The following is a 115,343-nucleotide window of genomic DNA, read 5'->3' as shown; positions in this document are numbered from 1 at the left end:
ACCGCGAACAGTCCGTCGAGTGGCATATTGAATGAGCTCTGCACATTCTCTATACCCGGTACCTCAGTCGGTACCGACCTGCTGTCGCTCCAGACCCACAGGCTTCCATCCGTCTTGATCAAATAATCTGCGCCATAAGAAGCAATGCTGGATGCAGTAGAAGTGTCCTGGGCAGCTTCGGCAAATGCGGAGGACACACTTAAGGAAGCTGTCAGACTCAGCGCCAGGCTGAGCTTTATGATCCATCTTTTCATACGGTTATCCCTCATCTCATTAGAGTGAATATGGTGGTGCATGTTCGTAAATGGAAAATATTATCTGCAGTTTAGACGCGAAGCAAGCGTGAAAAGTTTCACCAGAAATTTAAACACTTCTGGACAGCTCTCTGTGATACAATAATTTAGTCTGTTTTTTAAGGGATCTGGGCAGGCTCCGGAGTTACAATCCATTACTTGGAGCCCACTCCGGGATTGACCGTATTTGAGGAGGATAACAGCGTTAATGGAACATGCACCTTTTATTGCAGTAGAGGGCCCGATCGGAGCCGGCAAAACCACACTAGCCACGATGCTGTCCGGTGAACTACAGCTTCCGGTAATTAAAGAAATCGTGGATGAGAATCCTTTTCTGGGCAAGTTCTATCAGAATATGGATGACTGGAGCTTTCAACTGGAGATGTTTTTTCTCTGCAATCGTTACAAGCAGCTTGAAGATACGGTGAACCAGTACTTAGATAAGGGAAAAGCGGTCATTTCGGATTATCATATTTATAAGAATCTGATCTTTGGCGAACGTACATTGAAGGGGACGAAGCGGGACAAATACCGGGAAATCTACCATGTACTGACCGATGATCTTCCGAAGCCGGATATCATTCTCTACATTCGTGCCGACCTCGATACTTTACTGAGACGCATCGCAAAGCGCGGGCGTTCATTCGAGGAGGAGATTGCACCCGCTTATTTGCAGCAGTTAATCGAGGATTATGATGTAGCCATGGCCTCGCTGGCACTTTCAGAGCCGTCTACCGTCATTGTCACCATCGATGGAAACCAGGTCGATTTTGTGGAGAACCAGGAAGACTTCGCCGCAATCGCCGGACATTTAAAGGAGCTTATGTAATGAACCCATACAACATTCCGGACAACGCCATTATTACGGTAGCCGGCACAGTAGGCGTCGGTAAATCGACGTTGACTGCGGCTCTGGCTGAGCGTCTGAACTTCCAGACTTCGCTGGAGCAGGTGGACCATAATCCATACTTGGAGAAGTTCTATCATGATTTTGAAAGATGGAGCTTCCATCTGCAAATATATTTCCTGGCCGAACGTTTCAAAGAGCAGAAGAAGATGTTCGAGCTGGGCGGCGGGTTTGTGCAGGACCGTTCGATCTATGAGGACACCGGTATTTTTGCCAAAATGCATGCGGATCAGGGTACCATGTCCAAGACCGACTATGACACCTATACCAGCCTGTATGAGGCTATGGTGATGACACCGTATTTCCCGCATCCGGACGTGCTGATCTACATCGAAGGCAGCTTGCCCTCGATCCTGTCCCGCATTCATGAACGGGGACGCGAGATGGAGATCCAGACCGATGTCTCCTACTGGGAGCACATGCACGGCCGCTATTCTCAGTGGATCAATGAATTCAGCGCCTGTCCGGTACTGCGCCTGAATATTGACGATTATGATGTGTTGGATCCGGGCTCAATGGAGGAGATTCTCCTGAAGGTTGGCGCTGCCATTGGCAGGGCGCCGGTGGGGAAGTAAAATAGCAGAACAATAAATTTCAGAAAAATGAATCAGGATGCCGGAAGCGTCTCCCCATGTTACAATATATGAACATAAATAATGGATGGGGTGATTTTAGTTGAAGTACGATTTTAACCGTATCATTAACCGCCGCAATACCCGCTCATACAAATGGGATCAGTCCGAGAAGCTGTTCGGAGACAAGGAGATTCTTCCGCTCTGGGTAGCCGATATGGATTTTGAGAGCCCGCCTGCCGTGAAGGAAGCCATTCTGCGGCGCGTAGAGGAGGGAATATACGGTTATAGTGTAACGAGTGATTCCTACAAAGAGGCGATTGTCGGCTGGTACCGCAGACGCCATGATTGGGAGATCCAAAAGGAATGGATTACCGATTCCCCCGGTATCGTTACTTCACTTAGCCTGTCGGTAGAGCTGTTCAGCAATCCGGGAGATCAGGTGATTCTGCAATCGCCGGTCTATTATCCCTTTTATGATGTGATCCGGATGAATGACCGTAAGGTGGCTATCAACCCCCTGAAGCTTGAAGACGGCCATTATGTGATGGATTATGTCCAGCTCGAAGAGCTGATGGCTGGTGGTGCCAAGCTGATGCTGCTGTGCAGTCCCCATAATCCGGGGGGCAGAGTGTGGGAGCGGGATGAGCTGCTGCGTCTTGGAGAGCTATGCCTGCAGTATGGTGTAACCGTGATCTCGGATGAAATCCATTGTGATCTGGCGATGCCGGGCCACAAGCATATTCCATTCGCTTCTTTGTCGCAGGAGCTGTCGGATATTACACTAACCACCCTGGCAGCGACCAAGACATTTAATCTGCCAGGTTTGCAAACCTCCTACATCGTAACCTCCAATCCTGAACTTAGACGGAAATTTGAGTACAAGCTTAAGACACTCAGCCTGCACATGTCTGCTTTCTTTACGCCTGAGGCTGTAGAAGCAGCCTACAATGAAGGCGAGGAGTGGCTGGACGAGCTGGTGCAGCACGTCAGCGGTAATGCGGAGTATGCCATCGGTTATCTTGGAGAGCATCTGCCCCAAGTGAAACCAATGACGCCTGAAGCCACTTACCTGCTATGGATCGATTGCCGTGCCCTCGGGCTGGATGCAGACGGCCTGAAAAAGCTCATGTACCGTGAGGCTAAGGTCGCGTTTAACGAAGGTTCAGTATTTGGGACAGAGGGCCAAGGCCATCTGCGCATTAATCTGGCTTGTCCGCGTTCCCTTCTTGCTGAAGCCCTGGAGCGTTTCTGTCAGGCTGCTGCACCTTATGTAAAATAAGAATAGATTGTTTATAGGTCCGCTGAATCTCACTGGAACAGGTATGTTCAGGAGAGTAAGCGGACTTTTTGTAGATAAGTTCTACAAATAGAGAGACATAATAGGAGTGGAGATTATAACGATGAGTACAACCCGAATGATTATAGACTGCGATACCGGAATTGATGATGCTCTTGCCATACTGTACGCGTTGCGGACTCCGGGCGTTGTGGTTGAAGGCATTACTACAGTTTTTGGGAATATTGATGTGGCCCAGGCGGCAGACAATACGCTCAGACTTCTGGCGCTTGCGGATCCGGGGTATGAAGTTCCGGTTGCCATCGGCGCTTCCCGGGCCTTGGTCCGTGAGCTTACAGGCTTCTCCACCCATGTCCATGGCGAAAATGGCATCGGCGGAGTTCAGCTTCCTCCTTCCACCCAGCGCCCGGTGAGCGAGACAGCGGCAGAATTTATTGTACGACTGGCGAATGAGCATCCGGGCGAGATTGTGCTGGTTACGCTTGGACGCTTGACCAATCTGTCGCTGGCGCTTGATCTGGACCCTGAACTTACAGGCAAGCTGAAGAAGGTAGCTGTTATGGGCGGTACCATCTTCAAGCCAGGGAATGTCACGCCTGTTGCAGAGGCTAATATTTGGGGCGACCCCGAAGCGGCTGACCGGGTATTCACTTCAGGGCTGCCGGTGCTGATGGTTGGACTGGACGTTACGCTGAAGACTCGTATTACTACAGAACATCTGGAACTTCTCAAGCGGTTCGGGCGGCCGGAGTGCAAAGACATCATTCAATTCATGGATGAGTCACTGGCATTTTATTTTAATTTTTACCGGGAAACTAATTATCTCATCAACAGTGCGCCGCTGCATGATCCGCTGGCTCTAATGGCTGCGCTGCAGCCGGACCTGCTGACCTGCCGGCAGATGAAAGTGCGTGTGGAGCATCAGGGGGAGCATACCGCTGGTATGGTGGTCGCTGATCTGCGGGCGCAGCCCAAAGTAGGAGAGTTCATCGAGGTAGCAGTGGATGTGGACGCCGAACGGGCAGTGGGAGTCTTTCTTAGCGCATTCATGTAGGGCGGATGGTGACAATCTATTAACTTGCTATAAATACCTTCTTTGGTAAAATGATAGGGGTAAAGCTGGTTGAGAGATTTGAAATCATCCTACAGATTGGGGAATTGAGCAATGAAGCGTATAGCTACAATAGTATTGTGCGCGGCGATAGCAACGACAGGGTTGGCATCCTTTCCTGCAAAGGATGCTCAGGCTGCAGCAGGTGGTGTAAGCATTGTGCTCGACGGTTACCCGCTTCCGTTTCCAGTAGAACCTGCAGTAATGAACGGAACCACCATGGTGCCTTTTCGGGCGATATCCGAAGCACTGGGTGTAAAGGTGGAATGGAATCAGGCAGCCAAACAGATTACCGCTACAAAAACCGATTCGTCAGGCACCCAAAAAGTCATTCTTACTCTGGGCAAACCAAGCGCGTCTGTTAATGGTGCAGCGGTAAAGCTGGCCGTTGCCCCGCAGAATGTCCGCGGCACAACGATGATTCCGCTCAGCTTTTTTGGTCAGCAGTTCGGCGCAGGTGTAACCTGGAGTCAGACCACCAAGACAGTCTCGATCACCTCACCTAAGAATGATATATATACGCTAGGTTTCTACGCGCAAGGCGCATACAGCGAAGTTTCGCTGATTCCGGATTTTGATGCCGTTGCCTTTGGATGGAGCCGGATTGACCGTAGTGGACTATACACGACCTCCGGCACGGAGTTCAGATGGCCGCAGGCAGCCGGTGATGTTACACCGGAATCCATCGTCCAGAATGCTGCTGCAGGGGGGACCGCTCCTTATCTGATGGTATATTCAGGCGACAAGGAGCTGGAGCTGACCCGCAATATGGAGGATCTGCAGCTTCAGCAGCAGACGATAGCAGGAATTGTGGACACCGCGACGCAGAAGGGTTTTCAGGGGATTGCCCTCGACCTGGAAGGGCTTGGAATGACCGGAGATAAGGCACTGGTGCAGAGTCAATATAATACCTTTGTCAAGAACCTGTCTGCCCGGGCAAAAGCGGCGAACCTGAAACTTACAGTTATTCTTCATCCCCTCAACAGCTCATACAAAGGATATGATTACAAGACACTGGCCTCGATTGCCGACGACCTGGTCATTATGGCATATGCTTATGAAGGTGAGACCGGGCCGGAGCCGATGAACAAGGTCGATGAATCCATCCGTCTTGCCCTGCAGCAGGTCAGCAAGGACAAGCTGATTCTTGGCATTTCGGTATACAGTGAGAACGAAACCTCGGTCAATGCCAAAATCGGCCTGGCCAAACGTTATGGCCTTAAGGGCATCGCCATCTGGCGTCTGGGTCTGATCGGTCAACCGGTATTAAGCGAGATGGGGAAATCAGTAGAATTGTAGACCATGCGATGTTGGATTCTTACCTGTCTATTAAAATGAAGCCATGAAAGCCACTCATGCACCGCTGAGTGATTTTCATGGCTTTTTGTTGTTGAGCTTCATCACAACAAATGTCACATTAACCTGTTCGGCAAACCTGTATAATTTTTAAGGTTGACCTTTGTACACCTGCAACCCAAATGTTGTGGATAGACAACGATGATATTTTATTTTCAGGAGGACTATGGAGCATGAGCATGAAATATAAATCACTTGAGCTGGACAAACCGCTGACGTATGAGCTGGAAGGGCTGGAGGTTGGGGTAACCTCGAACTGCAATTTCCGCTGTGATTACTGCTGCGCTTATAACAGAAATGACGGACAGAGTATTAAGGGCAAGGAAGTGATCCGCATCCTGGAGGATCTGCCAAATCTCAAGAGAGTCCGTCTTTCCGGCGGCGAAGTGACCTTGAAGTTTCAGGATTGTCTGGAGATTGTCAGCTACTGTACCTCCCGGGGCATTCAGACCCAGCTGAATTCCAATGGCAGTCTTCTGACCGAGGAGCGGATTGGGCAGTTGGTCGATGCAGGACTGACTACGATCCATATCTCCTTCAACTTTACAACCGCCGAGGCCTTCTCGCGCTACTATAATATCCACACCAGCATCTATGATAAAATCCGTGAGAACATTACAATGTTCGCCAAGACGAGTGTCGATGTGGTACTGGAGACCCTGCTGTTTAACGAGACGCAGGATCATATGCAGGAAATCAGCGATCATGTGTATGCGATGGGGGTAAGAACACATGAAATCCAGAATAGTATTATTATGGGTCATACCGGCTGGAAGGCGATCGCTGCCCGCGAACAATTGAAGAATGCAGTAAGTGAGCTGATTGCCCGCAAAAAAGAGGATACCACTCTCTACTTCACCTGTATGGACCGATTTATGGAGGCGCTGGGCTTCCAGGAGCAGCCTGGAGTATATTTCCCGCACTGCATTGAAGGCAAGAAACAGCTTCACCTGCACGGCAATGGCGATATTCTGATCTCCGAGCTGTGTCATCCGGTAATTATCGGCAATATTTATAACGGCACCTCGTTAAAAGATCTCTACAGCAACATGCCTGCACCGCTGTCTGAATTCCTTGATAAACTGCCTTGCCCGGCGCTGGATGCGTTGTTCCCGGAAGGCGTCTGAAGCGTTGTTAGCAAGCTGTGACTGCTGTGGAGTTGGGAGTTTAGGATAATAACCATATACAAGACCGTGGCGTAAACGCTGCGGTTATTTTTCTGTTTTTTTCATCCCAATAATGAAAGTTTTCATGTATAATCATCAAAAGATTCAGTACATACAAAGGGACAAGGATTGGGAGGACTTTAAGATGATTTACGGTTTTTTGCTGCTGCTGCTGGCTTGTTGTTTCCAGGGCAGCTTCGGACTGGGGATGAAGAAGTACCAGCCGTTCTCCTGGGAAGCGTTCTGGGCAGTGTTTTCCCTGGTGGGGATTCTGATTATACCGGTACTGTGGACCTGGATTGAAGTCCCTGACTTCTTCCGTTATATCCGCCAGACCTCTTCGGATGTGCTGTGGACCGCTTCCTTCTGCGGCTTCCTTTGGGGCATCAGCTCGATTATGTTCGGCAAAGCCATCGACTCCATTGGAGTATCCCTTACATATGGTGTGAACATGGGTATTTCGGCATCTCTGGGATCACTGATTCCGTTATTTATCTTCGGCAACATTCCGGCGGCAGGCCCGTTCACAGTGCTGCTGATCGGTACAGCGGTTATGCTGACGGGGGTGGCGGTCATTACCAAGGCCGGATTGTTAAAAGAAAAAATCATTACTGCCTCCGGCCAGGGAAAGGGCAGCGGCAGCAATCTGACCAAAGGCCTGATTATTGCTTCTGTAGCCGGATTGGGCTCAGCAGCAATGAATATCGGATTTTCCTATGCGAATCAGACTGTGGATATTGCGGTTGCCCACGGTACAGCCAAAATCAGCGCCAGTCTGATATCCTGGGTAATTACATTATCTGGCGGCTTTGTCGCCAACTTTGTGTATGCTGTACTATTGTTAATCAAGAATGGTACCTACAGAGATTATGCGGCCAAAGGCGCGGGCAAGGCATATGGCAAAGCGCTTCTGACCGCTGCTGTCTGGTATCTGGCGCTTGGACTATATGCCAAAGCTACAGCTTTGCTTGGACCACTTGGCGCTGTGGTCGGATGGCTGGCCTTTAACGGATTATCCTTAATCATCAGCAACGCCTGGGGGCTTAAGGATGGAGAATGGAAGGGATTTGCCGCTCCCAAAAAACTGCTGCTATGGGGGAACATTGTCCTGATTCTATCCTGGGTTGTTGTAGGAATTGCCAATAGTATGGCCTGAATATATGGGGATCAACAAGCATCTAAGCCGGAGAACTTCCGTGCAAGATGCTTGTTTTCTTTTAAGTGTGACAAAAGTCCTGAATTTTTATATCTTAAATCTCGACAAAATGTGATAATATTCCCTAAATATCTCCATGAAAATATTAACAATACTTGTTTTAAATCCGATAATTATTGTAACAAATGTTACGGTTTTAGATTGAGTATCCAATAGTTGAGTAGATTAAGGTGGAAGGAAGTAGAAGAAGATGAAGATTCGGATGAAACTTTCGGTTTTGATGATTGTCGTTACACTGATTTCAACGTTAATAATGGGGGTTTTTACGTACAGCAAATCTACCAAGACTATTCTGAATCTGACTGAAACCGCAATGGGTCAGGTCAACACCAACAAAGGGCAGACCATTGAAGCGATGATTGACAAAGAGAAGCGGAATATGGCACTTGTTGCGGGCCAATCTGAAATTGCTGAATTGCTGCTGAAGTCTGGGGACGGCAGTCTTGCCAGTACAGGGGATCCGCTGCAGACTGAGGTAAATACTAGACTTCAACAGATGGTGAAGGACGCAGGCAATCTGGAGCATATGTTTGTGGTCAACATGAAGGGAATTGGCATTGCCGATAGTGATACCAAGCTGGTAGGAACAGACTTCAGTGAAAGAAGCTACACTAAGAATGTGCTGAAGACCGCAGGACCAGTAATCAGTGAAACGCTAAAGTCCAAGTCTACTGGTGCATATGTTCTCGCATTTGTACATCCAGTAATGAGTGACGGCAAAATGATCGGATTCGTGGCATCAGCAGTCAATACGAAGAGTATCATTAAGTATTTGTCCGATGCCAAAGTGGCCAATGCACCGTCTTCCTATGCTTACCTTCTGGACGAGACGGGGAATATGCTGTTTCATCCAGATGAATCCAAGATTGGTACACCGGTCGAGAATGCTCAGATTAAGGCAGTAGTGGAGCAGGTAAAAGCCGGAAAGACGGTTGCGGATGGCAATGTACAATATACATACAAGGGAGCAGAGAAAAAAGCTGCCTACAGCGTTCTCCCCGATACGAGATGGATACTGGTGCTGACTGGTGATCTCGATGAAATTATGCAGCCGGTTAACAATATGACAAAATTCATTATTCTGCTGGCTCTTGGGAGCCTGCTGCTGTCCTTGGTTGTTGGGATTTCTGTGGCGACCCGGATCTCTTCGCCGATCGTTAAGTTGACGGAGCTGATTAACCGCACCGCGGAGCTGGACCTCAGGTACGATAAGCAATATGAATATCTGTTGAAAAATAAAGACGAAACCGGAATAATCGCCAAATCCATGGTTCATACGAGAGCGGTGCTCCGGGAGATGGCAGGCAGCCTGGTTACCATTTCCACGAAGGTGCTGGACAATGCCGAGACGCTGGAAAAGCTGTCTGATGACGTACGCGAGAATGCCCACGATAATTCGGCGACTACAGAACAGCTGTCGGCAGGGATGGAAGAAACCGCCGCCTCTACGCAGGAGATGTCAGCTGCTATTCATGAAATTGAGAGTAATGTCCGCAGCATTTCCGGTCGGGTGAAGGAAGGTGCCGGTGTATCCGGTCAGATTACCGAGCGGGCGCTTGCGCTGCAGCATGATGCCACTGAGTCCATAGACAATGCCAAACGCATCTATGAATCGGTTCGTGTAGAGATGGAAAAAGCCATTGAGCAGTCTGGAGCGATTCATGAAATCAACGTACTTGCAGATACGATTCTCTCGATTACAAGCCAGACCAATCTGCTCGCTCTAAATGCGGCCATTGAAGCAGCACGGGCTGGAGAAGCTGGACGTGGTTTTGCTGTTGTAGCAGGTGAAATCCGCAAGCTGGCCGAGAAATCCTCCGAAACGGCGGCAGGCATTCAAGAAGTTGTGAATAATGTCTATTCATCTGTAGAGCAAATGAAGGGGAATTCGGAAGCCATACTTGAATTTATCGATCATAATGTTCTGGGTGATTATGAGCGGCTTGCAGAGGTCAGCAAACAATACAATAGCGACGCATCCGACATCGATGAGCTAATGAGTCAGTTCGGGGAAGCCGCCGACCATTTGAGCGAGACAGTGTCCAGTGTAGCAACTGCGGTCAATGAAGTCGCGGCCACAGTGAATGAAGGTGCGATCGGTGTGCAGGATATTGCTGAGAAAACTGCGGATATCGTAGAGAAAACCCTGCTTGAAAGTAAGATGGCCGATGAAAATACGCAGAGTGCGAAAGAGCTGCAGGGTTTGGTAGAGAAATTCAAAATTTAAGCGGTTTAAGGCAATCTTTAGCTTGCTTTCATCTTGATTTAAGCTTAGGGGTATATATTGAATTCATAACCCCCCTTTAATATAATTTTTGGCCCCGCCGTTCGAAGGCGGGGTCCTTTTTTTTGTTTTTTTTAACAGAGGAACCGCCATACATCGCGGGGATTTGGTCCATACTGATACCAAGAGGTGAGGATCATAGCTGAGATCATGCTTGTAGAAGGAGAAGAAGGAAGCCGGAGCATCAAGGGCAAAACCGATCGGGTGTTCATGAAGAATGAACGGTTGCGTTTGTTGCAGGAGAACTATATATTGCAGCTAATCAAGGATGAATGGAGCAATCTGTCAGTAGTCAGGAAACGTCTGCAGCAGCTCCAGTTGGGTCCACTGGCAGCAGAAGATTTGAAGCTGCAGATTGCCGCTGTGGAGATTGGGTTGCCCCCGGATCAAAGGACGGATCACCAGGAGCGCAAGAACCTCGTGAAGCTGGCATTTAAGGAGAACTGCCGGGAGATGTCCGCCAGGTGGAAAGGAATCTATCCGTTCGGTAATGAATTCAACTCCGGGATCATGTATTTTGTTGTTATTTTGAAATCAGGACCTGAGCATTCCTGCAAAACACAGCGGTTCGTAGAGGAACTGAAGCAGAGCACAGCCAGCCATCTGAAGCTGGAATGCGCAGCAGGAATTGGGCAGCAAGTAAAGGGATTGAAGCGGTTAAAGAATGCTTATACCTCGTGCATGTTCTCTTGGAACCAGAGCCCCCATTACAAGGAAGCGGAAGGTGAACGCAGGCAGGTGCGGGAGCTGATGCAGTTTTTTACTCCTGAAGTAGAACGCATGCTGACCCAAGTGATCGAAAATCTGGATATGAACACTTTGCGTCTGCATCTTGATGCCCTTTTCAGCAGCGAAAGACCGATGTTCATCTCTACCTTTCTGGCTCTGCGGCTGCTTCTGGTATTCAGCTCGATTGCCCAAAAGTTCGAGCTCGGCGGCTCTGCTGTGCAGAAATATCTATGGAAATGCCAGATGAGTATAGCTGATTACCAGTCCCGTGAAGGACTTCGGGAGAAGATGGAAGAGCTGGCGCTGCTTGTGATGGATGAAGTGCAGAAAGTCCGCTTCTCCAGCGGCCGGCATATGATCGAAGCCGTCCGGAAAGATATCAGGGAGCATTTCTGCTGCGAACAGGATCTTTCATCTCTGGCAGAGAGATTTCATTTTAATGCGGCTTATTTGTCGGGGCTGTTCAAGCAGCATGTCGGTATACCCATAGACGATTATATTACCAGGCTGCGGATGGCCGAGGCTGAGCAGCTTCTGCAGGAAAATAAACTGAAGGTAGCCGATATTGCCATGTATACCGGGTATTCCAGCTTCACCGATTTCTGTAGTTCATTCAAGAAATACAGCGGCAAGAACCCCAAGGACTACCGGGACCGTTATTTGAAGCGGCATGCCCGGAACTGAAGGCAGGTGGCGGTTCTCCCTGTACAGCGGTTGCTTAACAAAATCCTCTATGGTAAAAATAAATTGCAAACAGCCGCACCGGATAGATCACGATGCGGCTTATTAGCTTTCAGTGAAGCAGTTATTCTCATTTCAACAAGGTTCTCAGCAGAACTTCCTTGGTTGGAATCGGGAATGGGTCTCCGAACATGAGCTTGAAAGAAGCTATGCCTTGGGTAGCAGAAATGAAAGTGGCTGCCAGCTGGAACGCATCTCCGTCAACGCACTCCCCCGACTTTTGTCCTTCCTGCACAATCAAAGCTAAGTTTTGGATGGATTGAAGTTTTCTATCCAACAAACTTTTATTTTCCTCCGGGGAATTCGTCTCTGATAATTGAGAAATAAGAATGAAATAGTATATGCCATCCTCTTTGTTGACCGCATTCAAGAAGATTTCAGTGAACGCTTCGAGTTTCTCTGCGGCATTCGCATACATGTTATGGAGCTCATCCAGGACAAGAGCAGATTTATCCATAGCTTCATTGGCAAGTGCGAGATATAAGTCATCTTTTGATTTGTAATAATGGTAGATGAGACCCAGACTTACATTAGCGGTTTTGGCAATCTCTTTAATATTCGTTGCGGCTAACCCTTTTTTTGCGAAAAGATGAAGGCCTGCTTGTTTTATTTTTTCGATCGTGACTAGCCGCATCTCGTCAAATTTTTCTTTGGTTCTCGGCATAGGAATACTCCTTATATTGAATGTTTATTCAATCATAATTTTATTGGACAGGTTTGTAAATGTTTGGGTTGACGGTAGCCTTTTCCAGGTTTATTATTGAATTAAAATTCAATCAATAATAATATTGGGTCGTAGAGGGAGGCTTACTTATGTCAAGTTCCGCTAAAAAAATGAAGCAGCTTGGTTCTTTTACTTATTCTTACGTGATTTCGCATGATGGAACCAGAATAGGATACCAAAGTATCGGGCAAGGACCGGGTGTACTAATCATTCCTGGGGCGCTGAGTACTTCAGATGATTTCACCCATATTGCCGATGAGCTGTCGGGGTCGTTTACCGTCCATATCATTGATCGGCGGGGACGCGGCAGAAGCGGAGAGCAAGGAGCGGATTATTCGATCGGCAAAGAATGTGAGGATATTCAGGCCGTCCAGGAAGCGAGTGGGGCGGCTAATATTTTTGGGCACAGCTTTGGCGGACTTGCAGCTCTAGAGTTCGCGGGTACCCATTCAGTATGTAAGAAGATTGCCGTCTACGAACCCGGGGTTTCAATAGAATCGAACCCTAAGGAATGGGATTGGATTGAAGAGTATGAGGCAGCTTTGATGGCGAAGGATTCCAGAGGAGCATTTACCAGCTTTGTACAGGGTGCCGGTCATACTCCTCTGAAAAATTTACCGAAATGGTATGCAAAGTTTATTCTGCGTCTGGTGATTCGTGGTGAGAAATGGGAGAAGATTAAGCGGCTGTTACCCGCATGTCTAAATGAACATAAGGAGGTTAGACGCTTGGAAGCGACGTACTCCAAATATGAATCGATCGATGCAAAAGTGCTGTTGATGGCCGGAGGAAAAAGTCCACAAGCCGTGCATCATATGATTCATATCTTGGAACAGACGATTCCGCAAGTTCAGTCCCGGGTATTTCCTAAGCTTGATCATCTTTCCCCTGAGAATGGTGAAGCTCCTCAAGAAATTGCCCAGTTGCTGAAAGAATTTTTTTCCTGATATTCTGGTGAGGAGCCAATATGCCAAATTTCTTACGGCCCGGACGCACAATCCCGGCTATTCAGCAATCCGTGCAATTGCGGCTTCTACTGTGATTAGCTCTTCGCTTTGCTGTGACATATCTTTAAGCCGGAGCTTGCCTTCAGCAGCTTCGCTGTCCCCGATCAGAATCACGTAGCGGATACCCTTCGCGTTCGCCGCGGCCAGCGTTTTCTTCAGCTTGCGTCTCCCGGTATCCACAGCAGTGCGGATACCTGAAGCGCGAAGCAGAGCGGCGGCAGATAAAGCCTGCGGCATAACCTCCCCAATCGGAATGACCATTACCCCTGAAGCTTCATCACGGACAGGCCGCTCTCCCAGCAGAGTCATAATCGACTCCATGCCGAAGGAAATGCCCACTGTAGGATATAGGATGTCATCACGCTCCACAAGCTTCCCAATAATGGAATCATACCTTCCTCCGCCGCCAAGGCTGGAAGTATAGGTACCGGAAGCGTCGAAGATTTCATAGACTGTTCCTGTGTAGAAGGATAAGCCGCGTGACAGAAAAGGATCGAAGACGCAAGTCTCTGCCAGTCCAATTTCAGTGATTAGCCGCTGTAAGGCCAGTACCTCAAGCAGGCCAGGCTGTGTGCTCAGCCCATATTTCTCCGCAAGCTCTTCAAAGGAAGGGGCATCCATATCCAGTAGCTCTTTAAGCTTGCTTATAGCAGCCGGAGTCAGTCCTTTCATCCTAAGTTCCTCAAGCACACCTGTGCTGCCGATCTTGGCGAGCTTGTCTAGGGTCAGCATCACGGACAGGTGCTCCTCCGGCGGAACTCCGGCTGCTTCCAGGATCTCTCCAAGGAAGCGCCGGTTGTTCCATTTCAGGATAATGGGGATTTCCAGTCTGCGGAAGACCTCTGCCGCGAGCTGCATCAGTTCTGCTTCTCCTTGCGGGCCACCGATCCCAACCATATCGGCGTCGCATTGCAGGAATTCGCGCAGACGGCCTTTTTTGACCGGTCCATCCCGGAACACTTTGCCGATCTCATAACGTTTATAGGGGAACTCTATGCCTGGATTCAGGGCGATCACTTTGGCAAAAGGAATGGTCAGATCGTACCGCAGCCCGAGCCTCCGGCCGCCCTGGTCGGTCAACTGATACATCTCGCGGAGTATCTCGTCACCTCCAGCATATTTGGAAGTTAGCAGCTCCAGCTCATTAAGCAGAGTTGTATCCATCGAATCAAAATCATACAGCTCAAACAGTTCGGTCAGCGTAGATCGGACTTTTTGGCGGATGGCCTGCTCCCGGCCGAAATAATCATAGGTCCCTTTAACATTCTGCATGTGTAGCAGCTCCTTTATTATTTTATCTGAAGAAAATAAAGCCTGGGCTTCTTAAGTCATTCCCGGTGTCCTGTTACGCTTGCGGGGAGACCACGGAAACTGTATTGTCCCTTATAAACAAAAAACGCGCCGGACCTCTTGGTCCCGCGCGCTTGATATGCGGCAGGGAGGCCAAACGCGAAAAGCGTCAGCCCTCCCTGAAAAATGTTCAGGAGTGCTAACGCTGCTTGTGATGATGAAGCTGATTCAGTATGATGGTTATGCTGTTCATGCGAATCATGTCCCTTCAGGGCTGGAATAATGCACATTATATCCAATAACAACTTCAATAACAAGGGAGAATTATTAATGAATCATACACAGATCATTGTCGAGTCCGAGAACTTTGCCAAAGAGCAGCTGGGCCAGGATAAAACCGGACATGACTGGTTCCACACGGACCGTGTACGTAACATGGCAGCGCTGATCGCGGAGATGGAGCAGGCTGATGTGTTAATCTGTACAGTGGCCGCTCTGCTGCATGACGTGGCGGATGAGAAGCTGAACCCTTCTAAAGAAGCGGGACTTGCCAAAGTACATAACTGGTTGAAGGAACATTTGAACGATGAGGAACAGATCCGGCACATCATGCAGATTATAGAAACGATGTCCTTCAGTGGAGGCGGGGGCGTACCCATGTCCACACTGGAGGGACGGGTAGTACAGGACGCAGACCGTCTGGATGCGCTAGGCGCCATCGGAATTACACGGGTGATGGTTTTTTCGGGAGCCAAAGGCAGACCGGTCTATGATCCGGACATTCCCCCGCGTGATGAGTCTCTCCAGAAGGAGTACCGTGACTATTCCAAAGGAACGGCGATCAATCATTTTTACGAAAAACTGTTGAAATTGAAGGATTTGATGAATACTTCCTACGGGCGCAAGCTGGCGGAGGAGCGGCATGAGTTCATGCTGAGCTTTTTGGAGCAATTTTATATGGAATGGAATCAAGGCAGCCGTAAGCTGTTATAATAGTAGAATGCACAATATGGAAGGAACAACAACTACATGAGTGAATTACAATTTAAAGATTACGGGTTAAATGAAGAGATTGTCCGCGCACTGGACGTGCTCCACTATCTGGAGCCGACTGAGGTACAGAGCAAGGTTATTCCTGTAGCCCTGAAAGGCCAGGATCTGATCGTCAAATCCCAGACGGGCAGCGGCAAAACGGCATCGTTCGGCATCCCGCTCTGCGAGCTGGTGGATTGGGCGGAGAACAAGCCGCAGGCTCTGGTACTTACGCCGACACGCGAGCTGGCCGCACAGGTCAAAGAGGACATCACCAATATTGGCCGCTTCAAGCGGATCAAGGCGGTCGCTTTGTTCGGCAAGCAGCCTTTTGCCCCGCAGAAAATCGAGCTTACCCAAAAAACACATGTCGTCGTAGGCACCCCTGGACGGGTGTTTGACCATATCGAGCGCGGCACGCTGCCGCTGAACCGGATTAAATATCTGGTGATCGACGAAGCGGATGAGATGCTCAGCATGGGCTTTATTGAGCAGATCGAACAGATTATCCAGAAGCTGCCCCGGGACCGCGTTACGATGTTGTTCTCCGCAACACTGCCGGATGCTGTCAAGAACCTGTGCCGCAAATATATGACGGAGCCGGTGGACATTGAGATTGAAGCCAGCGGCATCACGACAGCGACGATTGAGCATGCGCTGATTGAAGTGAGACAAGCTGCGAAGTTTGGACTGCTGTGCGACTTGCTTACGGTGGAGAATCCGGACAGCTGCATTATTTTTTGCCGGACACAGGAGCAGGTGAACGCGCTGTTTCGGGGGATGGCCGATCTGGAGTATCCGGTGGACAAAATTCATGGCGGTATGATGCAGGACGAACGGTTTGAGGTAATGAACGCTTTTAAAAGAGGCCAGTTCCGCTATCTGATTGCCACCGACGTAGCTGCCCGCGGCATTGACATTGAGAACATCACCCATGTAATCAACTACGATATTCCGATGGAAAAAGAGAGCTACGTGCACCGTACCGGACGCACCGCACGCGCAGGCAAAAGCGGCAAAGCCATCACCCTCGCTACGCCGAACGAGCACAAATGGGTGAAAGACATTGAGAGCTATATCGGCTTCAGCCTGCCGCTGATGAAAGCCCCTTCCGAGGATGCCGTTGCTTATGCTAAACCTGCTTTTGATGAGAAGCTAGGCAAGCAGCAGGTCCGCAAGAAGGGCAAGACTGAGGTCATGAACCAGGACATCATGAAGCTCTATTTCAACGGAGGCAAGAAAAAGAAGCTCAGAGCGGTTGACTTCGTCGGGACTATTGCGAAGCTTGAAGGGATCACTGCGGAAGACATCGGGATCATCACGATCCAGGACAATGTTACCTACGTGGATATCCTGAACGGCAAAGGCTCGCTGGTGCTGCAGGCGATGAAGGACACCACTGTCAAAGGCAAACTGCTGAAGGTGCATCTTGCGAAGAAGTGACCCTTCCCGAAACTACCAGTCAAATCCGGCTTCGGCGAGATATGTGAACACAATCTGCTTGGCGTCTGTGCACAAAGTATTGCTATCGAATTAATTACTCAGTGAATGGGCTGTAAACAGCGAAATGCAATTACCGCAGCTCACGCATCAGCCAGTGCTCATACGGGAACTTGCTACCCTTAGGCTGGAACACCAGAATAACGCCATCCTGCCCGCGAGACACCTCTTTTAGTTCCATAGTTGTTACCAGCCTGCGGACTAAACGATTGATCAGTTGAAGATCATTGCTGCGGATGGCAACAGCCAAGGCTTCGGCATAGGGGAGGCAGGTAGCCAGCTTCCGGTAAAAAGGGATAAGTGATCTTGAAATACTGCGGTGCACACTCGTCTGGAAAAAGGCTCCTACTTGCCGATCAACCATTAACCCGCTGGAGTAAAAATTCACAGGCGGTTTAAACGGAAAAGTGATCAAGTAGCTAAGAGGATCAATACTAAAATCATCTGTTCTGGAAGACTTCGGCAAGCGATTCAGCAGTTTGCCAATTAGAATTAGGTCAGAGGTGCGCAAGGCGGTTGTCCATTGACTGGCGAAAGCGAAGCTGCTGGCGATTCGGCGGTAAAAAGGAAGCATGGATATGCCCATTTGCTGAAGAACTCTCCCAGTGACGCGATTCGGTAATTTTCTTTTTGCTGCAGTAGCCATAGCAGTATACTACCTCCCTAAGGGTGACAATTCACCTTGTGATACCATAGGTTATGGATAAATGGGGATGGCAGGAACGGCTATTCACTTCGTGTACGGATAAATAAATAGTCTGCTTTTGTGCTCAATTTACCGGCTCTTTGAGATTTCACAAGCATTATCCAGCCAGTTAGATTCTTCACTCCGCACAATATAGTTATTAGCATGTTGCTCAGTGTGCTCCAGTAACAGCCACTGGAAAGGGCAGCTCCGGCAGGCCCGATGTTGGAACCATTCACAATGTGAACCTCGTGTAAGGATCCTAAAGAGGGCAAAGTGTTACCTATTCGTCCAATCCTCAGCTCCCCAATGTACATAGTGTATTGTATACAAGTACAAAGGAGGAGTTAACATGAGTGAAAATGAAAGAGGGTACGGTGCGTTTACTTCCACAGGTGCAATTCTGGTACTGTTCATCCTGCTCGTTATCATTTCCAAATCTCTCTGGGTATAATTAGTAATCTACCTCTACACGTAAAGTCAGTCCCTCAGACTGGCTTTTTTTGCAGTGCGCGGAGGAGACTTTGCCGGGAAATATGTGCAGCGCAGACGGAGAGGGGATATAATGTAACAATGTGATTATTACATAGAACAGCCTTATATCCCGGACAAGCTTATGGCCTCCGTAGGGTGAAGGACTCAATCGGGAGGACACATGAGATCAGAACATCAAGATGCTGCATTACCGGAATTGGGCAAGACCCGGCCGGATAAGGGAGCCAGCCGTATTCTGCTGGTCGTGGGAATTATCTGCGTCGCAGCAGCTCTTCGGGCTCCCTTCACCTCTGTTGGATCACTGCTGGGCATGATCCGTGATGATCTGGGATTGTCCAATACACTGGCGGGAGCAATTACCACCTTACCGCTGCTGGCATTTGCCTTGCTGTCACCTTTTGCGCCACGACTGGCTCAGCGGTTTGGCACCGCCAATGTTCTTATGCTGGCCATGCTGGCGTTGTCTATGGGCATCCTGATCCGCTCAGGTTCGGGCACAGTCATGCTGTTCGCAGGCACAGCGATGATCGGGTTATCCATCGCCGTCTGTAATGTGCTGCTGCCTGGACTTATCAAAGGGAGATTTCCAGAGCGTATCGGACTTATGACCGGGGTTTATACCGTATCCATGAATATCTGTGCAGCTGCTGCCTCAGGCATCAGCGTTCCGCTGGCGCAGCATGCCGGATTTGGCTGGCGGGGTACACTGGCAATGTGGTTTGTCGTAGCCGCACTGGCGACACTATTCTGGATTCCTCAGATGCGGAATATGACCAGTGGCAGCAGCGAAAGTAAAAGACAATCCTCCGTTCAGGTCTGGCGGTCTCCGCTGGCCTGGCAGGTTACCCTGTTCATGGGTCTGCAATCGCTGCTGTATTACGTGCTCATTGCCTGGTTTTCCGTGATATTGGGTGAACGCGGGATGACCTCCAGTCATGCGGGCTGGATTCTTTCTCTTATGCAGCTGGCGCAGCTGCCGTTTACTTTTTTCGTGCCTCTTTGGGCGGGCAAAATGAAAAACCAGCGCAGCCTGGTGCTCATTACATCCATTCTTTTTATGATTGGTATTCTCGGTATCTGGCTGGGCAGCAACTCCTGGATGGTGGTATGGGCTGTCTGCATCGGAATTGCCGGAGGTTTTGCCTTTGGCCTCGTCATGATGTTTTTCAGTCTGAGAACCCGCAGCACACAGGAAGCCAGCGTGCTGTCCGGCATGGCCCAATCTGTCGGGTATCTACTCGCTGCAATGGGGCCCGCATTGTTCGGACTGCTGCATGATGTGACCCATAGCTGGAATATGCCACTGGCATTACTCGCTGTGGCAAGCATGTTGCTGTTCGTAGTAGGACTTGGGGCGGGGAGCAGCCGTTTTGTGGGTGACAAGAGATAAACTCATTAAATCCTTCATATAAGCGCAGTGAGGATGCCGTACAAGCTGAACAGGATCAGAATCATTGATGAATAGAGGTTCAGCCAGCGGGTGAAGGAGGCAGGGAGATTGGCACTAATCCAGAACAACGTGGCGGTGAGCAGCAGCCACCAGCAGGTGGAGCCAATCGCGATACCCGCCGGCAGAAACCATGAACTCCCGATGGTCGTTCCAAGTGAAACTGAGAGTACCGCGAAGCTAAGGATCGGGGCCGGATTGGCTAAGGTCAGCAGGAAGGACGACAACAGACAATAGGGAATGCCGCGGCGGGTAGCTTCAAGTATAGATCTGGACTCTTTGGGTAGAAGCGTCCTTACCCCCAGAAGTCCAAGAAACAGACTGCCCAGCAGACGGAGCGGCAGAGCATATGCAACAGTAAGTTCATTCACAATCCTAAAGCTGGAAACGGTCACCAGGGAATAATCCGCATCGGCCAGAGCAATCCCGAGACCGGAAGCAAGGCCGGCCATGAATCCCTGCTGCAGGGTCCTGTTCATACACAGCAGGGACATGGGACCGACAGGTGCGGCAACGACAAAGTCAAAGCCGATTCCGCTGAGGAGGGCAGTCCAGATCATCATGGTGTACGTTCCGAAGTGGGCAGCGGCACATTTGAGGTTTCTTTGACTGTTCCCAAAATAATGGTGGTACGGGTGCGCACAATGCCCGGCAGGCTTTTCAGCTCCTCGCTGATAATCCGGTCGAGATCATGAGTGCCCCGGCAGCGCACCTTCAGCACATAATCGTCATCTCCGGCTGTATGATGGCATTCTTGGATTTCCGGCAGCTTCTGTACCAGCTCCAAAAAAGCCTGACGGTGCGCCGGACGCTCCAGTGAGACTGCGATCAGCGCTCCCAGCCCATAGCCGGCGGATTCAGCATCGATCAGCGCAGTGTAACCTTTAATCACGCCTTGTTCCTCCAGCTTCCGCACCCGGTCCGCTGCCGCCGGTGAGGAGAGGCCGAGCAGCCCGGCCAGTTCAGCCCAGGTGATCCTTCCGTTCTCCATTACGGCCCTGATTATTTTATAATCAATAGCATCCATGTTATCCATCCTTTCTTTATTGTGTGTTATATATAATTTACCTAATATAAATAAATACCTCAAGGATTTATGATTATATAATAAACTGAAAATATAAATTTGCTTTAACTTGATAAGTGACTCGTTATTATATTAATGAGTTGCAATAAAAACCCCTTGCATCTGATTAGAAAAGAGAGTATAGTCTTACTTACAGCGATCAAAATGTTGAACTACATATTGTGCGGTCATGGCGGAATTGGCAGACGCGCTGGCTTCAGGTGCCAGTGATAGCAATATCGTGGAGGTTCGAGTCCTCTTGACCGCATCACCTACAAAGAAGCTTCTACTCTTGTTGTTACAAGAATAGAAGCTTTTTTTTCGTTTCTAAAGAGAGGTATACCCATTAGCCTATTTATAAGACTTGTGATCCAGGACAAATAATAGGACTTTCACCCCAGAAGCATCTTTTCTGAAAAAAAGGTATACTAGGTGTAGTTTCAGTCCCCACTTTTACAGAGGAGGCTCTATCATTTGACCGACACACTCTTTAAGCATCTGTTTATGCGGTCCTCTATAGGGTTCGCAGTAGTCTCCACCAAAGACGGTACCATGATTATGGCGAATCCCGCGCTCTGCAATATGTTTGGGTATTCGGAAGAAGAAATGATGAATATTCGTTACCTGGATATTGCTTACGCGGAGGATAAGACTGCTGTTGAGCATGATGTGGTCATGCAATACTTGCAGGACAGTCCCGGTGCGTCTGTAAATAAAGAAAAACGTTTTGTACGCAAGGACGGCGGGATCATTTGGATTGCGTTACATATCTTTTTGACGATAGATGAGACTACGGGTGAACCTAGTCATCTAATCGCCGAAATGAAGGAAATTACCAACCGCAAGCTGGCCGAGAAAAAGATTGAGGAGGACAGGCTACTCTATAATCTGATTACGCAGAACACACCGGATATGATCTCTTTTGCGGATGCGGACGGAACGGTACGCTATGTGTCTCCATCGGTCGAGAAGCTGCTGGGTTATCCGATTGAAGAGGTGATCGGCAGAAAAAGACCGGATTTTTACCATGAAGAAGATGCGATAGAAATGACCCAGCACGGGAAGGCGTATTCCGACAGTGATGTGTTCACCCGCCGGGCCCGCCATAAGGACGGACATTATCTATGGCTTGAAAATTCATTCCAGGTGGTGCGTGACAGCGAAGGCAATGTAGTGCAGGTGCTGACTATCGCCCGTGATATCACGGAACGCAAGAAATATGAGAATATGCTTGCAACTGCCCAGGAGCTGGGCCGGATGGGTTCATGGGAGTGGGATTCCCCGAGCGGGCAGATGACTGTTTCCAAGCAGCTGCGGATTATTTTTGATATGTGCGATGATGGTGAGAGCGGTACTCACAGCCTTATCGATTATATGCAGCTGTTGTCCCGCGTGGTTCCGGAGGATATGGGGCGGCTGCGGGCCGAACTGGGCCAGACACTGGAGTCCGGGTTCAATGGTCAATCGGTGTTTAGAATTGAGAACGACGAAGGTGTGCGCCGGGTTATTTATACCTATTGGGAAGTGGTTCTGGATCAATATGGTAAATTGTTGCAGATGAATGGCATCGTGCAGGATATCACCGAACGCTACCAGATGGAAGAGCAGCTCCGTGAGAGTGAGCGGAACTATCGGCTGATTTCTGAGAATTCACTGGATTTTATCTCACGGAATAGAACAGACAACGAGGCTACTTATCTATATGCTTCTCCAGTTTGCCAGCCTATGTTTGGTTACACGCCGGAGGAGCTGGAAGGCTCGAATGGGATGCAGCATGTTCATCCGGAGGATATCGACAGCGTTCGCTCCTATCTCCAGAAAAGTATGGATGGCGGTAAGCTGGAGCCGATTATTTTTCGCTTTTTGTGCAAGGATGGCTCCTACCTGTGGGTAGAAACAACGCTGCGCCATATCAGTGCAGGCCCGGGCGGCATTGCCGAAATGGTCTGCGTCACCCGGAATATTTCCGAGCGCAAACAATATGAATTGAAACTGCTGGAGAGTGAGAACCGGTATAAATCCCTGTTTGAGTATAATCCTTCCGCGATCAGTGCGATGGATCTGGATGGGCACATCCAGTCCTTGAATGCCAGTCTCCAGCAACTGAGCGGTTATCCGCGGGGGAGTCTTTTGCATTCCAGCTATAGTGAAATTATTGATCAGGAAGAACTGGAATTTGCCGAGGAGCGTTTTGAGCAGGCGGCCAAAGGATTGCCTCAGATCTTTGAGAGCAGGCTGATCCATAGGGAAGGTTATCCTGTTGAGGTGAGCGTGATTTATGTACCGATCATGGTCAATAACAAGGTAGTAGGTGTATTTGGTATAACCAGCAACATTACGGAACGCAAACGGCATCTTCAGCAGATTGAGAAGCTCAGTTATGAGCATGCGCTGATCCTGAATTCGGTCTCCGAAGGAATCTTTGGCATGAATCTTGAAGGCGAAACGATGTTTATTAACCCTGCGGCATCGACGATGCTGGGTTATGAGCCAGGTGAACTGGCGAGAAATATCAAGCTGCATACTGTGGAACAGACATGGCTTGACGCCGAACCTTATATCAGCGGGCGGAGGTCATTATCGGACTCCCTTTCCAGCTACCTCTCATACGAGGACAAGGAAGGGGTATTCTGGAGACAGGACGGGTCCAGCTTTCTGGTGAAATATCGCATGTCGCCATTATTTGATAACGGGGAACGGAAGGGGGCAGTTGTCGTTTTCCGGGATATTACTGAAGAGAAGGCTATTGTTAGGGCAAAAGAATCAGCAGAGCAGGCAGACCGGGCTAAGTCGGAGTTCCTGGCCATCATGAGCCATGAGCTGCGCACACCGATGAACGGGATTATTGGCATGGCAGATCTTTTGGCTGGAACAGAACTTGATGAAGAACAGGAATACTACACGCAGATTATTAACAAAAGCAGCGAGTCCTTGCTGCATATTCTGAACGAGGTGCTGGATTTCAGCAAGATTGAAGCCGGCATGATGACACTAGATCTACAGACGGTGGATTTGTCCCAGGTGCTCCAGAATGTAACCGAATTGTTCTATCCGAAAGTAATGGAAAAGGGACTGATTCTCCATTGCGAGCTGGACCCGGATCTACCTGTACTTGTGGTGACGGACGAAGCCAGATTGCGCCAGATTCTGGTGAATCTTGTTGGCAATGCAGTGAAGTTTACTGAAGAGGGCGAAATTCACATTGCCGTAAAGCTGCAATCCATTGCCGATACCGGTGATCTGGTAGTTAGATTCACTGTAAAAGATACAGGAATTGGCATTCCTCAGGGCAGCCAGGGCTTGCTGTTTCAGTCCTTCTCCCAGCTTCACCCGTCGATCAACCGCAAGTATGGCGGTACAGGACTGGGGCTGGCCATCAGCAAAAAACTGGTTGAACTGCTGGGCGGCATGATCGGTGTGGAGAGCAACGAAGGGGAAGGTTCGGAGTTCTTTTTCACCATCCACGTTTTTCTGCCGCAGTCGGAACTTTCCTATAATCAGTTTCCGGTAAGGGAAACCGATACGCTCCAGGAGAGGGATGTGATGGGCAAAAGCTCACCGAATGGTGAATATGGCCCGCTGTCTATATTGATTGCTGAAGATCACCCGGTGAATCTGCAATTGCTTCAGACCTATCTCAAGAAGCGCGGTTATTACGCTGATGTGGCGCTGAACGGAGAGAGGGCTGTGGAGGCGGTGCGCTCGCATTGTTATGATCTGGTGTTCATGGATATTCAGATGCCGCTTATGGACGGGATTGAAGCAACCAGTATCATACGTAACGAAATAGGGTTCTCTCCGGTTATTGTTGCTGCAACGGCTTTTGCCCGGGTGGAGGACAAGGAGCTGTGTCTCAGAGCAGGCATGCAGGACTTCATCTCCAAGCCGATCTCGCCGTCTGAAGTAGACAGGGTGCTGCGGGAATGGTCGGCCCACATTCACAGATAGCAGGGGTATGAAGTGAAGCTGAATACAAAGAAAAGCCGCTTGACCACATGTCCTTCAGAGGTTGCACAGAAGGATTTGCAGTTAAGCGGCATTGGCTTTACGGCTTTTTTGGTGAAAGGTGGTATGCGGATGAGAGGGCTTCTATATGTGTTGTTTGCAGCATTGTATCTGTTGACCACATTCTTTGGTCTTGGTCCTGTGCTGTTAGCGGACGGCTCTACGAGAGAGCGGGTGCTTACACTAATCGTAGTGTTATTGATCTATGCAGCGATTACCGTGTGGCTCCGGTTCATTCTGAAGCGGCTTAGCCGGCGTTGACAAAAGTTTTTGGTGTGTCAGTAGGGTCTGATGCTCCGTAATCCTCGCCGTTCAGTAGATGTCGATAAAGAAATGGCTGCAGTTATTCTGCCTTGCGTCCGGATTGCTGGATCTCAGCCCAGGCAGCTATCGAATCAGCATTGGTATAGACATAGGGAGTGGAAGGCTGCGGAACCGGAGTAATATGGTCTGGTGTAATTTCGATGACTTCCTTACCCTGATAAGTTGACGTATGAAGCTTGCCCCGAACCTCGATCCAGGTATCGGCGGGCAGGCTTATTTGCGTTAGAGGGTCAAGGAGGATTCCCAGGGGAGTTGCGTCTGCTGTACAGCACTGCACCAGAAAGCGGCTAACGGCATAAGCCTTTTTGGACCCTTCTCCATCCGACTGATACAGAAATCCGGTCACAGTAATCGATTTGCCCTCGAATTGCGGTTTGTACAAGTCGATGGCTCCGAGAGTTTCCGAAAAAATCTCCGGGTACACCTGGATTACAGGCTGCACATACAGCTTTCCGGCGAGTTCGGCGAACTCCTCCAGGTAAGGGCTTGAGGCGTTGAATTTCACATGCTCAGCGGCCTCTTCGGCAATGTAGGACAAGGCGATGCCTTTCTTGGCTGCTGCCGAGCTGCCTAGTGAACGGTCGGGAAGCAGGAAGCCGAGCAGCAGCGGGAATAGGAACAGACAGTACAGCATGGTACTGCCCAGCACAGATCGCGGCAGGCGGTGCTCGCAGTCGCAGAGCAGCGTGCTTTTGCCGAATATGGCCTGAATTCCGAGACTTAGCGCCATTAATACCAGCGGAACCGGACAAAGGCGAATCCAGCGTGCCAGCTTGGGAGCGACGTAGAAATGCAGTGCCTCCTGCTGAACAAGGTGCCCAATGTAGAGGGCGAAGAGCAGCAGGAGCAGTGACCTGAATCCATAGTGCAGCCGGATGCTCCGGGGGTCATTCATAGGCAGATCTCCTTTTCTTAAGGAGTCATAGCCATAGAGAGGCTAGAACGGAAGTGATAAATACAGCAGAGAAGATCAGAAAAAATAAATAAAGGGCAAATTTGGTCTTGAATAGCGAGAGCAGCATTAACGAGTTTTTGAAATCGAGCATCGGTCCGAGCACCATAAAGGCAAGCAGCGAGCCTCCGGGAAAAGTATGCAGGAAAGTAGAGGCAACAAAGGCATCCGAGGTAGAGCACAGGGAGAGCACATACGCTAACCCCATCATGAACAGATAAGAGCCCAATGGTTGCCCGCCAATGGCAGCCAGACTGCCTTGATCCATGAAGGTCTGAATCCCGGACGTTAGCAGACAGCCGATAATCAGATATTTCCCCATTTCAAAAAACTCATCCGAGGTATGCACGAATACAGCAACCAGTCTGCCCCCGCGAGTGCTGCGCTCATGGACTTCTCCACTCTCGCGGCGGATCGAGAGCCGAAGCGGTGATTTGCGGACGGTGGCATAGATCAGAAAACCGATCAGTGAGGCTACAACAAAGGCCAGTCCCATTCGGGCGTAAGCCAGCTCCGGATGGGCCCGGAAGGCTGTCAATGTAGCCCCGTAGACGACTGGATTCAGGATAGGACCCGACAATATGAAGACGATGGCTACATATAGCGGCATGCCTTTGTGCATCAGTCGGCGGACCAGCGGAATCATCCCGCATTCGCATACAGGAAAAAGTATGCCGAGCAAGCAGCCGAACAGGATCGCCGGGACCGGCCGCTGCGGAATCCAGCGTGAGATCATCTCATCCGGCACGAATACGCGGAGGAGTGAGGAGAGCAGCGCCCCCAGAAGGACAAACGGCAAGGCTTCCAGCAGAATGCCGATAAATCCGGTTTTGAAGGCTTCTGTGTAGGCGTTGTCCAGCAGCTGCGGGTGACCCGGAAGCCAGAAGACACCCGCTGCAATCAGGAAAATGGCAGGAATCAGCAGGGGCAGCATTTTGAACGGTGACAAGGTGGTCAAGGCTGCTGGAACAAGGTTTCCCAGCGGTCCGTCAGCAGTTTCTCGTCCAGATGTAATCCGATGAATACGAGATAAGGCTGGCCGGGATACCGCGAGAACTCAAAGTTGCAGCGGTTTCCTGCGTATTGCACCAGATGCACCCCGTCCTGCCCGGCGAGCTTGACATGCCCTTTGGCTCTCACCAGGCTGTCTCCCCAATCACGGAAAAAGCTCTCCAGCTGCGCCTGCCGGATTCCGCCTGCTGCTTCTGGCGGAAAGGTCAGTGTGACTGCCGCTACCTGAGAGTAGGATGCCTGCTGGGCGGCTTCCGGTTCCTGCACTGCGGTTGCTCCTTGCCTGCCGCCGAGACTGTTCATCCGCTTGAGTGTAGCGCCGTTCAGATCGCTGCGCCCTCGCTGAGGTATCGAAACATGCTGCTCACGGGGGATGATGCCTGCCAGCAGTGGAGTGAGATTGATTTCACTGTAATGCGTGAACACAATCTCGGATTCCGTGTTATGACGGCTGGCCATCTTTTCAATCCGCCATAGGGTTTCCGGTTCCACGAGATCACTTTTGTTGACAATAATCAGATCAGCGCTGGAGAGCTGGCGGCGCAGTGTCCGCACAAGCTGTTTGTCGGCGGAGAAGCGGCTGCCATATTCCAGCACATTCTCCGCATCCAGTACTGTTATAGAATAGTGCAGCTTCAACCGCTCGCTAAGCGAAGGTTCCAGCAGTGATTTGGCAATTTCCTCGGGATCAGCCACACCGGTAAGCTCGATATAGATCACATCCGGACGCCTTGCGAGCAGCAGGCCCAGAGTTTTTGGCAGCTCATCCTTGCGGCTGCAGCAGACGCAGCCGTCCAGGAGCTTTTCCACACTGGCGCCGCCATGCTCCTGCAGAATGTACCCATCAACATCCTTTTTACCCAGCTCATTCATCACAACGCCAGGGTTCAGCCCTCTAGCCTTACTCTCCTTAAGCAGGTTCAGCAGCAAGGTAGTCTTGCCGCTCCCTAGAAATCCGCCCAGGATAATTACTGGTATCTTCATGTTTCTCCCTCCCGCTACATTCCTGCTATTGCAAGAATCATATTTTCATATTCCCATCTATACGTAATGGATCTGCCAGAAAGACCACAAATGTAAGAGAGCCCAAATTTTTTGGAGTAGTTATTGACAGTGAACAGGACAAACCTGTAGAATGTGTTAATCGTAATAATTACGATTAAATAAAAAGGAGCTGAATACCATGAGAGTTATCGTCACACTGGCTTGTACAGAAACCGGCGACCGTAATTACACCACCACGAAGAACAAGAAAACCCAGCCGGGCCGAATCGAGATGAAGAAATACAGCCCCCGACTGAAACGGGTCACGCTGCATCGTGAGACCCGCTGATTCACAGAACATTGTATGAAGAAATAAGAAAGCGTTGGACCAATAACATCTCAAGGAGATTAAGGAGAATATCTATGAACCCCATTCCTGTTACCGTGCTCAGCGGATACCTGGGCTCAGGCAAAACCACAGTGCTTAATCACATCCTTCACAACCGGGACGGCCTGAAGGTGGCCGTAATTGTCAATGACATGAGTGAAATCAACGTGGATGCGGGCCTGGTGAAAGCAGGCAACACCCTATCCCGGACGGAGGAGAAGCTGGTTGAAATGTCCAATGGCTGCATTTGCTGCACGCTGCGTGATGACCTGCTGCGTGAAGTACAGAGTCTGTCGGCGGAAGGGCGTTTTGACTATATTCTGATCGAATCCTCTGGAATCAGTGAACCTGTCCCTGTTGCACAGACGTTTACCTATGCCAATTCCGAGCTGGATATTGATCTGACTGCACTGGCCAGACTCGATACTATGGTTACCGTTGTCGATGCTAACCGTTTTTGGCATGACTTCGCTTCGGGCGACAGTCTGATTGACCGTGGCACGGTGGCAGGGGAAGAGGATGCACGCGATATTGTCGATCTGCTTATCGACCAGATTGAAACCTGTGATGTGCTGCTTCTGAATAAATGCGATTTGGTGGATGATGGAGCGCTGAACAAGCTGGAGTCTGTTCTGCGAAGACTTCAACCTGCCGCGAAGATCATCCGTACGGTTAAAGGGATGGTTGATCCCCAGGAGATTCTGAACACAGGACGGTTCGATTTCGAACGAACCAGCATGTCTTCCGGCTGGATTGCGGAGCTGAACAAGGAGGAGCATGTGCCGGAGACAGAGGAATACGGCATTAGTTCTTTTGTGTATCGCCGCAGAATACCATTTCATCCGCAGCGGCTTAGCTCATTCTTCAGTGATTGGCCGCAAGAGGTGGTCCGGGCCAAAGGCTTGGTCTGGCTGGCGGCCAAGTGCGATCTTGCCGCAACGATTAGCCAGGCAGGGCCCTCGATTCAATTCGGGCCTGCCGGCTACTGGCTGGCAACACTCCCTGAAGAGCAGCAGCTAGAGGTGCTTGCTGCGGAGCCAGATGTGAAAGCCAGGTGGGACGAGCGCTGGGGTGACCGCATGAATGAGGTCGTATTTATCGGAATCAGCATGGACCGTGCTGATCTTGAAGCCCGGCTGGACTTGTGCCTGCTGAATGGAGAAGAGATGCAACAGGATTGGAACAGCTTCAATAACCCGCTGCCATGGGCAGCCGAGGGAATGTTTGACGATTCAGAGTGAGCAGGCGTGAAACCATAGGATATGGGTGCCGCATATAGAGCTGAAGCTGGGAATTGGGGTATAAGCCGGGATCATGACTCTGTGATTCCGGTTCTTTGTGTGGAATGCTGTGCCATTGGTTAGCGATTTAATCATAATAATTACGATTAATTATTCGTTTTGTATTTACAAATCGTAATTATTACGATAGTATCATTGGAGTTAATACGTAATCATTACGAATAAAGAGGATGCAGGAATAGTTGAACCAGATCATTCCGGACCCTGGACCCTATTATGCTTCATTCCGCTTTATGAAAGGAGGGCAATACACCATGATTTTATCATCCATGAAGGATGTCGTGTTCGGTTACGGAAAGGAGCCGGTCATTGACAACCTCTCGATTGATATTGAAGCCGGGCAATTTATCGGGATCACCGGACCGAACGGGGCAGCCAAAACTACTCTGCTCAAGCTAATGCTTGGATTGCTCCGGCCGTGGAGCGGAACAGTTACTCTTAACAAGGAGATGACGGGGGAAGGTAAGCTTGTCATTGGCTATGTTCCGCAGCAGGTGGCTTCGTTCAATGCCGGATTTCCGAGCAAGGTCATCGAGCTTGTCCGGTCCGGCTGTTACCCGCGGCTGGGATTGTTCGGGCGTTTCACCAAAGAGCAGGATGAGCTTGTGGAGCGGAGTCTTCGGCAGGTAGACATGTGGGAATACCGGGACCGCAGGATCGGGGAGCTGTCGGGCGGGCAGAAGCAGCGGATCTGCATCGCAAGGGCACTGGCGCAGCAGCCCCAGGTCCTGGTGCTGGATGAGCCGGCAACAGGAATGGATATCGTCAGCCGCACCGGATTTTACAAGCTGATGCGCCATTATGTCAGCAATCACGGCCGGACGGTCATTATGGTCACACACGGCCTGGAAGAGACCAGTCCCTATCTGGATACGCTGATTAGTCTGGAACGACAAGAGCAGGAGGGCTGGAAATGCTTGGTTACGAATTCATGCAGCGCGCATTTTGGGCCGGGGGCCTGATCGGCATCATCGGTCCGCTGCTGGGTGTATACCTGATGCTTCGCAGACAGGTGCTTATGGCTGATACACTGTCTCATGTCTCTCTAGCAGGAGTAGCGCTGGGTTCAGTGCTGCAGCTGAATCCTGCGCTCAGCGGATTTGCAGTGGCTGTAGCCGGCGGTCTGGTTATCGAACAGCTCCGCCGTTCTTACCGTACATACAGCGAGCTGCCGGTGGCGATCATTATGACTTCCGGCCTTGCATTGGCAGTAGTATTAATGAGTCTGAAACAGAACCTGAGCCGGAGCTTCAGCTCTTATCTATTCGGCTCCATCGTCGCTGTCAGTGATACCCAGCTTGGGCTGATTGCCATTGTAGCTGCAGCGGGTCTCTTGTATTTCATTCTTCTTCGCCGTCCGCTCTACAGCCTGACCTTCGACGAGGAGACCGCCTCGATCAGTGGTGTTCACACCGGCTTGTTGTCATTTTCATTTGCTGTGCTGACCGGCATGACGGTTGCAGCGGCGATGCCTGTAGTCGGGGTACTGCTCGTATCCGCGCTGATTGTCCTGCCGGCGGCTATCGCTTTGCGGATTGCATCCGGGTATACGGCGGCTATTCTGATCTCAGTCGGTGTCGGCCTGGCGGGTGTATTCAGCGGTCTGACTGCTTCTTACTATATCAGCACACCGCCTGGAGGTACGATCGCCCTCATATTATTATGCTTTCTCCTGGGTGCCATTGCCGTTCAGAAGCTAATGGCAGTCCGGAGACGCCGCAATATCCATAAGTCCATAATTAAAGGAGCTTGATTCTATATGCTGAGTTATAAAATCCGTCAACTTGCCGTTCTCTCCCTCACCTTAACAGTGATTGCCGCAGGCTGTAGCAGTAATAACACCGCAAGCAATGCAGGTAATGCCGCCCCAACTTCTGCCGGAAGCACAGAGCGAGCAGCTGCGGGTACCGCAGTCAAGGCGGACAAGCTGGACATTAAAGTCAGCTTTTATCCGATGTATGAGTTCACCCGAAATATAGTCGGCGATTTAGCCGATGTGGAGACGCTGATTCCAGCCGGAGTTGAGCCGCATGACTGGGAACCAACGGCCCAGGATATGGCTGGAATATCTGCCGCTGATGTGCTTGTATTCAATGGTGCCGGAATGGAGGGCTGGGCGCAGCAGGTGATATCCAGTGCTTCAGGAACTCCGCTTGTAGCTGTCGAAGCCAGTAAAGGGCTGAATCTTATGGCAGGAACAGAAGAGGAAGAAGAGGATCACGCTGGAGCGGAAGATGATCATGCCCATAAAGAAGGCGAACATGCCGAGGAAGGAGACGAACATGCCGAGGAAGGCCATGACCATGGCGGTCTTGATCCGCATGTCTGGCTGGCACCGTCTCTTGCGATCAAGGAGGTACAGACGATCGAAGCCGCTTTGTCCGCAGCTTCTCCTGAGAATGCTTCAGCCTTCAAAGCGAATAGTGCTGCCTATATCGCGAAGCTGGAGCAGCTTGACAAGGAGTTCAAGGATAGTCTGAAAGATACAAAACGTAAGGATTTCATTACTCAGCATGCTGCCTTCGGTTATCTGGCGCAGGAGTATGGGCTGACGCAAGTCCCTATCGCCGGTCTTTCTCCTGAGCAGGAGCCTTCTGCCAGCCAGATGGCCGGTATTGTGGAGTTCGCTAAGGCTCATGACGTGAAAACCATCTTTTTTGAAACTCTGGTGTCGTCCAGTGTGGCGGATACAGTCGCCCGGGAGATTGGTGCCAAGACTGCGGTGCTGAACCCAATCGAAGGCTTGACCGATGAGGACCGGAGCAGCAATCAGGATTACTTGAGTATTATGCGCAAGAACCTCGAAGCTCTGAAGGCGGCATTGAACGAATAGAGAATCAGATACAATATCAATGAAGGGAGGCTGGAGCAGCGTGGCAAAGAAATCGAAGATCGTGAAGGAAATGAAAAGGCAGAAGCTGGTGGCAGAATATGCTGACGAGCGCAGAACGCTGAAGGCAAAGGGGGATTACATGGCCCTGCAAAAGCTGCCGCGCGATTCGTCGCCCACCCGGCAAAAGAACCGTTGCACCGTTTCCGGCAGACCCAGGGGTTACCTAAGCAAGTTCCATGTTTCACGGATCGTTTTCCGTGAGCTTGCGCTCAAAGGGCAAATCCCCGGCATTACCAAATCAAGCTGGTAGACAGGATAGATTGCATAACTTCAATAGGACAGCTGTTTCTCTGCTTTTGTGGAGAAATGGCTGTTTTTGCTATGAATGTAGAGATTCATGGTTCTCGGCATATTCCCTTCCTGGTCTTTGCCTGATGAAGCAAGGTGAATTATGATAATAGACATATGTACTTGAACCTTGAGGGAGACAGGGTCATGAACTGTAACAGACGACAAGGAGGAGAAATATAGCATGCCAAAACGGATTGAAGAAATCACGCTGAATACCTGGCCCGCAGAGCAAAGTGTGCTGCTGGATGGCTGGGTGCTCCGCACATCGGCAGGTTACACCAAACGTGCAAATTCGGTGAATCCCCTATATGGTCCGGATGAACAGCAGAGCGGACTGGATATCAGGGACAAAATAAGCCTCGCCGAGCAGTATTATGCGGAGGCCGGGCTGAACACTGTGTTCAAAATCACTCCGTACACCCAACCCGCAGATCTGGACGGATGCTTGGCTGAGCAGGGCTATGAGATCGTAGAACCCTCGTCCGTAAGGACGCTGGACCTGCAAGATCTGCCCGCTCCAGCAGGTAGGTACCAGCTCCAGATCCGTGAAGATCTGACTGAAGAGTGGCTGGAGGTTTTCTCAGGAATGGCAGATCTGTCGTCTGTCAGCAGGAATACACTACGCAGAATGCTGTCCGCTTCCATTTTGAAGCAAGGGTATGCCCTGTTGCTGAAAGATGGTATTCCAGCAGCTTGCGGACTCGGGGTTATCCAGCATGGGTATATCGGTTTATATGATGTATGCACAGCTGCTCCATTCCGCCGGCAGGGGATGGCTGAGGAAATGCTGCTCCGTCTGCTGCACTGGGGCAAAAATCTGGGAGCGGCACACGCCTTTCTTCAGGTGGTGCAGGCCAACGCAGGGGCTTCAGCGTTATATGACAAGCTGGGCTTTCAGGAAATATATTCATATTGGTACAGAGTGAAAAACCGGCGTTAGAAGGGAGGCGGGCAGTAAATGAGTAAAGGAGAAGACCCTATAGATGAGTATTGGAGTACAAGATTTGCCCGTGAGGGCATGATCTGGGGAGATCGGCCCAGTCCGTCGGCTTTACAGGCCAAAGCGAGGTTTCTTGAGGATGGGGTGCAATCCGTTTTGATACCGGGTGCGGGTTATGGGCGGAACACCAAGGTATTCTCCCCGGATATGGACACATATGGGATTGAACTCAGCAGTGCTGCCCTTGAACTTGCCGCAGTGTGGGACAGCAGAACCCTCTTTATTAAAGGATCGGCATTGGAGCCGCAACTGGACATTCCGGTAGATGCAGTCTATTGCTTTGATGTGCTTCATTTATTTCTTGCCGGCGGGCGCCGTCAGCTCATAGCCGCCAGTCTTGCACAGCTCCGGCCTGGAGGCCTTCTTTATTTCACCAGCTTCTCCGATGAAGACCCTAACAACGGCAAGGGGATAATGCTGGAGCCGGGCACATATGAATACAAGGAAGGGAAGTACGCCCACTTTTTCAGCGATGCGGAATTGCGGGAGCATTTTAGCGCAGTGGACATTGTGGAGACGGGAACCTTTATCGAATTGCTGCCAAGCCCAGGAAGCGGGACACATGAATACATATTGAGGTATATCCTCGCACGAAAAAAATAAGGGATGAGACTGCTGTCATAGAAGGGCGCGGCCCTGTATTTCTTACCGGCCGCGCTGAGAATTATACGAATTTACCCTGAGAGGGAACAGACAGCTCTTTGAATGTTTTACATAAATGGGCGAATTCTGAGGATAGCTCGGGCACGGTCATGGGCAGTCCGTGCCCGGTCATTACGATCTGCGGGTCAAGAAGAGCGAGCTTACGGACGGACTTCTCCGCTTCCACCCAGTCTGTTGTGAAATAGGCCGGAGGTCCGTGCAGTTCCTTGTGCTGGGTAATTACTGCAAATGCCGACTCCTGCTTAACTGTAATCACGGCATCCCCCGCTATAAGTACCCTATCATCAGGCCGGAAAAGAGAAATGTGGCCAGGACTGTGACCGGGTGTATGCACCCAGGTCCAGCCCTCTGCTCCAGGGATCATGCCATCTTGCGGAAGCGGATGAACCGCGTCTCCAAGATTAATCCCCCTATGCGGGTAGAGCGGCGAAACCGTGGCCAGGAGGCCTCCACCCACAGCAGGGTCAGCGGGAGGATAATCCAGGGAGCCTGTAAGATAAGGCAACTCTAAGGGATGCGCGTACACAGGGACCCCTTTCCATTCTTCCAGTAGCTCCTTCAGATTGCCCACATGATCAAAATGGCCATGCGTCAGAATAATGGCTGCCGGCGGCTTGCCATACCGCTCCCAGGAAGTCTGCAAAATGCTCCCAGCGAAATTGCCAAGTCCGGTGTCCACCAGGATCCAGTCCGATTCAGCCTTACCTATATAGACAACGTTAACAAACAAAGTCCGAAGACCGGCTACCCCTTCCGCTACATCCCATGTATCGGTAAGACCGGCTGTAAATATCCCGTTCAATTCCACCAACGCACCTCCTGCATTTTTCTGAAGTATATTCTGTACGTCTTCTGGTAGTATGGCCTTTATTTTAGATAAGCATCAATAAGTTTCACGATACCGCAGCAGGTTGAAACGTCAATAGCCCCGCTTCCGAAGGAAGCAGGGCCTGGTGATAGTATGATAAGCAGTTATGCGCATTTGAAGTATGTAGCCCGCGGCTGGCTTCCTGGTTAACGCGATTCGCAGTCAGCGAATAGAATATGGCGCGGAATATGGAAGAAGCTCTCGGCTTTTTCTTGCAGTGCCAGTGTTGGAAGGTGACATTGATGCAGCCACTTGCGGAAGGTTCCGGGATGGACCCCGATCCAAATACTGACGTCTGTAACCGAAAAATCATACACCATGCACAGCCCCGTAAGTATGATATTGCTCTGGGGGGAATGGGCATTGGCTCTTTTCATAAAGCGAGAAGGCGTCGGCTGGCATACAATCGGACTTTGCCGCAGAAGAACCTCGTTGAACAAGATATGGGACGGATAGCCTAGAATACGGCAGACCTTCTCCAGATTGGTCCTGGAAGGAATACGTCCTTCATATACCCATGCGCTAACACTGCGTGAAGAGACCGCGAGCTCTTCGGCAAGCCGGGACAATTTCATGTCTTTGGCCATTAGAATGGCAAGCAGTACGCGATTGCGGATTTGGCTGCGCTTGGGCCGGCGGAATCTTTTGACCCTTACGCCTTGTCCAAGATATTTGCGGTTGATCAGAGACCAGGCCTGAATTTTATGTGATTCTTGCTGATTCTTAGGCATAATTCCTCCGATATACTGATTTAATAATGTAGTAAATATTCAGGGTTGGCTTTATATGACTTTAACATTTTGGTTATGCTTTCGTCCAGGGTGAAATGGTTGGCAGAACGGCTGTACTTAAGTTTCTTTCAGAAGTGAGGCGGGTATGATATATTTTTAGTAAACCATTTCATAATATTCAAGGCGCAGGGAGCGATATAGATGATTAAGCACATTGTGTTCTTCAAATTAAAGGACCGTACTCCGGAAAAAGTCCAGGAAACCGTAGCTGTACTCCGGAACATGGAAGGCAAAATTCCACAGCTGATCTCCATCGAGGTGGGGGCTGATGTCATTCGCTCTGAGCGTTCTTTTGATATTGCGCTGGTGACAGTAGTCGCTTCGCTTGAGGATTTACAGGCATACCAGGTACATCCGGCACATAAGGAAGTTATTGCGCACATCAATGAGGTCAAAGAAGTCTCATTTGCCGTGGATTACGAAATCTAGGAATTATTGTAGAGTGCGGCGGCATCCGCCATCAAATACCGGAAGGTGTGACGTCTATGCGAGAGCTTGAATACCCGATGGAAGCGTTAACCTATTTAGTCGTATTTCTGGCCGCGTGCATCATTATGCTGTTCTGGCTGAAACGCCGCGGCAGGCGGGGGAAATAGTTCGGAATTTTTTCAGCAGCTCTATGCCACATCACCTGATTTGGAGGTTCTACTGTGTACTATGTTAACCGAAAACAGATCGAAACTATACTGGGGCAGATTCCCGATATCAATACCGGACTCCGGGCAGCAGCAGCCTCGTGGGATGGCGGAACGTTCATGGGACTGGTCCAGGAAAGATGTCTGCATCTGGCGATCGAGGTCGTTACCGATGTAGGAAGTTCTTTGATTGACGGATTCATCATGCGTGATGCGGGAAGCTATGAGGATATTATTTCTATTATTCATGAGGAAAAGGTTTTTACCGGTAGCGGTCTATATGATTTGCTGATCGAGCTGGTAGCCCTACGCAAGCCATTGGTGCAGGATTATTATGTATGGGACCGTACGGCGCTTCACCCGCTTGCAACATTGCTGCCGGCTGCGCTGGAGCAATTCGCAGAAGAGGTTCATAGCTATCTGGATCAGGAGCTGGGCGCACAGGCTCAAGTGTAATATTCTAGCTGGCACAGGATGCTGGCGATATAGAGGCGACCACAGGCGTCAGCTGTGAAAGGAAGGGGTCCTTAATAATGAAGAAGGGGCAGGAAAGCGGATCGACAAGGCGCATGATTATGACGCTCCTGAAGATGAAAGGCCCGCTGACGATCAGTGCGCTCGCGGAGGAACTGGGAATAACCGAAATGGGCGTCCGGCGGCATGTCCTGCAGCTGGAGCAGGAATCGCTGGCCAAAACCAAGGTTGTCCGCCAGGCCATGGGCCGTCCGCTGCATGTATATTCGCTGACAGAGCGGGCGGACGACCATTTTCCCAAAAGCTATCACAATCTGGCACTGGAGCTGCTGCGTGAGCTAGATCACGGTAGTGGGCTTGAAGCAGTTAATATGTTGTTTGAAGGCCGCAAAAGACGCATGCTTGCCCAGTATTCCCCCATGATGGAGTACCGTAATCTGGAAGAGCGTGTTGCAGAGCTGTCCTCCATTCAGAATGCTGGCGGTTATATGGCCGAGTGGAGCCGGGAAGAGGACGGATCCTTTGTAATGCAGGAATATAACTGTCCGATCCGCCAGGTGGCTACCCAATACCGCAAGGCATGCCAGTGTGAACAAGGGCTGTTCGAGGAACTGCTCGGCGCGAAGGTTACCCGAACAGAATGTATGGCAGAGGGCGGTCAGAGTTGCCGCTATGCCATAGCACCGCTCAAGAAAGAGAAAACTTCGGAAATAAGCGTATAAACTGTCACAAGACATACTCTCTTTGCTTATGATGTAGCAGAACTAGGCGATAGCCCGGATGGCCGGGCAAAGGCTCAAATAGACCCAAGGGAGAGATGAGACATGAAAAAAGATAACAAAAGCTTGCTGTGGGGCATTCTTGCTGGTACGGTGGTAGGTTCTGTAACGGCTTTGCTGTTCGCCCCTAAGCCTGGCAAGGAGCTGCGCAAGGACATTGCGGACGGAACAGCAGACGCCATCGACAAAGTGCAGGAAATTGCTGGAGCGGCCAGTGAAAAAAGCACTGAGCTGTACAGCAAAGCCAAAGACGCCGCCTTGACTGTAGTTACTGAGGTTAAGGAATGGAGCAAGCAATATACCGGTGCTGAGGAAGAGGAAAAGGCTGCAGTAAGCGGAATTGTGGCTGAAGGTGAATCGCCCGGAATTATTTTGGATGAAGCTGGTGAAGAGCTCGATGAGCTGGTAGAACTGGATACGCTGGAAGATGAAGCTGATGCGTTAGCTGCTCTGGAAGATGACACCGAGAATGACAAAGATGGCAGTGGCATCGCCTAGTCCGGGCGGATTTCTCTCTTTTGAAAAGGGCATATATTTTATGCCATCATTCATCCGTATACTTCCGGTCTTGAGCCGCTTTTCGCATTCCGCGGAAGGCGGCTCTTGAACTGTCCCGGAAATTGGAGTATTATCTGCAATTGGGGCTGAAGCCTAGGTACATTTTGTTTTTGCTCTACATAAGCTACACAAAACAAGTAAAAAGGAAGCGGTGTGTTCGTGCAGCAAGCTATCGCAATACTAGACTCAGGTGTGGGGGGACTAACAGTTGTCAAGGAAGTGATGAGACAGCTCCCGCGGGAGAAGATCATTTATTTTGGCGACACCGCAAGGGCCCCGTACGGACCCCGTTCGACAGAAGAAGTGAAAATGTTCACTGAGCAGATTGTGGACTATTTAATCCAATTTAATCCGAAAATGATTGTTATTGCCTGCAATACAGCAACTGCGGCCGCACTTGACTATATCTCAGCCAAAGTATCCATTCCTGTCATCGGCGTTATTCATCCCGGCGCACGTGCAGCTATAAGTGCAAGTAAAACAGGTACGGTGGGTGTCATCGGTACAGTGGGCACAATCAAGAGTGGTGCCTATACAGCTGCGCTGAAGCAGCTTTCCCCATTCGTTCAGGTCGTCAGCCAGGCCTGTCCGGCGCTTGTCCCCTTTGTGGAGCAAGGCATGTTCCGCTCAGAGGAGAGTCATGTTGCAGTGGCTGAATCGCTTAATGGCATCAAATACGAACCCATTGACACTTTGATTCTGGGTTGTACCCATTACCCGTTCCTGGTGGAGCCCATCGGCAAAGTGATGGGCCCAGGGGTGAAGCTGATCAGCTCAGCAGATGAGACAGCAAGAGAGATTAGTACAATTCTGTATGACAAAGGAAAACTGGCCAGCGGGGATGAAAGTCCTATCCACCAGTTCTTCTGCAGTGGAGATGCGGAGATGTTCCAGCGGATCGCCCGGGATTGGCTCGGTGAGCAGATTAAGCGTACCCCTGTAGTCTGGCAGGTATCATCGTTGTAAGAATTGCAGCAGCGGGTTGATTAAGGACAAACCCCTGATTCAGGGGGGAATTGTAGAACTGAGATTTGAGGCCGGGACAGCAATGTTCCGGTTTTTTTGCTGCGTCTGCTTCGTCAAATTTCACATGGTGGACAGCACGTTCTGCATAGAATGGATTAGTGGGTTGTATTCGAATGTCTCCCGTGAATTCCCCGGCTGAAGGCATTGAATGACACCAACTCGAGGGCCGAGGGGATGAGACATATGCAGCAATATATTGCCCGCAGGGGAGATACGGTTAGCCGGATTGCCGCGAGGCATGGACTTACACCGGAGCATGTGATACAAGGAAACCCGTGGGCAGGCAAGCAGCCGTATTTATACCCGGGGCAGGTGTTATTTCTGCCTTCCGCTCCGCGTAAGCGTTATGCTGTGAAGGAAGGTGATGATGCCTTGAGCATTTCTGCCTTATTTGGAGTGAATACCGGGGAACTGGAAAAGCTGAACCCAGGCATTAGTTCGGCCTACGGGTGTGCACCCGGCAAAGTGCTGGTCATTCCTGAGGCAGCGCCTCATACGGCTGTATATCTCCGAGGGGAATACGGACCGGCGGATATGGAAGAGGACCTGGGAAAATTATTGATCAGGTATCCTTTTCTTCAGGTGGAAAGGATTGGCACGAGCATTCTGGGTAAGCCGCTCCAACTGCTGCGGATTGGCTGCGGGCCGCGCCATTTGCATGTCAATGCGTCCCTGCATGCGAATGAATGGCTTACATCACCTTGTCTCATGTCTTTTGTTGAGCAATATGCAGCGGCCTATGCGGCTGGCAAGGACTGGAATGGTCATAACCCTGAAGCGTGGTACAACAACTGGACATTATGGGCTGTGCCTATGGCCAATCCCGACGGGGTGGAGCTGGTTCAGGAAGGAGCCTGGCCGGGTCATCCCTACTACGATGAGCTGAGAAAATGGAATGGCGGACGGCGCAGCTTCCGCCATTGGAAGGCCAACATCCGCGGGGTGGATCTCGGAGACCAGTTCCCCGCCCATTGGGAGGAGGAGCGGAATCGGCGGGCCGTATCCGGACCGGGACCCCGTGATTACAGCGGAAAGGCTCCGTTAAGTGAACCGGAAGCTGCTGCCTTGGCACAGCTGGCTGAGAAGGTTCCCGGCGATGCGGCCGTATCGCTGCATAGCCAGGGGGGCGAGATTTACTGGAATTACCGGGGCTATGAGCCTCCGGAGAGCCGGACACTGGCCACCCTGCTCGCGGCAGCCAGCGGCTACCGGGCGGTGGAATTGCATGGAAGTGATGCCGGATACAAGGATTGGTTCATTCAGCGCTTCCGCCGGCCCGGTTTCACCATTGAGCTGGGCAATGGCAAAAATCCGCTTCCTTTGGCTGATTTTGAGGATATGGCACTGGAGACCGGCCTTGTTTTGGCAACTATTCTTTCAAATTACAAATAAAAATGAAACAATGTCTGCAAATTTGCGTAATATACCAGCAAAGGGTACGGCCGCAGTCATTTCGAGATGCGCTTAGCGGCTGTATTCTTTTTTTGAGAAAGCTGATGTCAGCCAAACTTAAGGCCTATGCTTTCGAAGCGAGTTTTGTCGAAGCAATTTCACGGTAGCCTATGCTTACAAAACTTTTAGGAGGAACCTATGAAACTGAAAAAACTGTTGTCACTTAAACAATGGTCCCATATCTTCCGTAACTCCTGGCAGTATGTCATCTCGCCGAATGTGGCTATGTCGGACAAGCTGCTGTTCACCATACCGGTAATATTGTACTGGGTACTGCCCGATATCATGCCGTTTCTCCCGATTGACGATATTGGCGTGACGATGCTGCTCATGGGCTGGTTTGTCTCGCGTATGGAACGTAAATATCCGGCTCTTGGCACCGGAAGATGATGTTTAGACAATTTTCCACGCCTCATCTTGATCTATTTCGCTATTATGGTTGCTTTTGCGGGCTGATTTCCTTAAAATAAATTATTGAGTATTTAAACTATAGATGCCTGGGAGATGGATGAGGATGAACGTCAAAATTACCCGCAATGCGGCTAAAGTGATAAAGAAAACGATGGAACTTGAAGGTAACAGCGAGCTGAAGCTGCGCGTAGCCATTACACATGCCCACGGCGATCATGCCCACTATGGCCTCGACCTGGACACGCCTAAGGAAAATGATGTAGTGGTATCCACGGATAAAGAAATTGATGTAATTCTTGATCCGAACCAGCCGCTGCTGGACGGTGTGAAGATTGATTATTTGTACTTCCCCGAAGAAGGTTTTGTCATCACTAATCCGTCTAAAGGAAATCATGGCGATCACTAAGTGTTCGCCCGTATTTTACGGACATAAAGAAGGGTTGCTCCATGGCTAACGATATACGCGTTTGTGACGAATGTAATCATATCAAGATGAAAAGTATCCTCCCCAAGCTGCGCAAGATGGCGCCGGACGCCGAGATCAAGACTGGATGTATCTCCTATTGCGGGCCTTGCGGCAAACGGCCGTTTGTCTATATCAATGGCCGGTATGTCAGTGCCCCTACTGAAGATGAGGTTCTGGCCAAAGCCCAGGCGTTTGTCAAACAGCCAGTTACTAAGGAGTAGGCACTGTGTTATATCATCACCTCCGCTGAGTGAAGCGGAGGTTTTTTGCTTTTGTAGGCTCCGGGAAACGTGCTTGGGTGTGCTCGGAGGGGTATGATAGAATGTTGAAGATTATCAACATCAGACAGATACATAGGAGGTAATGGAGCCAAAAGAAGCATACTGCTGCGGTATACGGCAATGAGGAAAAGGTGGGTCGCCCGAATCTGCCAGCGGGATGTAATTGCAGAAAGTGCGATCATTCTATAAATCAAAAAAACGGACATGATCCTTCTCGGGATCTGTCCGTTTCTTGTTGCAGAGCATGCACCATAACCCTATGCATCTTATTGCTGATTGCGTGGTGGGAGTGGACCCAGGTATTGATAATACTGGCATTCAATCCGTCCGTTGTACAGCTTGCGCCGTTTGTCCGCCTTGCGTCCGTAGAATTGTTCGAATTCCTTATAGGGGCTGATGGCGAAAAAGGACCAGGTTGGAAGATACAGCATCATTTCACCAAATTGCCGGGTGAGCTTCTCTACTTCCTTGTCATTGCTGATGCGTTCCCCGTAGGGAGGATTGGTGATGATGCAGCCGTATTCGCCTTCAGGTCTGACTTTGGCAGCAGCGATAGCCTTAAACGTGATTTCTCCGGCGAGTCCGGCACTCTTGGCGTTGGCTTCGGCGATTTCAATCGCTGCGGGATCAATATCTGTCCCGGTCAGCTGCAGCGGATAATCGTCCCGCACTGCGTCGAAGGCTTCCTCGCGTGCTTCTTCCCAGAGGCGCTTCGGGATTTCCGGCCAATGTTCCGACGGGAAGGAGCGCCGCAGTCCTGGCGCAATGTTCCAGGCAATCATCGCCGCTTCAATTAGGAGTGTACCGGAACCGCAACATGGATCAAACAGCGGACGGTGACCGTTCCAGCGGCTGATCTGGATCAGCGCGGCAGCCATAGTCTCCTTCAGCGGTGCTTCCGTCGCCTGGCGCCGGTATCCGCGTTTGTGCAGTGCGGGACCAGTGGTGTCCAGCGTAATCAGTGCAGTATCGTTCAAAAGGATCACTTCCACTACATACCGCGGTCCGTTCTCCGGGAACCATTCGGTACGGTAGGATAGCTTCAGCTTTTCGACGATGGCTTTCTTGACAATCCCCTGACAGGCAGGTACGCTGGTAAGCTGGGATTTATGCGACCTTCCTTCTACGGGGAATTCTCCGTTTTCGGGAATCCAGTCCTGCCATTCTATCGCCTTGACGCCTTCAAATAGCTCGTCGAAGGTTTTGGCTGGGAACTGGCCCATTTTCACCAGTACACGATCAGAGGTCCGAAGCCATAGATTGCAGCGGCAGATATCTATGTAATCCCCACTGAACAATACCCGGCCATTCTCGACCGTGGTCTCATAACCCAGTTCGTTCAATTCACGTGCTACGACAGCTTCCAGCCCCATGGGGGCGGTAGCGATCAGTTGTAATTTGCCCAAATTCGCTCAACTCCGTTTGACTTGTAGATGAATACATATAACCTTTACAATAAGGGAAGCGTGCTTCCGGTAATCCTCATATGGCTTGCCTATCCAGTATAGGGGAAGGAGGGACGCAGCACAATGCCCGTCCTACCGTATTTATCCCGATTGATGTTCCAGGAACAGTACTAACCACAAAGGAGAATACCTATGCCCGATCAAGAAGAATACAGTGAATATTTATATACAGAGGACAAGCTGCTGCTTAAGGTGAAGCAGACCATTAAGGACAGCGGTATGCCTGAAGTATCCATAGCACCCGGTTATGGACGGCTGCTGACGATGCTGGTTGCAATGTCGCGTTCCACCCGCATTTTGGAGATCGGCGCACTCGGCGGGTACAGCGGTATCTGCCTTTGCCGCGGGCTAATCAACGGAGGGCGGCTGACCTCGCTTGAACTGAAGCCCGAATATGCAGAGCTTGCCGGACGGCACCTGGAAGAGGCCGGATACGGTGAAGCTGTAGAGTACAAGCTCGGCCCCGCGCTTGACAGCCTGAAGCTTCTGGAAGCGGAGGGCCGGACCTTTGATTTTTTCTTTATTGATGCCGATAAGGAGAACTATCCGAATTATCTGGAATATGCCATCAAGCTTGCATCGCCTGGGGCGGTGATCGCCGGAGATAATATTTTTCTGCGCGGACGGACATTGAATACAGAGAAGAATGGACCGGCGGTACAGGCCATGCGCCGTTTTAATGAGATGATTGCATCTGATGAACGGCTGACAAGTACCCTGCTCCCTGCCTACGATGGCTTGGCGCTGGCTATGGTTAAATAGTACTGCAAGCGCTGATCTCATCAGCGGAACAATCGCGGCGGGGATCCTTTGTACAGCTTCAGCCGTACCCATACCGTGTTGACGAGCAGGAAGCCGCCGGAGATAAGGAATAATCCTTCAATGCCGATATAGCCGGACAAAAAGCCGCCGATGACAGCTCCAAGCATGTTTCCCAGAGCCAGCATGCTGCTGTTGAAACCAAAGGCCCGGCTCTCTTTACCGTCAGGAGTATAGGAGCGGATGAGAGCATTCACGCTAGGCAGCAGGCCGCCCATGAAGACACCCATGAGGAAGCGTACGATAATCAGCTGCCAGACCGTTGTCACAAAGGCCTGCGGAATGATAAACAGCGCTGCGCCGATCAGGGCGTAGGTAAGTATACGGTGAGCGCCAATCTTATCGCTCAGCTTGCCGAGCAATGGCGATGTAAGCATGTTGGACACACCGGTAACCGCGCTGACGACTCCTGCCCAGAATGCAATGTCCACGGCGCTGCCATGCAGTTTCTCAACATAGAGCGGAAGCAGCGTCATCGGTGCAATCATGGCGAACTGGAGGAGGAATGTTACACCGAACAATGCCGGCAGCTGCGGAACCTTAGCCAGCTCTTTGAAGCCTGCAAGCACGGAAATCTGCGGAGCCTGCGCCGCTTCGGCACGGTCGAATTTCTCTTTCACGAGAAATAAGGCTAGCAGGGATGCAGCGAATAATAGTGCGCCCACGATATAAAAGATTGGGCGGTACCCGATCCAGTCGGCCAGTGCGCCGCCGATCAGCGGACCCAGAATGGTCCCGGCGACGGAGCCGGACTGCATCAGCCCCATGGCAAAACCCATGCGGGCTTTCGGGGTATTGCCCGATACAAGTGCGATGGAGGCCGGATTGAATCCGGAGATCGTCCCGTTAAGCAGGCGGAGCAGCAACAGCTGCATAGGCGTCTGGGCAAAGCCCATCAGCACAATGACCAGCGCCATGCCGAAGCTGGAGCGCAGCAGCATGATTTTACGCCCGTATTTATCGGCCAGCTTACCCCAGAGCGGCTGGAACAGGAACGAGGTCATGAAGTTAGCTGCAAAAATAAGACCGGCCCACACTCCGAGCGCATGGCCCTGAACTCCGAGGTCCTTAGCCAGATATAAGGATAGAAACGGGGTAATCATAGTCATACCGGCATTAACCAGAAATTGACCGAACCAAAGCACGATGAGGTTGATTTTCCAGGTCTCCCAGTTCTTCAAAGTGCTTTCACTTCCTTTCAAAGGATTCAAAGATCACGAGCTCTCAAAAAAAGACATTCAATCATTATATCATAGTTTCAGAGACGGAAGATGCAACACTTGTCATAGTAATGTCATGGGATTGTCATTCCCTCGTTGGTTCGGCTGTTGTTCCGAAGTTTTAAAAAGAGCATAATAAAGGATAAGCGTTAACCCACATTCTATCAACTAATGGAGATCTTATCATGACCTACAATGATACTTTTATCCGCGCCTGCAGGAAGCAAGACACGGAGCACATTCCCGTATGGTACATGCGGCAGGCTGGCCGGTATGATCCCGAATACCGTAAAATTAAAGAGAATTACTCGCTGCTCGAAATTTGTGAGCAGCCGGAGCTGGCAGCAGAGGTTACTATGATGCCTGTTCGCAAGCTGGGCGTGGATGCAGCCATTTTGTACTCCGACATCATGAATCCGGTGGCTTCACTGGGAGTAAAGTTCGACATCGTGAAGAACATTGGCCCTGTTATTGAGAACCCGATTCGAAGTGCAGCCGACGTGGACCGCCTGAAGCCTATTGATGTGGAAGGCGATCTTAGCCACATCCTGAAGACCATTGCTATCTTAGACAAAGAGCTCGAAGTGCCGCTGATTACCTTCGCAGGAGCACCTTTCACGATTGCGAGCTATCTGATCGAAGGAAGACCTTCCAAGAGCTATCACCGTACTAAGGAATTGATGTACAGTCAGCCGCAGGTATGGTTCAAGCTGATGGATAAGCTTGGGGATATGGTGATCACTTATTTACGTGCCCATGTAGCCAGCGGCGGTAAAGCCTTTCAGCTGTTCGACAGCTGGGTAGGTTCACTCGCTCCGCTTGATTTCGAACGCTTTGTGCTGCCGACCATCTCCCGTATTTTTGCCGGGCTTTCAGATCTTGATGTGCCGAAGATTTATTTTCCGGGTGTCAGCTCTGGAGAGCTTCTTCCAAGCCTCACGAATCTTCAGGCCGATGTAATCGGGCTGGACTGGCGCGTCAGCATTACTGAAGGCAGACAGCGCACCGGCGGCGGGTTTGCTGTTCAAGGCAATCTGGACCCTTTTCTGCTGACGGCTCCAATGAATCTGCTCAAGGAACGGGCAAAAGCTATTATGGATGAAGGCATGCTTGAACCAGGTTACATTTTTAATTTGGGACATGGTTTATTTCCCGAGGCGTCTTTGGACACGCTAAAGGAACTGACTGAGTATGTCCATGACTATTCCCGTGAGACTTTGAAGAAAACCGAAACCACCCGTTTATGATTATGACCGGATCACTTATGGTGCCCATTATCTGCAGAAAGGGATGGAATATATGACTACCAAAATTGGTGTACTCGTAATGTCTTACGGCACTCCTGAAAGTCTGGAAGGGGTAGAAGCATATTATACACATATCCGCCGTGGCAATGCCCCGTCTCCAGAGCAATTGAAGGAATTGAAGGACCGCTATGAAGCCATCGTCGGCGGGGTTTTTCCGCTTCGGGAAAATACGGATCGTCAAGTGGAAGCGCTGCAAGCCGCGCTGAACAGCAGTTATTCCGGCAAAGAGGTAGAATATGTCTGTTACCAAGGACTCAAGCACGCCCACCCTTTTATAGAGGACGGTGTGGAAGCGATGGTCAAGGACGGCATTACCCAAGCTGTAGGTATTGTCCTCGCCCCTCACTACTCCGTCATGAGTGTCGGCACCTATATCAAACGCGCCAAGGAAAAGGCGGAAGCCAGCGGAATCGAAATGGCCTTCGTGGAGAGCTATCATCTTCATCCTGAACTGATTGATGTTCTGAGCCGCAGAGTGTCAGCCAAGCTGGACCTGTTTGAAGAAGCAGGTGCAGCACGCGACGAGGTCCGTGTATTATTCAGCGCCCATAGTCTGCCGGAACGTATTTTGTCCATGGGAGACCCTTACCGGGACCAGCTGCTGGCAACCTCTGAGGCTGTCGCTAAGTTAGCGGGAGTCAGCTCCTGGCAGTTCACCTGGCAAAGCGCTGGCCGTACTGCCGAGCCATGGCTCGGACCGGATATTCTGGTGACGATGCACGAGCTTAGTGAAGCGCAGGTCGAATATGTGCTGGTTGCTCCGGTTGGCTTCGTCTCCGATCACTTGGAGGTGCTGTATGACCTGGATATTGAAGCACAGGCGTTGGCCTCTGAACTGGATATGCGGCTGATGCGTATTGACTCACTCAACAGTGACCCGGCGTATATGTCTGTGCTGAGTGATGTGGTCCGCACCAAGGCCAAAGAGCTGAAGGTGGGGCAATCATGACTGGCACTGCCCGCAAAGTTGTAATTATCGGCGGAGGCCTCAGTGGCCTCAGCGCCGCTTTTTATGTCCGCAAATATTACCGCGAAGCTGGGATTCAGCCGGATATCATTGTGGTAGAGAAGGATGGGAGTCTTGGCGGCAAGATAGAAACGCTGCACCGCGAGGGTTTTGTGATTGAGAAAGGACCGGACTCTTTTCTGGCCCGAAAGACGGTGATGAGTGATCTGGCGAAGGAGCTGGGAATCGGTGATGAGCTAGTAACCACGAACCCGAATGCCAAGAAGACGTACATACTGCAGCGTGGCAAGCTGCATCCCATGCCGGCCGGACTTGTGCTTGGCATTCCCACGGAACTCAAACCGTTTCTGAAAAGCGGTCTCGTTACTTTTGGCGGCAAAATGAGGGCAATGATGGATTTTGTCATTCCGCCACGGCGCAGTTCCGAGGATGAGTCGCTGGGCGAACTGATCGAACGCCGGCTGGGGACAGAAGTTCTGGAGAATATGACCGAGCCGCTACTTGCCGGAATTTATGCCGGAGATATGCGCAAGATCAGCCTGCAGGCTACGTTTCCGCAATTCGGTGAAGTAGAGCGGCGGTACGGCAGCCTCATTCGCGGGATGATGATGGGACGGAAGCCGGCTGAAACGCATACCGGTACCAAAAAAAGTGCCTTTCTTACCTTCCGCAAAGGGCTCCAGAGTCTGGTCCAAGCCTTGATACATGAATTGCATGATGTCGAGCAGCGGACGGGAACGGGTGTTACAGCCATCAAGGTAATAAGCGGTACAGAGTCCGCATTCCCTGCCTCGCAGGTTTCAGGAGCAGCTCCTACACCTCGTTATGAGGTAGCACTGGATAACGGGGAGACCTTGACAGCAGATGACGTGTACGTCACAGTCCAGAATTTTGCTGCTGCGGAATTGCTTCGTCCCCATGTGGATGTGTCAGCACTGGACAATGTTAACTATGTATCGGTTGCGAATGTAGTCATGGCTTTTGAGAAAAAGGATATTGTGACTGAATATGACGGTTCCGGTTTTCTGGTTCCGCGGAAGGAAGGACGAAATATTACGGCCTGCACCTGGACATCCACCAAATGGCTGCATACCAGTCCTGATGACCGCGTGCTGCTCCGCTGTTATGTCGGCCGTTCAGGTGATGAGCAGAATGTAGAATTACCTGATGAGGCTCTGGCTGAACTAGTGCTCAAGGATCTCCGGGAGATTATGGGCATTTCCGCCAAGCCGTTGTTTACGGAAATTACCCGGCTGAAACATTCCATGCCGCAATATCCGGTGGGACATCCATCGAATATTGCCGGTCTTCGCAGCGAGCTAGAACAGAAGCTGCCTGGAGTATATGCATTTGGTGCAGGTTATGACGGCATTGGCATGCCAGACTGCATCAAGCAGGCTAAGCTGACGGCAGAGAAAGCTTCCTTCAACTTCAAGGATCAACCGGAACAGTCCGTAGTAATGAGTTAACAGTAACGGTGAAGTGCTCCGTAAGGCGCGCTTCACCGTTTTTGCTTGTCTTCTTTGGAGTAGCCTCTCTATTTTGGAGGATGGGGCGGGACTTATGCTATAATAGAAACAATTTTAGGATAAAGGAGATTACTTGCATTCATGTATCCGCCGCGTTCACGTACCCGAAAAAACAACAAGCCAAGCAACAAGCGCCGGCGCAGAACGGTTTGGGCATGGATTAACGTAAGTCTGCTTCTCATGATTGCTGCTCTGTTGACTTATGCTTTTCTGGGCGATCCAGATCCAAGCGGTGATCCACCGCCGGCTGCTGCAATATTTAGTTCTCCATCACCGGAGCAGGGGGATGCGGAGCCCGAACCTACGATTTCGGCTCAGCCTACACCCGAACCTTCGCCGGCTGCGGAGTCTTCATCTGAACCTTCTGCAGAGACGACTCCAAAGACGACTCCAGTTCCTACGGAACCTGGCCCATCCCTTGCTCCTGAAGCAAGCTCTGTACCGGAAAGCACAGAAGATCCCGTAGATAAAGGCTCCACCAGCAATTCCAGTAGCAGCCAGATTTCGGGCCTTCCAGAGAATGCTGGGAAGACCGTGAAGCTGAGTTTTGCGGGAGATGTCATTTTTTCAGGTAAAGCGGGTGAAATCCTGCAACAAAAAGGCTACGATTATTCGTATGCTGACCTGGATGGCATGTTCAAGAAGGATGATCTGAGCATTCTTAATCTGGAGACGCCAATCACCACCGGAGGGGTAGGCGCAGCCAACAAGCAGTTTGTATTCAAGGGAGAGCCTAAGGCGCTGGATTCTTTGAAGGCTGCCGGTGTAGATGCGGTGAATCTGGCGAACAACCATACCCTTGATCAGGGTGAGGAAGGCCTGCTGGATACACTTAATCATTTGAACAAACGTGGCATCCCGTATGTAGGAGGCGGAGCGAACGCAGCCGAAGCATATAGCGCCAAGTATTTTGAACGAAATGGCATTCGTATCGCTCTGCTTGGTTTCACACGTGTATTGCCTGCAATGGAGTGGCAGGCGCAGGCTGGCAAACCTGGAGTAGCTTCAGTGTATGACAGTGCGGAAGCGCTGAAGGTTATCGCTGGCGCCCGCAAGAAAGCTGATCTTGTCATTGTAATGGTACATTGGGGCAAAGAACGGATGGAACAATATGATTCGGTCCAGCAAGCGCTTGGGCGCAGCTTCATTGATGCAGGCGCAGATCTGGTCATGGGCGGGCATCCGCATGTGCTGCAGGGGATTGAGCCCTACAAAGGCAAATGGATCGCTTACAGCACCGGCAACTTTATTTTCACCCGTTCGCTGACCCGAGCCACCTGGGATACCGCTGTGTTTCAGGCAGAGTGCAGCGCACAGGGGCAGTGTTCAATGAAGCTCAGTCCGATGAGTGCGGAGCTGGCTAAGCCCGTGCCCATGAATGAAGTGGACGGCCAACTGCTGCTGCACAAAGTGCAGTCCCTGTCCTCCGGCCTTGTGAAGATCGGCAATGACGGGAATGTAGTTCAGGTTGTCAAGTAGGGGCAGACATTGACCATACTTCTGCCGGAGGTGCTTATGATGAATAATTTGTGTGTGGCCCATCGCGGGTTTTCGGGTAAAGCACCGGAGAATACCCTTGCTGCCATAAGAATGGCCATTGCCCTTCCTTATGTACAATGGATGGAGATTGATGTTCAACTCACGAAGGACGGTGTCCCCGTAGTTATCCATGATTTCTCGCTTGACCGCACCACCAACGGACATGGCAAAGTCAAGAATATGGATTATGAACATGTCCGGCGCCTTGATGCTGGGAGCTGGAAGGGCAGGGCCTTTCGCGGAGAACGCGTTCCCTCCCTGGAAGAGGTGCTGCAGTTAGCTTGTGGCAGGTTACGGTTGAACATTGAGCTGAAGACAAGCGGGGATATGTATCCCGGGCTGGAAAAAGCGGTGATTGAGCTTGTCAACACACACGGCATGCGTGATGAGGTGGTACTGACCTCGTTCGACGCCGGTGCGCTACAGCGAATTAAGGAGCTGGACCCGCGTTACCGCACGGGATTGATCTACGACGCAAGGTCTGGCGACCCGGCAAGGAAGCTCAAGGAGCTCGATTGTTCTTTTCTGTCGATCAGCTTTGACCGGCTGAATCCGAACCTGGCCAAGCTGCTCGCTGAGCGCGGGGTGCGGGTCATGGCCTGGACGGTGAATAAGGCGAAAGAGATGCGCCGCCTGGCCGAAATGCATTCAGAGATTATGATCTGTACGAACCGTCCCGATATTTGGGGCGATACGTTTTTGTAAGAGTAGCTTATGCTTATAATTGACAGGGAAGAGAGCTGAAGCATACATGTGCGCTGACGTTAACAATATCTATTGTGTGGGACGAAATTACAAGCAACATGCGGAGGAGCTGGGCAACAAGGTACCGGTGGAGCCGCTGATTTTCCTTAAGCCTTCGCATGCGGCGGTTCCCCTCGACAAAGCCATTATCGAGCTTCCAAAAGATGCCGGACTGATTCATTACGAAGGTGAGATTGTTCTGCGGATCGCAAGGGATTATGTACCTGGCATGAGCGTACAGGAGCTGGTGGATGTGATGGCCCTGGGTCTGGATTTCACTCTGCGCGATGTGCACAACGATCTGCAAAAGAAAGGTCTGCCCTGGACGCCTGCCAAAGGCTTCAAGAACGCTGCACCGTTGACTCCCTATATTGCGTTTCCGGATACGGAAGAGCTGGAAGCAACGGATTACACCGTTCGCAAGAACGGGGTGGAGGTCCAGCGCGGGAACGTCAAGAACATGATTTTTTCATTGCAAAAAATTGTGGAATTCATTGCAGCACGTTACGGATTGGGCAAAGATGATATTATTTTTACCGGTACTCCGGCTGGTGTTGGCCCTGTGGCTTCAGGCGATTCGTTCGAGCTGTTGTGGGGCGATCGCTTAATGGGCACCTGCCTGATCGGTTAGCCTATGCCTGCGGGACTTGAAGTGTTGCAATGGGCAATCGGCTTCTGCGGTGCTCTGCTGGTGGCCGGAGCGGCTTATTATAAGCAGTCGCTCAGCTTATCCGGTATGCTAGCTGCGGTTGCTATGGGGACGATCTATTTCGGGGCAGGGAATGCCTTTTGGTTTGGGATTTTGCTGCTGTTCTTCATCTCTTCCACCCTGCTCTCGAAGCTCCACCATGAGAATAAGGCAGAGCTGGAAGCCACCTATGACAAAACAGGGCGCCGGGATGCCGGCCAGGTCTTCGCCAACGGCGGCCTTGGCATGCTGCTGGTACTCTTGAACGCCATCTATCCCTTGGAGCTATGGGGATATTTGTTCATCGGCGTCATGGCGACTGTAACCTCGGACACATGGGCGACGGAGATTGGCACCCTCGCCAGGAAGCCGCCCCGCTCTGTGCTGACGGGGCGTATTCTGCCGCCCGGCACCTCTGGCGGTGTCTCGCTGCCGGGAACCCTGGCCGCCGCTGCAGGCGGCGCCCTGATCGGCGCTGCCTCCTGGCTGCTGAGGGCAGCCTCCGGCATGCCGGGGCACTCAGTCCTGCTGCTTACGCTGGCAGGACTTCTTGGGGGCCTCGTCGGCGCCTTCGCCGACTCGGTTCTAGGGGCCACGGTGCAGCGTATGAACCGCTGCACCGTATGCGGCCGCGAGGTAGAAGCCTCGCGGCATTGCGGCCAGCCCACGGTCTATGCCCGTGGCTGGCGATGGATGGATAATGACGCAGTCAATGCCGTCAGCTCCATTCTGGGTGGCGTTGCCGCTCTGTTGATCGGTGGTCTATAACACCAGGCGCAAGAGGTACATGCTTTTCATATCATGAATACACCAATATCCGTAATATTGAAGGGGGTGAACCGGTGAGCAGCGCGTCCATTCACAAACATACAGCCATTCTGGATGCCGCTTACGAGCTCTTCGGTTCAGGCGGTTTCTACGAAACGAAGATGTCGGAAGTGGCTGAGCGTGCAGGGATTGCCAAGGGCACGGTCTATTTATATTTCAAAAATAAAGAGGATTTGTTCATGGCGGTCACCCGGCGGGACTGTGAAGGATTTCTTCAGCAGCTCGAAGTTAAGCTCCAGGCCTGCAGCAGCTTGAACGCGAAGCTGTCCGTTATTGCAGAGCATCACTTATTTTACTATTATGAACGCAAGCAGCATACGAAGCTTTTCTTTCGGGCGCCGAACAACAACCCTGAGCTGGTAGCCTACATGGCGCGTTTTATGGAAGAGTATATGCAGGCAGTAGTGAAGGTGCTGCTGGAAGGCGGGGCCTATGAGCCGGAGCTGATGGCGAAGTCGTACATCGGTATGCTGGACCGGCTGAAGATGGATATCCTGTTTGATCCTTCCTTCTCGGAAGAGGATGCGAACCAACGAACGAGGTTTGTAGCCAGTCTCTTTATCGAAGGTGCAGTTGCTAACATGAATGCATCACTTGGAGATTTACCGGCAGGGCAGTAAGTTGTACAGATCCGGTTTAAAATATTAGGCAAGCGAGGACAGAGCATGAATATTATGACCGTGGAACACCTTTCCAAGAGTTATGGGGAAAAAACACTGTTCCGGGATGCATCGTTTGGAATGGATGACAGGGACAAGATTGGCGTCATCGGTGTGAATGGTACAGGGAAATCTACCTTTCTAAAAATCATTGCGGGTCTGGATACCGCAGATGCCGGACAAATTTCCATCGGGAATTCGGTGCGGGTACAGTACCTGGCACAGAATCCGCCGTATGAGCCGGACAACACCGTGTTGCAGCAGGTTTTTGCCGGGGATGAGCCGGAGCTTGCAACCATGCGGGAGTATATGGAGACATTGCCTCTTCTGGATAAAAACCCGGGCGACGCTGCCCTGGAGAGCCGGCTGGTACAGATTGGACAAGCCATAGACGCTGCCGGCGCGTGGCAGCTGGAGAGTGAAGCCAAAACCGTGCTCACCAAACTCGGCATTACACAGTTTGATGCGCGGATGGAGACGTTATCCGGCGGACAACGCAAGCGGGTTGCGCTTGCAGCGGCCCTAATTACCCCTTCTGAGCTGCTAATCCTGGATGAGCCTACGAACCATATTGATACAGACTCAGTAGCCTGGCTGGAGCAATATCTGCAGAAACGGCGCGGCGCACTGCTGATGGTAACCCATGACCGTTATTTCCTTGAGCGGGTAGCAAGTGTCATGCTGGAGCTGGACGGTGGGCAGTTGTACCGGTATGAAGCGAATTATTCGCGTTTCCTGGAGCTGAAGGCCGAACGCGAGGAGCGTGAGGCGTCCATGGAGCAGAAGCGCAAGAATCTGCTGCGTACCGAGCTGGCTTGGATTCGCCGTGGGGCCAAGGCCCGTTCGACGAAGCAAAAGGCCAGAATTGACCGTTATGAGAAGCTGAAGGACAGTCAAGGCGCGGCGTCAACGGGTGCACTCGACATTTCCGTGGCCTCGACACGTCTGGGCCGCAAAATTATTGAGATGAAAGATCTAACCAAGTCCCTGGATGGACGGACACTGATTAAGGATCTGACCTATATCGCGGTACCTCAGGACCGGGTAGGCATTGTAGGTCCGAACGGAAGCGGCAAATCAACCTTGCTCAATCTGATTGCCGGCAAGCTGCAGCCGGACAGCGGAGAGGTTCAGCTTGGTGCAACCGTCAAGCTGGGGTATTTCACCCAGGAGCATCAGGATATGGATGACACCATGCGGGCCATAGAATATGTAAAGGAAGAAGCGGAGATCATCCGTACAGCGGACGGGAGTGTAATTACTGCCGGACAGATGCTGGAACGGTTCCTTTTTCCACCGGCTATGCAGTGGACGCCGATTGCCAAGCTCTCCGGAGGAGAGAAGAGACGTCTCTATCTGCTGCGAGTCCTGATGGGAGCGCCCAACGTATTACTGCTGGACGAACCGACCAACGATCTGGACATCGGCACACTTGCCGTACTGGAGGATTATCTGGACGAATTCCCAGGCGTAGTGTTTACAGTATCCCATGACCGGTATTTCCTGGACCGCACAGTGGATAAGCTAATTGCTTTTGAGAATGGAAGCATTCGTCTGCATGTAGGCGATTATAGTGAATACGAGGAATGGCTCGCGAAGAATGTCCCTGCTGGTGGAGTAGAAGAGAGTTCAGGCAAGCGCGGCTCTGCTCCGGAACAAGGACAGGCAGCTGTAGCGGCATCTCCTTCCAGAGAAAAGCTGAAATTCACTTTCAAGGAACAGCGTGAATATGAAGGAATTGACGAGGCCATTGAGCAGGCAGAACAGCATCTGGCCGACATTAGTGTACAGATGGAAGCAGCCTTTGCGGATTCCGGCAAGCTTCAGGAGCTGGTCGAGAAGCAGCGGCAGGCAGAAGCCGAGCTGGAGCGTCTGATGGAGCGCTGGACGTATCTGAATGAGCTGGCAGAGAAGATTGCCGGTAAAGCGTAGGACGCGGGTATCCTTTAATCCTTGGATATCAAGCGTCATTTTCGCATCATCCTAGTGACGGCTACCTGCTATTACGCTTGATGACTCACCACATTTGTGACATTAGCACAGCATTCAGAGCTCCTGCCCTGAATGCTGTGTTTTCGTATAACGTAACGGCTTTACAGCGCAAAGAGGAGGCAGAAGAGATTGACACATTCGATTGAAGACGCAGTGTCCCTTCGCACCGCCGGGAAGGCTGAAGAGGCAAGAGAATTGCTTCTAGCCTTGCTGAGTGGAGATGAAGAGAATGCAGAGCTGCACTATCAGCTGGCCTGGACCCATGATGTACTGGGCCTGGAACGGGAGGCTGTGCCTTACTATGAGCGCAGTCTGTCACTGGGCCTGGCCCAGGAGCAGCGTATGGGTGCTCTTCTGGGACTAGGCAGCACCTACCGGACCCTAGGTGAGTATAACCGGTCCAAGGAAGTGCTGGAGCAGGGGCTGCACGAGTATCCGGAGCAGAAGGAATTTGTGGTTTTTCTGGCCATGACACTGCACAATCTGGGTGATCATAGTGAAGCGATGAAGCTGACGCTGACAGTGCTCGCGGAGACTTCTTCCGATAAAGGGATCGGGAGTTACCGCCAGGCTATTCTGTACTATTCGGACAAGCTGGATCAGGTGTGGGAATAAGAATTCAGAATTGCAAGCAGGCAGATTTCCGGATTCGGAAACCTGCCTGCTTATTTTATTGCTATATATTTTCTTCCGGGGCTCATATTAAGGCTATGGAAGATAAGGTCTTGGCAATTAATGTAGATTCGCCTTTTCATCCGGCGAACCCTCCGGCAGGTTATTTGCCGCCTGCCAGGGCAACCATCTGTACGACCGGCCGCGAGTCGCCGGTCAGCACAGCCTCTTCGGCGTTCATCTGCGAGGAACCGTCGCCGTCGAGGAAGATCCCTTCCCGCCCTTCACCGGGGACGGTCTCCAGAATGGCTGTACGGAATTCCTCTGCCGTACAGCGTGATGGTGTAACGATCAGCCACAGCTTTCCGTCCTCATCGTAGACCAGCCCCGAGCGCATCCGCTGCTCGTCAGCATAGGGCAGATGCTCTGTGGCGGCCACTGCCTGCCACAGCTCTTCATGCTGCAGGTTCATGCTGATCCCGCCCTGCGCCCAGTAATGCCCGCGGTCCGTGACGGACAGGTCATCTCCTGAGGAGACGACCTGAACCGACATCGAACCGCTCGCGCCGTCCCATACCAGCGTTCCACGCGCATATTTGGCGTTGAACCAGCCCGAGCCATACGCCCTTTGAACGCCGTTCACCGGCCGGTCGTCCATGATCGCGACCGACAGCAGGTCGCTACCGTAGAAGAAGCCGCCGTTAATCCCGTAGGCGGCAACCGGGCGCAGCGGTGAAACCACGCTGCGCAGCACAATGTCAGCTGGTGCCGCTGACATCATATACAGCTGCACCTTGCTGGAGCTGTCCGCCTGCAGGTAGCTGTAAGCGTGAGGGAGGCCGTGGAAGGCCTCCCTCGGATGCGGCTTCGTCAGCAGCACGATAGCCGCCATAACAGCAACAGCCGCCGTCAGAAGAACGGCGGCTGTCAGCCACGGCCTGCGCTGCGCGGCCCGCCGCAGGCCAGCAAGTACAACCTCAGTTCGCGCCCACATATGCTGCGAGAAGCTTGGCTGTGTTCAGCACAGCCTGCTTGTGCGTGCGCTCCATGGAGTGGGAGGCATGTACGCCTGGGCCGATCAACGCAGCCCGGATATTGTTCCCGCCACGCAGGGCGGCGGAAGCATCAGAGCCGTACTGCGGGTAGATATCTACCGCGAATGGAATAGCCAATTGATTCGCAAGTTCAATCAGCCGTCCAGTCATGGCATAATCATAGGGTCCGGAGGAATCCTTGGCGCAGATGGAGACATCCGTCTCTTTACAGCTTAGATCATCACCCATGCAACCCATATCGACCGCGATGATCTCGCTGATCTCACCCGGAATCCAGGCTGCGCCGTGACCAACTTCTTCGTAATTGGAGATTAGCAGGGAGAGGTTATGCAGCGGTTTCCAGCCTTCACGTCGGATACTCTCCAGTAGTCCCAGCAGAGCGGCAACGCTAGCTTTGTCATCCAGATGGCGTGATTTGATATAGCCGCTAGGTGTGATAACTGCCCGGGCATCGAAGGAGATGAAGTCACCTACAGCAATACCTAGCTTTAGGACTTCGTCCTTGGTGGAGACCATTTCATCGATCCGGATCTCCATATTTTCCTCGGAACGCTTGAAGTCACGCGCATCCGCATAGACATGGACAGAAGGATGGCTGCTCAGGATGGTACCGGTATAAGTGAGGCCGGTGCGGGTATGAATGACGCAATATTCATTTTCGATGCTGTTCATGGTAAAACCGCCGACAGAGGTTAGACGCAGCGTGCCGTTCGGTTTGATAGAGCGGACCATGGCTCCAAGCGTGTCCACATGGGCGCTGATGCCGATGGTGCGGGCTGGATCAAGGCCGGGAACGGTTAGGATCAAGCCGCCTTTTTCGTTCCAGCTCATCGACACACCCAGTGCTGCCGCTTCCTCAGCTACAAGGTTCATGACTGTAGTTGTATAGCCGCTAGGACTAGGGGTATCGAGCAGTTTTTTAAGAACGGTTAGAATGTATTCTTCATTAGGTTGAATGGTAATCAAGGTAAATGTCCTCCTGTTATTAGATTGAAACTGCAATTCAACTCATAGCTGCGGCGTACTGTTTGTAGAGAAGCTGTCCTGATTCAGTGCTACCGCATCCAAGGAATGATCCGCATCCCGGAGCTTGTTCAGCTCAGCTGTAAGACCTTTGATCTGTTTCTGGAGCTTGTATTGACGGAAGATGCCGTAGGAGCCGACAATAACCCCGCCGATCAGGGCACAGCCCAGAATGACCAGGATCAGTGGAATACGGACAACGTCAAAATAGAAATTGACCTCAACCGGATCTACATTGATGACTGCGAACACGGCTGTAATCAGAGCGAAGATCAGTCCTAAAATAAGTGACCATTGCAATCGCATGTAACTTCCTCCTCTAAGCATGGATGACAAGATAAATCCCCTGCCCGCAGAGGGCAAGGGATTACAGTAATACTAAGCGGTATGCCTTATTTGGTCAACTGTTCCATCTGTTCAATTACGCTTTCGAAGACGCTCATCGCTTCACGGATGGGTGCAGGAGAGGACATGTCAACGCCTGCCTTGGAGAGAATGTTGATCGAATAATCACTGCCGCCGCTCTTCAGGAAGCCGAGATATTTATCTACCGCCGGTTTGCCATCTTCCAGAATCTGCTTCGCAAAGCTGGTAGCCGCGGAGAAGCCGGTAGCATATTTGTACACATAGAAGCTGTTGTAGAAATGCGGAATCCGGGCCCATTCCATCTCGATCTCCTTATCAACCACCATATCCTTGCCATAATACTTGACGTTAAGGTCATAGTAGATTTCGGACAGATCCTGTGGCGTCAGAGATTCGCCTTCTTCGGCGCGCTGGTGAATGATTTTCTCGAATTCAGCGAACATCGTCTGTCGGAATACAGTCGTGCGGAACTGGTCGGCATAGTAAGTGAGCAGGTACATTTTTTCCTTCGGATCGGTAGACTTCTTGAGCAGGTAGTCCATCAGCAGCGCTTCGTTGGTTGTAGAAGCCACTTCTGCGAGGAAAATTGTATACTGTGCATCCCGGTATTTGAGCGTGTTGTCCGAATAATAGGAATGCAGGGCGTGGCCCATTTCATGAGCCAGTGTGAACATGCTGTTCAGGTTATCATTATGGTTCAGCAGCACATAAGGATGGGTACCATAAGCTCCCCAACTGTATGCGCCGGTGCGTTTGTTTTCATTTTCGTAGACATCAATCCAGCCCTTGTCGTAGCCTTCCTGCAGCACACCCAGATAATCCTCGCCGAGGGGCTTCAATCCTTCTTTGGTAATCTTCTTGGCTTCTTCAAAGGTAATATCCAGCTTGTATTCGTCTACCAGCGGTGCGAACAGGTCATACATATGTAGCTCGTCGACACCCATTAACTTCTGGCGTAGCTTCATATAACGATGCATCAGCGGCAGGCTCTCATGAATGGTATCGATCAGATTCGTGTAGACCTCCTTGGGGATGTTATCGCCATAGAGGGACATTTCTAGAACAGAAGGGTACTTGCGCACACGTGAGTAAAAGACATTTTTGTTGACGTTTGCGCTCAGTGTGGAAGCAATTGTATTTTTTTGTTTGCCATACGTCTCATAGACTGCTTTAAAAGCATTCTTGCGAACCTCGCGGTCCGGACTTTCGAGGAACTGAATGTAGCTGCCATGCGTCAGTTCAACTTCCTTGCCTTCCTCATTCTTGATCTTCGGGAACTTCAAGTCCGCATTGTTCAGCATGCTGAATACCGTCTGCGGCGCTTGGGCAAGGGTGCCTACCTGGGCGAGTAGAGCTTCCTCCGCTTTGGAGAGAACATGCGCTTTCTCGCGTTTCATTTCTGTCAATGTGAAAGTGTAGTCTGAGAGTGAAGGGTCAGCAATGAACTGGTCCAGCGTCTCATTCGGCAGTGCAAGGATTTCCGGTGTGACAAAAGAAAGAGCTTCCCCGGCTTCTACTCCAAGCTTCTTGGCTTTCTGGGAGAGGGCCTGGTAGGTTGGGGCGGCCGTATCCTCATCCTGGCGCATATGCGCGTAAACATAGAGGCGTTCGGTGAGCAGGGACAGTTTGTCGTCGAGCTCAAAGCATTGTTTGAGTGCTCCGGGAGAGTCAAGCTTGCCCTGGAAATCGGCGGCGCTGCTAATCAGCTCCTTGGCCTCTTTATATTCTGCATCCCATTGCTCCTGTGAAGCAAACATATCCTCAAGCTTCCAGCGGTTTTCGGCGGGCACTTCACTTCTCTTCAATAATTGTTCCATAGAAATCCTCCTCGGATGATGGGATGATATAGGCATATTCTTCTGCAGTACCGTGTTTGATACGGGATTACCCGGCAGCAGGCTTAAGGCAAGCAGTAGCGGAAGAGTATTGGCGGAAAAGGACATAACGGAAGCCTCCTTAACACTTAAGGTTGACTTAGTATGCCCTGCCAAATCCTGATTATTAATGATCTAGTTCCAGATGCTATGCTAACAAGCTATAGATAATGAAGATAAAAGCCATGGCAATCAGAATGACCGCAGTCAGGGCCATACCGCGCTTGAGGCGCGGCGGCACTTTTTCCTTACCCATGACCAGCACTGCTCCCAGACAGAGAACTACAATGATGAAGATGACTAAATTCTCGTTATCCATCTCCGGCTATACCTGTTTGAAAGCTGCGATGATATTCTTGTACTCTTCTTCATTATCTTTGTAAGATTCTTTGTTGAAACGGTTGTTGACCCATTGCATCATAGCTGGACGGCTCATAAAAGTATGTGTTTCTTCTCCCCATTGATCAGAAATTTCGCGGAGAACAATATAGCGCCCCTGAACCTCTACTGTCATCATATTCCACTTGTCTGTTTTGTATATTTCATGTTTTTTGATCATTATCATTACCACCCTGGCGATTTTTGGCTTTTGGCTCAATGATAACGCACGTAGGAAGTGAAAAGCAAATATTATCACTTTAGAAGGGAAATGATGGATTGATTCGCAGGTATAGTTGGGGTATAATGTAAGCATACGTCATATATGGCGGTATTTTTAGGAGGTTGTTCATTTGAAAGGTACAGTAAAATGGTTTAACGCAGAAAAAGGCTATGGTTTTCTTCAAGTAGAAGGCGGCGAAGATGTATTCGTTCACTTCTCAGCAATTCAAGGTGACGGATTCAAGACTTTGGATGAAGGTCAAGCGGTAGAGTTCGATATTACTGATGGTAACCGTGGTCCCCAAGCAGCTAACGTAGTTAAATTATAATAAACGGCCAGACAGTTTAATCTGTCAGTCACAATATATATTTTTTGGAATGGCAACACTTGCAAGAGTGGTAACCAGAACTTACAAAGCACACAGTTCTTTCGGGAACTGTGTTTTTTTATTTTCGCCTTTTTATCCACCAAGGGCTGCACTATATAAGAAGTGCAGCCCTTGGATAGAACTAATTGCTTTTACGGCGGGAATAACGATGAATACTGAAACCAGTGTCCAGAAGGTGTTTGGATAAAAAACCAACGAAGGCCAGCAGCGAGAAGCTCATGGCCACCACATAGAATACCGTACGTCCGGCATCCTCGTAGATTAATCCGCCAAATGTTCCGCTGAGCAGACCGGCTGCGCTTGACCATACAACAGTAAAGATGGCCATGCCCGTTGCACGGAGATGATCGGGAATTATGCGCGTAATATACCGCACAGCCGTCACGTAATATATGCCGAAGGAGATGCTGTGCATAGCCTGTATAGCTATCACCGTACCGGGCTCATTCGCAAGGGACATGAACAGGAACCGGGCGGCAAACATCAGGCTGGCAAATGCGAGCAGGGGTAACTCCTTGAATTTATCACCATATTTACTCAGGACGAAGAATACCGGGATTTCACTCAGTGCTGAAGCCAGCAGCGACCATCCGATAATCTCATCTCCGGCATTCATGGCTTTGAGGCTGAGCGTTAAGAACGCTTCATTCATCCGGTAACCGATCGCAAGCACGAAGACGCTGCCGAAGAACCATAACACTTCCTTTTGCAGCAAAATCTGTTTCAGGCCTCCTCGCTTAAGCGGTTCTGCCGGGGAACCGGCTGTATCAGCCTTGTTGTCTATTTCGGTCCGTTTGACATCCTTCAGTCCAAAGGTAATGAGTAGTGCAATAACTACAATTACAATACAGACCGCTATGCTGTACGATGATCCCAAAGCCCTTAGTACATAACCAATCGTCAGTGCGAAGAAGGAGTATCCAAGTGACCCGAATACCCGGATCGTAATGAAATTGCGCCCGTGGCGCTGGGCAATTTTGATTGCCATTGTATCGGCAAGCGGGAATAACGGGTAATAGAAGAAATAGAAAAGGGACAAAATAAGCATTACGGTCCCAAAATCATTAGTTCTTGCCAGCAGCAGCGCAGTTACCAATTGGCCCGCCAATAGAATGGCCATGATTTTTTTGACCGTGCCCATACGGTCGCTCATCATGCTCCAGAACAGGTTGGATAAAATGGAGATCAGCGGCCCGATAGAATACAGGATTCCAATCTGCGGGCTGCTGAACCCAATGTGAGTATAGAATAAGGGGAAATAAGAGACAACCAGCACACTGGTGCCGTAGAGCGTGAACATAAAGGATCGCAGCCAGTTTTGGTCACTGTACTGGCCTCCGGTCCGTTCTGATAACATGATTTGCACTCCTTCGGATATGAAATATGGTCTCATAATCCATACTTTTGTGATGAACGCGTTCTAGTATAGCATAAAGGTAACGCCGGATGTCCGCTGTAACAGGAGATTTCTGAATCTTTCATGGTTTTGCGAAAGTGATTTTGTTGTTTGTACAAATACGCTCTGCATATTATAATAATGATGATTTGGATAAGGAGACAACAATGTGGAGGCACTGTCATTGAATGAATTTGAGCAAGGCCGTTACCTTAGCCCTCGTGGCCCCATAGGGCTGATGAGCAGGGTCTACAAGTACGTGCTGCCGGAAGTGGCGGAATGTCTCCATTTCTGGCGCCAGGATGCAGAAGGGATTCCCGATCCCGAGCTACGGAAGCAAGCGCTTGCCAGCATTGAGACCAAAGAGTTTCACTGCCAGGGTGGCGGAATATATGCCGCCGGCAATTTGTCGATGAGACATATACTGATTCCGCTTATTGTTGCTTATCAGACGATCAGTGATTATTTGGACAACCTGTGTGACCGCAGTACTTCTCTTGATCCCGCCGACTTCAGGCTGCTGCATCAGTCCATGCTGGACGCCATTAACCCCAAGGCTGAGCTTGGTAATTACTATGCACTTCGCAGTGAGCAGAACGACGGAGGATATCTTCACAGGCTCGTCCGTAAATGCCAGGAGATGACGTCCCTGTTGCCAGGCTATGCTGCGGCAGCTGAAGAAGTACATGGTCTGGCTGTGCTGTATACGGATTTGCAGGTTTATAAGCACATTCGCCCCGATCTCAGGGAGGCTGCCCTGAAGGAATGGTGGGAGGTGGAAGGAAAACGGGCTCCGCATTTGCAGTGGAATGAATTTGCGGCAGCAACAGGCTCTACCTTGGGTGTGTTTATGTTGTTTCTGGCTTCGTGCGATCCCAAGCTGAGCACATCAGCAGCGGCTTCGATCCGGGCAGCGTACTTTCCACATTTATGCGGTTTGCACATTCTGCTGGATTACCTGATTGATCAGGATGAAGACCGGGCTGGCGGGGATCTCAACTTCTGCAATTATTATGACAATACCGATACCATGCTGAACCGGATCGCCTCCATTGTGGAGTGGGCCCGCAGGGATGTCCGGAATCTACCCGAGACCTCAATGCATCGTATGGTCATCGAAGGCTTGCTGGCACTTTATTTATCCGATCCGAAAGTTAGCGAACAGCGGGAGGTTCGCTCGGTATCCAGGCGTCTGATGAGAAGAAGTCCTCTGACAAGATTATTCTTCTTCGTGAACAGCCGCTGGATACGCAGACATATGTATTAGAGGCTGTGGGGCGTAATTCTGTTCAAGAACGGGCTCCGCACAATTTTAAGGAGGAACTAACAGGATGGCAAACGTAAAAAAAATCGCAGTATTAACCAGTGGTGGAGATTCCCAGGGCATGAATGCCGCGGTTCGCGCAGTAGTGCGCAGCGCAATCTACTATGGCATTGAAGTGTTCGGAATTCAGCGTGGATATCAGGGGTTGCTAAACCGCGACATTTTCCCTATGGATCTGCGCAGTGTCGGTGATATCATCCAGCGTGGAGGCACTATTCTCCAATCGGCCCGCTGTCTCGAGTTTGTGACTCCTGAAGGACAGCAAAAGGGTGCTGATATTCTGAATGAGATGGGAATCGACGGATTGGTCGTAGTCGGCGGAGACGGCTCATATAAGGGAGCTAACAAACTCAGCAAGCTTGGTATTAATACCATGGCTCTGCCTGGTACCATCGATAACGATATATCGTTCACTGACTACACTATTGGCTTTGATACTGCGGTAGGTGTTGTAGTTGATGCCATCAATAAGCTCCGTGACACGATGTCCTCGCATGAGCGTTCATCCATCGTGGAAGTTATGGGCCGCCACTGCGGAGACATTGCGCTTCACGCCGGTCTTGCTTCCGGAGCCGAGACGATTCTGGTGCCTGAAATGCCTTATGATCTTAACGAGGTAGCTGACCGGATGCGCGATAACTTTGCCCGTGGCAAACGCCACAGTATCGTAATCGTCGCTGAAGGGGTAGGCAAGGGTGAAGATGTGGCTCAAGCGCTGAAAGACCGTCACGCCTCCCTGGACGCTCGCGTTACCGTTCTTGGACATATTCAGCGTGGAGGTACTCCCACTCCAGGAGACCGGAATCTGGCCAGCCGTTTGGGTGACTTTGCTGTGCGGTCCTTGCTCGAAGGTCACTCTGACAAAGCTTGCGGTATTATCAAAGGCGAGCTGACACTTACTGACATTGATCTGGTGGTTAATACCAAAAAAGACTTTGATGTTGAGCTTTACGAGCTGGCTTCCCGCCTTTCTCAATAAAATAAAAATTGTGCTTCGATACGACCGCCATGAATGGCGGTCTTTTTTCTTGACTACATACCCCCTACTGTATAATATATACCCTATAGGGTATAAACAAGGGGGCAAAATAAGAATGAGCAAGAGAATTGTAATTGTTGGCGGTGTGGCGGGTGGTGCTTCAGCAGCTGCACGTCTGCGGAGATTAAATGAACTTGATGAGATTATCCTGGTGGAACGGGGAGAGCATGTTTCTTTTGCCAATTGCGGCCTCCCTTATTACATTGGAGAAACCATAGACTCCCGGGAGAAGTTGTTCCTGCAGACTCCGAAGGGGATACAGCAAAGATTTAATATAGATGTAAGGACATTTACTGAGGTTACAGCTATTGATCGTGAGAGCAAGCAAGTTGTTTCCCGTAATGTAATTACAGGTGAAGTTGTTCAAATTCCTTACGATATTGTAATTCTGTCTCCGGGTGCAAGACCGATTGTTCCCCCAATTCCGGGGATTACCAGTGCGGATAATCTGTTCACGCTGAGAAACATTCCGGATACAGACCGGATCAAGGCATATGTCGATCATCAGCATCCGAAGCATGCAACAGTCATTGGTGCGGGATTTATCGGACTGGAAATGGCGGAGAATCTGCGGGAGCGCGGGCTTGAAGTGACGGTTATTGACCGGGGAACTCAGATACTGAACCCGCTCGATCCCGAAATGGCAAAACCGGTAGAAGAACACATGCGCCTGAACGGAGTGGAATTCAGGTTGAATGAAGGTGTGGAGGCGATTACGGAGGGAGGCCGATCCCTACAGCTCGCATCCGGATTAACGCTGGCTACAGATATGATTATTTTGGCCATTGGAGTTACACCGGAGAATGAGCTGGCTAGAAATAGTGGACTGGAACTGGGAGTCCGGGGAGCTGTGAAAGTTAACACTACACTGCAGACAAGCGATCCTGCAATCTACGCAGTCGGAGATGTTATTGAAGTGAGGGATAAGGTTCAAGGATTCGAAACGATGGTATCTCTGGCTTGGGGAGCTAACCGTCAGGGCCGTCTTGCCGCAGATCATATCAATGGCCGGGCTATTGCTTATGAAGGTGCGCTGGGCACAGCGATTATCAAAACCTTTGGCTTAACCTCAGCCCTTACCGGGAACAACGAGAAAACACTGAAATCTCTAGGTGTACCCTATGAGGCCATCCACATTCATCCGAATTCACATGCAGGTTATTATCCTGATGCAGCCCCTATTGCTATTAAGCTGCTGTTCAACCCGCACACAGGAGAAATATATGGTGCTCAGGCAGTAGGAAGCGATGGTGCCGACAAACGGATAGATGTGATTGCCACCGCCATCCGTGGGAATCTCAAGGCAGACGAACTGGCGGATATAGAGCTGGCCTACGCGCCACCGTATTCTTCGGCGAAAGACCCTGTCAATATGGCCGGTTATGTTGCTTCTAATGTTATGGATGGTATGGTGAAGAACCTTCAATGGCACGAGGTGGATGATTTCTCCCGGACAGGAGGACTTATTATCGACGTCAGAGATGAGGTGGAGCGTCTTGCCGGATTTATCCCCGGGTCCATCAACATCCCGCTTCCCGAGCTGAGAACCCGCCTGGCGGAAATTCCTTCAGATATTAAGATTGCGGTATCCTGTCAAGTCGGTCTTAGAGGTTACATTGCTGCCAGGATGCTGATGCAGCACGGATTCGACGTGAAGAATGTTGACGGCGGATATAAAACCTACGCTGTTATGGTCAGGGAAGGCAGTGACGATCTACAAGGAGATAAGATGGCAACTGAGACAGTTATTACAGTGCCTGAAGTTGCGGATCAAGCAAATCCTGTTACCGCTGAACAGCGAATTATGCTGGATGCTTGCGGATTGCAGTGTCCCGGCCCTATACTCAAAGTATACGAGACAGTGAAGTCCATGAAAGAAGGACAGCTACTTGAAATTGTTGCAACTGATTTCGGCTTTGGCCCGGATATCCGGCAGTGGTGTCTCAAGACGCAGAATACACTGGAATCCCTGGATGTCTCAACGGGTAAGGTTCAGGCCATTGTGCGCAAAGGAATACAGAAGCCAGAAGGGAACAGCGGCTTCTTGCCTTCTCCTGTGGAGAAGGAAGGAACGACTATGGTTGTGTTCAGCGGCGATCTGGACAAGGCGATTGCTTCCTTTATTATTGCCTCAGGTGCAGCTGCAATGGGCAAGCAAGTTACCATGTTTTTCACCTTTTGGGGATTGAATCTGCTACGCCGAGAGCAGGCTCCGGCGGTTCAGAAAAAGGGACTCGACAAGATGTTTGGCATGATGATGCCCCAAGGTACCCGCAAATTATCCTTGTCCAAAATGAATATGGGGGGATTGGGTGCAAAATTGATCCGGCACACCATGAAACGAAAAAATGTGGACTCTCTTGAACAGCTGATGTCGGGTGCAATCCATGCGGGTGTAAAGCTAATGGCATGTACAATGAGTATGGATATTATGGGAATCAAGCAGGAGGAATTAATAGCAGGCGTGGAATTTGGCGGTGTCGCCAGTTATTTAGGGGCTGCTGAGGATTCGGGTGTCAATTTGTTCATCTAAAGGAAGTGTTACTAATGGAATACGATAAAGCGATCAAGAATAGACTCAAACGGATTGAAGGACAAGTGCGGGGCGTGTTAAGTATGCTTGAAGAAGGACAAGACTGCAGGGAGATTGTTATTCAGTTGACGGCAATAAGAACCGCAGTGGACCGAACGGCAGGTGCCGTCATTGGGGCCAATCTGGAGCATTGTATCCAGGAGGAACTGGAGCAAGGGAATTCTCCCAATCAAGTCATTCAGGATGCGGTAGAGCTTATCGTGAAAAGCCGCTAACAAAAAGAACAGCTGCGGGAGTATATCCGCGCTGTTCTTTTATTATATCCGGGCAGTTTTTGCGTGGGTCTGTCCGTACTTGCGCTGTATTTTGACAAGACGGGACAGCAGGAGGATAGCCCCTATGGCAAGCCCGGTGATCAGTCCGATCCAATAACCGTATGCACCTAAGTGTGTATAGGTTGCTAACAGATACCCGGTGGGTAGGCCGATTACCCAATAGGCGATAAAACAGATAATAAATGCCGGGTTCACATCCTTGTAGCCCCGAAGAACCCCCTGTGTAGGAGTGGCAATGGCATCAGATATCTGAAAGAAAATGGCGTAAATTAAAAAATGCTGGATGAGTGAAATCACCTCTGGCTCATCTGAGTACAAGCCGGCAACATGATTGCCTGCGAACAGCAGCACGAGAGCTGTAACCATAGAGAGAATAGCGGCAGTCCCGATGCCCATTATTCCGTATTGACGGGCATCCTTCAATCTGCCGGACCCGCTCTCGAAGCCAACGAGGATCGTAAGGCTCATGCAAATGCTCAGCGGAATCATATACAGTGTGGAAGCGAAATTAATGGCCGCTTGGTGGGCGGCAATGGTGACGGTATCGAATCTGCTCATTAGAAGGGTTACAGCAGAGAAGACAGCCGTCTCAAAGAAAATGGAGAAGCCAATAGGCACGCCGATCTTAAGCAGCTCTTTGAAGCTCCGCCGGGACATGGAGTAGAAGCTCCGGAATAATCGCAGGCCTCGGAAGGGCTCGGTCCGGTAGACGAAGAGCAGGGAGATAGCGAAGATCACCCAATAGGTTATGGCTGAGGCGACCCCTGCACCCACACCTCCAAGACGGGGGAATCCGAATTTCCCGAAGATTAAGAGATAGTTGAGGCCTACATTGACCGGCAGTGCAATCAGTGTGATGAACATAGAGACCCGTGTCTGACCGAGAGCATCAATACAGCTGCGTATAACGGTGTATCCAAACAGCGGAATGATTCCTACCGAGATGGCGCAGAGGAAACGGAAAGCGATATCTCGCACCTGTGGTTCCAGATTCATAAAGTCAAGTACCGGTGAAAGGGCGAAGGCGCCGAGTATCAGAACCAGCAGCGATATGAGCAGCGACAGCCACATGCCTTGAGTAACCTGATAAGCCACATCCTTATCTTTTTTGCTTCCAATCAAATGAGATACTATGGGGGTAATCCCCATGAGGATGCCGCTGAGCCCGGTTTGAATAGGAATCCACAGGCTTGTTCCTATGGCAACACCAGCCAAGTCATTCGTACCATATTTGCCGGACATATTCGTATCGAAAAAAGTAATGGCGGATAAGGCGACCTGTGTAATAAGGATAGGGAATAAAATATAGAGGAATTGTCTAGCTTTTTGCTTTAATGAATTTGTTGGGATCATTGTACTTAAGCCTCATCATTCTTTAATAAATATCGGGACGGATCCCAGTAAAATGACCCCACAATGTGGGGTCTTTAATGGATGCATGTTGAATTAATATTCGAAAATGGCAGGAAGCTGTTTACTTATTTTTCGTAATCTACACCTGAAGTATAACGGTTGTTGGCATTCCAGAGCAGGAATTCGTCGACCTTCATTTCCTTTAGGGCACGAATTTGGTCTTCAACCTGTTGTTTACCATATTTAACATAATGTCCGCTTCCGAGCCAGCTTGCGGTGAAATCCTGAATCCAGGGGCGGATAACTGGTTTGTAGCTTCCAAGGGGATCAAGTTTTTTATGTGTATCCACCATGGAACCTTTGATTGTAGCGTAAGGGTTCTTATCCGGATCTTTTACATCAAACCAGCCTGTTGAGTAATGGCTTGGATACACCATTGGGCTGATAACATCGACGTTCTTGGAGATCCTTACAAAGTCTTGGCCGATGCCTTCTGCAGCAGGCACAGAGGCCGCATAGCCAAAAATATCAACCGATACGCGGACACCGAGAGGCCCTAGCTCTGATTTGGCATATCTCACAAAATCTGAAATGATCTCAACCCGCGGACGGTCGCTTTTGGTGTATTTGAGTGTATCTGCACGTTTTTCGAAGCCTTCAGGAAAACGTACATAATCGAATTGGATTTCTTTAAAGCCGATTTTGGCAGCCTCTTTGGCGATATCCACGTTGTATTTCCATACATCCCGGTTATACGGGTTCACGAAGCTATCTCCGCCTTTATTGGTCCACACGGAACCATCGGCTTTTACGAAGGACATCTCAGGTTTTTTCTTGGCGAGCACGGAATCCTTAAAAACAACAATCCGGGCAATAGGATAGACATCATGCTTCTTTAATCGCGCCATTAGTTTGTTAATGTCACCAATGAACGGCTGGGGATGGCCCATTTGCTGAAGCTCAGCGTTATCTGTTTTATATGTGATGTATCCTGCGTCGTCCTTAATATCAATAACCATGGAATTTAGCTCGGTTTTATCAAGCAAGTTGAGCAGGGTTTCCATCCGCGATCCACCAGCGCTATAAGCTGTTACATATATGCCTTTGATCTTGGGGGCATCTGGCTGCGGATCGGCTAAAAGAGCGGTGTCTGTAGCACCCGGAGAAGCTTCGGCACCCGGCGAAGCACTTGGAGCAGGTGTGGCTCCACTGCCTCCCGCAGTATTCTTTGGAGTGTCAGGATTTGCTGTGTGTTGTGCGGCGATGGATGGGTTCATGGCAGATTGCAGTGCGGCAGCAACGTCTGCTTCGTGTGAATTAGACTGCACACCGACGCTTCCCAGAGCCATCATCAGTAGTGCCCAGGTGATATTCATTTGTTATTCTCTCCCTTTATGTACATTCCATTAAAGTATAAAGGAACGGCAGCGTCCAAAAAGAACAGACTTGTAACAATCCACGTAATTTTGTCCGCATAAAAACCGCTCTTGTTGTTTATAAACGGGATGTACAGATTTTAAACCTTGCAAATAATCAGACTGGATTCACCGGCCTCCACCGGACGTGCTTTCAGCCTTAAAAAGTAAATGCCGCTTGGGTCCGGCATGTGGCCGAATCCAAAGCGGCAACTATTGAAACTGATTCCCAAACATTGTGCTTATTGAGCTTATTGAAGATACGCAGTATTCTGATGCTCGTAAATGCTGTAATGGATAATCTCCATGGCATCTTCCGGTTCCAGAATACTCAGACCGTCACGCAGAACAATCACGGAGTTCAATTCATCCTGCTTCAGAAAAGGTATCATATCCGGATACCATCTCATGACGATTGCTGACAGTTTTACCGTTTCCATTTCCACAACAATCACCCTTTCCTTTTTCGAATAGTGCTGAATTGAAATTCAGGGTTCATCGGAAAACGAAGTGCCAGGAAAAAAGAGGGTAAATCACAATCTTCATGAAATTTGTAAGGTCCTGCGTGTGTCTAATATATCATAATTTTTAAGCATGCGCATTTTTTTTGAGCCTATCTTTTGCGGAACGAACCCATAACACCCACCGTTTCAACGATGTTTACAAAAGCCTGCGGGTCAGTATTTTTGATAATCCGCTTCAGTTCAGCGAGCTCGTACCGTGTAGTCACTGTCATTAGCATATCCCGTTCCACATGAGAATAAGCACCTTCAGTTTTAATCTTTGTCACCCCCCGCTGCAGTCCGAGGAGCTGTTGAAGCAGTTCGTCGGTACGTGTGGTTACAATATATACCGTTACTTTAATGTGGCTGACGTGAATCAGATCTACGACCTTACCAGATACGTAAATAGAAACCATAGACGCCAGCGCCAAATTCCAATTGTTGTCAAAATAGGCTGCGGTGAGAATAACAAGACCGTTGAGTCCCACAAGCACATTGCCAATGGGGAAATCGCGGTGCCTTATGATTATGGAGCCCAGAATATCGAAGCCCCCTGAAGAACCGCCTACCCGGAAGGAAACGCCTGCGCCAACGCCAACCAGCACTCCACCAAACACGGAAGCCAGCAACATATCAGAAGCTACAGGAGTCACAGGGATTAACGCCATAAGCCAGGTAGTAGCTCCTACTGACAGGATGCTCAGAACAATAAATCTTCGGCCGAGTTGAAACCAGCCCGCTACCAGCAAAGGTACATTGAATAACAGATACATCAAGCTGATGTTGAATGGAGTAAAGTATCCGACCAGCATGGCCAGACCGGAAACTCCTCCGCTCAGCAATCGGTGGGGAATTAAAAACAGGTTAAAGCCGCATGCAATCATCGCTGACCCGAAGATAATTGCAAGGTAATTCCCGATTTGTTTTAATCTTGGCAAGCAAATTCACCTCTGGTGTGTAATGTAAGTAATGAAAGAAAGGAATACACTGGTATTCCTGATCGGGTTTGTGATATAATGTATAGGATATTCTTGAGTAGGACGTTACAATGGTGTTTTTGCATTGCTTAAAGTGCAATACACGATTGTTCAGGCATATTCATCTAGCCTGATCAGGACATCTTTTGGTCCCAATGCGAGCTAAACCATGCAGAAAATCCGGCATGATTGGACAGCCTATAAATGTGTTTACCGCTACTTAAGAATACAGACAAGCATGTGGAATGTCCACTGTATAGAAGGAGCATGAATAATTTGAAAACATTCGCTGAATTCGGCTTGGAGCCAAAAGTGCTGCAAGCAATCACAGAGCTAGGATTTGAGGAATCTACACCCATTCAGGAGCAGGCTATTCCGATTGCGATGGCAGGATCTGACCTAATCGGCCAGGCACAGACAGGTACTGGTAAAACAGCTGCTTTCGGTATTCCCCTCATTTCCAAGATTGCCCGTGAAGAAGAGAAGATTGTAGCTCTTATAATGACACCGACCCGTGAGCTTGCTATTCAGGTCGCCGAAGAAATCGGCAAACTGACCCGCTTCAAAGGTCTTCGTTCGCTGGCCATATACGGCGGACAGGATATCGGCCGTCAGATCCGCGGACTGAAGAAGAAACCGCAAATTATCATCGGTACTCCAGGACGTCTCTTGGACCACATTAACCGCAAAACCATCCGTCTTGATGATGTTCAAACCATTGTCCTCGATGAAGCGGATGAAATGCTGGATATGGGATTCATGGAGGATATTCAATCGATCCTCAAACTTGTACCGGAAGAACGCCAAACCATGCTGTTCTCAGCAACAATGCCCCCTAACATTCAACGTCTTGCCCAGCAGTTCTTGAAGAATCCGCAGCATGTTTCGGTTATTCCTAAGCAAATCAGTGCACCTTTGATTGATCAAGCTTATATTGAAGTTCCTGAGCGCCAGAAGTTTGAAGCGTTGAGCCGTCTTATCGACATGGAATCTCCTGATTTGGCCATCGTATTCGGACGTACCAAACGCCGGGTAGACGAATTGGCTGAAGGGCTTCAGAAACGCGGCTACTCCGCTGATGGTCTTCATGGTGACTTGTCCCAGAATCAGCGTGATGCAGTAATGCGCAAATTCCGTGACGGCAGCATCGATGTGCTTGTAGCTACCGACGTAGCAGCACGCGGTCTCGACGTTTCCGGTGTGACTCATGTTATCAACTTTGACCTTCCTCAGGACCCTGAGAGCTATGTGCACCGTATCGGCCGTACAGGTCGTGCCGGTAAAGAGGGTACTGCATGGTCTTTCGTGACACCACGCGAGATGGATCACCTGCATTTGATCGAGCGAGTTACCCGTCACCGTATTACCCGCAAACCACTTCCTACAATGGCTGAGGCTATCGAAGGCAAACAACGGATTACAGCTGAACGTTTGCTGGCTATGGTTGAAGAGGGCAGTGAGCTGAATGAATACAAAGGGATTGCTATCCAGCTTCTGGAGCAATACGATTCAGTTCAGCTGCTGTCAGCAGCGATGAAGCTGCTTACCGGGGACACCAAGGATGCTCAGATTGAATTGACACCGGAAGATCCAATCCGCGCTAAACGCCGCGGCGGTAAAAATGATATCCGCAGCGGACGCAAGCCTAACGGTGGTTATGGTGGCAACCGCACTGGTTCTGGTTCAGGCGGAGGATACCGTGGCAACCGCGATAATGCAAGCGGCGGAAGCAGTAGCAGCCGTGGTGGTTATAGCAGCGGTTACGGCAGCAATAGCACAGGCGGATATGGCGGCGGCTACAAAGGTAACCGTGATTCCGGCGCAAGCCGTGATGCAGGCGCTGGACGCAGTGGTGACCGCAAGCCATCCACACGTCCAAGCAGCACTAGTACACGCCCGGCTAAACGCGAAGACTACGATATTTAATATGAATCAGCATGCCTGATGACACAAGAAGACGAGAAGCCGTTCTGACGGCTCTCGTCTTCTTTTTTTGCATAGAGCAAGGTCATATTTCTTTCTCTCAACACAATCCTAATACTATTTCTCGCTGAAACGGATGGCGCCGCTTAGAAAGGGGCGGTCAAACGGCTCTGCACTGTTATACAAAAGTACGGGTAATAATAACAAGCAGGATGAACAGTACTAGAATGGTGCCGGTGGAAGTCCAGGGATTGTAGCAGCCAGATGCGGACATGTTGTCAACCTCCTTCAAAATTTGGTGAATGGTGTGGTTACGTTTCTAATATATGGACTCTCCGCCAAAGATGTATAGACATAAACCCACAATCTCCAACTTGGGCGCTGGAAAAGTTCAGGTCAAATAAGGTATAGTTAAGATACGCAGTATGCGCGAGACAGACAGGAGGAAGGAAATTGGAGTTTAAGGGAGCAATGGGTGGTTTATACCGCATCACGGAGTGGATTACACGTATCGCCTTCAGTAATATTTTGTGGGCGTTATGTTCGATTCCGTTTCTGTTCATCGCAGTAACAAAGATGATTATGCTGGGTTCAGGTGCAGGGGGGCCCAATGAACAGATCACACTCAACTGGGCACTGGGGGTTTTGGCGCCTTTCACCGTATTTCCAGCAACGGCAGCGCTGTTTACTGTTGTTCGTAAATGGGTTATGGGCAACACCGATGTCAGCACATTCCGCACTTTTTTTCATGGATACAAAGAAAATTATGTGAAGAGCATGTTTGGAGGGGCTATCTATACCCTGCTGTTTGTCATTATGTACGTAGATGTGACCGTATACATGACGCAAATGGCCAACTTTAGAATCGTCGGTATACTCATGCTGGTGCTGATGATTATTTTGTTCGTTTCTATGTTTAACTTCTTCTCCATTGTGGTTCACTATCAGATGACCTTCAAAGAAGTGGTGACCAATTCAATTCTGCTGACCATCGCACGGCCGATCCGTGTGTTCTCCACACTTATTGGCTCAGCGGTTCTAGTCTACATAGGTCTGCGGTATACAGTGCTTTATGCCCTTTGTATTCCGACTCTGATATCTATGCTGGCCTTCTTTAATTTCTATGCTACCTACAACAAGCTTCAAGAGCAGGTAGAAAAGAAGAAACAAGAAGAAGAGCTAGCGGCGCTGGAAGCAGCTGAGAAAGAGGCAGAAGGCGATCCGGATGAAGAAGAAGAGGACGACCATAGCTCTCAAACGAATTTAACAAAAGATTAACAAATACCGGGATTTATATTCGAAAACTGTATTGAAGTAGTAAATAAAGCGCATACAGGTTTACATTTTCGTCAAAACGCAATATAATAAGGGTAATTCCTGCGATGTACGTTACGGTTGCTCGTTGTTTTGAACCAATGATAATGTCTTGGGAGATCTATATGAAGCGCAGCTGAAATGCCCTGTCTATACGACTTGGGGAATTCAAAAACGACTTCTGCGGTCACCCACCTGCTCTAGCAGGTTCAGAAGACACTGTAGCCGGACGGCATAGGCGGGTTTTCTACTATTATTGACAAGGTGCCCTGTTAACCGCTTTGTTGCGGATACAGGGTACTTTTTTGTGTATAGGAGCAATAATGGAAAGTGAGCTAAGCCCTTTTGTTCCGGGGTTAAGAATGTTACACTTAGAATAATGAACTTGGGATTTGAAGAGGGGGAAGTATTTTGTCGTTGAAAAGAACCTTGGTCGGTTTATTTCGCAGTCATGACGGAACAAGCGACCGTGCAAAAGATCCGGCATTGAAGACGCGTTATTATACTCTTTCAAGAGACAAGGCGTGGGAAGAAGTATCGTCTACGCTAAAGAAGATTCCTGGTTTCAAAGTCTTACATGAAGTGCAGTCAGTAGGCGAAATTACCCTCGAGAAAAGAACGGGCTTTGGCCGGACGCTTGATATCACGGTGTCCGTGCTGAATACTTCTCCGGTGCGCTGTGCCGTTGATATATATTCAGCATCCAGAGGATCGCTCGGCGATTTGGGTGCCAACTACCGTGTTATTCAGCGTTTATACCAGACACTCGACAAGAAGCTGGGTAAATATAAAGTCGACTGAACATAAGATATGGAATTTTACCTGTGCGAGGATTGTATGCGGTTTCGGGCTTTGCCTGAATCCACTATCGTATTTGGATCATAAACAAAAAGCGGGAGAAGGATGACCTTCTGCCGCTTTTCTTCTTGCTATATGTGATTTGATACACTTTCCTACTACAGGAGTGTTTTTACGGCAGCTACGGCTGCTTCATAATTCGGATGCTCGGACATTTCTGTCAGGTATTCTACATAAGTCAGGGTATTGTTTTGGTCTATAACAAAGATTGAACGCATGTCCAGACGGAATTCCTTGATTAGCACGCCATAGGCTTGTCCAAAGGAGGCTTCTTTGTGGTCAGACAGTGTTACAACACGGTCAATACCGGCTGCACCGCACCAGCGGGCTTGGGCGAACGGAAGGTCCATGCTGATGGTTAGAATGACCACATCATCACCGAGCTCAGCGGCTTCAGTGTTGAAGCGGCGGGTCTGTGCATCGCACACTCCGGTATCCAGAGAAGGCACAACGCTAATCAGCTTGATTTTACCGGAATAATCGCTGAGGGAGGCCTCCTCCAAAAGATTCTTGCTTACCACAAAATCGGGTGCGGTATCTCCGGCTTTAAGTTCAGGCCCTACGAGAGTAATGGGATTGCCCTTGAATGTGGCTACACCTGTTCTTTCTTGCGTCATATCCTTGTTTCCTCCTTGAATTGCATGATTGGATTCATACTGCCACAATAAATTATAATCTTTTTAGAAGCTCGATGTCCAACCAGGACAAATATGTACATAAGGAGTGGTACTATGATTTTCATAAGGTATGAGAAGTGGAAAGGTTACATCCGTTATTATCCGGTAACCTGTATTCTGATTCTGTTGAATGTCCTTATGTTCATTGTATTGACGGCAAATGGCGGGTCGACCAACCTGGAGACGCTTTTGAAGTATGGAGCGACCTTAAATGCGGGGCCGGAAAAGGCGGAGATGTGGCGTTATGTGACAGCGACCTTTTTGCATAACGGGTTCTCCCATTTGTTCTTTAACTGCTTTGCACTTCTGGTCTTTGCCCCGCCGCTTGAGCGCCTGATGGGCTGGTGGCGTTATGCACTGCTCTATATGGCCGGAGGATATATCGCCAATTATCTGTCTGTTGTGTTCAGTAGCCGCTCGGTAGTGGATGTCGCTACAGTATCTGTTGGAGCGTCAGGGGCAATCTACGCCATATACGGCGCATTTCTCTATATTGCACTTATGCAGAGGGGGATGATGGATGAGAACTCACGCAAGACACTGTACGGCCTGCTGGTGATGGGGATCATTATGTCCTTTGCAACCCCCTATGTGAACTGGATGGCCCATCTCAGTGGACTTGCAGCCGGATTTTTCCTCTATGGCATCATTATTCGCATTTTTAAAAGAAGCCGACGATAACGGGAGGTGCTCAAGTGGAGCTCAGACAGCTGCAATATTTTCTGAAGGTGGCCCAGAAGGAACATGTAACAAGAGCGGCGGAGGAACTGCATGTCGCCCAGTCAGCAGTCAGCCGCCAGATTCATCAGCTGGAGCAGGAGCTTGGTGTTGACTTGTTCATGCAAAAAGGCCGCAACCTGCAGTTGACCCCGGTGGGGCAGCTCTTTTGCAAAAGAGTGGAGTCCGTGTTAAAGGAGCTTGAGCGTTCTGTAGCAGAGGTGCATGAATTTCTGGATCCGGAACGCGGCGAGATCCGTATCGGGTTCCCCCACAGCCTGGGCACTCATTTAATACCAACCATTGTTGCTGAATTCCGCAAGCATTTTCCGAATGTGAAATTCAGGTTTAAGCAAGGGGCATATCCTTCTTTGATTAAGGATGTAATATCGGGAGAGGTGGATCTGGCCTTTATCTCGCCTTTTCCAGAGGATGACGGTCATGTGGCCGGGGATATTGTCATGACGGAGGAGTTGTTCGCCATCCTTCCCCAGAACCATCCTCTTGCCGGGGAAGAAGTGATCAGGCTGGAACAGCTCCGGGAAGAAAAGTTCGTCCTGTTCAGTCAAGGATACTCACTGAGGCCTATTGTATGGCAAGCTTGTCTGCAGGCGGGATTCAAGCCGCAGATTGCTTTTGAGGGCGGGGAAACAGACACGATCCGCGGGTTGGTTGCTGCGGGAATGGGAGTGAGTCTTCTGCCAGAGATGGCACTATATCAGACCAATCCGATGCAGCCCGCCCAGGTGCGGGTCGTGGACCCGGTGATTACAAGGACGGTAGGACTTATACACCGCGCAGATGGGAAGCTTCCGCTGGTAGCCCGGTCCTTTCGGACTTTTCTGCTAACCTATTTCAGAAACAGGAATAACAATACCCCGGTAGGCTCCTAGCCTCCGGGGTATTGTTATGAATAGGGTTAATCAACGGTTAGTCACGGTTACCAAGGAACATTGTGATCAGACGCAGGAGTTCAAGCAAGGAGACGAGGGCAGCTGCCACATAAGTCAATGCTGCCGCGTTCAGTACTTTGGCTACACCGCGTTCTTCTTCATTACGGATATATCCTTGCTCTACCATGACCTGGCGTGCCCGGTTGCTTGCGTTGAATTCTACAGGCAACGTTACCAGCTGGAAGGCAACAGCGGCGGAGAAGAATATGATGCCCAGACCGATAAGGTTAAAGGAACTGAACAAGAAACCTGCGAGAAGCATAAAAGGCGCAATACCCGAAGCAATGTTGACCACCGGGAACATCCGGTGACGCAGTGTAAGCATAGGATAATGAACCTTATGCTGAATCGCATGACCCACCTCGTGGCATGCCACGGAAATGGCTGCTATGGAGCGCTCGTAGTATACAGGCTCTGACAAACGGACAACCCGGTGGATAGGGTCATAGTGGTCAGATAGCGCACCGCGTACGGGTTCGATCGGTACATCACCCAGCCCGTTAGCATCAAGCATGCGACGTGCTGCATCATAGCCGGTCATACCGCTTGTGTTGGCTACTTTGGCCCATTTATTGAAGTTGCCCTTTACACGGAACTGGGCCCATAAAGAAAATAGGAAAGCGACTATTACCAATAGATACATCATATGTCATTCCTCCGAAGTAATGTATTAAGCTGCTTGCTTACATTGGCGGCCCCTGAGTGAGCAGAAGTTTGATCGCCTCCATGCACGCAACCCCTTGTGGGAGGAGTGCGGCAAGTGCTCGTCTGGCTTGCCCGGGCTTCAAACCGTTAATTACGGGCTCGAGCGCTTTTACCTCGCGCTCCAGGCGCTGCATTTGAATCTCAAGCTCGACTAGCCGGTCTGAAACATCATTTTCAGGTGTAGCCTCATTCCACTTGCTCATCATGGACTTGATCTCGTCCAATGTATATTTCTCCCGCTTTAGTTGATTAATACGTTCCAAAGCGATCAGGGTTTCATGGCTGTATAGCCGGTAATTTTTAACACTTCTTGATTCCGGTGCAATCAGTCCCAGCTTCGTATAATAATCAATCGTCCGTTCGCTGGTGTGGGCGGCTTTGGCCAGCTCGCCGATCCGGTAAAGGGTCATATCCCCATGGGTTCTCACCTCGATAAAAAGAACTTCAGTTCTTCTAAATTTTAAATTTTCTTTCTATATAATAGAACATAGTTAATGATACCAAAACAAAAACTATACAGTCAAACGTCACGCTTACTTTAAGTATCCGTAACTGGTAGATTTCTCAATATATGCCTGGTTGTACGTCTCATAATAAGTCTATGCATTGAATCACGAAGAATTCATTTCTCAGTTCTAATAAGTAACATGTAATGTTATGTTTAGTGAAAAGTGGGATTCGAATAAGCTTGGAATGAGTTTTAATTAAGATATATTCTGTATATGGATCAATAAAAATACATACAGATGAATTCAAATGTATTGGACCTCCTGTATCCGTTATCATAAAATTCCTCTTTGGAAACCTTGAAATTCAAGGATTTGCCTGAAAGAAAGGGAAAGGCGCTGATCTGCAAGGAAAATTTGAGTGTTCACGAAATAAAATAAAACATCCAAAAAAATAGTCTTGTCAATTTACCTGACTTCTGATTATAATGACATTAAGAGTTTCACGCTTTGTTAGAAAATATGACATTGGGGAGTGGGGTAAAGAATGAGAAAAAAGATGATAATGATGTTTCTGGCGATGATTACACTGATGGTGTACCCAGTTAGCGCATTCGCGGCTGATGGCCCGACCGCACCGGATTTACAAATTGGACTGGATACGGTGTTTACTTTCCTGGCCTTCATTCTGGTATTCTTTATGCAAGCGGGATTTGCAATGCTTGAAGCCGGTTCAGTCCGGATGAAGAATGCTGGTCATGTTGCCGGGAAGACGGTGCTCACACTGGCCATTGCAAGTTTGTGTTTCTGGGCTCTTGGCTTTGGCCTTGGCTTTGGTAACGGTAATGGCTTCTTTGGAACTACGGGTTTCCTGTACGGTGGGGATACTCAAGGTGCATCGTTTGATTCCCTTGCCTTCTCTGATGTAACCCTAAATGTTAAGTTCCTCTTCCAAATGGCGTTCGCGGCAGTTTCCCTGGCTATCGTATCCGGTGGTATGGCGGAACGCGCAAAACTTAGTGTATACATTGTGTTCGGAATTCTGTTCTCTGTACTAATTTATCCCGTTGTCGCTCACTGGGTATGGGGCGGCGGCTGGTTGGCAGAACTGGGAATGCAGGACTATGCAGGTTCTACAGTAGTCCATCTTACAGGTGCAACTGCAGCTGTTGTCGCAACCATCCTGCTTAAACCTCGTCTAGGCAAGTTTAACAAAGAAGGTAAGCCGGTGATTATCCCAGGACACAACCAGGTATTCACTGTACTCGGTGTAATCATTCTCTGGTTTGGCTGGTTTGGATTTAATCCGGGTAGCGCATTGTCCCCTATGGGCGGTTTCTTCGGACACGTAGCATTGACAACTAATATTGCAGCAGCAGCAGGCGGTCTGGCAGCTCTCATCGCATCTTGGTTATATTTTGGAAAGTCGGATATTCCGGCTATGCTTAACGGGGTACTGGCTGCGCTGGTTGCTATTACTGGTGCTTGCGCATATGTTGAGCCTTGGGCGGCTATTCTAATTGGCTTCATCGCCGGTGCTTTTACATTCATGACTTCACAGTGGCTGGAGCGCGCAGGACTTGATGATCCAATCTATGCATTCTCCGTCCATGGTATTGCAGGGATGTGGGGAGCGATTTCCACAGGTCTTTTCGCAGCACCTGATCTGATTACCAAAGGTGCACTGGTAGGGAAAGCAGGCTTGTTCTACGGTGGTGGATTCCACCAGTTGGGGGTACAGATTCTCGGCGTGGCGGGTACGTTCGTATTTGTAGCTGTAATGTCCTTCATCATTCTGTATGTAATGAAGATGGCTATCGGACTTCGCGTTACAGAGGAAGAGGAATTGATGGGTCTGGATATCAGTGAGCATGGTACTTACGGTTATCCGGAACAAATGAAATTGATTGCAGAATCAGAATCCAAAACCTTTAAATAACTCAGAAATTCACTTGTTGGGAGGCGGACCGTGTGGCTTCGATGGAGATGGCAGATTGGAAAGAAGATAAAAGTTTTTTATCCATCGTATCAGCCGGTTCGCCGCAGGAGCTCAAGGCAAGGCGTTCCGCTTGTCAAACAGTACTGCTGGAGCAGTTAAACGTTATTCCGATTGAGGAATGGATGATCCGGGTCAATGACATGCATGACCGGATTGCCGGGACAGCAGTCAACATATGTGAGGCGCAGATGAAGGAGGCGGGCTACGGCCCGCCTCCCTGTGCCTATTCCTTTATTGTATTCGGCAGTGCCGGCAGACAGGAAGCTACAATGTGGAGTGATCAGGATAACGGGCTAATTGTTGAAGGTGAGCCGGATGGACTCAAGAAAAGTTATTTTGAAGCTTTTGGTGTGATGTTGTCTGATGTGCTAGAGGAAGTTGGCTATGAGAAATGCGACGGGAAAGTGATGTGCTCCGAGCCCTTGTGGCGCAAAACGCTGCCAGAATGGAAACGGCAGCTGGAGAGCTGGATGAGCCAGCTAGAATGGGAGCCGGTCCGTTATCTCATTATCGCTTCTGATATGCGTCATGTAGCCGGGAGCAGTGCATTGTCTATGGAGTGGCGTGAAGCCTTTCATGCCGGATTCTTGAATAATCTTAAGCTGTCAAACGCTGTGCTTCGTAATACAGTCCGTCATAAGGCAACGCTTAATTTACTAGGGCAGGTGCTTACAGAACGTTTTGGTGATTATGCCGGCGGTTTTGATGTTAAATATGGTGTCTATATTCCTTTGGTTAATATCGTGAGGCACTTGTCGCTGCTGCATGGTGTACGGGACAGTTCGACACTCAAGCGGCTGGAACATCTGGCAGAACTGGGGAGATACGAGCATCTGGAAGACATCCGGCGGGCTTTCTTGACTGCTCTGCGAATGCGCGTGAATACCCCATTTGCAGTTCAGGACGGATTGTTGTCCAGCAGTGATTATATAGCCGCGAGTGATTTGAAGAATAAGCAGCTCTTCTCTGAGTTGCGGGAAAGTCTGCTGCTGGTCAGGCGTCTCCACAAGGCCCTGCAGCGCCAGCTCCGGTCAGCGGAAAGGAGGCAGTTATGAAGGAGCCGAACAAAGGCGGAGGATTCTGGAACAACCTGAGACAGGGCGGAATGCCATCCGCCATCGCGTCCATAAGAGGCGGGGATTCTGCACAGCAAACCGCGCAGCAAATGGCTTTTATCAGATCTCTTATGCGTGAGAAGCGGCGCCCTGAAGTACTGCATACCCCGCTCTCGGAGTTGGAGACGGTGATCTTTGATCTGGAGACGACGGGTTTTTCCCATCAGCATGGGGATGAGATTCTCTCGTTTGGTGCAATAAAGGTCGTAGGGGAACAAATCAAGGAAGAGGAATGCTTCTATACTCTGGTGAATTGCCAAACCGCGATTCCGGAGGATATAACGAAGTTAACCGGGATCTCGGAAGAGATGACCTCCAAAGCTCCGTCATTAATGGACGGACTGCATAATTTCATGTCTTTTGTAGGGCAGCGGGTATTAGTCGCTCATGGAAGTAATCATGATAAATCATTTTTGAATGCTGCCCTTTGGAAAACCTCTAAGGTACAGCTGACTCACAGAGTGCTGGATACAATGATGCTGGCCCGCTGGCTGGAACCTCACCGCAGCAATTACACGCTTGATGAGCTTCTGGCCGTTCATGACATTCCAATACAGGGCCGGCACAATGCACTGGAGGATGCCAGAATGACGGCAAAGTTGTGGGTTTGCTATATTCAAGAGATTTCACAGAAGAAACAGGTAGAGACCTTGGGGGATTTGTACTCCTATCTCAGCAGGACGTAACAGGAGTTGGCAGCAGCTTAACGATTAGCTGACCGGTGGGATCTGTCTGACGGAGGATATGAAATCCGTTCAGGCGAATAAACTCTCCGCTTTCCGGATCAGGAGAACCGATTAGATAGATCTGAAACTCCGGTCCTAGTGAAGTCAGGCCTTGAATATCTGCGCTGGATGGCCAAGGTGCAGTATGCGGATGGGAATGAAATAAGCCAACACGTGCAGGCTCGTGGTAAAGTATTCTAATCCATTCTCCCGAGTCGGGGACAAAGGTATGCAGCGGGTCAGGCGCTACGTTGCGCATAGGCAGATACCTGTCAATACGCATGCCCCCCGCTGCGGCAGTACCCAGCAGTACTCCGCATGCTTCGTGTGGATAACAGGTCAGCAAGTGCTTCCCCAGCGCCTGCTGTACGGAGAGATTCAGCTGAATCGGCTGGATATTTCCCTGGAATGCTGTCACTTGTTCACCCCTCTCTCTTCATAGGATTTCGTCTTTGACGGAATCCTCTTTTTTTGTTCTGTTTTTTTGCAGATAATGGCTAGTTTGAAACTATGGACATTGGGGGTACAATAGGAGAAATACCATCTCATGTGCAAAGGACAAATAGCTATGAAAGCCATAAACAAACGAAATATTACGGTGATAGCCGTTATTGTTTTTTTGATCTTTATAGCGGCAGAACGTACCACGAAATCCGAGCCGGAAGCGGTCCCGGTCATCCAGCAAACCTCGGAAACTGAGAGCGGTATTAATGCCGGACTATTAGCCCCGGCGTTCTCCCTGCAGGAGGACGGTAAAAGCTACTCTGTAGGAGGCGCGCGGGATAAGGCTGTGCTGCTAAATTTCTGGGCTTCCTGGTGCGATCCCTGTCAGCAGGAGGCGCCGACCCTGAATTCATTGGCGTTAAAATACAAAAATGTGCTCGATGTTTACGGGATTAATGTGACCAGCCAGGATTACAAGCCTAATGCGGAGCGTTTCGTCCGGAAATATATGCTGGCTTTTCCCGTTATGTATGATCTGAAGGGTGAGGTATTCGACAAATACAAAGGGATGGTATTCCCCACCAACGTGCTTATAGACAAAAACGGAGTCGTCTCCGAGGTCATCCTCGGGTTTCTGTCTCCGGAAGAGCTTGAAAAGAAAATCATCACTCTCACCGGTTCCTGAAATGTCCAGGAAACTTCCAGGTGGCAAAGCCCCTCTGCAATCCGGGATATTCTCGGCTGCGAGGGGCTTCTCTATGGACTGGATTATCCTAACGCTAAAATTTAACTAGTGGTTCACGAGTCCTCTGGGCTCATTGCTTGATTCCGTTTCGTTCCCCAGTGAAATCTGACCAAGAAGCGCATAACGCATACTGTCTACCAACGCTTCCCAGCTGGCTTCGATCACATTGCTGGATACCCCGACAGTACTCCAGGTGTTATTGAAGTCTTTGGACTCAATGAGTACTCGAACCTTAGCGGCTGTCTGATCCTTCTCGTCAAGTACACGCACCTTGTAATCCGATAGATGCATGTCTTTAAGCCGCGGGAAGTAGGCCAGCAGAGCCTTGCGCAATGCGTTATCCAGTGCGTTAACTGGACCATTGCCCTCGGCTGCGGTATAGAGGTTCTCGCCGCCGACTCTAAGCTTGACAAAGGCCTCGGAGACAACAGGGCGATCCGCTGTTTTTTCCACTAGCATCTTGAAGGATTCAAAGGTGAACAGCTCGTTCATCTCACCTGTGGCTTCGCGCAGGAGCAGTTCCAAGGACGCATCCGCGCCTTCGAACTGATAGCCCTGGTGCTCCAGCGTTTTGATTTTGTCGATCACCTTGCGGGCTTGCTCGCTGCTTGGATCCAGGCTGAGGCCCATATCCTGGGCTTTGGACAGAACATTGCTCTGACCGGCCAGTTCGGAGACCAGTACCCGCTGTTTGTTGCCTACAAGCTCCGGAGCGATATGCTCATATGTGCGGGAATCCCGCAGGATTGCCGATACATGGATGCCCCCTTTATGTGCAAATGCAGCATTGCCTACATAAGGTTGATTCACAGGCAGGTTCACATTGGCAACTTCACTAATGAAGTGGGCAGTATTGGTGAGCTGAGGCAGGGAATCGCCTGGGATGCAATGATACCCCATTTTGAGCTGTAAAGTAGGGATAATCGAGCAGAGGTTGGCATTTCCGCAGCGTTCCCCGTAGCCGTTGATCGTTCCCTGTACCTGGCGCGCACCCGCGTTGATCGCGCTGAGCGCGTTTGCGACCGCAAGTTCGCAGTCATTATGAGTATGAATCCCAAGAGAAGCCCCGGGCAGGATAAGGGCCATGCCGGAGACGATTTCCTGAATTTCGTTCGGAAGGGTTCCGCCGTTCGTATCGCACATGACCAGCCAGTCTGCACCTGCTTCACGGGCTGCGTTCAGGACGGCGGAAGCATATTCGGGATTGTTCTTATACCCGTCGAAAAAGTGCTCCGCATCGAAGATGACCTCAAGGCCTTTGCGTTTCAAATAGGCAATAGATTCGCCGATCATGGCGAGGTTTTCTTCCAGTGTGGTCTGCAGTGCAGTATGGACATGAAAGTCCCAGGATTTTCCTACCAGCGTGGCGGCCGGAACACCGGCATTAATCATCCTCTGCAGGTTATCATCATGCTCGGTAATGGAATTCTTGCGCCGGGTGCTGCCGAATGCGGTAATTGTGGCATTCAAATGCAGTTCTTTGACTCTTTTGAAAAACTCAATGTCCTTGTTGTTGCTCCCCGGGATGCCACCTTCAATATAATGAACACCCAGATCATCGAGTTTCTTGGCAATCTTCAGCTTGTCATCTGCCGACAGACTGATGCCTTCACCTTGGGTGCCGTCACGCAACGTCGTATCGAAGATGGAAATGGACTTAGACATGAGAGTCCTCCTAAAAAGTTTTAGTAAGTCGCTTAAGGTAAATGAATTTTTATATTATAGCATTTTTACGCGGGAATGTAACAAAGAACTTTACAGGATACCAGCATCCGGTTGACCTTGCGCCGGGAGAAGAGGTATGCTGAATTTGACAATGGAAACCCTGAAGATAAGAAGGTAGATATTGTGCGGAATGTGGATCAGTATTATCCGACAAGCGGCAGGGTTATTCTGCATGTGGACATGAATGCATTTTACTGCTCGGTGCATGAGGCGGAGGACCCTGAACAATATAAAGGAAAAGCAACGGCAGTTGCGGGCAGTGTAGAGCTGCGCAAAGGAATCATCGTTACCTGTTCTTATGCCGCGCGCAGACTTGGGATTTCAACAGGCATGCAGGTACAGAAGGCGCTCCGTATATGTCCTTCGCTTCTAATAATTAAGCCGGATTTCCATCTCTACCGTAAATACTCCAATGCCTTTATGCAGATTGCATACAGCTATACGCCAATGCTGGAAGCAGTCTCGATTGATGAGTGCTATCTCGATATTACCGGATCACGTCAGTTCGGGACACCTATGGATATAGCCGAAGCGATTCAGAGGCGGATTATGGAAGAGCTTGGGCTGCCATGCTCCATCGGCATTGCTCCGAACAAGCTACTCGCCAAGATGGCTTCAGATCTGAAGAAACCAAACGGTATATCTGTCTTGCGGCTTCGTGATGTGCCGGGCGTACTGTGGGATAAGCCTTGTAACGAGATGTTCGGTATTGGCGGCAAAACGGCTGAGAAGCTGCGTAAGCTTGGCATATACAGCATTGGGCAGCTTGCGGCAGCAGAGGAGCGGATGCTCATAGAGCATTTTGGAGTGATGGGGGCATGGCTGAAGCGGGCGGGGAACGGAATGGATTACGGCGTTGTGAATCCGGAACGGGAGCAAAGCAAGTCCATTGGGCATACTACTACTCTGCCGAGTGATGTAGTCGGATTAGCTGAAGCGCGGCCGATTCTGCTGAATCTGAGCGATCAGGTGGCGAGAAGGCTGCGGAAGCAGGGACTGGTAGCATCCGGGGTGCAGCTCACCATCCGCACGCCGGATATGAAGACTATCACCCGCTCTCGCCAGCTGGAGACCCCTACCGAGACCGCAGAGGATATTTATAAGATAGCCTGTGACCAGTTTGCCCGGCACTGGAAAGCCGATAAGCCGGTGCGGCTGCTGGGAGTCACGCTGCATGGCCTGACCGCCAAAGAAGATTCTGCCATTCAGCTGGATCTGTTCGATTACGAGCGGCAGCCGAAGAAAGAATCGCTTAACCAAACCATGGACATGCTGCGTAATAAGTTCGGTGAGAATGCAGTGCTTACGGCAGGGATGCTCAGTGACAGCCATTCAGCGCGGCTTCGTAACCACAAGGAGCGGGGGACTTCCCTGCAAAAGGACAATCTTCACAAAGTGGATCCTGCTGAAGAGTGAATGGGGTCTGTTTCCTCTCGTCTCCATGCTGTTCCTAATAAACCGGTGAAAATGGAAATACACTGAAATTTCATTGAAATTGTTTTCTATTTATATTAATATGAGAAAAATAACAGGCTGCCACAGCAGTCTGTATTGTTCAACGGGAGGCAGAGATAAAATGGCTAAATACACTTGGGTCGAAAAAGATACTTGCATCGCATGTGGTGCTTGTGGCGCGACGGCCCCTGATATTTTTGATTACGATGATGAAGGCTTGGCAGAAGTGATCTACGAAAACGACAGCAACCACGGGGTAACCGCGATTCCTGACGATTTGTTCGATGATCTGCAGGACTCAGCTGACGGGTGCCCTACGGACTCCATCAAAATTGCAGACGTACCTTTTAATAAAGAAGGCTAAACCCTTCGGGTTCTTCGTATCTGCGCAAAAGATAAGGATTAAAGCGGGGGTTTCTCCATTTTAGATCCTTATTATTCCAGAAAGACATCTTTTTGCTGCTATAAATGCGGCTGGGGATGTCTTTTTTTAATATCGTGACCGATATAAAATATAATGATGGATTGAAGTACTTTACAACCCGCGGAGGCCCCGATGAAAAATTCGCAGCATCTAAAAGCATATGTCCAACTGCATCCCGAAAACAAGATGGCATGGTACTTGCTTGGTAAGGAATACTATAAGAACGGCCAGCAGGGGAAGGCTAATTATTGCTTCAACCAGTCGGGTGAAGTATATGAAGCTTTTGAACATAGTAAAGTACCGGCTGAAATGCTCCGTGAATATGAGGAAGGTCTTCTCAGGGAGAGTCGGCAGCGCCGCGAATCCAGGCTGCGGATGCGCCGGACATTCCTTGCGCTGATGCTGTTTCTGCTTGTATTGATCCCTTCTGCGCTGGCTCCTGCGGCAATTAACGAGGATTCCGGCGAGTCAGCTCCGGCTATTGCTACTGGTGATCTGGAAGAGCCGGCGGTTGCGGAACCGTCTGAGGACACAACAGAAGCTTCAGTTAAGCCGGCTATTACCTTTACGGCAGCAGGTGAAGATACGGCTTCGGCGGATCAGGCGCTGGCGAAGATTCTGCGGAGCCGGAAGGCTCCTTCTGAAACAGCTATACTTGCTATGAAAAAATTAGGACGCTGGTATGTGTGGAAGAACCACTTGCCTCTTGTGGCTACGATTGAGAAGGGGAAGCAAGGAGAGGTTGTATACCAGTCCTTTGATCCTGTTGCCTGTGCCTGTGCCCCACCGGAAGCTGCAGAGCTGAAGAAGCAGGCTGAGATATGGCAGGGTAAGCAGGAGGAGTTAGCGGCACTGTGGAGCGCCATTCGGTCCTATAAGAACAGCAAGGGTTCACCTCCCAAATCGTTAAAGGAGCTGGTCAAACCTTTCCCGGGGAATTATCTGGGGGGAACGACGCCGCTAATGAAGCAGGAGTTCAGCGAACTTCGGGCAGCAGCTGCTTCGCAGTTGCCCCAGTCCTCAGCGGAGCCTGCCGTATCTGTGCCACCGAAGGGGGCAGGTGGGGGAGTGGAAGCGGGAGTTGTTGAGACCAATACTGGCAAAGGCAGTGAGACAGAGCCCTTTTTTAGCAGTCCGCTTAAAATTATCGTGGATAAACAAAATCACCGTCTGGCAGTCACCAGCGGTAGCATTATTCTGCGGAACTATGAAGTGGGACTTGGGGGGAATGAGACGCCTGAAGGAGAGTTTGTGATCTCAGACAAGGTGGTTAACCCGAACGGGCATGACAACGGGGAGTTCGGCAGCCGCGGCATGCAGCTCTCGGATACGAATTATGCCATACATGGTACAAATGATCCGGCCAGCATCGGCAAGGACGAGTCACTCGGCTGTATTCGTATGAACCGCGGAGAAGTGGAAGAGCTGTTCGCAATGGTTCCAATGGGGACGAAGGTTCAGATTAGTAAAGGGGTTCTGCCTGACGAACTGCTGCTTCCAGAGGAGCGATTCCCGTCCGGTACACCGCAAGATCAGACCAACCCCAACAAAGTCTACCATTGGCTGAATTAATTTCCTGCAACAATAAATAGAACAACAATCAGAAGAACCAGCAACACCAGACTAACACTGATCCATAGGATTGCTTTGCGGTTGACTTCTTCTTTTTTCTGCTGCAGAGTTGGAGGTTTGCGTTTTGTAGACATATGGGTATCCTTCTTTCTCTATTAATCGTTGATTACCCTTACATTGTAATGCGTTTACAACAAAATTACTATACTCTGCATTTCGCTCTGAAGCACTGCCCGGTAAAAAACTTTTCTTTTCCCCCGGAAACAGCTAAAATTAAGAAGAAACCTACAGAATCGGGGAGTCGCCTGACATACTTAAGGGTTCCCTTTGAAGGAGCGAGAACGGTGCTGTATCAACATTTAGGCAAACCTATTTTCTTTAAAATGGACCCGGAGAAAGCGCACCATCTCGTCATTAGCGGACTGAACAAATCAGATCTGGTGCCTGGTGGCAATAGTGCAATGCGTCTCATGTACGGCGTTCCCGAGACCGCTGATCTTGCAGTAGATTTATTCGGCCAGCATTTCCCGACTCCTGTGGGACTCGCGGCAGGGTTGGATAAGAACGCTGAGGCTGTTGGAGGATTTTCTTCCATTGGATTTGGCTTTATGGAAGTGGGCACGGTGACACCGAAGGGACAGCCCGGAAATGACAGTCCGAGGTTATTTAGGCTTTTGCCTGACGAGGCGCTGATCAACCGGATGGGCTTCAACAATGAAGGGGCCGATGCGATGGCTCGGCGGCTGAAGGCGCTGGGGAAACGCAGAATTCCGGTCGCGGTAAATATCGGACGCAACAAAACCACGCCGAATGAATCCGCACATGAGGATTACCGCCAGTGCATCCGTACGCTATATCCGTACGGTGATTTTTTTGTGGTCAATATCAGCTCGCCGAATACGCCGGATCTCCGCAGTCTACAGCACGGCAGCGAGCTGTCGAATCTTCTTGCCCAGGTCAAGGAGGAAATGGAGCTTCAGCATAAACAGAGCGGTATTTCCAAGAGCCTGCTGGTCAAGATCGCACCAGATGTCAGCGACAGCGAGCTGGAATATATGGTACATACGATCGCTGAAGCCGGAATGGACGGTGTGATTGCCACCAATACCACACTCAGCCGGGAAGGGCTGAAGAGTGACAAGGCCGTTGAGACAGGCGGACTTAGCGGCAAACCGCTTCGTGACCGATCAACTGAAATTATTAGCAGAATCTACCGCCAGACAGGCGGCAAGCTGCCGATTATTGGTTCAGGCGGTATTTTTACCGGCCAGGACGCTTATGACAAGATCCGGGCAGGCGCGAGTCTGGTCGAAATTTATACAGCTCTCATCTATGAAGGACCAGGAGTGAACCGCAGCGTACATGCCGGATTACGGAAGCTGCTGCGGCGGGATGGATTCTCTCATATCCTGGAAGCAGTGGGCGCTGATCATCACTGAAGGATGAATGGACAGGAGGACGAAGGCGATGGACGTCAGGGACTGGGGAACATTTTTGCTTCCATATGAACAAACTGTGGAGGAATTGAAGGTTAAATTCAAAACAATGCGTTCGGAGCTTAAGAAAAGAGAAGAATATACACCGATCGAGTTCGTGACCGGACGTGTGAAGCGGCTGTCAAGCATACTGGAGAAGGCTGAGCGCTTAAATGTTAAGATGGAGGATCTGGAAACGGGTATCGAGGATATCGCTGGCATTCGCATCATGTGCCAGTTCGTGGAGGATATTCGCAGAGTAGCTGAATATATCCGCGCCCGCAAAGATCTTGAAGTTCTTTACGAGAAGGATTACATCACGAACTATAAGGAAAGCGGCTACCGCAGCTTCCATATGATCATTAAATATCCGGTACAGACTGCCCTGGGGCAGAAGATCGTGCTCGCCGAGATACAAATCCGCACATTAGCCATGAACTTCTGGGCTACCATAGAGCATTCCTTGAATTATAAGTACCGGGAAAGCCTGCCCGATGAAATGCGGATACGACTCAAGACGGCAGCAGAAGCCGCTTCTATTCTTGACAGTGAAATGTCCAGTATCCGTGAAGAAATTCTGGAGGCGCAAAAGACCTTCGAGGAAAATTCGAATACAACGACCCAGCTTCTGAAAGCCATACATCAGTTATATTTCTACCATCTGGTTAATGAAGCAATCGAGAGTCAGGAACGCTTCAATCAGATCTGGCAGGCGCAGGATATGGAAGCAATGAAGGATCTGCTGGATCATGTGCGCGGGCTGTTATCGAATGCCAAAAAGGACAGTCAGCCGGATGGCTTATGAACCGCTGTTCCTGGCGTACCTGGTCTACTTCAACCGGGACAGGGATTATTTTGAATGTCATGAGGTACTGGAAGAGCTTTGGCTGGCCCGGGAGCGAGATCCGCTCTACAAGGCTCTGCTGCAGACTGCAGTAGGGTTGTATCATTACCGTAACCACAATGTGCGCGGTGGCTTGATTATGCTGCAACGATCATATGAGGTACTGCAGCAGTATCCGGAGAATACTCTGGGGATCAATCTTGCCAAGCTGGCCGGGGAAGTTGGAGACTATGCCCGGAAGCTGAACTCCTGTGCGGACCACCCGGTAGATTATTATGATCTTACGATTGATCTGATTGATCCGGTTCTGATAAAGGAAGTAGCTGCAGCAGGTGCGGAGATTGTACCCAATCAACCGCAGCGCCGCGGTCCCCAGAGACCTGTAACTAACCACCGCAAATTAAGGAATAATGAATAGCAAGGCTACCACAGGAGCACCCGCAGGGGTGTTCCTTGATTATTGGAGGACGGCATCATGGCAGTGCAATTGCCCGGCACTTTTATGCAGCGCATGAAGGAAATGCTGGGACCGGAGTATGAGCAGTATGCGGAGTCGTACAAGGAGACACCTTATGGCGGCATCCGTGCCAATACACTAAAAATAACGGTGGAGAAGCTGCTTGCTCTCTCCCCGTTCAAGCTTGCGCCAATACCCTGGTGCCCATCGGGGTTCTATACTGAGGAAGGGGCAAGACCCGGCAAGCATCCCTATTATCATGCAGGTTTGTATTACATTCAGGAGCCGAGCGCGATGGCTCCGGTAGAACTGCTTGGCGTGGAGCCGGGCGACCGTGTGCTTGATTTATGTGCCGCTCCAGGAGGCAAGTCTACGCAGATTGCGGCCAAGCTGCAAGGTGAAGGGCTTCTGGTCAGCAATGATCTTCATCCGGAGCGGACCAAGGCTCTGGCTAAGAATCTGGAGTTGTACGGGGTCCGCAACGGAATCGTACTCAATGAAAGTCCGGAGCGAATTGCTGCGGCTTTTCCTGATTTTTTTGACCGGATTCTGATCGATGCACCTTGCTCCGGCGAAGGCATGTTCCGCAAGGATGAAGAGATGGTTAAGCAATGGGAGCCGGCAACGCCGCTGAAGTATGCTGCCATGCAGAGAGATATTCTGAACTCCGCTGTAAAAGCACTGAAACCGGGAGGGACCATGGTGTATTCCACCTGTACCTTTGCCACAGAGGAAAATGAAGGGACGATCCGTGAGTTTCTGGACGGTCATCCTGAGTTTTCGCTTGTCAATGTGGGCGGAACAAATTCTTTTGCGCCTGGCCTTAACGGATTGACTGAGGCCGCCCGTCTATGGCCGCATAAGGTCAAGGGTGAGGGGCATTTTATGGCAGTATTGCGCCATGATGGAATTCTGCGTTCTACGGCTGCGGCTTCATCATCTCCTGGACAGGCTGGTGCGGATAGAGCAATTTCCGCTTCCTCACGAAATAACGGAGCCAAAGGTCAAGCTTCCGCTAGGGTGGCTTCTGCCAGACAGCAAAGCGGACGCGGCGGCAAAGGGGGAGGCACCTCTGGTAAGTCCGGCGGCTCTTCGCCTGTACGCCATTCTCAGGGCGGAGGAGAAGAAACCGCATTGGCTGCATATTCGCTGTTTGCCGAAGATCAGCTCAGTGCTAAGCCATCCGGTTTTCCCGTATTATTCGGTGACCATTTGTATATCTCACCGTTACCAAAGGCTGCACTGGACGGCCTGAAGACGATTCGTCCCGGCTGGTATGTAGGCCATATCCGCAGCGGAAGATTTATTCCCGGACATCCCCTCGCTACCGCGTTGCATCCCCTAGAAAGTACCCGGAGCCTCTCATTGTCCAGCGGTAGCGGCGAAGCGGTCTCCTATCTGAAAGGGGAGACTCTGTTGATCCCTGAGGAACGCCTAACGGTACGAGCCGGCAACACCTCCAAAGGTTATGTGCTTGTCTGTATCGACGGCTATAGCGCTGGCTGGGGCAAATGGCAGGACGGCATGCTGAAGAATGAATATCCCGCAGGCTGGAGGTGGACATAGGATGAGTACAGCAGGAGGTTCAGCTAAAAAACAACGGATCGATAAAGTGCTGTCCCATATGGGGAGGGGTTCACGGAGTGATATCCGCAAACAGGCTAAGCAAGGACTGATCACCGTGAACGGAGCCGTGATTAAGGACAGCGGCTTCCATGTTGATCCGCACACGGACAGAATTGAAGTGGGCGGTGAGCCTGTATTTTACCGGGAGTTCATCTATCTGATGATGAATAAGCCACCTGGCGTATTATCTGCTACAGAAGACAAGCGGGATCGCACAGTGCTGGATCTGCTTAAGCAGGAATATGTGCAGTTTGAACCATTTCCGGTGGGCAGACTGGATAAGGATACGGTAGGTTTGTTGCTGCTCACCAATGATGGACAGCTAGCCCATGAGCTGCTCTCCCCCCGCAAACATGTACCGAAGACCTATGAGGCTACGGTTGAGGGTGAGGTGGATGCTGCAGATGTGGCAGCTTTTGCCGTTGGTGTTGAGCTTGAAGATGGTTATGTGACTTTGCCTGCACAGCTTACTATTTTGGGAAGAGAACGCGGTAGCACAACCCTCTCTCAGATTTCATTGACAATCACCGAGGGGAAATTTCATCAGGTGAAGAGGATGTTTCTGGCGGTGGGCAAAAAGGTGATTTTCTTGAAGCGGGTTTCCATGGGTGCGCTGAAGCTGGATGAGCAATTAGCACCCGGTGCCTGCCGGGAATTGACTGCTGAAGAACTGGCTTTGCTCAGTAACAGGGAAGCTGAGGCTTAAATGATACAGATAAAGACAGACAAGGATGGTGGGGTATGAAATACAAGCTGATTGCACTGGATGTGGATGGTACACTGCTGAATGACGATCACCAGTTGAGCTCCGAAAATAAGGAGGCTATCGCCGAAGTGACAAGGCAGGGTGGTCTTATCGTTCTGTGCACAGGGCGCAGTCCGCAGAATTCGATTCCTTTAATGGAGGAGATGGGACTTTCCGGGTATGTACTTGGACATAATGGAGCGGCTACGGTGCGTGTGGAGGACCGTGAGGTCCTGCATATCTATGGACTAGATGCCCGCGGTTTGGACCCGTATATTGAGTACTGCCGCGCACATGATATTCATTATGATGTGAATACTGCCTTTGATATGTACGTAGACAATGTAGCAAATCTGACCGGGGAAGCTAATCATATGTACGAGCATTTTCGGGTGACACCTGCAACGCTCCCTGCCTGGGAAGATTTTCACGAGCCGGTTGTCAAGTTTACGGTCTTTACCAAATCGGATATTTTGGATGAAGCTCAGCGGGAATGGAGCACCTGGACTCAGCAGTATAATATTGTGCGTAGTGGGGAGTTTTTCGTAGATTTAATGCATCCTGAAGCCTCCAAGGGTAACGCGCTGATGAATCTGGCCGCACAGCTGGGAATTGCTCAAGAGGATGTTCTGTCCATCGGGAATTACTATAATGATATTTCCATGCTTACATACGCTGGTCTCGGCATTGCCATGGATAACTCACCGCTTGAGGTTAAGGCGGCAGCGGACGCGATTACAGGAACCAATAACAATCATGGCGTGCGCGATGCACTTGTGAAGTACTGCTTGTCGTAATTGTAATCAATCATAGGATAGGATTCAGAAGGGTATAGAGTGGAGTGCTTAACGGCTCTGTTTTATGCTCTTTTTTTGTTGTTTTGAAAAAGATGATTTTCATCCGGCCATGGATTCATTCATTTTGAACGGTTGCGGATTGTGGTGGAGAGGGGCGGGCGATAGATTTATTTTCCCTTCCGGCTGTAAAAAGCGCTATGGATTTTACTTTATCTATAGGAGCAATTTTTTTACAGAGGGGGAATCCGTTTGCAGACCCATGCAACCGTAAGCAAGGACAAAGAGAACACTTCGGGCAGCCATCAACCATATAGCAAACCATCGAATTTTGTGAAGCCGGCAACGGCCAAGCTGCCAGACCCGGTGGAGATCATCCGGCGTATCCGGCAGAACCCGGCCTCTTTAAGCCGGGAAGACAAGCTGGCGCTCCAGCGTACCCTCGGCAACCGTGCCGTGGTTCACTTGTTATCCAGTTTGAAGGAGAGCAAGGAAGGTAGTCAGACAAGTGAGGCAGCAGGTACGAAGCAGGGTGAGCAAGGGCAGGGGATTGCGGGAGATTCCCGGACTGAGCAGCAGCCTGCTTCTCCGGAAACGGATCCATTGGCACCTTCAGCCACTACGGAGCCATCTGCAAGTAAGCAGCAGCCTCAGGTGCAAGAACCTACACTAACGGCACAACCCGTCAGCGCTCAGACTGAGCCGAAGGCCGAGCAGAATGAAAAGTCCGGCATTCGAGCAAAGACTGCCACTACACTCAAAACGTGGGTCAAATCCTTGGCGGGCACTTCTTCTTCCAGCCAAGAAGTTAGCAAGGGTAAGGCGGATGTAGGGCAGCTGGCAGGTAAAGAGAAGGTAGAAGCTCATCAGCCAGATGAAGAACCGGCAATGGGTTCGAAGGCTAAGGAGGATGGAAAAGAACAGTCGGCGGATGCTAAGGAAGGCCAAGAGTCCAAGGAAGGCAAGGAGGCCAAATCAGATAAGGAATCGAAGCCGGGTAAGGAAGCTTCGGGGGAACCTGCACCAAAAGTAGCCGCGAAGGAACCTTCGCTCGGAGATGCGTTGGGCGCTTTGGCCGGAGACAGAAAGGAAGAGCCGGCCAAGGCCAAGAAGGTGAATATTCACGGGGAGGATCCGGGACAGATTCTCGATCAGCTGATCCGGGTTCAGCCGACGGAGATGGGGGACGCCTACGCTCAGGCGGTGGATGTTTCTGCTGGGGCTTTCGCGAAGCAGAAGCAGAAAACCCGGCAGGGGCTTCCGACCATTCCTGCCCCAACAGGGCTGAAAGGCAAAGTCTTTCAAGCCCGGAAAAAGCCAGCGCCACTGAAACACTCCGCTCCGGAGGGATACAAAAGCGAGCGTACTGGTGGGACTGCGACTACAGGCAACCTGGAGCGGATGAACATCGGATCTTCCGGCTCCGAAGGTAATCCCGAAGCCATCATGGGTGAGATCCGGTCCGCTGCGGCGCAGCCTCCGGGCATCAGCATGACCGGTGAGGTGGATCCATCCCAGATCGAAGGCTTCAATCGGGAAGCCTCTCAGCAGGTAGGGGCAGCCAAACAGGCGGAGATGGGCCAGATCCACACTCCGTTTGGTGAAAATGACATTTATCCCGAGCCGGACGGCTCCACGCTAAAGACTTCCGCAGAGCTGCAGGGCGGGAATGCACCCGGAGCCAAGAAGCTCCCTGCACTGGGAGTGCCTGCGGACATGACGGCGGGGCTGAACCGCAGCCTTGCCCCAGAAATGAAGAAGCAGCTGGGTGCCAAGCAGGCGGAATACAGCAAGGAAAAAGCGAAATTTGACAGCAAGGTGCTGATCTCCAAAGCAGACAGCCACGCCCAGATCCAGCAGGCGGAAGCCGATGCCAAGAACAAGCAGCTCAGCCAGCAGGCCGGGGCCAAGGCGGAAGTCGACAACCTGCGCGGGGAATGGAAAAACGAACTGGATGCAGCCGAAGCCGACTATGCCGGACAGGCTGGAGCGGCAGCGCAGCAGAAGAAGGGCGAGATCAACAGCGTCCGGACCGAGAAAGAACGGGAAGCGCAAAAGAAACAGTCCGAAGCGGAGCGGGAAGCCACTCAGGCCTACAGTAAAGCCAAGAAGGAGGCCGACGGCAAGCATGCAGAGGAGAAAGCCAAGGAAGAGAAGAAAGGCGGCTTCCTCGGCTGGGTGAAGGACAAGCTCGAAGCCGTGGTCGATTTGGTCAAGAAAGCGGTCAACTTTATTTTTGAGGGCCTCCGCAAAGCAGTCAAGTTTATTTTTGAAAAAGCCAAACAAGCCGTGCTGGGCATCATCGAACTGGGCCGCAAGCTGATCACCAATCTGATCAAGGGGCTGGGCACGCTACTCAAAAATCTGGTCAAGGTAGTGTTTGCCAAATTCCCGGGCATCGCCGCCAAAATATGCAGCAAAATCGACGGCGTCGTCAACAAGGCCGTGAAGGCCGTCAACCAGCTGGCACAGAAGCTCAAAACCAAAGTCACGCAGGTCATGGACTTCCTGGCCGCCAAGGTGGATCAGGCGCTGGCTGCGGTACAGAACTTCTACAGTAAGTTAATCTCAAGCCTGGGCAACCTGCTCATTGCTACGTTTTTGGATGTGCTCGCACGGATGGGGGCGCTCGGTAAAGCGGCCAAGCGTTCACTCAGTCATTTGGAAGGTAAGATGTGGGAGTATCTGCTGGGAGTAGACATCTCCAAGCCCATGGGAGCAGGAGCGGCACAAGGTGGGGCAGCGGAGCAGGCGCAGGACAGCGGTCAGCCTCAAGCAGACGAGAAGCTTACCGCAGACGACATCGAAATGGAGTCGGTCGAAGCGGGTGAGATGGACCCGGCGCTGGTGCAGGAAGCGAACCTTAAGGACGGGGAGAGCAAGCAGCTCTCCGGCAGCCGCGATCCGGCCACCATGGACAGCATCATGGCAGAATTCGATACCGGAAAAGTAGATCAAAGCCTGGGCGGCAAAATAGCCGACGGCGCGAAACTTCGTGCGAGCAATGCGAAAATGCTGTTTGACCAGATTAAATCATATGTAATAAAATGGATGAAGAGTAATGGATTGAAGCTTTTGGCTGCCATTGCAGGCATCTTGGTAGGTGTCGTGGCTGCAGAGATCATCACAGGCGGGGCCATTACCGCTGCACTTCCGATGATTATCAACCTGATCACGATGTATTTGCAAGCGGATGCGATTAAATCCGTCGCGCAGACTATTGTCCAAGCCTCCGGCTATATTGGCACCTACCTAAGCCAGGGTTGGCAGAAGATGATCGAGCCGGCCGCCATTGCGCTGGCAACCGCACTCGCGATGGGACTCGTGGAGCTTGCGATGGAGCTTGGCTTCAAGGCCATCGGCAAAGGGTTGAACAAAGCCGGACAAGCCGTGAAGAAAGGCGTTGGAGCCGCAGCCACTGGTGCGAAGAAGGTAGCAGGTGCAGGAGTCAAAGGCATCAAGAGCTTGCTGAAATCGGGAGCCAAGCTCGCATCCAAGAGCGGCAGCATGATCATCCGGGGCGGCAAAATTGTGATCAAGAGCCTACAAAAGGGGCTCATGAAGGGGGCCAAAAAGCTCCAGGGTCTGGTAGACCGGATTCTGCAGAAGTTCAAGTTCAAGCGGTTCAAGCTGGAGCGCAAGGGTAAGCATATCCGTCTGTATGGCGAGGTTAATCCTTGGGTGCTGCTGATTGACGGGACGATGAAGGACGTCGATGAGAAGCAGTTGGAAAAGGAATTGAAAAATCTAGAACTTGAGGGCAAGAAGCCGATCAAGCTTAGCGATGCGGAATATAGTAAGCTTAATAAAATTGACATTGAAAAGAGAGCGGAAATCTCCAAGAATGCAGATGGAGATAAGAGTAAGATTGATTTTAATAGCGTTGAGGGGACGGTTAAAGATGGTTCAGTAAGTAAAGATAAAACATTAGTTGGCAAAGGGGAACAATATACAAACGGAAGGAAAAATAAGTTAAATCCTAATATTAGGTATAAAACGGGAGAGTATGATTATTTTTATGAAACAGATAGTTTAGGTAGGCTTTCTAAATTTGAAACTGAGAATTTACAATTAACAAAGAGAAAAGAAAGATTGCCGCATAGCAAAAATACACCTGGTAAAATAAAAGGTAAAGACGATGCAGGACATTTAGCAGGTGATAGGTTTGGAGGCTCACCTAAAATTGATAATTTGGTATCTCAATTATCAGATGTTAATCAGAAACAATTTAAGAAAATCGAAAATTTGTGGGCTGATGCATTAAAAGAAACTCCTCCCAAAAAAGTAACAGTTAATGTTGAAATGATATACTCTGAAGAAGGTATACGGCCAGATAAATTCATTGTTAAATATACTATTGATGGGAAGCCGGGCATTAATGTTTTTGAAAATAATTAAAAGGGAGTGGAAATCAGTATGAAGGAATTTGAAGAGATATTTAGTGAATTACAAGCAGATATGGTATCCATATGTATGGAGTATGTTGAAGATAGAGCTGATAAGGTATTTATTTACGCTTCAATTGAAGAAGGTGTGGTGTCAAGCAATTTCTTTTATTTAATTAATAATAAGTATCTTGAGTGTCACAAAGTCAATGATGCATTGGAAAATGGGGATGGAAAATATGATGTGTCCTCGGAACGTATGTTTATGGTATTGGATATCATAAATGAGAGTATTATCAATATTAAAAAATTGTGCAAGGAATATGAAAGAGACATGCCAACTGAGATGAAAATAATATATGATGTTCAGAGTGGCAAGGTTCAAGCAGAATACAAGTATGAATTAGTATATACTCATGATGATATTAAAACGGCTCATAATATTGCTGATGAATGGTTTGAGGAAATAAAAAGCAAGAATCATTAATATGAATTACTCAACTCGTACTGAATGAACCAATCACTTATTCAGTCAGTCAGTCTTTAACATGTAAAACCCATGCAACACAGTATAAAGATATTTGTACGCACAAAAATGCTGGATTATTTATAACTTAAATAATGCTAAAGCGTTACATGAAACAGGTCAGTTATGGTCAGATACTACCATTATTGACCTGTTTTTTTATAGCCTTTGTCATCTAGCTTGCAGTTATTAAAATTACTCGCAACTGTAGAATACCATATAGTTATGCTGAGAAAGAGAAAGTGCATCATTCAAGATGGATAGTACGGCAATTATAGTATAGGTTTTATGCAAGGAATACGACTTTGTCCATCAGTTAAACGATTCTCCCAACGATGATTACGGTGCAGAAAGAAATCTGGTATGACCAGCCAACATAACAGGTAATGTTAGATCTCCAAAGCAGACAGCCATGCCCAAATTCAGCAGGCGGAAGCCGATGCCAAGAACAACAGCTCAGCCAGCAGGCCGGAGCCAAGGTGGAAGTCGACAACCTGCGCGGGGAATGGAAAAACGAGCTGGATGCAGCCGAAGCCGACTATGCCAGACAGGCTGGAGCGGCAGCGCAGCAGAAAAAAGGCGAGATCAACAGCGTCCGGACCGAAAAAGAACGGGAAGCGCAGAAAAAGCAGTCTGAAGCGGAGCGGGAAGCCACTCAGGCCTACAGCAAAGCCAAGTAGGGTGCCGACGGCAAGCATGCAGAAGAGAAAGCAAAGGAAGAGAAAAAAGGCGGCTTCCTCGGCTGGGTGAAGGACAAACTCGAAGCCGTGGTCGATGTGGTCAAGAAAGCGGTCAACTTTATTTTCGAGGGTCTCCGCAAAGCAGTGAAGTTCATTTTTGAAAAAGCCAAACAAGCTGTGCTGGGCATTATAGAGCTGGGCCACAAGCTGATCACCAACCTAATCAAGGGACTTGGTGCGCTGCTGAAAAAGCTGGTCTCCGTGGTATTTGCCAAATTCCCAGGCATCGCCGCCAAAATATGCAGCAAAATCGACGGCGTCGTCAACAAGGCCGTGAAGGCCGTCAACCAGCTGGCACAGAAGCTCAAAACCAAAGTCACGCAGGTCATGGACTTCCTGGCCGCCAAGGTGGACCAGGCGCTGGGTGCGGTACAGAACTTCTATACCAAGCTAATCTCAAGCCTGGGCAACTTGCTTATTGCTACGTTTCTGGATGTGCTCGCCCGGATCGGGGCGCTCGGCAAGGCAGCGAAACGTGCGCTCAGTCATTTGGAAGGCAAGATGTGGGAGTATCTGCTGGGAGTAGACATCTCCAAGCCTATGGGGGCAGGAGCGGCAGAAGGCGGAGCGGCAGAGCAGGCGCAGGCATCCGGTCAAGCGGACGAGAAGCTTACCGCAGACGACATCGAAATGGAGTCGGTCGAAGCGGGTGAGATGGACCCGGCGCTGGTGCAGGAAGCGAACCTTAAGGACGGGGAGAGCAAGCAGCTCTCCGGCAGCCGCGATCCGGCCACCATGGACAGCATCATGGGAGAATTCGATACCGGAAAAGCGGATCAAAGCCTGGGCAGCAAAATTGCCGATGGCGCGAAACTTCGTGCGAGCAATGCGAAAATGCTGTTTGACCAGATTAAATCATATGTAATAAAATGGATGAAGAGTAATGGATTGAAGCTTTTGGCTGCCATTGCAGGCATTTTGGTTGGTGTCGTGGCTGCAGAGATCATCACAGGCGGGGCGATCACAGCTGCACTTCCGATGATTATCAACCTGATCACGATGTATTTGCAAGCGGATGCGATTAAATCCGTCGCACAGACTATTGTCCAAGCCTCCGGCTATATTGGCACCTACCTAAGCCAGGGTTGGCAGAAGATGATCGAGCCGGCCGCCATTGCGCTGGCAACGGCCCTAGCGATGGGACTCGTGGAACTAGCGATGGAGCTTGGCTTCAAGGCGATCGGCAAAGGGCTGAACAAAGCCGGACAAGCCGCGAAGAAAGGCGTTGGAGCTGCGGCCACTGGTGCGAAGAAGGTAGCAGGTGCAGGAGTCAAAGGCATCAAGAGCCTGTTGAAAACCGGAGCCAAGCTTGCATCCAAGAGCGGCAGCATGATCATACGTAACGGCAAAATCGTGATTAAGAGCCTGCAAAAAGGGTTCATGAAGGGGGCCAAAAAGCTCCAGGGTCTGGTAGACCGGATTCTGCAGAAGTTCAAGTTCAAGCGGTTCAAGCTGGAGCGCAAGGGTAAGCATATCCGTCTGTATGGCGAGGTTAATCCTTGGGTGCTGTTGATTGACGGGACGATGAAGGACGTCGATGAGAAGCAGCTTGAAAAGGAATTGAAAGATCTAGAACTTGAGGGCAAGAAGCCGATCAAGCTTAGCGATGCGGAGTTTGACAAACTAAGTAGCTTAAAAGATAAAAAAAGAGCAAATATCTCTAAGAAAGCCGATGGAGATAAAAGTAAAATAGATTTTAATAGTATTAAGTTGAAGTTTGATTATAAAAAAGTGTTTTTTGAAAAACATCCAGAACTAGAAGGAGATGTAGTGGTTCACCATTCTATTGAACAGCAAGTTCTGAGAAAACCTGAATATAAGGGACTGTTCACTGAGGTTGAAATGCATGATTACAATAACTTAAGAGGCATACCGAAAGAAATTAATAGTGACGTACATCTATCTAAAATAAGAATTGAATGGAATAGGTTTTATAAGGAAAATCCAAATGCTACAAAAGAGCAAATAATACATCAAGCAAAAATTATTGATAGTATATACGGCCATTTATTTAATCCACCTATTCAGTAGGAAAGAGAGTTGTTCAAAATGAAATTATATATGTTAGAACCTGAAGTGGCTGGTGAGTTGGGAGAAAAGACTCTATTTAATAATGACAACTCAGTTAGTCGCTTGCATTATGAGTTTCATGGGTGGCTAGGTGATGAACTTTTAGAATCAACTCCATGTTACATTGTGTCAGAGCTACTTGGACAATCACTAATTATGTCTAACATTACAGGGTTTCATTTAGAGGAAATGGAAGTATCTTTGACGGATGAATTTATAGAATTATATCCCAATAGAGAACTACCAACATTTAAGCGGCTAATTCCTTTAGGAAATATTATTATTGAAGGAGCGCAATTTTCTGGATGGTCTGGAGAAGATATTTGTATAACCCCCAAAAAATATTTAGTCGTCTCAGAAAAGGCATTTGAAGTATTCAAAACTTATAACTTAAAGCATTGCGAGGTAACAATATTATCGAACTAGGAGAGAAAGAAGGGAGATTTCTTGAGAAACAATTTAATACGGATTACCCTATAAAGATATTTGTACACACAATAATGAAACTAAATAAAGCGTTACATAAAACAGATCAATTATGGAAGATACTGCCATGGTTGACCTGTTTTTTTTATCTTTTGTCATCTAGCGGTTATTAAAATTACTCGCTATGTAGAATACTATATAACGATAGTGATGCTGAGAAATAGAAAATGCATCTTTCAAGATAGATAGCACAACAACTATAGTATAGGTTTTATGCAAGGAATAGGACTTTGTCTCCCAGTTAAACGCCCTCGCAACGGTGATTACGGTGCAGAAAGAAATCTGGTATGACCAGCCAACATAACAGGTACGGTTACTTTAAGGCGAGTCGCCTTGCCCCAGAAATGAAGAAGCAGCTCGGTGCCAAGCAGGCGGAATACAGCAAGGAAAAAGCGAAATTTGACAGCAAGGTGCTGATCTCCAAAGCAGACAGCCATGCCCAGATCCAGCAGGCGGAAGCCGATGCCAAGAACAAGCAGCTTAGCCAGCAGGCGGGAGCCAAGGCGGAAGTCGACAACCTGCGCGGGAAATGGAAAAACGAGCTGGATGCAGCCGAAGCCGACTATGCCGGACAGGCTGGAGCGGCAGCGCAGCAGAAAAAAGGCGAGATCAACAGCGTCCGGACCGAAAAAGAACGGGAAGCGCAGAAAAAGCAGTCTGAAGCGGAGCGGGAAGCCACTCAGGCCTACAGCAAAGCCAAGAAGGATGCCGACGGCAAGCATGCAGAAGAGAAAGCAAAGGAAGAGAAAAAAGGCGGCTTCCTCGGCTGGGTGAAGGACAAACTCGAAGCCGTGGTCGATCTTGTCAAGAAAGCGGTCAACTTTATTTTCGAGGGCCTCCGCAAAGCAGTGAAGTTCATTTTTGAAAAAGCCAAACAAGCTGTGCTGGGCATTATCGAACTGGGCCGCAAGCTTATCTCCGTGGTGTTTGCCAAATTCCCTGGCATCGCTGCCAAAATATGCAGCAAAATCGACGGCGTCGTCAACAAGGCCGTGAAGGCGGTCAACCAACTGGCACAGAAGCTCAAAACCAAAGTCACACAGGTCATGGACCTTCCTGGCCGCCAAGGTGAATCAGGTAATCACGCTCAAAAGGTAGCAGGCCGTGAAGATAGATTGATTGATGACGAGGGTGGACACTTGATCGCAAGTATATTTGATGGCTCCGGTAGTCTTGATAATCTTGTACCAATGAATGGTAATCTTAACAAGGGCGAATGGAAGAAACTTGAAAACTCATGGGCGAAGGCTATAGACAATAAAGAGGAGGTGTTGGTAAAAATAAAACCTATTTATAGTGGGGATTCTCAAAGACCTGTAAGTTTTGAGATTAAATATTCGATAGATGGGATTATGCAAACCCCTATCAAATTTGAAAATAAACCAGGAGGCATATAGTCGTGGAAACTGAGAAGATGGCAGAAATATACCAACAGATTGCAGGAATAGTAAATGACATAATTCCCGAGGAATGGAATAAAGTTTTCGTTTATGCGGAAGTTCAAGAAGATGTAAGCAAGGTTGATTTTTACTATTACCCTGAAGGAAAAGATAAGCCAGTGTATGTTCTTGAGATAACAGACTTATTTGAGATTGAGGAAGAATATTTAGATAATTTAAGATATAAACTATCAGATTGTTTTGAAGAGTTATGGAATGAGTTTGTACGAAATAATGAAAATGTTTGGAAGAGGCTAACCTTTATACTAGATAGCACTGGTGAATTTAAAATTGATTATGACTATGAAGATTTGTCTGATGTTGATGATTTCGAGAGGCAAGTGATTTGGAGATTCAAATATTTGAGGGTAGAGCCACCTAAAGAAAAAAAACGTGCTAGGCAGATTTATGAAAGATATCTTGAAACACTAGAAAATAATTAGATAAGGTAACTAACTCAACTTTCGCAGCTTGAAATCGGTAGGTTAGCCTTGATGTAGAAGGGCAAGGCAGAGATCCAGAGCCGATGTTGGATCTGTCAAAAATAATGAGCGGATATGTGTAACACCGAGTCTTCAGATGTGGGCGGAGATCAGAAAACTGGTTTCTATGTATTGTTTAAATTCCCTGTATCGCGGGGAAGATTTGCTGCAAGCAACCTATCTATATCTTTTTATTGATGGCGGCGTATAACAATAAGTATTTTCAAAGAATAGTTAATAAACAGGTCAGTCCGGAACATAATCAACGGACTGGCCTGTTTTTATCATCCTTTTCTTCTTATAACCGCATGATCATCCGTAATGGCAAAATCGTGATCAAGAGCCTGCAAAAGCGCTCATGAAGGGGGCCAAAAAGCTCCAGGGTCAGGTGGACCGGATTCTGCAGAAGTTCAAGTTCAAGCGGTTCAAGCTGGAGCGCAAGGGTAAGCATATCCGTCTGTATGGCGAGGTTAATCCTTGGGTGCTGTTGATTGACGGGGAACTGCGGGACATCAAAGAGCAGAATCTCGAAAAGGAATTAAAGAAACTAGAACTCGATGGCAAGAAGCCAATCAAGCTTAGTGATGAAGAGTTTGAAAAATTTAATGACTTAGAAATTGCACAAAGAGCAGATATTTATAAGAATGTAGTTGTCAATGGCGGTAAGTTAGATCTAGCTAGTATTAAGAGATCAAGAAGTACTTATACTCCGGTTGAATTCAATGGGACAACAAGGGTTGACGGGCAGGTCAAAGATATTAGTAGACGTATATATCAAAGAGGGGACATTAATTGGGCACAAGTGGACCCTGAAACTGGACTTACTAACCTTCAATTAATGAAAAAGGGCAGACCTCCATATTGGAAAGATGGTACCAAGATCGAGCTTCATCATACTATTCAATTAGAACCTGGACCTATGGTAGAATTACCTGCTAGTTTACATGATGAATATAGTAAAATATTACATGTACTAGTTGAAAATGGTGGTAGCTTTAGGAATAATCCTGTATTGGAGAAACAGTATAATAATTTTAGGGCAAAATATTGGAGAATGAGAGCTAAGGGAATTACAGCAATTGAGTAAGCAGATTCTATTACTTGGAGGGATACAAATTGAATTTCGAAAAGTTAAGGAGTTTTATTAACGTGCACTCTGACGAAAATGATTTTACAGGTGGTATATCTGAGGATGCAATTAAAAGTATAGAAAAAGCATTAGATGTAGAATTTCCACAAAGCTACAGATGGTTTTTGAATAATTATGGTTCAGGTGGCCTGTTTGGTGTAGACATACTTGGTTGCGGTAAATCTTCTCCTTCAGTTGTTTTAAAAACAGAAAAACTTCGAGGTTTTGGGATGCCATATGAATATATTGTTATTGAGGACTGTGAAGAATTTTTTTATTGTCTTGATACCACTGATGTCTCGAATGGGGAGTGTTCAATAATTTCTTGGGATAGAGTTTCGGGGTTGAATGGGAAAAGAGCAAACAATTTTCATGATTTTTTATTCAATAGATTTAATGATGCTAAAGCGAACTGGGAAGAAGACTAGTGTCAAAAATAGATGAGAATTCGGTATATAAATACTCTGACTTACCGCGGGTCTGCTCGGTGGTGAATTGCCAATCGACTGATTTCTAGTTTTAGTTAAGTTCGGATTCCCAGGGTAACACCTCGCTATTAATGGAGGCGGTGGAATTTAAATTGGACATGGCACTAGTTATTATAACCAGTTACCCTACCCGGGTGTAATTGTACCTGGTTGTTTTATTTTTGACTATTCCTAATAGTAACTCTCCTCAAAAATCCCCTCTCTCACACAGTTGGAATGCAAGCGTCAAATAGCCCACATCTTGGTGTCAAGATGTGGGTTGTTTGACGCTTACGGTTTCAAAGGTATTTGCCTTATTCCCTGGCATAGCCGCCAAAATATGCAGCAAAATAGACGGCATCGTCAACAAGGCCGTGAAGGCGATCAATCAACTGGCCCAGAAGCTCAAAACCAAAGATACGCAGGTCATGAACTTCCTGGCCGCTAAGGTGGATCAGGCGCTGGCTGCGGTACAGAACTTCTACAGTAAGTTAATCTTAAGCCTCGGCAACCTACTCATTGCTAGTTACAGAAAGTATGGAGAAACAATGATATTAGTAGACCGGAGAGTCCATCAAGAATTTACCCATAGTAGTGGAGTGTCAAAAGTTAAGGGGAAAAGTGAAAAAATAGATAGGAGAATGCAATTATAACGCGGATTATTGAATCTAATGGACCTATATCTTTTGAAGAAATTGAGATTTTTGAGTCGAACATGGAATAAGTCTCTCGGAACAGTACAGAACTTTTCTACATGAATAATCATTATGACGAAGCAGTTAAGAGAACATCCAGATTGGTTCCCAAATCCAGACAAATCGATGAGAAGGGTTGGCTTTTGGCGGAGAAAATATTCAAGACAACATCCAATTTACTGGTGAATCAACGATTAAGAAAAAAGAACTTTCTGACCTGGATCTAGATTTCTATCATGAAAAAGGATTGGGTAAAGAAAAGGCGAAGATATTAAAGGTTCATCAGACAGAAAGTGGAATCTATCTTTTTGGAAACAATCCTAACCATACTGAAGCTACGGTTTTTCAGAATAAAGTCTTAAAGTGGCAAAGAGATTCCGGTTTGAGATAATAAAATAGGAGACTAGAAAATGGGCCAATCTAACAATTTGATAAAGAGCAATTGGTATGGAGAAAAGAATTCCAGTGATGATATCGCTTCTTTGAAGAATTCTCTAAAACAAGCAACGACAGAACATGATAACATGTTGTTAATAATTGATTTATTGAAATTAGGTGATTTTACAGTTAAGGAAAAGATGTTACAAATTATGAATACTACTAAAGACGAAAACATAATGAACTTGTGCATTCGGTTGTTTTGTTCAGTAGCGTCACATAAAGATCTATTGAAAAGTGAAAATTTGCTGTTTCTTTCGGACTTATCTGAATACAATGCTGATACTTTTGCAGCAAGTGCTTTGTACACTTTATCTTATGAGGCCGTTCCTTATCTACTGGCAATGCTAGAGGAATGGGAGGATACAAACGTAGAAGGAACGATTAGAAATTCATTGGATATTTTTCTTAATTATTCAGATGAACTAACCGAGGACGCACCTGTCGATGAGATCGGAAATTTTTATCTTGATTATATTAAAAGAGTAGAACTGGATAACTACTATTACTATGGAGAACCGGCTTTTCCCGGATCTCTAGCTAAAAAGATTATTGAGAAATCAGTTATATCTTTAAATAATACAATTCCTATTCAAACCAATGTAATTCCATCATTACTCTCAATTTGGAGCGGAGTAAAATGTCCTGTTCAATATGATACAATCGTTGATGCTGATCAGCTTGGAGATGTTTACAACTATGTTGATATAATTTCAAAAATGGAATGGGAAATCGGGTCTAAGTATTTTTATGGACATCGAGTACTTTAAAATAACAGACCATATGTTGTAATAACTAAGCCACTCTTGCGTAACTCACATAGAGTGGCTTAGTTTTGTATTTTTCCCGGAGCCAAGCTCGCATCCAAGAGCGGCAGCATGATCATCCGAAATGGCAAAATCGTGATCAAGAGCCTGCAAAAGGGGCTCATGAAGGGGGCCAAAAAGCTCCAGGGTCTGGTGGACCGGATTCTGCAGAAGTTCAAGTTCAAGCGGTTCAAGTTGGAGCGCAAGGGTAAGCATATCCGTCTGTATGGCGAGGTTAATCCTTGGGTGCTGTTGATTGACGGGACGATGAAGGACGTCGATGAGAAGCAGCTGGAAAAGGAATTGAAAAATCTAGAGCTTGATGGAAAGAAGCCGATCAAGCTTAGCGATGCGGAATATAGTAAACTCAATAAGCTTGAAGATACAGAACTTATAAAGATTTCTAAGAATGCAGATGGAGATAAAAGTAAGATTGATTTTAAAAGCGTTGAGGGGGCGGGTGAAAGTAGAGCAGAGTATTTAAGGGAGAAGTACGGGAAATTAAGTTCTGAACAACTTCATGCCAATATTAATGATAGAGCAGGAATTAGTTTTCCACAAAGATCAACTAATAGTAAACTTAAACAGGGTGGCTATGGTACTAACGATGTAGATGCTTACAAGAAAATGAGTCCCAATAAGAACCGTGCTCCAGGATTCGGTACGTCGAAATTAGATGGACTGGTACAGGCTCACCATGCAATACAAGATGAATGGGCCAAGCTTTGGGCAAAGAGAAATGGAATGAATTATAGTAGTTCTAATGCACCGTCGTTATTGTTAAAATCAGTATCAGGTGAATCACATGCTATTATATCAGCATTACAAAGGGCAAGAAGACGAACTGAAGGTTTTAATACAAGTATTGTGCATGAATTTAATGAGTCGTATAGAGAAATGATTAAAGCTGGCGTTGACCCTAAAGTTGCCAAAAAGGTAATCGGGGAAGCATACAGATTCTTTGATGGACTAGGAGGCTTTAAATGATAAATTCAAAATCTTTGTCAAGTTTCAATCTTTATCCTGTTGTTGATGAAAATGAAATCAACAAGGTGGAGGTAGAAATGGGTTTGAAATTCCCTAAGGTATTTAGGGAACTTCTAAAATTGACTAACGGCTTTGAAACAGAAGAAGGTGTCGCAATTTTTGGTACTGATATTATTATTGAAAGAAATCAGACATATGAGGTTTCAGAGTACGCTCAGGGTTATTTAGCTGTAGGGAGTAACGGCGGAGACAAGTTCTACTTGATGTCGGCAAATGAGGACTCTACTGAATTATTACAAGTAGATGCAGGAGTTATGAATCCAGAATTCGCTTCATTAGTCAGTGAGGATTTTATAAAATGGATAAATAATGGGGCAATAAACATTGATTTGTTAGAAGAAGAGGATGAGGCGGATAATGAGCAACTTTGTGATCTTATTCTAGTAAATCCGCTTATGGGTGGGGCTACTGATCTGAAAAAAATACAAGAGGTCTTTAATATTAAAAAGGGTCTATTTGATTTATTGAAGGGCTCGAAGCAACTTCCTTTTGTTTTAATGAGAGACATTCCTGTTGATGTAGCTAATAAAAATTTAACAGAGTTAGGCGAACTTAGTGTATTATTGGAAATATCAAATGTTAACTAAGGTCATCTATGTTACAGTTATAAATGCATACCATTACGAAAAGAACGATTTTTTTGGAGGGGGTGGGTGATGAATGAACCCATCATTCAACCAATAACACACTTAACCCATGTAATATCCGAGTAATGATTCGTCAATTCGGTTGTACGCACGACAATGCTTGGATTTTTACCTTAAATAACGCTAATGCGTTACATTGAACAGGTCGATTATGGTCAGGTACTACCATGATTGACCTGTTTTTTGTTATCTTTGTTTTCTTACGGTTTTTCAAAAATTCCAACAAGTACTTGCCCCTCTAATATAGTCCGAAATTCGTTAGGAATTTGAGAAGTAGACAACCGCGCCGGAATGGAAAAACGAGCTGGATGCAGCCGAAGCCGACTATGCCGGACAGGCTGGAGCAGCCGCGCAGCAGATGAAGGGCGAGATCAACAGCGTCCGGACCGAGAAAGAACGGGAAGCGCAAAAGAAGCAGTCCGAAGCGGAGCGGGAAGCCACTCAGGCCTACAGTAAAGCCAAGAAGGAGGCCGACGGCAAGCATGCAGAGGAGAAAGCCAAGGAAGAGAAAAAAGGCGGCTTCCTCGGCTGGGTGAAGGACAAGCTCGAAGCCGTGGTTGATCTTGTCAAGAAAGCGGTCAACTTTATTTTCGAAGGTCTTAGAAAAGCAGTGAAGTTCATTTTTGAAAAAGCCAAACAAGCCGTGCTGGGCATTATCGAACTGGGCCGCAAGCTGATCACCAACCTAATCAAGGGACTTGGTGCGCTGCTGAAAAAGCTGGTCTCCGTGGTGTTTGCCAAATTCCCTGGCATCGCTGCCAAAATATGCAGCAAAATTGATGGCGTCGTCAATAAGGCCGTGAAGGCCGTCAACCAGCTGGCACAGAAGCTCAAAACCAAAGTCACGCAGGTCATGGACTTCCTGGCCGCCAAGGTGGATCAGGCGCTGGCTGCGGTACAGAACTTCTACAGTAAGTTAATCTCAAGCCTGGGCAACCTGCTCATTGCTTCGTTTCTGGATGTACTCGCACGGATGGGGGCGCTCGGCAAGGCGGCGGAGCAGGCGAAGGTATCCGGCCAAGCGGACGAGAAGCTTACCGCAGACGACATCGAAATGGAGTCGGTCGAAGCGGGTGAGATGGACCCGGCGCTGGTGCAGGAAGCGAACCTTAAGGACGGGGAGAGCAAGCAGCTCTCCGGCAGCCGCGATCCGGCCACCATGGACAGCATCATGGCAGAATTCGATACGGGAAAAGCGGATCAAAGCCTGGGCAGCAAAATAGAGGATGGCGCGAAACTTTGTGCGAGCAATGCGAAAATGCTGTTTGACCAGATTAAATCCTATGTAATAAAATGGAAGAAGAGTAATGGATTGAAGCTTTTGGCTGCCCTTGCAGGGATCTTGGTTGGTGTCGTGGCTGCTGAGATTATCACCGGCGGAGCCATCACGGCTGCCCTGCCGATGATCATCAACCTGATCACGATGTATCTTCAAGCGGATGCGATTAAATCCGTGGCCCAGACTATTGTCCAAGCCTCCGGCTATATTGGCACCTACCTGAGCCAGGGTTGGCAGAAGATGATCGAGCCTGCGGCCATTGCGCTGGCAACGGCCCTCGCGATGGGACTCGTGGAGCTGGCGATGGAGCTTGGCTTCAAGGCGATCGGCAAAGGGTTGAACAAAGCCGGACAAGCCGTGAAGAAAGGCGTTGGAGCCGCAGCCACTGGTGCGAAGAAGGTAGCAGGTGCAGGAGTCAAAGGCATCAAGAGCTTGCTGAAATCGGGAGCCAAGCTCGCATCCAAGAGCGGCAGCATGATCATCCGGGGCGGCAAAATTGTGATCAAGAGCCTGCAAAAGGGGCTCATGAAGGGGGCCAAAAAGCTCCAGGGTCTGGTGGACCGGATTCTGCAGAAGTTCAAGTTCAAGCGGTTCAAGCTGGAGCGCAAGGGCAAGCATATTCGTCTGTATGGCGAGGTTAATCCTTGGGTACTGCTGATTGACGGGACGATGAAGGACGTCGACCAACAAAAGTTGAAGCAGCTTGAAGATGCTGGAAAGAAACCTATCAGACTCAGCGATGCCGAATATAGTGAACTTAAAAAACTAAAAGAAGAAGAGCTGAAAGCTATCTCCAAGATGGCAGATGGAGATAAAAGTAAGGTTGATTTTGAAAACTTAAAAGAAACTAATTATATATTATTTAACAAAACACATAAAGAAGCTCAACCAAAACCAAGAGGAAGGGGACCGAATGGCGGTAAACTGGAATCACATCACGGTTTACAAGGAGAATGGGCAAAAGAGAACCTAGAACAGTATGGCTATGATTATAGAAAAGCGCCCACAGTAACTATAGAAACCAAAAAAGAATTACCGCATACTGAGATCACCAATAGACAAAATGAAAGAAGAGATGCAAGAGTTGCTGAAAAACTGGGAAAGTGGAGTACAACTCTGCAACAAGAGCTGCAAAATACCTTAAAGGATTTTAAAGCTGCGGGATTCACTAGAGAAACAATAGAAAAGGTAATGGAACAGCAATATAAAATGTTGGAAAAGCTTAAAGTACCTTTCGAAAGGATTGATCTAGATGAGTATTTTTGAGGAAATAAGTTCAATGTATTCAATAGATAGCAGAGAATCTCCTGCAAAAAAGGAAGAAATCAACAAACTTCTTAATTACTCAGCAATTGAGGTTCCTTTTGACTATATTGAATTTATAAGTATCGCTACCGAAGTGGAAATTAAAGTGAAAGAAGAAATGTATATCCGAATATGGGGTCCGGTGGATTGTATTGAGATGAACGAAGCTTATCATATACAAAAATATATTCCAAGATCACTTGCGATCGGAGATGATGAAGGAGGTAATGTGATTATATATTTGGAAGGAGAAGGTGGTTTGGGTTTGTATATGGTAGGGTTTGGTGACTTGGATATTAATAGTGCCGTGAAAATAGCACCTACGCTTAGAGATCTTCTAGTAGACAATATTGGTATTGAAGTGATAATGAGCGGATATGTGTAACACCGAGTCTTCAGATGTGGGCGGAGATCAGAAAACTGGTTTCTATGTATTGTCTAAATCCCCTGTATCACGAGAAAGATTTGCTGCAAGCAGCGATATCTTTTTATTGATGGGGAGCGTATTAGAATAAGCATTTTCAAAAAAAAAGTTAATAAATAGACCAGTCCGGAACATAAGGGTCTGTCAATAATTTTGTGTAAACTCTTTGAAGCATAGTTTCCCCCGAGGGGGAAGTCGCGATTTTAACGCAAGT

At 49.3% G+C, this 115,343-nt stretch carries 114 protein-coding genes, 1 tRNA gene and 1 other RNA gene (1 of these 116 running past the window's edge); 85 read left to right on the top strand and 31 right to left on the bottom strand.

All coding sequences use genetic code 11. The features are described 5' to 3' along the window. A protein-coding gene (locus tag AC0MA3_RS20155) for a stalk domain-containing protein (protein WP_474657484.1) crosses the window boundary here: on the bottom strand, nt 1–254 show its start. It extends 1,327 nt beyond the left edge of the window; the window shows 254 of its 1,581 coding nt (coding positions 1–254); its start codon is at nt 252–254; the stop codon falls past the left edge of the window. Nucleotides 255–501: 247 nt separating this feature from the next. On the opposite strand from AC0MA3_RS20155, the gene AC0MA3_RS20150 reads away from it, so the two are divergent. The 9 genes from AC0MA3_RS20150 (at nt 502) to AC0MA3_RS20110 (ending at nt 11,618) form a co-directional block, all read left to right on the top strand. Continuing rightward, complete coding sequence (locus AC0MA3_RS20150; protein WP_474657483.1) at nt 502–1,122, top strand: deoxynucleoside kinase; 621 nt, start codon at nt 502–504, stop codon at nt 1,120–1,122. Then, nucleotides 1,122–1,775, top strand: coding sequence for a deoxynucleoside kinase (locus AC0MA3_RS20145; RefSeq protein WP_379153896.1), 654 nt, complete (start codon nt 1,122–1,124; stop codon nt 1,773–1,775). Before AC0MA3_RS20150 ends, AC0MA3_RS20145 begins: the two co-directional genes overlap by 1 nt. Before the next feature lie 100 nt (nt 1,776–1,875). After that, nucleotides 1,876–3,054: a MalY/PatB family protein gene (locus AC0MA3_RS20140; RefSeq protein ID WP_474657482.1), complete on the top strand. Its 1,179-nt coding sequence runs from the start codon at nt 1,876–1,878 to the stop codon at nt 3,052–3,054. Nucleotides 3,055–3,175: 121 nt separating this feature from the next. Next, on the top strand, nt 3,176–4,126 hold the full coding sequence (locus AC0MA3_RS20135) for a nucleoside hydrolase (RefSeq protein ID WP_474657481.1): 951 nt from the start codon (nt 3,176–3,178) through the stop codon (nt 4,124–4,126). 111 nt (nt 4,127–4,237) lie between these two features. Continuing rightward, nucleotides 4,238–5,482, top strand: coding sequence for a stalk domain-containing protein (locus AC0MA3_RS20130; RefSeq protein ID WP_474657480.1), 1,245 nt, complete (start codon nt 4,238–4,240; stop codon nt 5,480–5,482). Nucleotides 5,483–5,712: 230 nt separating this feature from the next. After that, the gene (locus tag AC0MA3_RS20125) at nt 5,713–6,666 is read left to right on the top strand and encodes a radical SAM protein (protein WP_474657479.1); all 954 of its coding nucleotides are present in this window, start codon (nt 5,713–5,715) and stop codon (nt 6,664–6,666) included. A 184-nt stretch (nt 6,667–6,850) separates the two neighbouring features. Next, a complete protein-coding gene (locus AC0MA3_RS20120; RefSeq protein WP_474657478.1) occupies nt 6,851–7,861 on the top strand; it encodes an L-rhamnose/proton symporter RhaT in 1,011 nt (336 codons plus the stop codon). Between the two features lie 250 nt (nt 7,862–8,111). Then, the gene (locus tag AC0MA3_RS20115; protein ID WP_379153884.1) at nt 8,112–10,148 is read left to right on the top strand and encodes a methyl-accepting chemotaxis protein; all 2,037 of its coding nucleotides are present in this window, start codon (nt 8,112–8,114) and stop codon (nt 10,146–10,148) included. Between the two features lie 207 nt (nt 10,149–10,355). Continuing rightward, nucleotides 10,356–11,618, top strand: coding sequence for a helix-turn-helix transcriptional regulator (locus AC0MA3_RS20110; protein WP_474657477.1), 1,263 nt, complete (start codon nt 10,356–10,358; stop codon nt 11,616–11,618). Between the two features lie 127 nt (nt 11,619–11,745). Here the strand turns inward: AC0MA3_RS20110 and AC0MA3_RS20105 are convergent, their stop codons facing one another. Next, complete coding sequence (locus tag AC0MA3_RS20105) at nt 11,746–12,339, bottom strand: TetR/AcrR family transcriptional regulator (RefSeq protein ID WP_474657476.1); 594 nt, start codon at nt 12,337–12,339, stop codon at nt 11,746–11,748. Between the two features lie 149 nt (nt 12,340–12,488). Between AC0MA3_RS20105 and AC0MA3_RS20100 the strand changes: the two genes are divergently transcribed. Next, on the top strand, nt 12,489–13,346 hold the full coding sequence (locus AC0MA3_RS20100; protein ID WP_474657475.1) for an alpha/beta fold hydrolase: 858 nt from the start codon (nt 12,489–12,491) through the stop codon (nt 13,344–13,346). A 57-nt stretch (nt 13,347–13,403) separates the two neighbouring features. On the opposite strand, the gene AC0MA3_RS20095 is transcribed toward AC0MA3_RS20100, so the two are convergent. Next, a complete protein-coding gene (locus tag AC0MA3_RS20095; protein ID WP_474657474.1) occupies nt 13,404–14,678 on the bottom strand; it encodes a histidine--tRNA ligase in 1,275 nt (424 codons plus the stop codon). Nucleotides 14,679–15,026: 348 nt separating this feature from the next. On the opposite strand from AC0MA3_RS20095, the gene AC0MA3_RS20090 reads away from it, so the two are divergent. Together AC0MA3_RS20090 and AC0MA3_RS20085 are read left to right on the top strand one after the other, a co-directional pair. Beyond that, nucleotides 15,027–15,689, top strand: coding sequence for an HD domain-containing protein (locus AC0MA3_RS20090; protein WP_474657473.1), 663 nt, complete (start codon nt 15,027–15,029; stop codon nt 15,687–15,689). Between the two features lie 36 nt (nt 15,690–15,725). Further along, entirely contained in the window at nt 15,726–17,171 is a 1,446-nt protein-coding gene (locus AC0MA3_RS20085) for a DEAD/DEAH box helicase (protein WP_474657472.1), read from the top strand. Nucleotides 17,172–17,301: 130 nt separating this feature from the next. Here AC0MA3_RS20085 and AC0MA3_RS20080 read toward each other — a convergent pair whose 3' ends face one another. Then, nucleotides 17,302–17,874, bottom strand: coding sequence for a hypothetical protein (locus AC0MA3_RS20080; RefSeq protein WP_474657471.1), 573 nt, complete (start codon nt 17,872–17,874; stop codon nt 17,302–17,304). Between the two features lie 391 nt (nt 17,875–18,265). Between AC0MA3_RS20080 and AC0MA3_RS20075 the strand changes: the two genes are divergently transcribed. After that, nucleotides 18,266–18,367 carry a YjcZ family sporulation protein gene (locus AC0MA3_RS20075; RefSeq protein WP_474657470.1) on the top strand — a complete coding sequence of 34 codons (102 nt, stop codon included), beginning with the start codon at nt 18,266–18,268 and terminating at the stop codon, nt 18,365–18,367. 201 nt (nt 18,368–18,568) lie between these two features. Further along, complete coding sequence (locus AC0MA3_RS20070) at nt 18,569–19,798, top strand: CynX/NimT family MFS transporter (RefSeq protein ID WP_474657469.1); 1,230 nt, start codon at nt 18,569–18,571, stop codon at nt 19,796–19,798. Between the two features lie 14 nt (nt 19,799–19,812). On the opposite strand, the gene AC0MA3_RS20065 is transcribed toward AC0MA3_RS20070, so the two are convergent. Further along, on the bottom strand, nt 19,813–20,418 hold the full coding sequence (locus AC0MA3_RS20065) for a LysE family transporter (protein WP_474657468.1): 606 nt from the start codon (nt 20,416–20,418) through the stop codon (nt 19,813–19,815). After that, nucleotides 20,415–20,882 (bottom strand): Lrp/AsnC family transcriptional regulator, encoded by a 468-nt coding sequence (locus AC0MA3_RS20060; RefSeq protein ID WP_474657467.1) that lies wholly within the window; start codon nt 20,880–20,882, stop codon nt 20,415–20,417. The genes AC0MA3_RS20065 and AC0MA3_RS20060 overlap by 4 nt, the downstream gene beginning before the upstream one ends. 223 nt (nt 20,883–21,105) lie before the next feature. Here AC0MA3_RS20060 and AC0MA3_RS20055 point away from each other — a divergent pair. The 3 genes from AC0MA3_RS20055 (at nt 21,106) to AC0MA3_RS20045 (ending at nt 25,187) form a co-directional block, all read left to right on the top strand. After that, nucleotides 21,106–21,189, top strand: a tRNA-Leu gene (locus AC0MA3_RS20055). A gap of 206 nt (nt 21,190–21,395) precedes the next feature. Further along, the gene (locus tag AC0MA3_RS20050; RefSeq protein ID WP_474657466.1) at nt 21,396–24,869 is read left to right on the top strand and encodes a PAS domain S-box protein; all 3,474 of its coding nucleotides are present in this window, start codon (nt 21,396–21,398) and stop codon (nt 24,867–24,869) included. Between the two features lie 12 nt (nt 24,870–24,881). Next, nucleotides 24,882–25,187: a DUF6954 family protein gene (locus tag AC0MA3_RS20045; protein ID WP_379153864.1), complete on the top strand. Its 306-nt coding sequence runs from the start codon at nt 24,882–24,884 to the stop codon at nt 25,185–25,187. A gap of 82 nt (nt 25,188–25,269) precedes the next feature. Here AC0MA3_RS20045 and AC0MA3_RS20040 read toward each other — a convergent pair whose 3' ends face one another. Genes AC0MA3_RS20040 through AC0MA3_RS20030 form a run of 3 tightly spaced genes read right to left on the bottom strand, consistent with a single transcriptional unit; the run spans nt 25,270 to nt 28,197 of the window. Beyond that, nucleotides 25,270–26,145, bottom strand: a complete 876-nt coding sequence (locus tag AC0MA3_RS20040) for a TIGR03943 family putative permease subunit (protein ID WP_474657465.1) — start codon at nt 26,143–26,145, stop codon at nt 25,270–25,272. Between the two features lie 25 nt (nt 26,146–26,170). Next, nucleotides 26,171–27,160 carry a permease gene (locus AC0MA3_RS20035; RefSeq protein WP_474657464.1) on the bottom strand — a complete coding sequence of 330 codons (990 nt, stop codon included), beginning with the start codon at nt 27,158–27,160 and terminating at the stop codon, nt 26,171–26,173. After that, nucleotides 27,157–28,197 carry a CobW family GTP-binding protein gene (locus tag AC0MA3_RS20030; RefSeq protein WP_474657463.1) on the bottom strand — a complete coding sequence of 347 codons (1,041 nt, stop codon included), beginning with the start codon at nt 28,195–28,197 and terminating at the stop codon, nt 27,157–27,159. The genes AC0MA3_RS20035 and AC0MA3_RS20030 overlap by 4 nt, the downstream gene beginning before the upstream one ends. Nucleotides 28,198–28,396: 199 nt before the next feature. On the opposite strand from AC0MA3_RS20030, the gene rpmG reads away from it, so the two are divergent. From rpmG to AC0MA3_RS19990, 8 genes are all read left to right on the top strand, one after another. Then, on the top strand, nt 28,397–28,546 hold the full coding sequence (gene rpmG, locus AC0MA3_RS20025; protein WP_074086058.1) for a 50S ribosomal protein L33: 150 nt from the start codon (nt 28,397–28,399) through the stop codon (nt 28,544–28,546). A 74-nt stretch (nt 28,547–28,620) separates the two neighbouring features. After that, a complete protein-coding gene (locus AC0MA3_RS20020; RefSeq protein WP_474657462.1) occupies nt 28,621–29,826 on the top strand; it encodes a GTP-binding protein in 1,206 nt (401 codons plus the stop codon). A 314-nt stretch (nt 29,827–30,140) separates the two neighbouring features. Continuing rightward, the gene (locus AC0MA3_RS20015) at nt 30,141–30,848 is read left to right on the top strand and encodes a metal ABC transporter ATP-binding protein (protein WP_474657461.1); all 708 of its coding nucleotides are present in this window, start codon (nt 30,141–30,143) and stop codon (nt 30,846–30,848) included. Continuing rightward, the gene (locus tag AC0MA3_RS20010; RefSeq protein WP_474657514.1) at nt 30,794–31,639 is read left to right on the top strand and encodes a metal ABC transporter permease; all 846 of its coding nucleotides are present in this window, start codon (nt 30,794–30,796) and stop codon (nt 31,637–31,639) included. The genes AC0MA3_RS20015 and AC0MA3_RS20010 overlap by 55 nt, the downstream gene beginning before the upstream one ends. A gap of 6 nt (nt 31,640–31,645) precedes the next feature. Further along, nucleotides 31,646–32,719, top strand: a complete 1,074-nt coding sequence (locus tag AC0MA3_RS20005) for a metal ABC transporter substrate-binding protein (RefSeq protein ID WP_474657460.1) — start codon at nt 31,646–31,648, stop codon at nt 32,717–32,719. 40 nt (nt 32,720–32,759) lie between these two features. Then, nucleotides 32,760–33,029: a 30S ribosomal protein S14 gene (gene rpsN / locus AC0MA3_RS20000; protein WP_474657459.1), complete on the top strand. Its 270-nt coding sequence runs from the start codon at nt 32,760–32,762 to the stop codon at nt 33,027–33,029. Between the two features lie 222 nt (nt 33,030–33,251). Then, a complete protein-coding gene (locus tag AC0MA3_RS19995; RefSeq protein WP_474657458.1) occupies nt 33,252–34,010 on the top strand; it encodes a GNAT family N-acetyltransferase in 759 nt (252 codons plus the stop codon). A gap of 18 nt (nt 34,011–34,028) precedes the next feature. After that, nucleotides 34,029–34,673, top strand: coding sequence for a class I SAM-dependent methyltransferase (locus AC0MA3_RS19990; RefSeq protein WP_474657457.1), 645 nt, complete (start codon nt 34,029–34,031; stop codon nt 34,671–34,673). Between the two features lie 61 nt (nt 34,674–34,734). Here the strand turns inward: AC0MA3_RS19990 and AC0MA3_RS19985 are convergent, their stop codons facing one another. Both AC0MA3_RS19985 and AC0MA3_RS19980 read right to left on the bottom strand, forming a co-directional pair. Beyond that, a complete protein-coding gene (locus AC0MA3_RS19985) occupies nt 34,735–35,541 on the bottom strand; it encodes an MBL fold metallo-hydrolase (RefSeq protein ID WP_474657456.1) in 807 nt (268 codons plus the stop codon). Nucleotides 35,542–35,747: 206 nt separating this feature from the next. Beyond that, nucleotides 35,748–36,332: a helix-turn-helix domain-containing protein gene (locus AC0MA3_RS19980; RefSeq protein WP_474657455.1), complete on the bottom strand. Its 585-nt coding sequence runs from the start codon at nt 36,330–36,332 to the stop codon at nt 35,748–35,750. 201 nt (nt 36,333–36,533) lie between these two features. On the opposite strand from AC0MA3_RS19980, the gene AC0MA3_RS19975 reads away from it, so the two are divergent. From AC0MA3_RS19975 to AC0MA3_RS19935, 9 genes are all read left to right on the top strand, one after another. Then, nucleotides 36,534–36,821 (top strand): Dabb family protein, encoded by a 288-nt coding sequence (locus AC0MA3_RS19975; protein ID WP_474657454.1) that lies wholly within the window; start codon nt 36,534–36,536, stop codon nt 36,819–36,821. 221 nt (nt 36,822–37,042) lie between these two features. After that, on the top strand, nt 37,043–37,483 hold the full coding sequence (locus AC0MA3_RS19970; RefSeq protein ID WP_379153836.1) for a DUF86 domain-containing protein: 441 nt from the start codon (nt 37,043–37,045) through the stop codon (nt 37,481–37,483). A gap of 77 nt (nt 37,484–37,560) precedes the next feature. After that, on the top strand, nt 37,561–38,223 hold the full coding sequence (locus AC0MA3_RS19965) for a helix-turn-helix transcriptional regulator (RefSeq protein ID WP_474657453.1): 663 nt from the start codon (nt 37,561–37,563) through the stop codon (nt 38,221–38,223). Between the two features lie 102 nt (nt 38,224–38,325). Further along, entirely contained in the window at nt 38,326–38,778 is a 453-nt protein-coding gene (locus AC0MA3_RS19960) for a YtxH domain-containing protein (protein ID WP_474657452.1), read from the top strand. A 219-nt stretch (nt 38,779–38,997) separates the two neighbouring features. Continuing rightward, nucleotides 38,998–39,804 (top strand): glutamate racemase, encoded by an 807-nt coding sequence (gene racE / locus AC0MA3_RS19955; protein WP_474657451.1) that lies wholly within the window; start codon nt 38,998–39,000, stop codon nt 39,802–39,804. Between the two features lie 243 nt (nt 39,805–40,047). Further along, nucleotides 40,048–41,256 (top strand): M14 family zinc carboxypeptidase, encoded by a 1,209-nt coding sequence (locus AC0MA3_RS19950; protein ID WP_474657450.1) that lies wholly within the window; start codon nt 40,048–40,050, stop codon nt 41,254–41,256. Between the two features lie 198 nt (nt 41,257–41,454). After that, a complete protein-coding gene (locus tag AC0MA3_RS19945) occupies nt 41,455–41,706 on the top strand; it encodes a hypothetical protein (protein ID WP_379153828.1) in 252 nt (83 codons plus the stop codon). A 124-nt stretch (nt 41,707–41,830) separates the two neighbouring features. Beyond that, nucleotides 41,831–42,133, top strand: a complete 303-nt coding sequence (locus tag AC0MA3_RS19940) for a HesB/IscA family protein (protein WP_038589576.1) — start codon at nt 41,831–41,833, stop codon at nt 42,131–42,133. Between the two features lie 41 nt (nt 42,134–42,174). Further along, nucleotides 42,175–42,414, top strand: a complete 240-nt coding sequence (locus AC0MA3_RS19935; RefSeq protein ID WP_379153824.1) for a YuzB family protein — start codon at nt 42,175–42,177, stop codon at nt 42,412–42,414. Nucleotides 42,415–42,740: 326 nt separating this feature from the next. On the opposite strand, the gene AC0MA3_RS19930 is transcribed toward AC0MA3_RS19935, so the two are convergent. Further along, entirely contained in the window at nt 42,741–43,880 is a 1,140-nt protein-coding gene (locus AC0MA3_RS19930) for a THUMP domain-containing class I SAM-dependent RNA methyltransferase (RefSeq protein ID WP_474657449.1), read from the bottom strand. A gap of 192 nt (nt 43,881–44,072) precedes the next feature. On the opposite strand from AC0MA3_RS19930, the gene AC0MA3_RS19925 reads away from it, so the two are divergent. After that, on the top strand, nt 44,073–44,702 hold the full coding sequence (locus AC0MA3_RS19925; protein WP_474657448.1) for an O-methyltransferase: 630 nt from the start codon (nt 44,073–44,075) through the stop codon (nt 44,700–44,702). Between the two features lie 20 nt (nt 44,703–44,722). Here the strand turns inward: AC0MA3_RS19925 and AC0MA3_RS19920 are convergent, their stop codons facing one another. After that, a complete protein-coding gene (locus AC0MA3_RS19920) occupies nt 44,723–45,940 on the bottom strand; it encodes an MFS transporter (RefSeq protein ID WP_379153817.1) in 1,218 nt (405 codons plus the stop codon). A gap of 224 nt (nt 45,941–46,164) precedes the next feature. Between AC0MA3_RS19920 and hemE the strand changes: the two genes are divergently transcribed. The 10 genes from hemE (at nt 46,165) to AC0MA3_RS19870 (ending at nt 56,847) form a co-directional block, all read left to right on the top strand. Further along, a complete protein-coding gene (hemE, locus tag AC0MA3_RS19915) occupies nt 46,165–47,226 on the top strand; it encodes a uroporphyrinogen decarboxylase (RefSeq protein ID WP_474657447.1) in 1,062 nt (353 codons plus the stop codon). 52 nt (nt 47,227–47,278) lie between these two features. Continuing rightward, the gene (gene hemH, locus AC0MA3_RS19910; RefSeq protein WP_474657446.1) at nt 47,279–48,235 is read left to right on the top strand and encodes a ferrochelatase; all 957 of its coding nucleotides are present in this window, start codon (nt 47,279–47,281) and stop codon (nt 48,233–48,235) included. Further along, the gene (gene hemG, locus AC0MA3_RS19905) at nt 48,232–49,722 is read left to right on the top strand and encodes a protoporphyrinogen oxidase (protein WP_474657445.1); all 1,491 of its coding nucleotides are present in this window, start codon (nt 48,232–48,234) and stop codon (nt 49,720–49,722) included. The genes hemH and hemG overlap by 4 nt, the downstream gene beginning before the upstream one ends. Before the next feature lie 141 nt (nt 49,723–49,863). Continuing rightward, a complete protein-coding gene (locus tag AC0MA3_RS19900; protein WP_474657444.1) occupies nt 49,864–51,261 on the top strand; it encodes a CapA family protein in 1,398 nt (465 codons plus the stop codon). A 39-nt stretch (nt 51,262–51,300) separates the two neighbouring features. Then, a complete protein-coding gene (locus AC0MA3_RS19895; RefSeq protein ID WP_474657443.1) occupies nt 51,301–52,026 on the top strand; it encodes a glycerophosphodiester phosphodiesterase in 726 nt (241 codons plus the stop codon). 46 nt (nt 52,027–52,072) lie between these two features. Then, nucleotides 52,073–52,696 carry a fumarylacetoacetate hydrolase family protein gene (locus AC0MA3_RS19890; protein ID WP_474657442.1) on the top strand — a complete coding sequence of 208 codons (624 nt, stop codon included), beginning with the start codon at nt 52,073–52,075 and terminating at the stop codon, nt 52,694–52,696. Nucleotides 52,697–52,720: 24 nt separating this feature from the next. Then, nucleotides 52,721–53,521, top strand: coding sequence for a DUF92 domain-containing protein (locus tag AC0MA3_RS19885; RefSeq protein ID WP_474657513.1), 801 nt, complete (start codon nt 52,721–52,723; stop codon nt 53,519–53,521). Nucleotides 53,522–53,595: 74 nt separating this feature from the next. Then, nucleotides 53,596–54,201 (top strand): TetR/AcrR family transcriptional regulator, encoded by a 606-nt coding sequence (locus AC0MA3_RS19880; protein WP_474657441.1) that lies wholly within the window; start codon nt 53,596–53,598, stop codon nt 54,199–54,201. A gap of 45 nt (nt 54,202–54,246) precedes the next feature. Next, on the top strand, nt 54,247–56,172 hold the full coding sequence (locus AC0MA3_RS19875) for an ABC-F family ATP-binding cassette domain-containing protein (protein ID WP_474657440.1): 1,926 nt from the start codon (nt 54,247–54,249) through the stop codon (nt 56,170–56,172). 189 nt (nt 56,173–56,361) lie between these two features. Beyond that, nucleotides 56,362–56,847, top strand: coding sequence for a tetratricopeptide repeat protein (locus AC0MA3_RS19870; RefSeq protein WP_474657439.1), 486 nt, complete (start codon nt 56,362–56,364; stop codon nt 56,845–56,847). Between the two features lie 160 nt (nt 56,848–57,007). On the opposite strand, the gene AC0MA3_RS19865 is transcribed toward AC0MA3_RS19870, so the two are convergent. The 6 genes from AC0MA3_RS19865 to AC0MA3_RS19840 all read right to left on the bottom strand — a co-directional run bounded on the left by AC0MA3_RS19865 (nt 57,008) and on the right by AC0MA3_RS19840 (nt 61,721). Further along, nucleotides 57,008–57,736: a hypothetical protein gene (locus AC0MA3_RS19865; RefSeq protein WP_474657438.1), complete on the bottom strand. Its 729-nt coding sequence runs from the start codon at nt 57,734–57,736 to the stop codon at nt 57,008–57,010. Between the two features lie 85 nt (nt 57,737–57,821). Continuing rightward, nucleotides 57,822–58,862: a M42 family metallopeptidase gene (locus AC0MA3_RS19860; protein WP_379154215.1), complete on the bottom strand. Its 1,041-nt coding sequence runs from the start codon at nt 58,860–58,862 to the stop codon at nt 57,822–57,824. Nucleotides 58,863–58,907: 45 nt separating this feature from the next. Then, the gene (locus tag AC0MA3_RS19855) at nt 58,908–59,228 is read right to left on the bottom strand and encodes a LapA family protein (protein ID WP_379153793.1); all 321 of its coding nucleotides are present in this window, start codon (nt 59,226–59,228) and stop codon (nt 58,908–58,910) included. 86 nt (nt 59,229–59,314) lie between these two features. Beyond that, nucleotides 59,315–61,105 (bottom strand): oligoendopeptidase F, encoded by a 1,791-nt coding sequence (gene pepF / locus AC0MA3_RS19850; protein WP_474657437.1) that lies wholly within the window; start codon nt 61,103–61,105, stop codon nt 59,315–59,317. A gap of 205 nt (nt 61,106–61,310) precedes the next feature. Then, nucleotides 61,311–61,481 carry a hypothetical protein gene (locus AC0MA3_RS19845; protein WP_379153789.1) on the bottom strand — a complete coding sequence of 57 codons (171 nt, stop codon included), beginning with the start codon at nt 61,479–61,481 and terminating at the stop codon, nt 61,311–61,313. Between the two features lie 6 nt (nt 61,482–61,487). Further along, nucleotides 61,488–61,721, bottom strand: a complete 234-nt coding sequence (locus AC0MA3_RS19840; RefSeq protein WP_074086091.1) for a hypothetical protein — start codon at nt 61,719–61,721, stop codon at nt 61,488–61,490. Nucleotides 61,722–61,893: 172 nt separating this feature from the next. On the opposite strand from AC0MA3_RS19840, the gene AC0MA3_RS19835 reads away from it, so the two are divergent. After that, on the top strand, nt 61,894–62,091 hold the full coding sequence (locus AC0MA3_RS19835; protein ID WP_019911834.1) for a cold shock domain-containing protein: 198 nt from the start codon (nt 61,894–61,896) through the stop codon (nt 62,089–62,091). A 181-nt stretch (nt 62,092–62,272) separates the two neighbouring features. On the opposite strand, the gene AC0MA3_RS19830 is transcribed toward AC0MA3_RS19835, so the two are convergent. Next, entirely contained in the window at nt 62,273–63,508 is a 1,236-nt protein-coding gene (locus AC0MA3_RS19830) for an MFS transporter (protein WP_474657436.1), read from the bottom strand. Between the two features lie 223 nt (nt 63,509–63,731). Between AC0MA3_RS19830 and AC0MA3_RS19825 the strand changes: the two genes are divergently transcribed. From AC0MA3_RS19825 to AC0MA3_RS19810, 4 genes are all read left to right on the top strand, one after another. Beyond that, on the top strand, nt 63,732–64,814 hold the full coding sequence (locus AC0MA3_RS19825; protein ID WP_379154213.1) for a tetraprenyl-beta-curcumene synthase family protein: 1,083 nt from the start codon (nt 63,732–63,734) through the stop codon (nt 64,812–64,814). Between the two features lie 64 nt (nt 64,815–64,878). Further along, nucleotides 64,879–65,850 carry a 6-phosphofructokinase gene (pfkA, locus tag AC0MA3_RS19820; RefSeq protein WP_379153785.1) on the top strand — a complete coding sequence of 324 codons (972 nt, stop codon included), beginning with the start codon at nt 64,879–64,881 and terminating at the stop codon, nt 65,848–65,850. 115 nt (nt 65,851–65,965) lie between these two features. Then, nucleotides 65,966–68,443, top strand: a complete 2,478-nt coding sequence (locus tag AC0MA3_RS19815) for a CoA-disulfide reductase (protein ID WP_474657435.1) — start codon at nt 65,966–65,968, stop codon at nt 68,441–68,443. A 14-nt stretch (nt 68,444–68,457) separates the two neighbouring features. Continuing rightward, complete coding sequence (locus tag AC0MA3_RS19810; protein ID WP_379153781.1) at nt 68,458–68,718, top strand: metal-sensitive transcriptional regulator; 261 nt, start codon at nt 68,458–68,460, stop codon at nt 68,716–68,718. A gap of 42 nt (nt 68,719–68,760) precedes the next feature. Here the strand turns inward: AC0MA3_RS19810 and AC0MA3_RS19805 are convergent, their stop codons facing one another. The 4 genes from AC0MA3_RS19805 to AC0MA3_RS19790 form a co-directional block, all read right to left on the bottom strand. Further along, a complete protein-coding gene (locus tag AC0MA3_RS19805; RefSeq protein WP_474657434.1) occupies nt 68,761–70,131 on the bottom strand; it encodes an MATE family efflux transporter in 1,371 nt (456 codons plus the stop codon). Between the two features lie 125 nt (nt 70,132–70,256). Next, nucleotides 70,257–71,507 carry a putative glycoside hydrolase gene (locus AC0MA3_RS19800; RefSeq protein WP_474657433.1) on the bottom strand — a complete coding sequence of 417 codons (1,251 nt, stop codon included), beginning with the start codon at nt 71,505–71,507 and terminating at the stop codon, nt 70,257–70,259. 290 nt (nt 71,508–71,797) lie between these two features. Beyond that, a complete protein-coding gene (locus AC0MA3_RS19795) occupies nt 71,798–71,986 on the bottom strand; it encodes a hypothetical protein (protein ID WP_379153775.1) in 189 nt (62 codons plus the stop codon). Nucleotides 71,987–72,159: 173 nt separating this feature from the next. Next, complete coding sequence (locus tag AC0MA3_RS19790) at nt 72,160–72,987, bottom strand: YitT family protein (RefSeq protein ID WP_474657432.1); 828 nt, start codon at nt 72,985–72,987, stop codon at nt 72,160–72,162. A gap of 315 nt (nt 72,988–73,302) precedes the next feature. Here AC0MA3_RS19790 and cshA point away from each other — a divergent pair, with 315 nt between their 5' ends. Beyond that, nucleotides 73,303–74,952 (top strand): degradosome RNA helicase CshA, encoded by a 1,650-nt coding sequence (gene cshA / locus AC0MA3_RS19785; RefSeq protein WP_379153770.1) that lies wholly within the window; start codon nt 73,303–73,305, stop codon nt 74,950–74,952. A gap of 175 nt (nt 74,953–75,127) precedes the next feature. Here the strand turns inward: cshA and AC0MA3_RS19780 are convergent, their stop codons facing one another. Further along, nucleotides 75,128–75,223, bottom strand: coding sequence for a YjcZ family sporulation protein (locus AC0MA3_RS19780; RefSeq protein WP_379153768.1), 96 nt, complete (start codon nt 75,221–75,223; stop codon nt 75,128–75,130). Between the two features lie 179 nt (nt 75,224–75,402). On the opposite strand from AC0MA3_RS19780, the gene AC0MA3_RS19775 reads away from it, so the two are divergent. From AC0MA3_RS19775 to AC0MA3_RS19765, 3 genes are all read left to right on the top strand, one after another. After that, complete coding sequence (locus AC0MA3_RS19775; protein ID WP_379153766.1) at nt 75,403–76,227, top strand: YesL family protein; 825 nt, start codon at nt 75,403–75,405, stop codon at nt 76,225–76,227. Between the two features lie 93 nt (nt 76,228–76,320). Then, a non-coding RNA gene (ssrS, locus tag AC0MA3_RS19770) (6S RNA) lies at nt 76,321–76,512 on the top strand. A 162-nt stretch (nt 76,513–76,674) separates the two neighbouring features. Next, complete coding sequence (locus tag AC0MA3_RS19765) at nt 76,675–77,064, top strand: DUF1499 domain-containing protein (RefSeq protein WP_379153764.1); 390 nt, start codon at nt 76,675–76,677, stop codon at nt 77,062–77,064. Between the two features lie 155 nt (nt 77,065–77,219). Here the strand turns inward: AC0MA3_RS19765 and tpx are convergent, their stop codons facing one another. Further along, complete coding sequence (gene tpx, locus AC0MA3_RS19760) at nt 77,220–77,738, bottom strand: thiol peroxidase (protein WP_379153762.1); 519 nt, start codon at nt 77,736–77,738, stop codon at nt 77,220–77,222. 114 nt (nt 77,739–77,852) lie between these two features. Between tpx and AC0MA3_RS19755 the strand changes: the two genes are divergently transcribed. Both AC0MA3_RS19755 and gltC read left to right on the top strand, forming a co-directional pair. Further along, the gene (locus AC0MA3_RS19755; protein WP_379153760.1) at nt 77,853–78,479 is read left to right on the top strand and encodes a rhomboid family intramembrane serine protease; all 627 of its coding nucleotides are present in this window, start codon (nt 77,853–77,855) and stop codon (nt 78,477–78,479) included. 14 nt (nt 78,480–78,493) lie between these two features. Further along, a complete protein-coding gene (gene gltC / locus AC0MA3_RS19750; protein ID WP_474657431.1) occupies nt 78,494–79,408 on the top strand; it encodes a glutamate biosynthesis transcriptional regulator GltC in 915 nt (304 codons plus the stop codon). A 37-nt stretch (nt 79,409–79,445) separates the two neighbouring features. On the opposite strand, the gene AC0MA3_RS19745 is transcribed toward gltC, so the two are convergent. Next, complete coding sequence (locus AC0MA3_RS19745) at nt 79,446–80,114, bottom strand: zinc metallopeptidase (protein ID WP_379153756.1); 669 nt, start codon at nt 80,112–80,114, stop codon at nt 79,446–79,448. Nucleotides 80,115–80,151: 37 nt separating this feature from the next. Continuing rightward, on the bottom strand, nt 80,152–80,583 hold the full coding sequence (locus tag AC0MA3_RS19740) for a MerR family transcriptional regulator (protein ID WP_379154211.1): 432 nt from the start codon (nt 80,581–80,583) through the stop codon (nt 80,152–80,154). A 583-nt stretch (nt 80,584–81,166) separates the two neighbouring features. Here AC0MA3_RS19740 and AC0MA3_RS19735 point away from each other — a divergent pair. From AC0MA3_RS19735 to AC0MA3_RS19725, 3 genes are read left to right on the top strand one after another with little or no spacing between them, the layout of a single operon-like run. After that, complete coding sequence (locus AC0MA3_RS19735; protein WP_379153754.1) at nt 81,167–82,558, top strand: ammonium transporter; 1,392 nt, start codon at nt 81,167–81,169, stop codon at nt 82,556–82,558. A gap of 41 nt (nt 82,559–82,599) precedes the next feature. Beyond that, nucleotides 82,600–83,673 (top strand): DUF294 nucleotidyltransferase-like domain-containing protein, encoded by a 1,074-nt coding sequence (locus AC0MA3_RS19730; protein WP_474657512.1) that lies wholly within the window; start codon nt 82,600–82,602, stop codon nt 83,671–83,673. Then, nucleotides 83,670–84,419, top strand: coding sequence for an exonuclease domain-containing protein (locus AC0MA3_RS19725; protein WP_474657430.1), 750 nt, complete (start codon nt 83,670–83,672; stop codon nt 84,417–84,419). Before AC0MA3_RS19730 ends, AC0MA3_RS19725 begins: the two co-directional genes overlap by 4 nt. On the opposite strand, the gene AC0MA3_RS19720 is transcribed toward AC0MA3_RS19725, so the two are convergent. Beyond that, nucleotides 84,406–84,876, bottom strand: a complete 471-nt coding sequence (locus AC0MA3_RS19720; RefSeq protein WP_474657429.1) for a M67 family metallopeptidase — start codon at nt 84,874–84,876, stop codon at nt 84,406–84,408. The genes AC0MA3_RS19725 and AC0MA3_RS19720 overlap by 14 nt on opposite strands. Before the next feature lie 129 nt (nt 84,877–85,005). Here AC0MA3_RS19720 and AC0MA3_RS19715 point away from each other — a divergent pair, with 129 nt between their 5' ends. Then, nucleotides 85,006–85,587 carry a TlpA family protein disulfide reductase gene (locus AC0MA3_RS19715; RefSeq protein ID WP_474657428.1) on the top strand — a complete coding sequence of 194 codons (582 nt, stop codon included), beginning with the start codon at nt 85,006–85,008 and terminating at the stop codon, nt 85,585–85,587. A gap of 105 nt (nt 85,588–85,692) precedes the next feature. Here AC0MA3_RS19715 and cimA read toward each other — a convergent pair whose 3' ends face one another. Continuing rightward, nucleotides 85,693–87,312, bottom strand: coding sequence for a citramalate synthase (cimA, locus tag AC0MA3_RS19710; RefSeq protein WP_474657427.1), 1,620 nt, complete (start codon nt 87,310–87,312; stop codon nt 85,693–85,695). Between the two features lie 183 nt (nt 87,313–87,495). Between cimA and AC0MA3_RS19705 the strand changes: the two genes are divergently transcribed. The 3 genes from AC0MA3_RS19705 to AC0MA3_RS19695 all read left to right on the top strand — a co-directional run bounded on the left by AC0MA3_RS19705 (nt 87,496) and on the right by AC0MA3_RS19695 (nt 90,823). After that, nucleotides 87,496–88,788 (top strand): DNA polymerase IV, encoded by a 1,293-nt coding sequence (locus AC0MA3_RS19705; RefSeq protein WP_379154207.1) that lies wholly within the window; start codon nt 87,496–87,498, stop codon nt 88,786–88,788. Nucleotides 88,789–88,948: 160 nt separating this feature from the next. Further along, nucleotides 88,949–89,191 carry a ferredoxin gene (locus AC0MA3_RS19700; protein ID WP_379153744.1) on the top strand — a complete coding sequence of 81 codons (243 nt, stop codon included), beginning with the start codon at nt 88,949–88,951 and terminating at the stop codon, nt 89,189–89,191. 192 nt (nt 89,192–89,383) lie between these two features. After that, nucleotides 89,384–90,823, top strand: a complete 1,440-nt coding sequence (locus AC0MA3_RS19695; RefSeq protein ID WP_474657426.1) for a L,D-transpeptidase — start codon at nt 89,384–89,386, stop codon at nt 90,821–90,823. Here AC0MA3_RS19695 and AC0MA3_RS19690 read toward each other — a convergent pair. After that, on the bottom strand, nt 90,820–90,957 hold the full coding sequence (locus tag AC0MA3_RS19690) for a hypothetical protein (RefSeq protein ID WP_167374753.1): 138 nt from the start codon (nt 90,955–90,957) through the stop codon (nt 90,820–90,822). The two genes, AC0MA3_RS19695 and AC0MA3_RS19690, sit on opposite strands and share 4 nt — an antisense overlap. A 210-nt stretch (nt 90,958–91,167) precedes the next feature. Here AC0MA3_RS19690 and AC0MA3_RS19685 point away from each other — a divergent pair, with 210 nt between their 5' ends. The 22 genes from AC0MA3_RS19685 to AC0MA3_RS19580 all read left to right on the top strand — a co-directional run bounded on the left by AC0MA3_RS19685 (nt 91,168) and on the right by AC0MA3_RS19580 (nt 115,090). Next, entirely contained in the window at nt 91,168–92,262 is a 1,095-nt protein-coding gene (locus AC0MA3_RS19685; RefSeq protein ID WP_474657425.1) for a quinone-dependent dihydroorotate dehydrogenase, read from the top strand. 28 nt (nt 92,263–92,290) lie between these two features. Beyond that, the gene (gene yjbM / locus AC0MA3_RS19680; protein ID WP_379153737.1) at nt 92,291–93,103 is read left to right on the top strand and encodes a GTP diphosphokinase; all 813 of its coding nucleotides are present in this window, start codon (nt 92,291–92,293) and stop codon (nt 93,101–93,103) included. Next, entirely contained in the window at nt 93,069–93,560 is a 492-nt protein-coding gene (locus tag AC0MA3_RS19675) for a DUF309 domain-containing protein (protein WP_474657424.1), read from the top strand. The genes yjbM and AC0MA3_RS19675 overlap by 35 nt, the downstream gene beginning before the upstream one ends. 57 nt (nt 93,561–93,617) lie before the next feature. Then, a complete protein-coding gene (locus tag AC0MA3_RS19670) occupies nt 93,618–95,165 on the top strand; it encodes an RsmB/NOP family class I SAM-dependent RNA methyltransferase (protein WP_379153733.1) in 1,548 nt (515 codons plus the stop codon). Between the two features lies 1 nt (nt 95,166). Beyond that, nucleotides 95,167–95,931 (top strand): pseudouridine synthase, encoded by a 765-nt coding sequence (locus AC0MA3_RS19665; RefSeq protein WP_379153731.1) that lies wholly within the window; start codon nt 95,167–95,169, stop codon nt 95,929–95,931. 35 nt (nt 95,932–95,966) lie between these two features. Next, nucleotides 95,967–96,767 carry a Cof-type HAD-IIB family hydrolase gene (locus AC0MA3_RS19660; RefSeq protein ID WP_379153729.1) on the top strand — a complete coding sequence of 267 codons (801 nt, stop codon included), beginning with the start codon at nt 95,967–95,969 and terminating at the stop codon, nt 96,765–96,767. Nucleotides 96,768–97,016: 249 nt separating this feature from the next. After that, on the top strand, nt 97,017–101,162 hold the full coding sequence (locus AC0MA3_RS19655) for a DNA/RNA non-specific endonuclease (RefSeq protein ID WP_474657423.1): 4,146 nt from the start codon (nt 97,017–97,019) through the stop codon (nt 101,160–101,162). Nucleotides 101,163–101,180: 18 nt separating this feature from the next. Beyond that, nucleotides 101,181–101,636 carry a DUF600 domain-containing protein gene (locus AC0MA3_RS19650; RefSeq protein WP_474657422.1) on the top strand — a complete coding sequence of 152 codons (456 nt, stop codon included), beginning with the start codon at nt 101,181–101,183 and terminating at the stop codon, nt 101,634–101,636. A 518-nt stretch (nt 101,637–102,154) separates the two neighbouring features. After that, entirely contained in the window at nt 102,155–102,355 is a 201-nt protein-coding gene (locus tag AC0MA3_RS19645; protein WP_474657421.1) for a hypothetical protein, read from the top strand. Between the two features lie 66 nt (nt 102,356–102,421). Further along, on the top strand, nt 102,422–104,446 hold the full coding sequence (locus tag AC0MA3_RS19640; RefSeq protein WP_474657420.1) for a hypothetical protein: 2,025 nt from the start codon (nt 102,422–102,424) through the stop codon (nt 104,444–104,446). Between the two features lie 18 nt (nt 104,447–104,464). Beyond that, complete coding sequence (locus AC0MA3_RS19635; RefSeq protein ID WP_379150894.1) at nt 104,465–104,911, top strand: hypothetical protein; 447 nt, start codon at nt 104,465–104,467, stop codon at nt 104,909–104,911. 347 nt (nt 104,912–105,258) lie between these two features. Continuing rightward, nucleotides 105,259–106,368: a DNA/RNA non-specific endonuclease gene (locus tag AC0MA3_RS19630; RefSeq protein WP_474657419.1), complete on the top strand. Its 1,110-nt coding sequence runs from the start codon at nt 105,259–105,261 to the stop codon at nt 106,366–106,368. 2 nt (nt 106,369–106,370) lie between these two features. Further along, nucleotides 106,371–106,853 carry an immunity protein YezG family protein gene (locus tag AC0MA3_RS19625; RefSeq protein WP_474657418.1) on the top strand — a complete coding sequence of 161 codons (483 nt, stop codon included), beginning with the start codon at nt 106,371–106,373 and terminating at the stop codon, nt 106,851–106,853. A gap of 397 nt (nt 106,854–107,250) precedes the next feature. Then, nucleotides 107,251–107,979: an HNH/ENDO VII family nuclease gene (locus AC0MA3_RS19620; RefSeq protein WP_474657417.1), complete on the top strand. Its 729-nt coding sequence runs from the start codon at nt 107,251–107,253 to the stop codon at nt 107,977–107,979. Nucleotides 107,980–108,041: 62 nt separating this feature from the next. Then, the gene (locus AC0MA3_RS19615) at nt 108,042–108,449 is read left to right on the top strand and encodes an SMI1/KNR4 family protein (protein ID WP_474657416.1); all 408 of its coding nucleotides are present in this window, start codon (nt 108,042–108,044) and stop codon (nt 108,447–108,449) included. 323 nt (nt 108,450–108,772) lie between these two features. Next, nucleotides 108,773–109,141, top strand: coding sequence for a hypothetical protein (locus AC0MA3_RS19610; RefSeq protein ID WP_474657415.1), 369 nt, complete (start codon nt 108,773–108,775; stop codon nt 109,139–109,141). 178 nt (nt 109,142–109,319) lie between these two features. Continuing rightward, entirely contained in the window at nt 109,320–109,574 is a 255-nt protein-coding gene (locus AC0MA3_RS19605; RefSeq protein WP_474657414.1) for a hypothetical protein, read from the top strand. A 19-nt stretch (nt 109,575–109,593) separates the two neighbouring features. After that, nucleotides 109,594–110,391 carry an Imm47 family immunity protein gene (gene imm47 / locus AC0MA3_RS19600; protein ID WP_474657413.1) on the top strand — a complete coding sequence of 266 codons (798 nt, stop codon included), beginning with the start codon at nt 109,594–109,596 and terminating at the stop codon, nt 110,389–110,391. Between the two features lie 108 nt (nt 110,392–110,499). Further along, nucleotides 110,500–111,414, top strand: coding sequence for a hypothetical protein (locus AC0MA3_RS19595; protein ID WP_474657412.1), 915 nt, complete (start codon nt 110,500–110,502; stop codon nt 111,412–111,414). Further along, the gene (locus AC0MA3_RS19590) at nt 111,411–112,061 is read left to right on the top strand and encodes an SMI1/KNR4 family protein (protein ID WP_474657411.1); all 651 of its coding nucleotides are present in this window, start codon (nt 111,411–111,413) and stop codon (nt 112,059–112,061) included. Before AC0MA3_RS19595 ends, AC0MA3_RS19590 begins: the two co-directional genes overlap by 4 nt. A 418-nt stretch (nt 112,062–112,479) precedes the next feature. After that, the gene (locus AC0MA3_RS19585) at nt 112,480–114,666 is read left to right on the top strand and encodes a hypothetical protein (protein WP_474657410.1); all 2,187 of its coding nucleotides are present in this window, start codon (nt 112,480–112,482) and stop codon (nt 114,664–114,666) included. Further along, nucleotides 114,653–115,090, top strand: coding sequence for an SMI1/KNR4 family protein (locus AC0MA3_RS19580; protein WP_474657409.1), 438 nt, complete (start codon nt 114,653–114,655; stop codon nt 115,088–115,090). Before AC0MA3_RS19585 ends, AC0MA3_RS19580 begins: the two co-directional genes overlap by 14 nt. Nucleotides 115,091–115,343: the final 253 nt, after the last annotated feature.

It is taken from the genome of Paenibacillus sp. LS-5 (assembly GCF_056121505.1).
This window is presented reverse-complemented; position numbering and strand designations above follow the sequence as displayed.

Coding starts and splice junctions, on each gene's coding strand:
- AC0MA3_RS19815 (WP_474657435.1), top strand. CDS start 65,966: ATGAGCAAGAGAATTGTAATTGTTGGCGGTGTGGCGGGTGGTGCTTCA.
- pepF (WP_474657437.1), bottom strand. CDS start 61,105: ATGGAACAATTATTGAAGAGAAGTGAAGTGCCCGCCGAAAACCGCTGG.
- AC0MA3_RS19925 (WP_474657448.1), top strand. CDS start 44,073: ATGCCCGATCAAGAAGAATACAGTGAATATTTATATACAGAGGACAAG.
- AC0MA3_RS19715 (WP_474657428.1), top strand. CDS start 85,006: ATGTGCAAAGGACAAATAGCTATGAAAGCCATAAACAAACGAAATATT.
- AC0MA3_RS19990 (WP_474657457.1), top strand. CDS start 34,029: ATGAGTAAAGGAGAAGACCCTATAGATGAGTATTGGAGTACAAGATTT.
- AC0MA3_RS20075 (WP_474657470.1), top strand. CDS start 18,266: ATGAGTGAAAATGAAAGAGGGTACGGTGCGTTTACTTCCACAGGTGCA.
- AC0MA3_RS19670 (WP_379153733.1), top strand. CDS start 93,618: ATGGCAGTGCAATTGCCCGGCACTTTTATGCAGCGCATGAAGGAAATG.
- AC0MA3_RS19620 (WP_474657417.1), top strand. CDS start 107,251: ATGAAGGGGGCCAAAAAGCTCCAGGGTCAGGTGGACCGGATTCTGCAG.
- AC0MA3_RS19805 (WP_474657434.1), bottom strand. CDS start 70,131: ATGATCCCAACAAATTCATTAAAGCAAAAAGCTAGACAATTCCTCTAT.
- AC0MA3_RS19740 (WP_379154211.1), bottom strand. CDS start 80,583: ATGACCCTTTACCGGATCGGCGAGCTGGCCAAAGCCGCCCACACCAGC.
- hemH (WP_474657446.1), top strand. CDS start 47,279: ATGACTACCAAAATTGGTGTACTCGTAATGTCTTACGGCACTCCTGAA.
- AC0MA3_RS19980 (WP_474657455.1), bottom strand. CDS start 36,332: ATGCCTAAGAATCAGCAAGAATCACATAAAATTCAGGCCTGGTCTCTG.
- AC0MA3_RS20085 (WP_474657472.1), top strand. CDS start 15,726: ATGAGTGAATTACAATTTAAAGATTACGGGTTAAATGAAGAGATTGTC.
- AC0MA3_RS19650 (WP_474657422.1), top strand. CDS start 101,181: ATGAAGGAATTTGAAGAGATATTTAGTGAATTACAAGCAGATATGGTA.
- AC0MA3_RS19590 (WP_474657411.1), top strand. CDS start 111,411: ATGATAAATTCAAAATCTTTGTCAAGTTTCAATCTTTATCCTGTTGTT.
- AC0MA3_RS19940 (WP_038589576.1), top strand. CDS start 41,831: ATGAACGTCAAAATTACCCGCAATGCGGCTAAAGTGATAAAGAAAACG.
- hemE (WP_474657447.1), top strand. CDS start 46,165: ATGACCTACAATGATACTTTTATCCGCGCCTGCAGGAAGCAAGACACG.
- AC0MA3_RS20090 (WP_474657473.1), top strand. CDS start 15,027: ATGAATCATACACAGATCATTGTCGAGTCCGAGAACTTTGCCAAAGAG.
- AC0MA3_RS19580 (WP_474657409.1), top strand. CDS start 114,653: ATGAGTATTTTTGAGGAAATAAGTTCAATGTATTCAATAGATAGCAGA.
- AC0MA3_RS19595 (WP_474657412.1), top strand. CDS start 110,500: ATGATCATCCGAAATGGCAAAATCGTGATCAAGAGCCTGCAAAAGGGG.
- AC0MA3_RS19690 (WP_167374753.1), bottom strand. CDS start 90,957: ATGTCTACAAAACGCAAACCTCCAACTCTGCAGCAGAAAAAAGAAGAA.
- AC0MA3_RS19735 (WP_379153754.1), top strand. CDS start 81,167: ATGAGAAAAAAGATGATAATGATGTTTCTGGCGATGATTACACTGATG.
- AC0MA3_RS19995 (WP_474657458.1), top strand. CDS start 33,252: ATGCCAAAACGGATTGAAGAAATCACGCTGAATACCTGGCCCGCAGAG.
- AC0MA3_RS20110 (WP_474657477.1), top strand. CDS start 10,356: ATGCTTGTAGAAGGAGAAGAAGGAAGCCGGAGCATCAAGGGCAAAACC.
- AC0MA3_RS20070 (WP_474657469.1), top strand. CDS start 18,569: ATGAGATCAGAACATCAAGATGCTGCATTACCGGAATTGGGCAAGACC.
- AC0MA3_RS20100 (WP_474657475.1), top strand. CDS start 12,489: ATGTCAAGTTCCGCTAAAAAAATGAAGCAGCTTGGTTCTTTTACTTAT.
- AC0MA3_RS20030 (WP_474657463.1), bottom strand. CDS start 28,197: ATGAAGATACCAGTAATTATCCTGGGCGGATTTCTAGGGAGCGGCAAG.
- hemG (WP_474657445.1), top strand. CDS start 48,232: ATGACTGGCACTGCCCGCAAAGTTGTAATTATCGGCGGAGGCCTCAGT.
- AC0MA3_RS19725 (WP_474657430.1), top strand. CDS start 83,670: ATGAAGGAGCCGAACAAAGGCGGAGGATTCTGGAACAACCTGAGACAG.
- AC0MA3_RS19965 (WP_474657453.1), top strand. CDS start 37,561: ATGAAGAAGGGGCAGGAAAGCGGATCGACAAGGCGCATGATTATGACG.
- AC0MA3_RS19810 (WP_379153781.1), top strand. CDS start 68,458: ATGGAATACGATAAAGCGATCAAGAATAGACTCAAACGGATTGAAGGA.
- AC0MA3_RS20130 (WP_474657480.1), top strand. CDS start 4,238: ATGAAGCGTATAGCTACAATAGTATTGTGCGCGGCGATAGCAACGACA.
- AC0MA3_RS19830 (WP_474657436.1), bottom strand. CDS start 63,508: ATGTTATCAGAACGGACCGGAGGCCAGTACAGTGACCAAAACTGGCTG.
- AC0MA3_RS20080 (WP_474657471.1), bottom strand. CDS start 17,874: ATGGCTACTGCAGCAAAAAGAAAATTACCGAATCGCGTCACTGGGAGA.
- AC0MA3_RS19895 (WP_474657443.1), top strand. CDS start 51,301: ATGAATAATTTGTGTGTGGCCCATCGCGGGTTTTCGGGTAAAGCACCG.
- AC0MA3_RS20015 (WP_474657461.1), top strand. CDS start 30,141: ATGATTTTATCATCCATGAAGGATGTCGTGTTCGGTTACGGAAAGGAG.
- AC0MA3_RS19845 (WP_379153789.1), bottom strand. CDS start 61,481: ATGGATAACGAGAATTTAGTCATCTTCATCATTGTAGTTCTCTGTCTG.
- AC0MA3_RS20060 (WP_474657467.1), bottom strand. CDS start 20,882: ATGGATGCTATTGATTATAAAATAATCAGGGCCGTAATGGAGAACGGA.
- AC0MA3_RS19660 (WP_379153729.1), top strand. CDS start 95,967: ATGAAATACAAGCTGATTGCACTGGATGTGGATGGTACACTGCTGAAT.
- AC0MA3_RS19795 (WP_379153775.1), bottom strand. CDS start 71,986: ATGGAAACGGTAAAACTGTCAGCAATCGTCATGAGATGGTATCCGGAT.
- AC0MA3_RS19745 (WP_379153756.1), bottom strand. CDS start 80,114: ATGATGTATCTATTGGTAATAGTCGCTTTCCTATTTTCTTTATGGGCC.
- AC0MA3_RS19855 (WP_379153793.1), bottom strand. CDS start 59,228: ATGCGATTGCAATGGTCACTTATTTTAGGACTGATCTTCGCTCTGATT.
- AC0MA3_RS20135 (WP_474657481.1), top strand. CDS start 3,176: ATGAGTACAACCCGAATGATTATAGACTGCGATACCGGAATTGATGAT.
- AC0MA3_RS19840 (WP_074086091.1), bottom strand. CDS start 61,721: ATGATCAAAAAACATGAAATATACAAAACAGACAAGTGGAATATGATG.
- AC0MA3_RS19730 (WP_474657512.1), top strand. CDS start 82,600: ATGGAGATGGCAGATTGGAAAGAAGATAAAAGTTTTTTATCCATCGTA.
- AC0MA3_RS20095 (WP_474657474.1), bottom strand. CDS start 14,678: ATGCAGAATGTTAAAGGGACCTATGATTATTTCGGCCGGGAGCAGGCC.
- cimA (WP_474657427.1), bottom strand. CDS start 87,312: ATGTCTAAGTCCATTTCCATCTTCGATACGACGTTGCGTGACGGCACC.
- AC0MA3_RS19975 (WP_474657454.1), top strand. CDS start 36,534: ATGATTAAGCACATTGTGTTCTTCAAATTAAAGGACCGTACTCCGGAA.
- AC0MA3_RS20120 (WP_474657478.1), top strand. CDS start 6,851: ATGATTTACGGTTTTTTGCTGCTGCTGCTGGCTTGTTGTTTCCAGGGC.
- AC0MA3_RS19865 (WP_474657438.1), bottom strand. CDS start 57,736: ATGGCGGCTATCGTGCTGCTGACGAAGCCGCATCCGAGGGAGGCCTTC.
- AC0MA3_RS19665 (WP_379153731.1), top strand. CDS start 95,167: ATGAGTACAGCAGGAGGTTCAGCTAAAAAACAACGGATCGATAAAGTG.
- AC0MA3_RS20145 (WP_379153896.1), top strand. CDS start 1,122: ATGAACCCATACAACATTCCGGACAACGCCATTATTACGGTAGCCGGC.
- AC0MA3_RS19585 (WP_474657410.1), top strand. CDS start 112,480: ATGAAGGGCGAGATCAACAGCGTCCGGACCGAGAAAGAACGGGAAGCG.
- AC0MA3_RS19675 (WP_474657424.1), top strand. CDS start 93,069: ATGCCAAAAAGGACAGTCAGCCGGATGGCTTATGAACCGCTGTTCCTG.
- tpx (WP_379153762.1), bottom strand. CDS start 77,738: ATGACGCAAGAAAGAACAGGTGTAGCCACATTCAAGGGCAATCCCATT.
- AC0MA3_RS19800 (WP_474657433.1), bottom strand. CDS start 71,507: ATGAATATCACCTGGGCACTACTGATGATGGCTCTGGGAAGCGTCGGT.
- AC0MA3_RS19695 (WP_474657426.1), top strand. CDS start 89,384: ATGAAAAATTCGCAGCATCTAAAAGCATATGTCCAACTGCATCCCGAA.
- pfkA (WP_379153785.1), top strand. CDS start 64,879: ATGGCAAACGTAAAAAAAATCGCAGTATTAACCAGTGGTGGAGATTCC.
- AC0MA3_RS19635 (WP_379150894.1), top strand. CDS start 104,465: ATGAAATTATATATGTTAGAACCTGAAGTGGCTGGTGAGTTGGGAGAA.
- AC0MA3_RS20005 (WP_474657460.1), top strand. CDS start 31,646: ATGCTGAGTTATAAAATCCGTCAACTTGCCGTTCTCTCCCTCACCTTA.
- AC0MA3_RS19950 (WP_474657450.1), top strand. CDS start 40,048: ATGCAGCAATATATTGCCCGCAGGGGAGATACGGTTAGCCGGATTGCC.
- AC0MA3_RS19700 (WP_379153744.1), top strand. CDS start 88,949: ATGGCTAAATACACTTGGGTCGAAAAAGATACTTGCATCGCATGTGGT.
- rpmG (WP_074086058.1), top strand. CDS start 28,397: ATGAGAGTTATCGTCACACTGGCTTGTACAGAAACCGGCGACCGTAAT.
- AC0MA3_RS19875 (WP_474657440.1), top strand. CDS start 54,247: ATGAATATTATGACCGTGGAACACCTTTCCAAGAGTTATGGGGAAAAA.
- AC0MA3_RS20020 (WP_474657462.1), top strand. CDS start 28,621: ATGAACCCCATTCCTGTTACCGTGCTCAGCGGATACCTGGGCTCAGGC.
- AC0MA3_RS20040 (WP_474657465.1), bottom strand. CDS start 26,145: ATGAATGACCCCCGGAGCATCCGGCTGCACTATGGATTCAGGTCACTG.
- yjbM (WP_379153737.1), top strand. CDS start 92,291: ATGGACGTCAGGGACTGGGGAACATTTTTGCTTCCATATGAACAAACT.
- AC0MA3_RS19890 (WP_474657442.1), top strand. CDS start 52,073: ATGTGCGCTGACGTTAACAATATCTATTGTGTGGGACGAAATTACAAG.
- AC0MA3_RS20065 (WP_474657468.1), bottom strand. CDS start 20,418: ATGATGATCTGGACTGCCCTCCTCAGCGGAATCGGCTTTGACTTTGTC.
- AC0MA3_RS19900 (WP_474657444.1), top strand. CDS start 49,864: ATGTATCCGCCGCGTTCACGTACCCGAAAAAACAACAAGCCAAGCAAC.
- AC0MA3_RS20105 (WP_474657476.1), bottom strand. CDS start 12,339: ATGCCGAGAACCAAAGAAAAATTTGACGAGATGCGGCTAGTCACGATC.
- AC0MA3_RS19960 (WP_474657452.1), top strand. CDS start 38,326: ATGAAAAAAGATAACAAAAGCTTGCTGTGGGGCATTCTTGCTGGTACG.
- AC0MA3_RS20125 (WP_474657479.1), top strand. CDS start 5,713: ATGAGCATGAAATATAAATCACTTGAGCTGGACAAACCGCTGACGTAT.
- imm47 (WP_474657413.1), top strand. CDS start 109,594: ATGGGCCAATCTAACAATTTGATAAAGAGCAATTGGTATGGAGAAAAG.
- AC0MA3_RS19755 (WP_379153760.1), top strand. CDS start 77,853: ATGATTTTCATAAGGTATGAGAAGTGGAAAGGTTACATCCGTTATTAT.
- AC0MA3_RS19935 (WP_379153824.1), top strand. CDS start 42,175: ATGGCTAACGATATACGCGTTTGTGACGAATGTAATCATATCAAGATG.
- AC0MA3_RS19780 (WP_379153768.1), bottom strand. CDS start 75,223: ATGTCCGCATCTGGCTGCTACAATCCCTGGACTTCCACCGGCACCATT.
- AC0MA3_RS19945 (WP_379153828.1), top strand. CDS start 41,455: ATGAAACTGAAAAAACTGTTGTCACTTAAACAATGGTCCCATATCTTC.
- AC0MA3_RS20150 (WP_474657483.1), top strand. CDS start 502: ATGGAACATGCACCTTTTATTGCAGTAGAGGGCCCGATCGGAGCCGGC.
- AC0MA3_RS19630 (WP_474657419.1), top strand. CDS start 105,259: ATGACCAGCCAACATAACAGGTACGGTTACTTTAAGGCGAGTCGCCTT.
- AC0MA3_RS20115 (WP_379153884.1), top strand. CDS start 8,112: ATGAAGATTCGGATGAAACTTTCGGTTTTGATGATTGTCGTTACACTG.